Consider the following 94,422-nt stretch of genomic DNA (forward strand, 5'->3'; position numbering starts at 1 on the left):
AGGGCCGCAAAGCGGCCCCAGCTTTTATTTGCCTAGGCCCGCAAGCGGGCAGTGCAATACCAGCCTGGCCCCACCCAATTCGCTTTCGCCGATCTCCAGCCCGAAGCCGGCATGGCGGTGGCCTCCACAGGGATAGCGCACACTTGAAATGTCGCGCCAACCTGTGGGAGCGGGCGTGCCCGCGAAGGGCCGCAAAGCGGCCCCAGCTTTTATTTTCCTAGCCCCGCAAGCGGGCAGTGCAATACCAGCCTGGCCCCACCCAATTCGCTTTCGCCAATCTCCAGCCCGAACCCATGCAGGTCGACAATTGCCGCCACGATCGACAACCCCAGCCCGAAGCCGGCATGGCGGTGGCCTTCATCGCTGCGATAGAACCGTTTCAGTACGGCCGTCCGCTCTTCTTCGGGAATACCTGGCCCGCTATCCTCGATCGCCATGTGCACGCCGTTGTCATCCAGCGTGGCGCTTATGCGCACCCGACCACCCTCGGGCGTAAACTTGATCGCGTTGCCCACCAGATTCGCCAACGCCTCGAACAGCAGTTCGCGATCACCGTGCAGTGCCGGTAGCTGCGCAGGTTGGTGCAATTGCAGTTGAATGCCGCCATCCTCGGCCAATGGCAGGTAAAAATCGTGCAGCTCTACCAGCAGTTCATGCGGGTCAAGCTGGACGAAGCCGGCGCGGCGCTGGCGGTCTTCCAGCTCGCTGATGCGTAACAACCCGCGAAAGCGCGCCATCAAGGTGTCGGTTTCGCCAATGGCCTGGTCCAGCGCTTCGGCTTGCGCAGAATCCACGTCGCTTTGCTGGCGAATACGGTACAGCTGGGCGCGCAGGCGGGTCAGCGGTGTGCGCAGGTCATGGGCAATGTTGTCGCATACACCCTTGACCTCATGCATCAGCCGTTCGATACGGTCAAGCATGGCATTGACGATCGCCGCAAGCATGTCCAGCTCGTCGCGGCGGGCCGACAGTGGCAGGCGGTGGGTCAGGTCGCCGGCGACGATCAGTTCGGCCTGGGCCTGGATCGCCCGTATACGCTTGAGCGGCCTGCGCCGTAGCAGGTACCAACCGGCAAAACCCGGGATCAGGGTCAGCGAGATGCCCCAGAGCAGGGCGTGCAGGATGATCCGGGTAACCACGAACAGCGAGCCATTGTCACGCACCAGCACCAGCCACCGGCCATCCTGTACCTTGATTGCCACCGCGTCGCAGCTGTCGCGGGGCATGCGTGGGTCGTCGGCATCCAGGCAGCGTTCCAACTCATGGATCTTGCCGTCCAGTCTGAGTTCTGGGGGCAAGGCCCGCACGGTGCCGCCAATCGGGTTGAGCTGGCTATCGAACAGGCCGTAGGCGTCAAAGCTGCGCTCCTCGAAGGCCTGGCTGGCAATCAGGGCGTCGTCCAGTTGCTTGCCGCTCATGTGGGCGAACAGGTGCTGGCGCTGCAGCATGGAGTGACGGGTGAGTTTGTTCAGGTAGCTGGAGACCTCGAAGTACAGCACCCCCATGAGGATGCTGCTCCAGGCCACGAACAGAAAGCTGTACAGCGCCAGCAGGCGGCTGGTAGAAGAGCTCCAGCCTTTAGACGGGTTCAGCAATGGCATAGCCGGAGCCCCGTACCGTACGGATCAGCGGCGACTGGCCGGGTGAGTCGATCTTCTTGCGCAGGCGGCCGATGTGCACGTCGATCAGGTTGGTGCCCGGGTCGAAGTGATAGCCCCAGACCTCCTCGAAAATCATCATCCGCGTGATCACCTGGCCGCTGTGGCGCATCAGGTACTCCAGCAGCTTGTACTCGGTGGGCAACAGGTTGAGGGTGTTGTCACCGCGGCGCGCCTCGTGGCTGATCAGGTCCAGCTGCAGATCGGCAACCTGCAAGCGGGTCTGAGTCGTGGGTACGCTGTTACGGCGCAGCAATACCTCGACTCGCGCGGCCATTTCGTCGGAGGCGAACGGCTTGGTCAGGTAGTCGTCCCCGCCTGCACGCAGGCCGCGCACCCGCTCATCGACGTCGGAGAGGGCGCTGATCATCAGGATCGGCGTAGCGATCTTGAGGTTGCGCAGGGTGGTGACGATGGTCAGGCCGTCCACCTCGGGCAGCATGCGGTCCAGGGTGATCAGGTCGTAGCCGCCCGCAATGGCTTTGGCCAGGCCTTCGCGGCCATTGTCGGCCCAATCCACTTCCAGACCGTGGCTGGTCAGTTCGGCGACGATTTCCTGGCCGGTGACGGCGTCGTCTTCGATGGTCAGTACGCGAGGCATGCTGGTTCCTGGGCATCTAATGGAGATCTGATTGTGCCAAAGAATAGACAACCGGCGATTTAAGAAAAATTCATCTAGCGGGCACCGATGCCTTCGGCGTGCATGATCTGCGCAATGATCGGTACCGGTGTCATCAGGTGCGAGCGCATCATGGCGCTGGCAGTTTTGGCATCCCGGGCGAGGATCACCTCGACCAGTGCCGCATGCTCCTGGCGCTTGAGCGCCAGCGCCTGTTCGGAAAACACCGTCTGCGTCAGCCACAGGTGGCGGTAGCGCTCGGCCTGGTCGAACAGGTAGGTGCGTGCCTGCAGCAGGTGCTTGGAGCCGCAGCCTGAGGCAATGGCAGTATGGAACGCCTTGTGCCGCTCGTCCCACACATCCAGCCGCTGCTCGCGGGTTTTCACTTCCACCACCTTGGCCAAGGTATGCGAGTGTGCCAGCACCGACGCCTCCCAGGCGTCGTCGCCGCGCTCGATGGCCAAGGCAATGATCATCGCTTCCAGGTTGGCGCGGGCGTCGTAGATGTCGTTCATCTCATCCAGCGACATGGGCGCTACCCGGTAGCCTTTCTGGCTGATCGCGTTGACCAGGTGCTCGGCCACCAGTTGCGACAGTGCTTCGCGCAGCGGGCCCACACCGAGGTCGTAGCGTTCCTTGAGGGCGCTCATCAATAGCTTTTCACCGGGCTTGAACACCCCGCGGATGATGTCCTTCTTGAGCCTCTCATACCCGCTGAATGCTGAGTTTTGTCGGGGGGCGAGCGCTTCCAAGATCCTGTTCCTCAAAACGTTTTGCCGATCATACCGAAACCCTCTGCCGACGAAAAACAATGGACAAACGCGGTTAGTGTCGTTGAAATATAAAAATGTAGACATTTTTACTTAGTGGCGATATTTTTACCTCGCCCGCACTGATCCAGGTCATGACCGGACGGCGCCACCTACTTTTTTAGCCAGGACACTGCCATGAACGCCTTTACGCAGATCGACGAACTTGTCATGCCGCTGCCGCTCGAACCGCAGGGCTACACCATCGCCCCCTCGAAACAGTCGCCGCGCCTGCTTGAACTGACCTTTGCCCGGGAAACCGTCGAAGCGTTCGTGCAGGCCGTTGCCCAATGGCCGGTGCAGGCATTGGAGTACAAGTCGTTCCTGCGTTTTCGCGTAGGCGAAATCCTTGACGAGCTGTGCCAGGGCACGCTGCGCCCGGTGCTGCTCAACACCATCCTCGACCGCGCCACAGGTGGCATGCTGATTACCCCGATCGGCCTGGACGACGTGAGCCAGGCCGAAGACATGGTCAAGTTCACCACCGCCTGTGCACACCTGATCGGCCGTTCCAACTATGACGCCATGAGTGGCCAGTTCTATGCGCGCTTCGTGGTGGTCAACAGCGACAACTCCGACAGCTACCTGCGCCAGCCGCACCGTGTGATGGAGCTGCACAACGACGGTACGTTCGTGAACCAGATCACCGACTATGTGCTGATGCTGAAGATCGACGAAAAGAACATGGAAGGCGGCAACTCGCTGCTGCTGCACCTGGACGACTGGGAGCAGTGCGAGGCGTTCTTCCGTCACCCGATGGCACGTCGCGAAATGCGCTGGACCGCACCGCCGAGCAAAAAGGTTGCCGAAGATGTGTTCCATTCGGTATTCGACACCGATACCGAAGGCCGGCCGACCATGCGCTACATTGACCAGTTCGTGCAGCCGGAAAACTACGAGGAAGGTATCTGGCTGAACGCCTTGTCCGAGTCGCTGGAAGGCAGCGGCAAGAAGGTCTCGGTACCGGTAGGCGTAGGCAGTTTCCTGCTGATCAACAACCTGTTCTGGCTGCATGGCCGCGATCGCTTCACCCCGCACGAGGGCCTGCGCCGCGAACTGATGCGCCAGCGTGGTTACGTCGCCTTCCCCAAGCCGCTGTACCAGCGCGGGCAATAATGACAGGGCGCGGGGCGGGCGCTCGCCCACGCGTTTTTGCACAAAACAATGCCACCAGGCCCCGTGCGGGCCTTGGTGAGCCTGCCAGGCAATGCCTGCGTGTGAGGTAAGGCTGTGTACGATTTCATCATTATTGGCGGCGGGATTGTGGGCATGTCCACGGCCATGCACCTGATCAAGGTCTACCCGGACGCGAAGATTCTCCTGCTGGAGAAAGAGTCCGGCCCGGCCCGCCATCAGACCGGCCATAACAGTGGCGTGATCCACGCCGGCGTGTATTACACCCCCGGCAGCCTCAAGGCGCGCTTCTGCCTGGAAGGCAACAAGGCGACCAAAGCCTTCTGCACCCGGCACGGCATTCATTTCGATGAGTGCGGCAAGCTGCTGGTCGCCACCAACGATCTGGAAATGCAGCGCATGAAGGCGCTGTGGGAGCGCACGGCGGCCAATGGCCTGGAACGCTACTGGCTGTCGGCTGCCGAGTTGCGCGAGCGTGAGCCCAACATCGTCGGTATGGGGGGCATCTTCGTGCCGTCCAGCGGCATCGTCAACTACGCCCAGGTCACCGCTGCGATGGGCGCAGAGTTCCAGCGTGCCGGCGGCGAAATCCGCTATGGCGCAGAAGTGGTTGGCCTGCAGGAACAGGCAAATGAAGTGATCGTGCGCACCCAGCGCGATGAATTGCGCAGCCGTTTCCTGGTGACCTGCTCGGGGCTGATGGCCGACCGCGTGGTGAGCATGCTCGGTCTGCGTACCGAATTCGTGATCTGCCCGTTCCGTGGCGAATACTACCTGCTGCCCAAGCAGCACAATCAGATCGTCAACCACCTGATCTACCCGATTCCCGACCCGTCGATGCCCTTCCTGGGGGTGCACCTGACCCGCATGATCGACGGCACCGTCACCGTAGGCCCCAACGCCGTGCTGGCGATGAAGCGCGAGGGCTACCGCAAGACCGATGTCAGCCCCAGCGACCTGTTCCAGACCCTGACCACGCCCGGCATCCTCAAGGTGCTGGCGAAGAACTTCCGCCCGGGCCTGATCGAGATGAAGAACTCGCTGTTCAAGGGCGGGTACCTCAAGCAGGTGCAGAAGTACTGCCCGAGCATTACCAAAGCCGACCTCACGCCTTACCCGGCCGGCGTGCGTGCCCAGGCGGTGTCGCGCGACGGCAAGCTGATCGACGATTTCCTGTTCGTCAACACCGCACGCAGTGTCAACGTGTGCAACGCACCGTCGCCAGCTGCTACCTCGGCCATCCCGATCGGCGCCTACATCGTCGAGAAGGTGTGCGAGCAGGTCGGCCTGCAGGGCGGCAGCTTCCCCAAGGCCGACCTGTCGGCCAACCAGAGGGCTGCCAGCTGACACCCCGGTAGCACCTCCTGCGGTTTCGTTTTACTCAACCCGTACTGCCCTGCTCACCATTCAGGGCAGGGCGGGCTTTTTCGCGCCTGCGTCGGTGACGTGCAGCCGGCGGCCCCCGCGTGGGCATGACAAAAACAACAAGGTAGCGCCATGCAAACCCACAAGAACAATTTGAGTCATGGATTGAAATCACGGCATGTCACCATGCTGTCCATTGCCGGCGTGATCGGCGCCGGGCTGTTTGTCGGCTCTGGCCGCGCCATCGCCGAAGCGGGGCCTGCCACCATCCTGGCCTATATCCTGGCGGGCGGCCTGGTGGTGCTGGTGATGCGCATGCTGGCCGAAATGGCGGTTGCCTCCCCGGACACCGGCTCGTTCTCAACCTACGCTGACCTCGCCATCGGCAAATGGGCCGGTTACACCATCGGTTGGCTGTACTGGTGGTTCTGGGTGCTGATCATTCCGATCGAGGCCAATATCGCCGCTACCATCATCAACTCCTGGGTCCCGCAGATGGAGATCTGGGTGTTGTCGTTGGTGATCACGTTGCTGCTGACGGCCACCAACCTGTTCAGCGTGAAGAATTACGGTGAGTTCGAGTTCTGGTTGGCACTGGTCAAGGTGGTGGCCATCGTCAGCTTCATCGCCCTGGGTGTTTGCGCCATTTTCGGCCTGTTGCCGGGGTCCGGCGTCAGCGGCGTCTCGCGCCTGTGGGATACGGGGGGCTTCATGCCCAACGGCTTTGGTGCGGTGCTGAGCGCGATGCTGATCACCATGTTCTCGTTCCTCGGGGCCGAGGTGGTGACCATCGCTGCGGCTGAATCCGACGAGGCGGGCAAGCATATTTCCAAGGCCACCAATTCGGTGATCTGGCGGATAACGCTGTTCTACATCCTGTCGATCTTCATCGTCATCGCATTGGTACCGTGGACCGACCCACGCCTGGCGACCGAAGGCTCTTATGTCACGGTGCTGGACACCCTCGGCGTGCCAAATGCCAAGGCCATCATCGACTTCGTGGTGCTGACGTCGGTGACCAGTTGCCTCAATTCGTCGCTGTACACCGCCTCGCGAATGGTCTATTCGCTTAGCCGCCGTGGTGATGCCCCGGCCTGTGCCCAGATAACCAGCCGCAGTGGTACACCCGTGGTGGCAGTCTTGTTGTCGACGGGGGCTGCCTTCCTGGCGGTGATCGCCAACTACCTGGTGCCGGCTCAGGTGTTTGGCTTCCTCATGGCCAGCTCCGGTGCCATTGCCTTGCTGGTGTATCTGGTCATCGCCATTTCCCAGCTGCGCCTGCGCCAGCGCCTGACGGCACAGGGCAAGACACTGGGTTACCGCATGTGGCTGTTCCCGTGGCTGACCTGGGGCGTGATCCTGTTCATCAGCGGCGTACTGGTATTGATGCTGTTCCGCCCGGATCATCGCCTGGAAGTGGTCTCGACGATGGTGCTGGCGGTGTTGGTGGTGTGCTCGGGGGTGCTGGTGACCCGGCGCCGGGCACGCGGCGGGGCGGTGGCTGGCGTAGGGCAGGGCGCCTGATTCGTCCGGTCTGAAGACAGACGAGCAAGTCGCATCAGGCTGTGAGAGGATGTCCGCCAACAAAGCCAGGACCCTGAACGCAGCCTGATGAAGACACCTAAAAGAATCGAACCGTTGATCGAAGACGGCCTTGTCGACGAAGTACTACGGCCGTTGATGAGTGGCAAGGAAGCCGCTGTGTACGTGGTGCGCTGTGGCAGCGAGGTACGTTGCGCCAAGGTCTATAAAGAAGCCAACAAGCGCAGTTTTCGCCAGGCCGCCGAATACCAGGAGGGCCGCAAGGTACGCAACAGCCGTCAGGCCCGGGCCATGGCCAAGGGCAGCAAGTACGGCCGCAAAGAAGCCGAAGATGCCTGGCAGAACGCCGAAGTGGCAGCGCTGTTCCGTTTGGCCGCCGCAGGTGTGAGGGTGCCCAAGCCTTACGACTTCCAGGACGGCGTGCTCCTGATGGAGCTGGTCACCGATGCCGATGGTGATGCGGCCCCGCGCCTGAACGACGTTCACCTCGAAGCGGAGGATGCCCGCGCGTTCCACGCCTTCGTCATTCGCCAGATCGTGCTGATGCTGTGCGCCGGAATGGTGCATGGCGACCTGTCCGAGTTCAACGTGCTGCTCGGCCCGGACGGGCCGGTGATCATCGACCTGCCGCAGGCAGTGGATGCAGCCGCCAACAACCATGCCTTCAGCATGCTGCAGCGCGATGTGGACAACATGGCCCATTATTTCGGGCGCTTTGCCCCGGAGCTGAAAAGCACCCGCTATGCGCAGGAGATGTGGGCGTTGTACGAGGCCGGCGAGTTGCTGCCCGACAGCCCGTTGACCGGGGTGTTCGAGGATGACGAACATGAAGCTGACGTAACCGGGGTGATGCGCGAGATCGACGCCGCCCGGATGGACGACGCTCGCCGCCGTGCAGCACGCGCCGAGGCTGAGCATGGGCCGGCCAAGGCAGAGGAAGTGACGCCGCCCTGGCTGCAGTAATTTATTCCTGTACCGGCCTCCTCTCGGGTAAACCCGCACCTACGGGATTTGTGGGCGCGGTTTTGCCCGCGAAGAGGCCAACATAGGCAAACCCCGGCCGTTGCCATTGACGCAAGACACAATCTCGTCATTTAGCCTTTTCACTGGCGCGCGACAGGCATAAGGTATACGCCGTTCAAATTCCCTGGAGCTGTCATGTCCAACCAATTCCCGTCCGTTCGTCCCCGCCGCCTGCGCCAGAACGAGTCCCTGCGCACGATCTTCCAGGAAACCGAGTTCCGCCTTGAAGACCTGATCCTGCCGATCTTCGTCGAAGAGGGCATCGATGATTTCGTGCCGATCACCAGCATGCCCGGTGTCAATCGTATCCCCGAGAAACTGTTGGCCCAGGAAATCGAGCGCTATGCCCGCGCCGGTATCAAGTCGGTGATGACCTTTGGCGTATCGCACCACCTGGATGCCGATGGCAGCGACACCTGGAACGAAAACGGCCTGGTTGCGCGCATGTCGCGTATCTGCAAGGACACCGTGCCGGAAATGGTGGTGATGTCCGACACCTGCTTCTGCGAATACACCAGCCACGGCCACTGCGGCGTGCTGCATGACCATGGCGTGGACAACGACGCCACCCTGGCCAACCTGGGCAAGCAGGCCGTCATCGCCGCTGCTGCCGGTGCCGACTTCATTGCCCCCTCGGCGGCGATGGACGGCCAGGTGCAAGCTATCCGCAGCGCGCTGGACGGTGCCGGTTTCCACGACACCGCGATCATGGCCTACTCGACCAAGTTCGCCTCGTCGTTGTATGGCCCGTTCCGTGAGGCCGGCGGCACTGCACTGAAGGGTGACCGCAAAAGTTACCAGATGAACCCGATGAACCGCCGCGAAGCGGTGCGCGAGTCGCTGCTCGACGAGCAGGAAGGCGCGGACGTGCTGATGGTCAAGCCGGCCGGTGCCTACCTTGATGTGATCGCCGACATCCGCGCCGCTTCGCGCCTGCCACTGGCGGCGTACCAGGTGAGTGGCGAGTATGCGATGATCAAGTTCGGTGGCCTGGCCGGTGCCATCGACGAAGGCCGGGTGGTGCGCGAAAGCATTGGCGCAATCAAGCGTGCCGGTGCCGACCTGATCCTGACCTACTTCGCCATGGACCTGGCGCGCGAAGGTATCTGAAGCCAGGCCTTGGGCATGAAAGCCGCTGCCATTGCAGCGGCTTTTCTTTGGGCGCCGTTGGGTGTTGCCGCAAACACACAAAAAAACAGTAAGCGCTGAATTATTTAGTGTCCCGTTGTATCTGATCCCTTAGAGCATTCATCGACAGGGATACGGGTATGAAACCTCGCAAGAAAAGCGTCCAGCCAATCGGCCTGAAGGACATCACCATCGTCGACGACGCCAAGATGAAGAAGGCGATCACGGCCGCCGCGCTGGGCAACGCCATGGAGTGGTTCGACTTTGGGGTATATGGCTTCGTCGCTTATGCCTTGGGCAAGGTGTTTTTCCCCAACGCCGACCCCAGCGTGCAAATGATCGCGGCCTTGGCCACCTTCTCGGTGCCGTTCCTGATCCGGCCCCTTGGCGGGTTGTTCTTCGGCGCCTTGGGCGACAGGTTCGGGCGGCAGAAAATCCTTGCTGCGACCATCGTGATCATGTCCCTGAGCACCTTCGCCATCGGCCTGATACCGTCCTATGCAAGCATTGGTATCTGGGCGCCGATCCTGTTGCTGCTGGCCAAGATGGCCCAGGGCTTTTCGGTGGGTGGCGAATACACCGGTGCCTCGATCTTCGTTGCCGAGTACGCGCCTGACCGCAAGCGCGGCTTTCTCGGTAGCTGGCTGGATTTCGGTTCGATTGCCGGCTTTGTATTGGGCGCAGGGGTGGTGGTGCTCATTTCCACGGTGCTGGGTGAAGAAAAGTTCCTCGAATGGGGTTGGCGCCTGCCGTTTTTCCTGGCCCTGCCGTTGGGCATCATCGGCCTCTACCTGCGCCATGCGCTGGAAGAAACACCTGCGTTCCAGCAGCACGTCGACAAGCTGGAACAGGGCGATCGTGAAGGCCTGGCCTCCGGGCCCAAGGTGTCGTTCAAGGAGGTGGCCACCCAGCACTGGCGCAGCCTGGTGACCTGCATCGGCGTGGTAATCGCCACCAACGTCACCTACTACATGCTGCTTACCTACATGCCCAGCTACCTGTCGCACAACCTGCACTACAGCGAAGACCATGGCGTGCTGATCATCATCGCGATCATGGTCGGCATGCTGTTCGTGCAGCCGATCATCGGTCTGCTCAGCGACAAGTTTGGCCGACGGCCGTTCATCATCGTCGGCAGTGTCGGCCTGCTGGCCTTGGCCATTCCGGCATTCATGCTGATCAACAGTGGGGTGCTTGGGCTTATTTTCGCCGGCCTGCTGATCATTGCCGTGTTGCTGAACTTCTTCATCGGCGTCATGGCCTCGACGCTGCCGGCCATGTTCCCCACGCACATCCGTTACAGCGCCCTGGCCAGCGCCTTCAATATCTCGGTGCTGATCGCCGGCCTTACTCCAACCCTCGCTGCGTGGCTGGTGGAGACCACAAACGACCTGTACATGCCGGCCTATTACCTGATGGTGATCGCTGCTGTCGGCCTGGTCACCGGCCTGACCATGAAGGAAACCGCCAACAAGCCCCTGCGCGGCGCCGCCCCTGCGGCGTCAGACATCGAAGAGGCGCGTGAACTGCTGCAGGAGCACCACGACAACATCGAGCAGAAGATCGAGGACATCGATGCGCAGATCGCCGAGTTGGAAGCCAAGCGCGAAAAACTGGCACAGCAGCACCCGCGTATCGAATGATCAGCGCGGCATGTAGCCACGCTGCCAGGAACGCGGTATGAACCGCGATACCAATGCCAGCACGCAGGCCAGCGCACAACTGCCGGCCAGCGCCTGCAGGCCCAGGTGTTGTTGCAACCAGGCGCCGAGCGCGGCGCCCAGCAACATCCCGGCCCAAGGTATCAACTGGACCCGCCAGCCATTGCGCCGCTCGCCCAGCAGCCAACGCCCCAGGCCGCGGCCGAAACGCGACAGGGCGCCCGTCACGTAAGTCAGGCCAATGGGCAGGCCATTCACCTGTTCCACGACCGCATTGATCATGCCCATGGCCAGCGTGGCCGCCAACAGCGCAGGGAAGGTGGCCGGCAACGGCCACGCTGCCGCGAAAGCCAGCAGTGCGGCAACCACCAACAGCACCGGCCAGGCTCGACGGCGCAATCCGCGAGCCAGGAGCACACCCAGCGCATTGCCCGCAACGAAGCCCAGTACGGCGCCACTGAGGCGTAGCACAAGGGCCAGGTCAGCTTCACTGATGGCCACCGCCAGGCGTGTGGTGTTACCACTCATGAACGACACGAAATCGCCCAGTGCCAGCAAGCCGATGGCATCGGTCATGCCGGCCAGCACCGACAGGGCGGCGACCAGGCCAAGGCCGACGCGACCGCGCATTACCTGCAGGCGCAAACGCCTGGCTGTGCGCGCGGGGAGGGCGTTAGGGAGCATGTGCAGGCCTCAGGGCAACAGGTTTTCGCGGGCCAGGGTACCTTTGATGGTGCGCTCTACCACATCGACCAGCACCATGGTCTGGTGGTCGACCTCGATGTTGAGCAGTTCACCTGTGTGGTAGCTGGCGAAGGTAGTCTGACGCAGGGTTTCCGGGATCAGGTTGATGGTGATCACGTTATCCTCCACGTCAGCGACCGTCAGGCTGCAGCCATTGACCCCGATGAAACCGCGCGGGAACACGTACTTGCCCCATCGCGGCGGCATGCGGAACTTGATGAAGGCGCCGGTTTCCTTGATCGACAGCTCGACGATCTCGGCGGTGGTGGCGATGTGGCCGGCCATCAGGTGGCCGCCGACTTCGGCGTTCATCTTCGCTGAGCGTTCGATGTTCACGCTCCGGCCAGGCTTGAAGCTGCTCAGATTGGTGCGTTCGAGGGTAGCGGTCATGGCGTCGAACCTGACCTGGCTGCCGTCGATTTCGGTCACGGACAGGCAGGTACCTTCGACACTGACGCTGGCACCGATTTTCAGTTCGTCGAGCAGTTCCGGGGTGAGGTCGATGGTGAATTGGTTGTGGCCCGGGTAGGTGGTCACATCAAGCAGAGGGCGCACGGCCTGGACGATGCCGGTGTACATGGAGTTGCTCCTGGGCACGGAAAAGAAAACTTCCGAACGCTATGCCCGTAGCGCCGTAAATGCAAGACCGGCTTCTTGGCTGGCAAGCCGGCTTGCGAGTCTGGCGCCTGCGCGGGGCAGGCGGCGTGCTTGCGGGCGAAACCGGTTTGCCGACGGCAGGGCCACGCCAGATTCAAACATGCCCGCTGCTGTTGACGATCCGCAGGCACAGCGCCTCGTAGGGGTCCAGGTTCACCATCAGGCGCCCGTCCTCGGTCAAATCGCCTTCGACCGTCTCGTTGATCATGTCGACCACCGGCCCAGGTGTGAAGCCGGTCAACAGCAGTTCCTCGGCAATTGCCTCCTGGCCGAAGTTCAGCGCAGTGATCTGGATACCACGCCCGGCTGGCAACTCATGCACCATCACCAGCAGCCCTGGGCTGCGTACCTCAGGTACCAGCACCTGACGGCTGGTGGCGATGCCGTAGGCCTGGCGCACAGCCAGCAGTTTCTTCACCTGGCAGGCAAATGAATCACCCTCGTCCAGCTGGCTGTCGAGGCTGCCGTAAAGCGACCGGGCACGCGGCATGCCACGCACCGAAGCCACCGCCTGTGGGTCAAGCCCGGCCAGGTCATAGCCGCCTCGGTGAATCCAGCGGGTATCGCCGTCGAGCATGCGTTCGGCCACCGCTTCGGCGGGCAAGGGCAGGGCACCGACCAGGTCCCAGCCGGACAAGGCGACTACCCCCGGCTGCATGGCGTTGTACATGACCAGCAGCAGGTGCACCTTCTTGATCAATTCGATATCCGTTGCGCCAATCTGTTCGAGGTCGCGAATACCCAGTGCAGCGGCGATCAGGCTGGCGGTGGTGCAGGCAATGCCGTTGGTCACGAAGCGCAGGTTGTACGGCGCATGTTCTCCCGACAGCCGTTCGTAGATCTCTTCGCGGATATGTTCGCGCAGGATGCTGCCAGGCAGGGTCTGGCCCTTGTACAGGTACATGTCGTGCGCGTGCAGTGTCCAGAAGTGCACCAGCTCCACGGTCAGCTCGTCATGGTTTTGCAGGGCATGGATCAGCGAGGCCGGGTCGATGCCGAAGGCGTGCATCTCCTTGAGCATCAGGCGCAGGAACTCGGTGTCGCCCGTCAGCAGCGCATGCTGGTAGGCCGGCCGGGTAATGAAATCGTAGGACAGGTCGGCACCGCCTCTGGACATCTGCGCAATGTCATCGAGGGTCAGGTTCAGCTCCTGGAAGCTGAAACCGCCGGCCTTGCGGATCATGCCACCGATCAGCTGGTTGCCGACGAGCGACAGCGGGTGGCTTTCCGACCAGGCGGTGCCGCTGGCGCGGGTTTCCACGCCGAGAAAGCCGTTGGCGTCCAGGCGCAGGCCGCGTGCACCCAGGCAGTCCAGCGCGTGCAACGCGTCACCAATGATCATTTGTTGGGCGGCGAAGGTAGGGTCCAGCCAGTTCAGCGAGGGCTGGCCTTCCTTGAAGTAATGCAGGTACACCCAGCGGCGGGTCTTTCCGTCGACGCCTGTGATCGGCGGCGTGGCGCTCCAGTCGGTTTCCTTCACGCCCGGCTCGAAGAAGATTACCCGCTGCAGTTGGCCAACGATGTAATGGCGCGCCTTCAGCTCGTCACACTGAGCTGGCAGTAAATTGACCGCATCGCGCCCGGCGGGCACCTCGGGCAGCAGCGTCCAGTCTTCTTCGCGGATCTCGACCATGTGGTACAGCCCCGGGTAGGGGCCATGGGCGATCTCGGCCAGGCGGAAGTCGGCGCCCTTGCCGGTGTGCGAGGGGATCAGGTCGTCGATGGTCACGGCATTGTGCGCAGCGGCCATGCGGCTCATCTGGATCAGTTCCTGCTCGCTGCCGTACAGCGGGTCGATGTCGAAGCTGATGCGGTCGAAGTTGCCGTCCACACTGGGGGTGAGTTCGCGGCCGCGGATGCCACCGGACAGTTTGATCGGGCCCGTGTGCAGGCCCTGTACGCCGATCTCCGACAGGCGCTTCCACAACGCTTCGTGGGCCAGGGCACCGAGTACCGAGCAGCCCTCGGGCGCGATGATGGCGTCGGGGTAGACGGTCAGCCACACCGAGGCGATTTCGGTGGCGCGGCGGGGCTGGGCCTCGGCGTACGGTTGTTGCCACAGGCGCGACTGGCCTGAGTACAGGCTGGCGCGCGCCTGGGAGGCCTTGAGCATGGCGCGGTCTTCGAGCCATTTGACGTACGACGGGTCGGGCTGGGTCATTTCGCGTCCTCTTTGCGTGTCGGCACCGGCTCAGGTTATGACGGCGCTGCGGCCTGAACGTTCGGCCCGAGATGGGTGTTGGTTTCTTCGCGGGCTTGCAAAGGCAGGCTCAGCGCCGGGCCGACAACTGCTGCGGTGCCAGAAACGCATCATGGAAGTAATTGCGCACCGCCTGCATCGCCGGGCTGAATGCCCGTTCCCGGTGCCAGGCCAACCCCACGCTCATCGGTGTGACCGGGTCGCTGATGCTCACTGTCTCTATACGCTTGCCCTCCAGCGACCACGGCCGGTGCACCAGGTCCGACAGGATCGCCACACCGCTGCCATTGGCGACCATGCTGCGCACGGCCTCCACCGAGCTGGTCCGCACCCTTACGCTTGGCCGTTGCCCGGCCTGCTCCCAGTAGCGCATGGCACTTTGCTCGGCCTCATCCACCGTCAACAGAATGAACGGCTCACAGGCCACATCGGCCAGGCTCACGGCCGAGCGCTCGCACAGTGGGTGATGCCCGGGCAGCCACAGCCGGCGCTCGGAGTTGAACAGGGTTTCCGAGACGATGTCGGGGTGGGTGAGGTTGGCGGTGAGCACCACCGCCATGTCGAAACGCCCCTCCAGCAGGCCTTGCTCGATGGCGCTGCGCTCCTGCTCGTACAGCTCCAGGGTCACGTCCGGATGCCAGTGCTCCAGGCGCTGCAAGTGGTGCGGCAGGAAGTAGCCGATCACCGTGTAACTCGCCGCCAGGCGCAACAGGCCACTGGCGCGCACGTCCGGAAGCGGGCTGTTCAACGCATCGTCGACACTGCGCAGGATGACGTAGGCCCGGTTCAAGAAGTGCCGGCCGGCTTCGGTCAGGCTCATGCCTTGGGCCGAGCGCTGGAACAACAGCACGCCGAGCATCGCTTCCAGCTCCTTGATGGCCGTGGTCACTGCCGACTGGGAGATGTTCAGGTGGATTGCCGCTTGGGAGATCTGGCCGATTTCAGCGGTGGCAACGAAGTAGCGGACCTGGCGCAAGGTGAGTGACACGGTAGGCTCCCGGGGTATCTGATTTTCAGAAGGTACCCCATCTGTTTATAGATCTTCCCAAGGGGGTGTAGAGAATCTAACGTGGCTTGCATGCAGTCACAAGTGCCAGGAGACGCGGTCATGCAAGCAGTGGATTTCAACTCGGACATGGGTGAGGGCTTTGGCCCGTGGACGATTGGCGACGGCGTCGATCACGAACTGATGGGCTACATCAGCAGCGCCAACATCGCCACCGGTTTCCACGCCGGCGACCCCGGCACCATGCGCCGCACCGTCGAGCGCGCCAAGGCCCTTGGGGTTGCGGTGGGAGCACACCCGGGTTTCCGCGACCTGGTCGGCTTTGGCCGCCGGCACATCAATGCCTCGGCGCAGGAACTGGTGGACGACATGCTCTATCAATTGGGCGCGCTGCGTGAAATCGCTCGTGCCCAGGGCGTGCGCCTGCAGCACATCAAGCCGCATGGGGCGCTGTACATGCACTTGGCGCGTGACGAAGAAGCGGCGCGCTTGCTGGTGCAGAACCTGCGGGTGATCGAGCCCGAGTTGCTGCTGTACTGCATGCCGGGTTCGGTGATCTGCCGCATTGCCCAGGAACTGGGGCAGCCGGTGATTCGCGAGTTCTATGCCGACCGCGAGTACGACCTGAGCGGGTCGATCGTGTTTACCCGCAATGTGCGTGGCTACGAGCCCCAGGCCGTTGCCGAGCGGGTGCTGCGTGCTTGCCGGCAAGGCGTGGTGCGCACGGTCGAAGGCCAGGACCTGGCGATCGAATTCGATTCCATTTGCCTGCACAGTGACACCCCGGGCGCCCTGGACCTGGTCGAGGCCACGCGCAGGGCACTGGATGCGGCCGGCATCGTGGTGCGGGCACCGCGCTGAACCCGTCAGGCATCCGGCAAACCGACACGCCGGAGCCCGTGTATCTTGTTTTCGCCTGCCTTTCTATAAAGATTTCAAGAAAAGGAACTGTCATGGCCGAACCGCTTGCTACAACCCCGATCCGTTACAGCTTCGGCGCCGACGAGCACCTGTTTGCCGAAGTCAGCGAAAGCATGTCGCTGGAGGCCTTTTTCAAGGGTATGGCCGTCACCCGTGCGGTGGAGCGCATGGCCCTGGATGGCGTACTTGATGTGTGCCTGGCCAATGCGTCGTTCCAGGTCCGCTTCGACCCGGACCGTATCGCCCCCGAGGCACTGCTCGAAGCCGTGCGCGGCGCCGAGGCGCAGGCGGTGGCCGAGCGTTCGTTGCAGACGCGGATCATCGAGATCCCGGTGCTGTACAACGACCCCTGGACCCATGAAACCCTGATGCGCTTTCGGGATCGCCACCAGGACCCGACCAGCACTGACCTGGAGTACGCCGCGCGCATCAACGGCCTGGCCGATGTCGAGGCCTTCATCGCCGCCCACAGTGGCGCGCCATGGTTCGTGTCGATGGTGGGCTTTGTCGCCGGCCTGCCGTTCATGTTCCAGATGGTCGAGCGCGAGCGGCAGCTGCAGGTGCCCAAGTACCTGCGACCCCGTACCGACACGCCCAAGCTCACCCTGGGCCATGGCGGCTGCTTTGGTTGCATCTACTCGGTGCGCGGGGCGGGGGGCTACCAGATGTTCGGCGTCACCCCGGCACCGATCTACGACCCGCAGCAGACCTTGAATTACCTGAAAGAGCACATGGTGTTCTTCCGCCCGGGTGACATCGTGCAGTTCAAGCCTATCGACCGCCGCACCTACGACCAGGCGGTGGCGGAAGTGGAGGATGGCTGCTTCGACCTGCGCATTCGCCCGGTGGCGTTTTCCCTGGACGCCTTCCTCGCCGACCCGGTCGGCTACCCCAAATCGTTGCAGGAGGTGCTGGCATGATCAAGGTACTCAAACCGGGGCTGGCCACTTCTGTACAGGACCTGGGCCGCGAAGGTTACTACCACCTGGGTATCCCACCGTCCGGCGCACTCGACCAGTACGCCTTGAGCGCAGCCAATCACCTGGTGGGCAACCCGGCCGGCGCTGCGGGCCTGGAGTGTGCGCTGGTGGGGCCGGAGCTGGAGTTCCAGCAGGACGCACTGGTCGCTGTGTGCGGTGCGCAGATGCCAGCGTTGCTCGATGGCCGCGAGCAGCGCCCGGACACGGCGTTTGCCGTGCGGGCCGGGCAAGTGTTGCGTTTCGGCTTTCCAACAGCGGGCGCCCGGGCCTACCTGGCAGTGGCCGGAGGCATCGATGTGCCCGAGGTACTGGGTAGCCGGTCCACCTACGCGCTGGGCGCGTTGGGTGGCTTTCATGGGCGCAAACTGATGGCGGGCGACCTGCTGCCGGTCGGCGTGCCCAGCGGCAAGACCCGTGCCGGTGCAAGTTTGCCCATGGCCCTGCGTCAGGCCCTGGGGGGCGAGGTGGTGTTGCGGGTGGTGCCTGGGCTGTACTTCCACCGCCTGACCGAAGCTGCAGCGCAACGTTTCTTCACCGACGCCTGGACCGTTGGCTCCGAAGCGGACCGTATCGGTTATCGCTACAAAGGCGGCAGCGCCTTGAGTTTCCAACCGCGCGAGCAGCCGTTCGGTGCGGGGTCGGACCCGTCCAATATCGTCGACAGCTGCTACCCGATCGGATCGATCCAGGTGCCGGCAGGGTTGGAACCGATCATCCTGCATCGCGATGCAGTGTCGGGGGGCGGCTACGCCATGATCGGCACGGTGATCAGTGCCGACCTCGACCTGATCGGGCAGATGCAGCCCAACCAGCAGGCGCGGTTCCTGCCGGTGAGCCTGGAGCAGGCACTGGAGGCGCGGCGTTCGTACAAGAAGAAGCTGGCCTGCCTGGCCAGGCTCTTCAGTTGAGCATGATGTTTTCGCTGTAGCTGCGGCCTTGTGTCTCGACGGGGCCGCAACAGGCTCCGCGGCTACACCGAGCGCGCAGGCTTACTGATGGTCTTGCCGGTTTGCGAGGCCACCTCAAGGGCTTGGCCGTCCCGCTGTTTGCCTTGGCGCGCCAGGCCTTCAAGCTGCGGTATCAGCATGCCTTCCGGCAAATGCCGCCAGAACCGCCCTGGCATGTGCAGGCGCAAGGCATCCGGGTTGAGGCGGGCCGGGTTGAAGGTATGGCGGTAGTAGGTGCGCCAGAGTTCGGCGCCGGGGTCTTCGGCGTTGCGGGCCCACTGGCGCCAGGGCTCGGGGCACTGTCGCTGGTAGTCGAACGACTGGCCGTCGAAGCGAATGCCATCCTGTGGCGTGGCAATCAACCAGCGCAAACGCCCCAGGCGATCGGCAAAATGCGCGCTGGCATTGTGCAGAATGTCGTGTGCCGGCTCGTGATAGGCCACCAGCTCCAGTTGCAAGTGCTCAGCCAGTTCATCAGGCAGCGGCACGAAGCGTACAAACGCGTGCAAGTGATGTGCCTCGCGGGTTACCTGCTTGATGCGCCGTTGCAGCTCACTGCCCAGCCGGTCACCGGCCAGCATTGCCGTGCGGTCGCCATGGGCGACGCGCCACAGCACTTCATACAGCAGGTTCCAGCGCTGTTCGCCACGGTAGCGAGAGGCCTGCTCCAACTGGCTCAGCAGTGCGGCCGGGACTTTGGCCCGGAAAGGGCCAGGCCCTTCAGGCGGCGCTGCCGGCACGGCCAGCAGGTCCGCCATCGGGCCTTGCGACCAGGTGACTTCCGACGGGTCGATGCCATGGCTCAACAACACCCGGGCCTGGTCGCGCCAGGTGGCGAACAGGTCGTCGCAGTCGAGTGCGATCACCCCCATAACCCCATCTGCACGGGCGCTGGCGGCTCACTCAAGCGCGCGCGCAGCAAGCCGCTGCGCAGCTCGGCCTGGGCAGGGCGGTAGTCGCTGGTGACGATGAACGGCCGTGCCTTGTCCAGCACGCAGCGCAGCTGGATCAGGTCGTCATAACGGATGCGCCGCTCCCGGCGCAGGGAGACCAGGCGCTGTACGCTGCGCAGGCCGATGCCGGGGATACGCGCCAGTAGCGCAGGTTCCGCGCGGTTCACGTCCAGCGGGAAGACTTCGCGGTTGGCCAGCGCCCAGGCCAGCTTGGGGTCGATGTCCAGTGCCAGGTTACCGCTGTGGCCCAGCAGCTCGCCAGCCTTGTAGCCATAGCCACGCAGCAGGAAGTCGGCTTGATACAGGCGGTGTTCGCGCAGCAGCGGTGGTGCGGCGAGGGGCACGCTGCCGGGGCTGTCGGGGATCGGGCTGAAGGCGGAGTAGTACACGCGCTTGAGGCCGTAGCCCTGGTACAGCGACTCGGCATTGCGCAGCAAGGTACTGTCGTCGGTGCTGTCGGCGCCGACGATGACTTGAGTGCTCTGCCCGGCCGGGGTAAAGCGCGGCGCCCTGGGCTCGTTGGCCACGGCCTGCTGGCCCTGCTGAATCACGCCCATGGCCTGGCGAATGGTGTGCCCTTGCTTTTCTGGCGCCAGGCGCTTGAGGCTGGCGTCGGTGGGCAGTTCGATGTTGACGCTGAGGCGGTCGGCCAGGCGCCCGGCTTCTTCGATCAGCAGCGGGTCGGCATCGGGGATGGCCTTGAGGTGGATGTAGCCGCGGAAGCTGTGCTCTTCGCGCAGCAGCCGGGCCACACGGATCAGCTGCTCCATGGTGTAGTCCGCCGAGCGGATGATGCCGGAGCTGAGGAACAGGCCGCTGATGCAGTTGCGCCGGTAGAAGTCCAGGGTCAGGCGTACCACTTCCTCGGGGCTGAAGCGCGCGCGTGGCACGTTGCTGGAGCGGCGGTTGACGCAGTACTGGCAGTCATACAGGCAGAAGTTGGTCAGCAGTACCTTGAGCAGTGATACGCAGCGGCCGTCGGGGGTGTAGCTGTGACAGATACCCATGCCATTGGTAGCACCCAGGCCGTCAGCGCCGCGCGAGTTACGCTTGGGCGCGCCGCTGCTGGCGCAAGATGCGTCGTACTTGGCGGCATCGGCCAGGATGCCGAGTTTGGCGATGAGTTGCATGGCGCGATCTCGCAATACTGAATATTCATACAGTATTTTGAGATTTGATGGATTGCAAGCAGTTTGCGCCAGCCATGCCCGACCCTAACCGTCAGCTAAGCTTTGGCTGAGTCTTGCAGGGCAACGAGGCATGGGAGAGGTTATGAAGATCACCATCAAGCCAACATTGGCGCTGGCCGGTCTGGCGTGGGCAATCGCTATGCTCAATGCCCAGGCTGCAGAAACCCGAAAGGTCGATGTGCTGCTGGTAGGCGGCGGCATCATGAGTTCCACCTTGGCTGTGTGGCTCAACGAACTGGAACCCGGCTGGTCGATGGAAATGGTCGAGCGCCTGGACAAGGTGGCCGAAGAAAGCTCCAACGGCTGGAACAATGCGGGTACCGGCCACTCGGCCCTGGCTGAGCTGAACTACACGCCGGAAAAAGACGGCAAGATCGACATCAGCAAAGCGGTGGAAATCAACGAATCTTTCCAGGTGACCCGGCAGTTCCTTGCCTGGCAAGTGAAACAGGGCGTGCTGAAAAACCCGCATTCGTTCATCAACACCACCCCGCACATGAGCTTTGTCTGGGGCGATGACAATATCCGCTTCCTGAAGAAGCGCTACGAGGCGCTGCAGGCCAGCCCCCTGTTCAAACCCATGCAGTATTCCGAAGACCACGAGCAGATCCGCAAGTGGGTACCCTTGATGATGGAAGGGCGTGACCCCAATCAGAAGCTGGCCGTGACCTGGACGCCGATCGGCACCGACGTCAACTTTGGCGAGATCACCCGGCAGTATGTGGGTTACCTGCAGACGCGGCCGAACTTCGATCTCAAGCTGTCGAGCGAAGTGCAGGACATCACCCGTAACGACGACGGTTCCTGGCACGTCGAGTACAAGAACCTGAAGAATGGCAGCAAGGCAGCCACCGATGCCCGGTTCCTGTTCATCGGCGCTGGCGGGGCGGCACTGCCGCTGCTGCAGAAGTCGGGTATCGACGAGGCCAAGGACTATGGCGGCTTCCCGGTCGGTGGCTCGTTCCTGGTCACTGACAACCCGGCTATCGCCCAGCGTCACATGGCCAAGGCCTATGGCATTGCCGCAACCGGTGCGCCGCCCATGTCGGTGCCGCACCTGGACACCCGGGTACTTGATGGCAAGCGCCTGATCCTGTTTGGGCCGTTCGCCACCTTCTCGACCAAGTTCCTCAAGCAGGGCTCATTGCTTGACCTGCTCGCCAGTACCAGCGTGCACAATGCCTGGCCGATGGTGCGGGTAGGGGTACGCGAGTTCGACCTGGTGCAGTACCTGATCGGGCAGGTGCTGCAATCGGACGATGACCGCTTCGAAGCGCTGCGCACCTACTTCCCCGAGGCGAAGAAAGAAGACTGGCGGCTGTGGCAGGCGGGCCAGCGGGTGCAAATCATCAAGAAAGACGAAGCGTTGGGCGGTGTGCTCAAGCTCGGTACCGAGGTGGTGACGTCCAGGGACGGCAGTATCGCCGGCTTGCTGGGGGCCTCTCCCGGTGCGTCGACCGCTGCGCCTATCATGCTCGACGTGTTGAACAAGGTGTTCAAGAACAAGGTGGCGTCGCCCGAGTGGCAGGCCAAGATCAAACAGATCATCCCGTCCTATGGCATCCGCCTGAACGACCACCCGGATCAGCTAGAGAAGGAGTGGGCATATACCAACGAGGTGCTGCAGCTTGAGCCGCCTGTCAGTCCACAGCGCCCTGAGTCCATAAGACCGGCTGACAGCCAGGGAGTGGCCAGCCGGTAATCATTGCAGTCAAGCTGGCGCAATCTTGCCACGTCCGATGCCGTAGTAAGTCAGCCCTGCCGAGGCCATGTGCTCGGGTTCGTACAGGTTGCGGCCATCGAACACCACCCGGTCGGCCAGCTGCTGCGGCACCTCGTCCAGGTTGAGCACACGGTAGTCCTGCCATTCGGTGACGATCACCAGGGCATCGGCGCCCCGCAACGCATCGTCCTTGCAGGGCACCAGTTGCAAGTCGGCACGCGGGCCGTAGTGGCGCCGGATTTCTTCCATGGCCTGAGGGTCGTGGGCCTGCACCCGTGCGCCCGCGGACCACAACGCTTCCAGCAGGACCCGGCTGGAGGCTTCGCGGATATCATTGGTATTGGGCTTGAACGACAACCCCCACAGGGCAAACACCTTGCCCCGCAGGCCGCCAGGGTAGTGGCGCTGGATCTTGCTGAACAGCCGGCCCTTCTGCTGCTCGTTGACCGACTCTACTGCGCGCAGCAACTGCGTCTCGAAGCCTTCTGCCTCGGCACTGTGGCGCAGGGCTTGCAGGTCTTTGGGGAAGCACGAGCCGCCAAATCCGCAGCCGGCGTAGATGAAGTCATAACCGATGCGCGGGTCCGAGCCGATGCCACGGCGCACCATTTCGATGTCGGCCCCCAGGTGCTCGGCCAGGTTGGCGATTTCGTTGATGAAAGAAATCTTGGTGGCCAGCATGCAATTGGCTGCGTACTTGGTCAGCTCGGCACTGCGCGCGTCCATGACCATGAACTTTTCGCGGTTGCGGTTGAACGGCAGGTAAAGCTCGCGTAGCAACTCCACTTCGGCCGCTTCTGCGCCGCCGATGATGATGCGCTGGGGGCGCATGCAGTCATCCACCGCAGACCCTTCCTTGAGAAACTCCGGGTTGCTGATCACCTGGAAGCGACTGGTATCGGCCACGGCCTGGGCGATGCGTGCCTTGATGCGGTGTACGGTACCCACCGGCACGGTGGACTTGTTGACGATTACTTTGGGCCCGTCAGCATGCTCGAGGATGCTGTCGACCACGGCGAAAACGTGCTTCAGGTCGGCACTGCCATCGGCTTGCGGCGGAGTACCGACGGCAATGAACTGCAACCTGGCATAGTTGGCAGCGACTGCGGCATCCGTGGTGAAGCGCAGCCGACCGCAGGCGAGGTTCTTCTCCAGCAGCGGCGCAAGGCCGGGCTCGAAGATCGGGCAATGACCCTCACTCAGGCTGGCCACCCGATCGGCATCGACATCCATGCACAACACCGAATGGCCCACCTGGGCCAGGCACACCGCCTGGGTCAGGCCGACATAACCGGTTCCGAAAACCGTGACCTTCATTTGACAGCTCCTTGATAGGAAAGCTGAAAAAAAATGTCACATCGTTGTTTAGGAATTGTGACCTGAAGGATGTGCGCGTGGACCATATGGCCGTTATTCCACGTCGCCCAGGCAGAGCATCTAAACTTAATGACAGCTCGCGTTAGCGCGTTGTACCGCGAACGAAAACCCTTGAACCGACCACCGCCTTCCCGGAGCGGATGTCCCTCGTTGGCGATGGCCTTCTTGCAGAGGAGGGCAGGTCATGGACGAGGCAAGGCTTCACGATTTCATGGGCAAGCTGGTGGGCGACATGGGCGCGGCGGCGACGCTGGCCAATGTCATTCTCGGCGATGAACTGGGGCTGTACCGGGCCATGGCCGACAGCCAGGCGGTCACCCCTGAGCAACTGGCGGAAAAGACCGGCTGCCACCCGCGGCTGGTGCGAGAATGGTTGAATGCCCAGGCAGCATCGGGCTACATGGTCCATGACAAGGGCCGTTTTGTGCTGCCTGAAGAACAGGCCATGGCCCTGGCGCTGGAGGACTCTCCGGCCTACATGGCCGGCGGCGCGTCAGTGGTGGCGGCGCTGTTCCATGACAAGGACAAGCTGGTAGCCGCCATGCGCGGCGATGGCGGGTTGGCCTGGGGCGATCACCACCCGTGCATGTTCAGCGGTACCGAGCGGTTTTTCCGGCCGGGGTATCGCACCTTCCTGGTAGCGGATTGGCTGCCGGCACTGGAGGGTGTGGTGGCCAAGCTGCAGGCGGGCGCCAAGGTGGCGGATGTGGGGTGCGGTCATGGTGCCTCGACGCTGGTGATGGCGCAGGCGTTTCCGGCGTCGACCTTCGTGGGGTACGACTATCATCAGCCTTCGATCGTCACCGCCAACGCGCGTGCGCGTGAAGCGGGGTTGGAGTCGCGGGTGAACTTCCAGCAGGCCAGCGCCAAGGAGTACCCGGGGCATGACCATGACCTGGTGTGCTTCTTCGATTGCCTGCACGACATGGGTGACCCGGTCGGGGCAGCCAGGCATGCCTACCATGCTTTGAAAGCGGATGGCACGGTCATGCTGGTGGAGCCTTATGCCGAGGACTCGCTGGAGGGTAACCTGACACCGGTCGGGCGCTTGTTCTATGCGGCGTCGACGTTTATCTGCACGCCCAATTCGTTGTCGCAGGAAGTGGGGCTGGGGTTGGGTGCGCAGGCCGGGGAGGCGCGATTGCGGGCGGTCTTCGAGGAGGCAGGGTTCAGCAGGTTCCGGCGGGCGACGCAGACGCCGTTCAACCTGATTCTGGAGGCCCGCAAGTAGAGCGTGATCCTGCACCGGCCTCTTCGCGGGCTCGCCCACACAGGTTACGTGCTTGTTTCAGGCCTGTGGAGCGCCTGGGCTGCCCGCGAAGTGGCTGGGCCTGGAAAGCAGAAGGGGCGCCATGTGGCGCCCCTTCTGTTTGTTGCTTAGGCTTCAGCGTCCCAAGGACGATCGCCTTTTTCATCTTTGACACGGGTCGGCAGGCCCATCACGTCCAGCGCCTTGAGGAACGGCTCGGCTGGCAGCTCCTCGACGTTGACCATGCGCTTGGCATCCCACTCGCCACGGGCTACCAGCAGGGCGGCAGCCACTGGCGGTACGCCGGCGGTGTAGGAAATGCCCTGGCTGTCGGTCTCGGCGTAGGCTTCTTCGTGGTCGGCCACGTTGTAGATGAACACTTCGCGCGGCTGGCCATCCTTGGTGCCTTTGACCAGGTCGCCGATGCAGGTTTTGCCGGTGTAGCCAGGGGCCAGCGAGGCCGGGTCTGGCAGTACAGCCTTGACCACTTTCAGCGGTACCACTTCCAGGCCTTCGGCGGTTTTCACCGGTTGCTCGCTGAGCAGGCCCAGGTTTTTCAAAACCGTGAACACATTGATGTAGTGCTCGCCGAAGCTCATCCAGAAGCGCACGTTCGGGACGTTGAGGTTCTTCGAAATCGAGTGAACTTCATCGTGGCCGGTCAGGTACAGGTTTTGCGAGCCTACCACTGGCAGGTCGTCGGTACGCTTGACCTCGAACATGGTGTTGCTGGTCCACTGGCTGTTCTGCCAGCTCCACACTTGTCCGGTGAACTCGCGGAAGTTGATTTCCGGGTCGAAGTTGGTGGCAAAGTACTTGCCATGTGAACCGGCATTGACGTCGAGAATATCGATCGAATCAATGCTGTCGAAATACTGTTGCTGCGCCAGCTTGGCGTAGCTGTTCACCACACCCGGGTCGAAACCGACGCCGAGAATGGCGGTAATGTTCTTTGCCTGGCACTCTTCGAGGTGTTTCCACTCGTAGTTGCCGTACCACGGTGGGGTCTCGCAGATCTTGCCCGGCTCTTCGTGGATGGCGGTGTCCAGATAGGCGACACCCGTATCGATGCAAGCACGCAGCACCGACATGTTGAGGAAGGCGGAACCCACATTGATCACGATCTGCGATTCGGTTTCGCGGATCAGCGCCTTGGTTGCCTCGACATCGAGGGCATTGAGCGAGAAGGCCTGGATGTCGGCGGGTACCTTGAGGCTACCTTTGGCCTTGACGCTGTCGATGATGGCCTGGCATTTGGAGATGTTCCGTGACGCGATGGCGATACGACCCAGTTCGTCGTTATGCTGCGCGCACTTGTGGGCCACCACCTTGGCGACACCTCCTGCACCAATGATAAGAACGTTCTTCTTCAATTTACCCTTTGCTCCTTACTTGAAAGCCGGTCTTACGACAGGCTGGAAACGTAGTCTTCGAAACCGAACTCGCGGACGACTTCGACGCTGCCGTCGAGCTGCTTGACCACGATGGAAGGCATCTTCAGCCCGTTGAACCAGTTTTTCTTGACCATGGTGTAACCCGCCGTGTCGATGAACGACAGGCGATCGCCAATGGCCAGCGGACGGTCGAATTGGTACTCGCCGAAGATGTCACCGGCCAGGCATGACTTGCCGCAGACCATGTAGGTATGCTCGCCGTCATTGGGGGCCATCTTGGCGTTGAGGCGGTAGATCAGCAGGTCGAGCAGGTGCGCTTCGATCGAGCTGTCGACCACGGCCAGGTGCTTGCCGTTGTACAGGGTATCGAGCACGGTCACTTCCAGCGAGGCGCTGTTGGTGATGGCGGCTTCGCCCGGCTCCAGGTAAACCTGCACGCCGTATTTTTCCGAGAACGCCTTCAGGCGCGCGCAGAAGGCGTCTACTGCATAGTCTTCACCGGTGAAGTGAATGCCACCACCAAGGCTGACCCACTCGACCTTGTGCAGGAGGTGGCCGAATCGCTCTTCGATGTGCGTGAGCATCTTGTCGAACAGGCCGAAGTCACCGTTCTCGCAGTTGTTGTGGAACATGAAGCCGGAAATGTGTTCGATCACCTGCTCGATCTTGGCCGGGTCCCATTCGCCCAGGCGGCTGAACGGGCGGGCCGGGTCGGCCAGCAGGTAGTCGGAGCTGCTGACCTGCGGGTTGACGCGCAGACCACGCACCTTGCCTTCGGACTGTTCGGCAAAGCGTTGCAGCTGGCCGATCGAGTTGAAGATGATCTTGTCGCAGTTCTCAAGCATCTCCTCGACCTCGTCGTCGGCCCAGGCCACGCTATAGGCATGGGTTTCGCCGGCGAACTTCTGGCGGCCGAGCTTGAGCTCGAACAGGGAGGACGAGGTGGTACCGTCCATGTACTGCTGCATCAGGTCGAACACCGACCAGGTGGCGAAGCATTTGAGGGCGAGCAGCGCCTTGGCACCGGAGTGTTCGCGCACGTAGGCGATCTTCTCCATGTTGCTGAGCAGCTTGGTTTTATCGATGAGGTAATACGGCGTCTTGATCATTTAAAGGCCCCCGGCCAGGCCGGCCAAAAAAAGGACACGCATTGTGCCTTCACTTGCCGCAGACCGAAAGGGCGGGATACGCATTTCGTCAGGGTTGACGCCATTGCGTGGGCTTTTCGGTTGCGGCGAGCCTAGTAGATCAGGTGCATGTGACTGTCGTAATCACCCCCGACAGATGGCAGCTTCAGTCTGCCTGCTGCAGCCAGGCCTGGATCTGCTCCAGTGTTGCGGTAGCGCCGCCACAGACCACCACCAGGACATTGCGCAAGGCGCCCAGTGCCTTGGCATCATAGGCCACTGCCAACGCCGCCCCGCACGCGGGCTCGACCAGCACACGGTGGTCCAGCAAGAACCGCTCACAGGCCTCCAGCGCTGCGCGATCGCTGACCAGATGGCTGTGCACCGGATGCTGCTGCACGCACGTCAGCGCCTGATCAGCCACACGCTTGGCCCCCAGCGACGTGGCCACCGAGGCGATGCGCTCCAGCTCCACCGAATGCCCAGCCTGCATGGCCGCATGCAGCGACGCCGCGCCCTCGGTTTCTACTGCCAGCACCGGCACATCGCCCCAGCCATTGCGCTTGAGCCCCTCTACCACGCCACTGAGCAAGCCGCCCCCGCCGACTGACAACACCACCGCGTCCGGCTTCAGGCCGGCTTCGGCCACTTCATCCACCAGGCTGGCATGCCCGGCCCACAGCAGTGGGTCGTCGAATGGGTGGATGAAGGCATCGTTCGGGCCTACCAGTGTCTGTGCCAGGGCGTTGGCCTCTTGCCAGGAACTGCCGTGCACCACCACCTTGGCTTCTTCCAGGTGCAGCAGCTGCTTGGCCCGTTCGGTGGTGGTTTCGGGTACCACCACGGTCACCGGCACCCCCAGCTTGCGTCCGGCGTAGGCGACTGCCAAACCGGCATTGCCACCTGACGAGGACACAAAGTGCCGGGCGCCACGCGCGTGGTGTACCTCGCAGGCGTAGCCTACACCGCGCAGTTTGAACGAACCGCAGGGTTGCAGGGCGTCGAGCTTGAGCCAGATATTACGACCGGCCGCCAACGACAGCGGGCGCGACTCGATCAGGGGGGTATGAATGTGCAAGGTCATTGGCTGGCTCCGCGTAGTTGCTCGAGGTAGTTGTAAATGGTGTAGCGCGTCACGCCTAGAGCGCTGGCAGCCTTCTCGACGCCGCCCTTGACGATGAACAGGCCGCGCTCCTGCATGACGCGCACGGCCTCGACCTTGGCCTGTTTGTTCATCCGCCCCTGGCCGCTGCGCTGCAGGGCAGCCTGGATGATCTCGCTCATCAGCAGCTCCATGTCGGCCGGTTCGTTGACCGCCGGTATGGCCCCCAGCGGCTGCAACTGCTGGAGAAAGCTCATGGCAGCATCCAGGCCGGTGACGTCGGTGTTGACGCACAGGCTGGCGAAGGGGTGGCCGCTGCTGTCACGGAAGATTGCCGTGGCACTCCGTAGCGTGCGGCCTTTGAGCGTAGTGGGGTAATCGGGCAGCACCACCGGCTCACAGCCGTGCTGGTCGGCCGAGGCCTGCATCAGTGCCTTGAAACCCTGGTCCTGCTCCGGTGCGGCGAGGATCGGGCTGCCCACGCTGCGGCCGGAAAGATGACCGTTGACGATCGCCACCACCGAGTGTTCGGGGTGGTCAAGGTCGTGCAGGAGTATTTCCATGTTGCGCGCGGCAACGCTGCCCAGTGCCTGGATCGCGGCCTTGAGCACGGTGAGGGTGAGTTGGCGTTCTTCGCTGGGGGTGATAGACATGGCAGACCGCAAAATCAACTGTTTGTGCATTTTTACACATATGGTTGAAATTCGCGATCTGCTTTTGCGGCCCCTGTAAGACTCAGCCGAGCGCCGGCGTGCGCGGCGGAATCATCCGGCGCGAGCCGGTGGCCTCGAACGCGGCAGCAAAACTCAGCAGCGCGTTGTCGCTATAGGCCTTCCCGGCAAAGGTCAGCCCCACCGGCATACCGATATCGGCCATCACGCCCATCGGCACGGTTACGGTCGGCACGCCCAGGTGACGGATTGCCAGGTTGCCGTTGGCTACCCAGACACCGTTGCTCCAGGCGATGTCCGCCGATACCGGGTTGATATCGGCATCGGCCGGGCCAACGTCGGCTACGGTGGGGAACAGCACCGCGTCCAGGCCCAGCTTGTCCATCCAGTCTTCCAGGTCCAGCTTGCGGGTCTGCTCCAGCCCGCGCAGGCCGTCGGGCAGGGTCTCGATCTGGTCCCAGGTCTTCAGGCCACGTTTGGCCATGTTGACGTACTCGTCCATGCCGGCAGCCAGGTCATCTTCACGGTTGGGCAGGGTGCCCGGGTCGTGGGGGAAGATCTTCAGCCCGTCGACATCGGCCAGGCGGTTAAGCTTGGGGTCATCGTTGGCGCGCAGGAAGTCGTCAAAGGCCCAGCCCGACAGTTCCCACAGTTCGTCATGGAGGAATGCCTTGCTGACGATGCCACGGTTGTACACGGTCGGCGCGCCTGGGCGGTCGCCTTCGCAGTTGGACACCAACGGGAAGTCCACTTCCAGCACTTCGGCACCCGCCGCTTCCAGGGCCTGGCGTGCTTGTTGCCACAGGTCGATCACCGTGGCGCGGGTGTTGATGCGTTGGCCGGTCGGCCCGCCGATGCCTGGCTTCTCGGCGGTGCCCGCTTCGGGATCGGCATTTATATACATGCGTGGTACGCCAAAGCGCTTGCCCTTGAGCGCGCTGGCATCTACCGCCAGTTCAAGGTACGAAGCCGGACGTACCGTCGAGGCAGCGGGGATTGGCACCCACGGCTGCAGGCGCCACAGGTCGCCGCGCTTGTCGGCGTCATCGGCGACCACCACGTCGAGGATTTCCAGCAGGTCGGCCATGGTGCGGGCGTAGGGCACCACCACGTCCATGGTCGGCGTCAGCGGCCAGTTGCCACGCACCGAAATCACCCCGCGCGACGGGGTGTAGGCACACAGGCCGTTGTTGGACGCCGGGCCACGGCCGCTGGACCAGGTTTCTTCGGCCAGGCCAAAGGCGCTGAAGCTGGCGGCGGTGGCGGTACCGGCACCGTTGGACGAGCCCGAGGCGAAGGGCGCGGTCAGGTAGTTGGCGTTGTACGGGCTTTCGGCGCGGCCATAGACGCCGCGCTGCATGCCACCGTTAGCCATGGGCGGCATGTTGGTCTTGCCCAGGCACACGGCACCGGCGGCGCGCAGGCGCTCGATGGTGAAGGCGTCGCGCTGGGCGACCAGGTCCTTGAAGGCAGGGCTGCCGGAGGCGGCAGTCAAGCCTTTGACCAGGTAGCTGTCCTTGGCGGTGTAGGGGATGCCGTCCAGCGGGCTAAGCACCTGGCCCTTGGCACGACGGGCATCGGAGGCCTCGGCTTCTTTCAGCGCCTCTGGGTTGCGTACCACTACGGCGTTGAGGGCAGTGGCGGTGTCGGCGCCATCGTAGGCGTCGATACGTGCCAGGTAGGCGTTGACCAGCTCGACCGCCGTCGTGCGGCCCGACTCGAGCGCGTCGCGCAGCTCGGCAATGGAAACCTCGGTTACCTCGATCATGCGTTCACCAAAAAATGTGCAGGTGGGGGCTAATGCGAGGAGTGTACAAGAAGGGCTTGGCGGACGCAGGTTTGCGCAGGGGCAAATGGTTTTATGCAGGGGGGCATTGTCGGGGGCATTCACAGGCATTACCCGGCCCATTGTGGGGGCGGCCTTTCAGTCACCAAAGGGCCGCCCACAGGCTGGTGCTCAGCCTCAGCCCTGCGCGATATCGAGAAACATCATCACCGCAAACCCACCCACAACCCCAGGGTCGCCGTTGTTTCCCACAGGTATGAACTGCAGATGGTCATGGTAGGGCAGCAGGACCTGGCGCGGGTAATGGACCTGGGGGCAGTGCTGGGCATCAAGGTCGAACCGGCGCTGGAAGCCCTGAAAGTCGTCGTCCACATCTAAAGCCTGGCGCAGTCCCTGTGGGAGCGGCCTTGTGTCGCGAAAGGGCTGCACAGCAGCCCNTTCGCGACACAAGGCCGCTCCCACACGGATCGCGCCAGCCTATGGAAATTGAGCAAGACAGTTGCTCCACACGGTTTGCGTCAACCTGCCAGGTCGGCGGCGCTATGGCGCTCCGGCACCTGGCTGTGTTCATCTCCCCAGGTACGGTTCACGCGTGTACCGCGCTGCACAGCAGGGCGCTGGGCGATGTCCTCGGCCCAGCGCTGTACGTTCGGGTACTCGTCAACCGCCAGGAACTGCGCCGCGTCATACAGGTTGCCGCGTACCAGCTGGCCATACCACGGCCACACGGCAATATCAGCAATACTGTATGCCTCGCCGCCCAGATAACGGCTTTCGGCCAAGCGACGATCAAGTACGTCCAGCTGACGCTTGGCCTCCATGGTGAAGCGGTTGATGGCGTACTCGAACTTTTCCGGTGCATACACGTAGAAGTGGCCAAAACCACCGCCCAGGTAAGGCGCCGCACCCATCTGCCAGAACAACCAGTTCAGGCATTCGGTGCGCGCAGCCGGCGATTTTGGCAGCAATGCTCCAAACTTTTCTGCCAGGTACAGCAGGATCGAACCTGATTCGAACACCCGCACCGGCGGCTCCACGCTGCGGTCGAGCAGGGCGGGAATCTTCGAGTTGGGGTTGACCTGGACGAAGCCACTGGAAAACTGATCACCCTCGCCGATGCGGATCAGCCAGGCATCGTATTCGGCACCGGCGTGGCCCAGGGCAAGCAGCTCTTCAAGGGCAATGGTGACCTTGACGCCGTTGGGCGTAGCCAGGGAATACAGCTGCAGCGGGTGTTTGCCCAGCGGCAGGTCCTTGTCGTGAGTCGGGCCGGCGACCGGGCGGTTGATGCTGGCGAACTGGCCGCCGGAGGCTGCGTCGTTGCGCCAGACTTTGGGTGGCACGTAGGCAGGCTTGCTCATGCATGAATCTCCTTCAAAGGCGCGAAAACGGTCACGTGAAAACGTTGACCTGCATCTATGCCATGGGTTCGACGCAATGCGCAAATGCACAGGGTGCAGGCGCAGCTTGCATGACGGCGGTTTCATCCAGTTTTCATCCGGCACAACGCCGGCCGGTTTTATGCTGGGTTATCCCTTCGTCCTGCAAGGAACCGCTGGCCGATGACCCTTGCACGCTGCGTGTTGGCGCTGGTCCTGCTCGGCGGCCTGTTGGCCCGCGCCGAGGCCGCGCCGTGGGTTGCCGGCCTGCACCTTATGACCTTGACCGACCCGGTCGATAGCCGCCCGATGCAAGCGCTGGCGTTCTACCCGGCCGTTGGCAAAACCCGTATCAGCCGTATAGACGGGTATCCCGTCGACGTGGCCGAAGAGGCGCCCGTCGCCATGGGGCGATTCCCGTTGCTGGTGCTGTCTCACGGCAATACGGGCAGCCCATTGGCTTTGCATTACCTGGCCACGTCGCTGGCGCGGCAAGGGTTCGTGGTGGTGGCGGTGGTGCACCCGGGGGACAACGTGCGCGACCACAGTCGCCTTGGCACCCTGAGCAATCTTTATGGGCGGCCGCTGCAAGTCAGCGCGGCGATCACCGCAGCACGTGATGATGCAGTGGTCGGGCCTTATCTGAATGAAGGCAAGGTGGGCGTGATTGGCTACTCGGCCGGCGGAGAAACCGCGTTGATCCTGTCTGGCGCACGCCCCGACCTGGACCGTCTGCGTCAGTACTGCCTGGAGCGCCCGCATGACACAGACGCCTGCAAGACCCACGGCATCCTGATTGCCGACCGTAGCGAACTGGCGCCCGAGACCGACCCGCGAGTGGGGGCGGTCATGTTGATGGCGCCGCTGAGCCTGTTGTTCGGGCGCCATGCGCTGGCCGGGGTGCAGGTTCCCGCACTGATCTACAGTGGCGACAGCGATCAGCTTGTGGCCGTAGACCGAAATGCCGAGGCCCTGGCCCGCAAACTGCCGGTCACACCGGACTACCGCCTGTTGGCCGGTGCCGGGCATTTCGTGTTCATGGCCCACTGCGATGCCGAGCAGTACGCGCGAATGCCGGCGCTGTGCAAGGACGCCGACGGCGTCGACCGCCGGCATATCCATCATTCGCTGCAGCGAGAAACGGCAGCGTTCTTCAGCCAGGCGCTGGGCGCGCCAGCGCCGGCTGAGCGTTCAGCTACGGCGGGCGCGCCGCGCCAGCCACAACGTTAGGCCAACCCCGGCCAAGGCGAGCAGGGCCGCCACGCAGAAGATCGAGGCATACCCCAGGTGTACCGCCACGGCGCCCATCACCGGGCCGGCAATGGCCAAGGCCATGTCGAAGAACACAGCATAGGCACCCAGCCCTGCGCCGCGGCTGCTGCTGGGGACTTGCTTGATCGCCTCCACGCCCAATGCCGGGTACACCAGCGACAGCCCGAAACCGGTCAGCCCGGCACCAACCAGCGCCCAGGGCGGTGACGGCGCCAGCCACAGAAGGCCCAAGCCCAGCACTTCGGTGGCCATGCAGGCGACCGCCACGTTGTAGCCACCAAAGCGGTTGACCGCGTTGACGAACAGCAGCCGCGAAATGATGAAGCACACACCAAACGCACTCAGGCACCAGGCCGCGCCGGCCCAGCCGCGCTCGAGGTAATACAGGGTGACGAAGGTGGTCAAGGTGCCGTAGCCGATCGAGGCCAGGGTCAAACCCAGGCCACACGGGGCAACCCGGCCGAACGCCGACCAGAAGGGCAGGCGCTCGCCGCGCACCACGACCACGTCGGGGCGCTTGCGAAGCACCAGCAGGGCAAGGGTTGCCAGCACCAGCAAAGCCGGCCCCAGTACGCTGAAGTCCAGCCCGTCCACGGCCAGCACGCCGATCGGCGCACCGATGGCGATCGCGCCATAGGAGGCGATGCCGTTCCACGAGATCACCCTGGCAGTGTGTTCGGGGCCGACCTGGCTGATGCCCCAGCTCAAAGTGGCCACACCGATCAGCCCTTGGGCGATGCCCAGCAGCAAACGTCCACCGAGCAGCAGTGCCAGGCTCAGCAGCGGTAAGGTGAGGGTCCAGGCTGACAGCAACGTCAACACCCCGCAACCGGCAATCCCCAGCAAGCCAAAGCGGATGGCCTGTTTCCCTCCCAAGGTGTCTGCCACCTTGCCTGCAAACGGGCGGCTCAGCAGCGTGGCCAGGTACTGCAGGCCAATGGTTACACCGGCGATCACTGCGCCAAAGCCGAGCTGGTCGTGCACATAGCTGGGCAGCACCGCAATCGGCAGGCCGATGCAGAGGAAGGCAATGAAGGTATAGAAAACGATCGACAAGATCTGCAGGGTGATGTGCAGCGTGTGACTGGCGGGGGCAGGTTGTTGCGCGGTCATGGGCTCTTTCGCGGGCGGGCGGTTGGGCGTGGTCCCATCATGGCCGTTGCGCAAAGGAAAAGAAAGCAGGCTAACGAATTATTCGTCGGGCAGTGTCAGTCGGTGGGAGGGGGGCTTCGCCGGCAAGCCTGCGAAGCGGCCCAGCCACACAAGGTGGCCAGGCCTTGGCCTTCAATCAGACCAGCACACCCTGGCTGCGCAGGTAGTCATCGTAGGTACCGCTGAAGTCCACCACACCATCGGCCGACAGCTCGATGATGCGCGTGGCCAGCGACGACACGAACTCGCGGTCGTGGCTGACGAACAGCAGGGTGCCCGGGTAGTTTTCCAGCGCCAGGTTCAGCGCTTCGATCGATTCCATGTCCAGGTGGTTGGTCGGCTCGTCCATCACCAGCACGTTCGGCTTCTGCAAAATCAGCTTGCCGAACAGCATGCGACCTTGTTCACCACCGGAAATCACCTTCACCGACTTGAGGATTTCGTCGTTGGAGAACAGCATGCGCCCCAGGGTGCCGCGGATCACCTGCTCGCCAGAGGTCCACTGGCCCATCCAGTCGAACAGGCTCATGTCGTCTTCGAAGTCGTGGGCGTGGTCCTGGGCGTAGTAGCCCACTTCGGCGCTGTCGGTCCACTTCACCGAGCCCGCATCCGGGGTCATCTCGCCGACCAGGGTGCGCAGCAGGGTGGTCTTGCCAATACCGTTGGGGCCGATGATCGCAACGCGCTCGCCCGCTTCGACGGTGATGTCGAAGTTCTTGAACAGCACCTTGTCGTCGAAGGCTTTGGCCATTTTTTCGACGACCACGGCCTGGCGGTGCAGTTTTTTCGTCTGTTCGAAGCGAATGAACGGGCTGACGCGGCTGGACGGCTTGACCTCGGCCAGCTGGATCTTGTCGATCTGCTTGGCACGAGAAGTGGCCTGCTTGGCTTTGGAGGCGTTGGCCGAGAAGCGGCTGACAAAGGTCTGCAGCTCGGCGATCTGGGCTTTCTTCTTGGCATTGTCCGACAGCAGCTGCTCACGCGACTGGGTGGCTGCGGTCATGTACTCGTCATAGTTGCCCGGGAACAGGCGCAGCTCACCGTAATCAAGGTCAGCCATGTGGGTGCAGACGCTGTTGAGGAAGTGCCGGTCGTGGGAAATGATGATCATGGTGCTGTTACGCGCCGTGAGGATCGTTTCCAGCCAGCGGATGGTGTTGATGTCCAGGTGGTTGGTCGGTTCGTCGAGCAGCAGCACGTCCGGGTCCGAGAACAGCGCCTGGGCCAGGAGGACACGCAGCTTCCAGCCCGGTGCCACTTCGCTCATCGGGCCGAAGTGCTGCTCCAGTGGAATACCCAGGCCCAGCAGCAGTTCACCGGCGCGGGACTCGGCGGTGTAGCCGTCCATTTCGGCGAATTCGGTTTCCAGCTCGGCGACGGCCATGCCGTCTTCTTCGGTCATTTCCGGCAGCGAGTAGATACGGTCACGCTCGGCTTTGACTTTCCACAGCTGGCCGTGGCCCATGATCACCGTGTCGATCACGGTGAATTCCTCGTAGGCGAACTGGTCCTGGCGCAGCTTGCCCAGGCGGGTGTTCGGCTCAAGCATGACCTGGCCTGCGGACGGCTCCAGGTCACCGCCGAGGATTTTCATGAAGGTCGACTTGCCGCAACCGTTGGCGCCGATCAGGCCGTAGCGGTTGCCGTTGTTGAATTTGACGGAAACGTTTTCGAACAGCGGCTTGGAGCCGAACTGCATGGTGATGTTAGCGGTAGAAATCAAGTGCTTGTCCTGCGGGGGTTCCAGAGGTGTATTTAGGCCCTGTCGTCAGTCTTGGGCCAATTTGGGGCCAATTCGACTCGGGGCGGCAGCTTCTCCAGCTCCCTCCAGTCCGAGGAGGAGCTGATCCATTTCGCGTAGGTAGAGAGCAACATCTCGACGCTGTGGCCAAGCTGGCTCGCGATGAACGCGGGGTTCATCCCAGGCATCAGGCATAGGGTGGCGTAGGTGTGGCGGGTGTCGTACTGACGGCGTTCACGGATGTTCAGCGCCTTCAGCGCCGATTTGAAGGGGCGGATTGTAACACTTGGCTCGTTGATCCACAGCCCACCTTTGCTAGGTTGGAACACGAAGGGGCTAGTCGGGTGGGCCGACTTGGACGCCATGCGACGAAGGGTAGCGATTGGCTGGGCATGGTTGATGGCGTTCAATGCGCGCTCGTTTAACAGGACCACCCGATGATGCTTGGTTTTCGTCTGGTCAGGTTTTCGCTTCAGATTGATCGCGGTCGGTTGTGGTTATCAGCTTTCGACCCTTATCGGCCTCTCGTGAAAGAGTGCCTCGCCCCTTCTATTGATAGCGTCGATTAGAAGCCATTGTTAAACAACGGAAGCAGTTGTATTCAAAACATCTAGTCTTGATGCTTGATAACAGCACTGCATCTGATAGGGAAGTTGACTGAGTTGGCAATGAAACATTCGTGGTGAGCATCGTCATGCAGGCGTCTTGCAAGATCCAGATTTGACTGGCTGCTGATAATGACCTGAGGCCTTAACTCAGCGTCTTTGAAATGGCCCTTGCGCTGGCCATCCCCTTCAAGCATCCGGCCCACCGGGTAGTCGACATATTCCAAGACGTTCACGTTGTTGACTGCGCACAGATGAAGATACCAAAGCTTGTGGCAGGCCGAGATCGAGGCCAGCAACATGTCTTCAGGGTTCCAGCGTTCAGGGTTCCCGCGAAAGGCGGGGTCGGCAGAGCCAAGGATAGGTGCCTTGCCTGGAGCCTCCACGTTGAAGTCTCTCTGGTACGCCGTGTAACTGGCAGTACCTTCACCCGTGTTACCTATCCAATTTACCGTGACAGCGTAATGGTGTTCTTTCATGGTCACTCCTGTGTCGAAAGACGGCCGGAAAATCTTGCCCATCGCTTGGGTGCGGTTATCTTGCTCTCGATTGAGGGCTCTGCACCAGCATCTAGTGTTTGCAGCGACGCATGAGCAATCCGAGCACATGCAATGATCCGAACTGCGAACAGTCCTGATTGCTGGCTTCCTCGTGCTCTCTGTCGTGTCCTTGGCTTGAGGATATCGAAACCCTATCTCAGGCTTGGGGCCTCAACACGCACAGTGGTGCTTCAGCTCAACGGAGCCTTCGCCGCCGCCTCGATCGCGTCGAGGTCCAACTCAATTGTTTCGGGCATGACGATTCCTTGGCCGTTCTTGCGACCGGCCTGTGCTTTAATGGGCGATTGTTGAAATGGATTTTTCTAGCGAGGGATAACGCTTATGTTTGCTGTCGGAATTGCGCTTCTTGCCGTAGGATTAGGCACTTCAAATCCTGGGCTCTGGATACCGGGCGCCGCGCTCATGGCTGCCCGCATCGTGAAACGAGCACGCAGCTGACCCCTTGGCCGCCATATCGCGGCAGTGAATAGAGGGAGAAGGGGACAGGGGTTAAATCAGAAAGAGTACGGATTTGCCCTCAGATCAGAAGGACCTGCGCTGCGGAGCCGTCGTCCCCAGCTTTTGCCAGGACGTGCGCCCACCTTTATCTCGAAGAAATAGACCAGACGGTGCTCATGGGTGATGCAGGGGGTGCGTAGACACACGTCAATTAGGCGGTTGAGGTTGCCAAGGATGGTGAGGTCGGCACTCTGCCAGTGGCAGCTTGGACAAGGGCTCCCTCCGGGTCAATGTGCACCCAGCGGCGAGGTCATTCGATTATGATCTGGAATTGACCGCTACAGGGTACCTTGGATCGGGCTATCTATATCGGGGTCGAATGCGGCCAGTCCCAGAATGGCTGCAATCGACTCAAAGCGGTCGGTCACGGTCTATCTTTTAAGACTTGAGTCAGATTGATCGAGGCCTTGATGCCGATAGCTACCCCTGGAGAATTTCTGCAATGGGTCATAGCGGCGGCTTTCAACGTGCTGTGCAGTGCATTTCAGGCCCCTGATAGCCCCACACCACGATGGCCTCGCCATCGTGCTCCCATAAACTCTCATTTTGTCCCAGGTAGCGCGCGCCGCTTGCGGTCTGTTCTAGGTACATCAGCGAACTGCGGTCACCGAACTCGACGATGGCCGTGGGCGGCTCGGTGCGGAAGAAGCGGGCAACCACTTCCTTGGCCGGGTTGCCGTCACACTGGTAGAACACGGGGCCGGTGGCCTCGACCAGCCGGTAGCGCGCCTGCAGTTCGGCGATGCGCAGGCGGTAGCTGTCGGCGATGCAGGCGGGCTGGTCCGCGCTTTTCCAGCAATCGTTGCGGCCTTTGATCCAGCCCCGTTGCTCGGTCTTGAGCACCGGCGGATGTTCATTGCCGGCCTTCTGCTGCGCGGCTGTGTAGACCTCGGCCATTTTCCGGTCCAGTGCCGAGAGCGGCTCGCTCTGGCAGATCTGTTGTTCGATGCTGCCGGCCTCGACCTGAGTGCAGTTGAAGGCAGGTCCCTTAGCTTGGGTGTGCGACAGAGGCAGGGTGAGCAGCAGGGGAAGCCAGTGCTTCATGGGAACCACCATTAGCGATTCAGAATACTGGGCTCAGTCTAGCTCTGCGCTGACTGACGTGGAGGGTGGTCTATCTTTTCGGCGGCTAATGACTGCTATTGGCCGATTGCGGTCATTGCTAGCAAGTCGCTGACATCTATTATTTCACCATCGCTCTAACCTGGTGTGGAATCCTCAACCGGGCCCCGCTAGCGCCTCAGCGGTTGTGTGCTATGTTTCTAACTCCATTCATTATTCCCCGCCCCGAGCGCCTTGGTCTCATAACTCATGCAGTTCGTAAAATATCACGCGGCTGGCAACGACTATCTCGTCTACCACGACAAAACGCCATTCGATTGCTCTATGCTGGCCATCTCGGTGATATGCGACCGGCATAGAGGGTTAGGCAGTGACGGCATCCTGATTCCTGTAATCGAGCCAGGCAAGATGCTCTCAGTGCAGATTCTCAATACCGATGGCTCCGAGGCGGAAAAGAGTGGCAATGGATTGCGAATCCTATGTCGCTACCTTTGGGATCAGCGCATCGTTTCGCACGAACCCTTCGAGTTGTTAACCAAAGGCGGTAAGGTTCGTTGCCAGGTACTTGACGACGGCCGACGCATTTCCATTGCCATGGGTATGGCGACATTCCCCGAGAACGAACGACACTCAATGGAAGTCGATGGCATGCGCCTGCACCTGAACCTTGTGTCGATGGGCAACCCCCATTGCGTGGTGTTTGTCGATCAGACGACTGAGGCACTTGCACGCAAGCTTGGGCCAACCATTGAGCAATTGTCGCTCTTCCCAAACAGAACCAACGTGCAATTCGTGAACGTTGTCGATCGCCGAAACCTGATGGTGCAGATCTGGGAGCGTGGCGTGGGCTACACCCTATCTTCAGGCACCAGCAGCTGTGCCGCTGCGGCAGTCTCACGACGACTTGGGTTCGTTGACGATCATGTGACAGTGCACATGCCTGGCGGTCAGATCACCATCGAACTTGATGAGGACAACCACGTACTCATGAAGGGCCCGGTGTGCAAAATTGGGAAGTACTGGTTGGATCCGGAGTGTCTGGCACAGATTGGTTGAATACGCGGCACCTCTGTATTCGCCGTTATCGCGTGGACTGATCAAGCGTAGGTAAGTGGAACTAAGATCGAGAGTGCCGGATGAAGAGCAGGCAACAAACGAGGTTCTCTGATCAGGGAGATAAGAGAGCATGAGGCGTTCAACCTTGGATCATCTGGCCATTGTTTCACCGACCCGTCCGTTGGGGGCGCAATTTGTTGAGCGTCAGCTTGGAGCGAAACGGCTTTGCCAGATAACGTCAGTTTGCAGTAAGCGTCTGCCCAACACATCTTGCTCAATGTTCAGGGTTCTTCTGTATGCAGGAAATCTACCTCGTAGATACCCCGCGCCGCGCGGATGGTAACAGGGGATATTGGTCTTATGTCACTCAACTCCCATGCGAGCCAGCCGTCTTCAAAATAACTTGCGCAGGCTGCTTCCATGTCAGCCAGGATGAACGGACGCACGGCTTTTACGCGCACAATCGCGACCGCAATACCGTCATCATCTACCTCCCCGTCGGCATGAAGAAAACGCCCATTTTCGACAATCAGAAGATCCTCGGTAGGTTGTAAGTCTGGATGCCAACGACGGACTTCGAGTGTTTTCTGGCCAGAAGCGATTCGACTGCCACTGGGCCGTACGATTGATAAAGCCTTGATGGTTCTCTCCTAAAAGATATGCGTCCGGCTAAGTTACTTTGTCGGAGGGATGGGAGGTACCGCTACGAGCGCAAGCTTGAGCTGCGGCCAGATTTTCACCCATTTTTTGGACTTGAGGCGGCTTTGATAGATCGCAGTTTTCTCCGTGGCGAACCTCCCCGCTGGCCTGATAATCAAGTCAAAAAGATCATCAAGCCCCAAGGGCGCCGCGACCTCGCATGAGCCTTTCTCTCGCAGTGCTACGGCTACCGCCGTTGCGGTTTCTGGCCAGTAGCGCATTGCGTCGGTCGCTGAGAGATATGGCTTATCGCCGTTCTGAGCATGCATTCTCGCTTGATTTTTCACAGACCATAATACGTTCGGCTCTAGACCTCTGAGAACTGCTTCCAGGGCTTCATCTTGCTCTGGTGTGCAGCGTTGTGCATCAAACCAGATGACATCAACGTCTGTTGAAATCGGGGATGAATCGCGCCCGTGCAGATAATCCCAAACCGCGTTTCGTACAAAGCCTGCTCCGATCCAGCAGTCTGGCAATCCCAAGGAGCGCACTATTTCGAGTAACCGCCACCGAATGGGGTCATCTGAGATAATCGCTTGGATTTTCGAACTATTGTCCACTCAGAAATCACCTTGCAGCAGCACTTAGATCGTTATCGGCGGAAGCTGAAAGCATTTCCATACCGAGCATCAATGCATCCAGTTCGAGCCTGTTCAACGTTAATGGCGGCATCTCGAAGTCGGCATCCAAGGCATACCCCACGCCGGCGGTACCATAGATTGGGATTCCACTGAAGGAAAGATCGTCGATGTATCGATAGATTGAGCGAACGGAAACGCCAATTCGGCTAGCCAGTCGTTCAGCAGAGATCGGCTGATGGACACGAATCAGATTTACCAATTGAAATAAGCGATCAGCTTTACGCACTAGGTGTGCCCAACTGAGAGTCCTTTGCAAGCTCGATGGCCGCGTTAATGGCGGCCCGAGCTTGGGGGCTATTCTTCCAGCAACTCGATCCCACTGCTGCCGATGCCTGAGCCAGGATGTCACAAGCATTCGCTTTGCTGAGCACAGCCAGCGAGTCAATGCCCATCTGCTCAAGGCGAGCGATAACGGCCGGCCCTACGCCCTTTAGGGCCAACAAGGCATTATGTTCCGTCAGTGGAAATGGCATCCGTAAACTCCTGTTATCGGCCAATGAAACAACCGGAGTTTGCCCGACGGGACAGGGCATCTCAATAGATGGACTCCATCGCCCTCGGCGTAAGCATCAGAACGGTGCGCGCGTCAGGTTTGGGCCAATTTTGGGCCACAGCCCACCTTTGCTCGGGTGAAGCACAAAGGGTCTGACCGGGTATGGGGTTTTGGACGCCATACGCCGGAGCGTGGCCATCCGCTAGGCCAGGTTGTCCATCCGCCGGTAATTCATGGCGCTCGCCTAGCGGAACACCGTAGCCACTTTCCTTGAGCGACCGTGCGTTGACCGCGCGGCGATTGAAGGGGGGCTTGTGGTGCGATCACGGCTGTTAAATGAAAAAAGCAGATGTAAAAAAATGTAACACGCACCTTCAGCAGTGGATTCATTGGAATAGCTGTGTATTCTGTCTCTCCAGTCAAGAATATGAGTTCAAGGTCCGTTCCATGCGTAATCGCGGCAAAATCTATTGGGAATGGGCCAATTCTGCGTTGCATTCCCGGAACTACGATGAGCGCCTTCCCTGCGGCACTTTAATCAACATCCAAGCCCGACTCTCACCTGAAAACGTCACTCAACTTTTCTTGGGTATCTACGGGAAAAAAGGCGTGCTCTTGCTCGAAGAGGTACACCCTGACTGCCGTGGACAGAAACTGTCTGCGGCGATGGCCTGGGCGCTCGAGCGTGCTCACGACTGGGTCGCCAAGGCGTTTCCTGCGCCCAAAGCACCAGGGCCAGAACCACTCCCGCGCAGAGGCTCGCGTCTTCACGGATAACAATGCAGGGAAAACGGAACGCTCGTCAGATCGCTTGAGTCGTATCTCCATCAAAAGCGCATTGAGGCGCCCAGTTGGAGAAAGTGATGAGCCTTCAGTCCACCAGTCATGACCTTTACGTGCATGCCTACCTTGGTTACCAGGCATCGATTTACGTGCTGTGGGAGTCGAGCGTCGAATTTCCCACGGGGATGTTGGTCGAGGTAGGGAAGCCGGGCGCAACGGCGCGAACCCTGCGTGTGAGTCGACCCTTCTCCTCTTCGACAGAAGCCATTCTCGAAGGGAAGGTTATGGCTGAACAGTATGTGGAGAGTCAGAAAAGCGGAACTTGTTCTGCCAGGTGAGTTCGCCGAGGCCTGCGATCGGACCCACCGCAACCACGGGCAGGTCGACTGCCTTGGAATCTGTACAGCCTTCGATAATGGTATTCCCTGTTCGTCGAGTCGTGCCATTTCAACAGTAACGGCTTGGGCAAGTGCCATTGTGGACGGTGGTGTTACCAGTCGTCGTGCTGCGCGGGTTCCAAGTCGACGCGGTCCCCGAGTCGAAACCCTGCACATCAGTGGTCGATGATGTTGCGCTGCCAGTACTAGGGCCAGCATGGTCTACTACCGCTTCATTGAAGCGGCTCTATCAGCTCGGCGCCTTGGTTGCGCACATTGCCAATGGCTGTGCTCACTCGATACCACTCGAAGGCCTCGGCTGGCTCACCCAGGTTGAGCGCCATCTGCTCGGCCTGTTCCCCGGGCATCGCGGTTTGCATCCACTCACGCGCGAGGTCTGGGGCCAAAACCACTGGCCTGCGGTCGTGCACATCTACCATTCCGCCCTGGGCATCGGCCGTAATGATGACGAACCCGTCATGCTCGCTGCCAGCGAACTGGCCGATGCTGGCGCAAAGGGAAGGGCGCCCGTCCCGGCGTCGGATGTAGTACGGCTGTTTCTTCGGTCCGCCTTCATCGACCCATTCATACCAGCCGTCGATCGGCGTTATGCCTCGGTGCGGCCAGATCGCCCGGAAGAAGGGGCCGTGTGCCACCTTTTCAACCCTGGCGTTGATCGGTGCGGCACGGTCGGTCGCCCAATGCGGCCGCCAGCCCCATCTCACCAGGTCCGCCCGCGGGCCTGCTTCATCCACTCGCAGCACTGCCACCGGCGTGGTCGGCGCGACGTTGTACCGGCCAAGTGGCTGGTCGCCGACGTTGTTCCGCCAGGCCTCTGGCAGGCTCAGGGTTTCGACAAAGTCGTGTATGCCTCGGTACTGACTCAACCTTCCACACATGCGCAACCCTCCTGCCAGAGCAAGCATAGCGCTTGGGTGTATTGCCGGTGTGGATGACGCCGACGTGGTGCTGTACGCGCAGTTCTGATGGTGCCGGGCTGAATGAGCGCCCCACCTCCTTCAACACGGCGCCAAGTCTGATCTGCCAGGCGTTATAGGGTCGTTCGAGGGAACCCGAACGAAAATGCAGTACTTACCACCCTCCATCGATTCAAAGGCCACCAGCTTTTCCACCAGCGCGGCGCTCAAAACCTTGCCGGCGTTAAGCAGCAACATGCCGTTGTCGGCGTTCAGGTTGCGCGCAAGCACCATTCCCGGCGCCAGGTCCCGGGTGGTACACACCTGGACTTCAGGGTCCACCAGGGTCATATCGCTGTGGAACGAGGCGCAAACCTGGACGAAATCCTCAAGGAGCGCCGGGTCATACAACCGGCCGGCGTACTTGCGCAGGTAGAGCAAGGCCTCATCGCTGTTCATCTGCCGTTCAAGAATCAAACCCCGTTGCAGCTCAACGAAGTCCACGGCCATCTTGAGCAAGCGAGCGCCGAACGGGATAGCTTCACCCTTGAGCCGGTCGGGGAAACCGCTGCCGTCCCAGTGCTCCTGATGATGCAGGATCAGGCGCGCGGCATCTTTCATGGGCTCAAGGGTCATCAGCAGCGCTTCACTCTGGCGTGGGTAGTCGCGATAGCGGTCGCGGTCGCCGTGCATCAGCTGGTCCGAAGGGGCAACGATCATGCTATCCGGCCAACTCAGTTTGCCTATGTTGTACAGCGCCGCAGCCATGGCCAGATCGCGGCTTATCGCCTCGTCCAAGGCGTGGACCCGACAGTAGCAACGCACCAGTTCGATGATCTGTCGATTGGTCTGCTTGGCTGGAGGCAGCCGCAGATTAGCCAGCATCGAGAACACCTCGGTCCCGGTCACATAGCTGTGTTTCAGTTCTTCGTAGGCCAGATCGAGCATGTCAGCGGTCTGCTGCAGCTCCGCGGTACGGGCTGCAACGCGTTTCTCCAAGTCGTTATTGAGCAGTCTCAACTGGGCGTTCTGCCGACGTGCCAGCAGCTCCAGGCGTTGGCGCTCGCGTTCGGAATGCTGGTGGTCCAGGGCCTGGCGCAAGGTCATCAGCAATTCGTCGTCGTTCCAGGGCTTGCTGATGTAACGGTGGATTTGACCGTCATTGACGGCCTTGATGATTGCGCTTGGGTCGGCATAGCCGGTCAGCAAGATCCTGACGGTCGATGGGTGATGCTGATTGATCTGTGCCAACAAGGTGGCGCCGTCCATCCCGGGCATGCGCGCATCGCTCATCACCAGATCAACCGGGCCCTCGGCCATCTGCGCCAGTGCCTGCTCTCCGCTGGTCGCCAGCTTCACGTCATAGGGTTGGCCACGCAATAGCCGACGCAGACTGTTAAGGATCGACTCCTCGTCGTCTACCAGCAACACGGTCGGCCGATAGGGTGAAATCAGGGGCGGTTGCACGTCCATGGCAGGCCTCACGTGGTCGATCGATGGAGGCACTCGAGCTCAACGAGCGCTTAGGTCAAAGGCTAGTTCATTTTTCCGTGACAGGTGCCGGGCAAGGTGTGGCGGGTGGCAGGCAAATTGTCTGGAAGGCAACTAACCTGACGGCATGGCACCACCCTTCTGTAAGTCCGTCAGCCCAGGGAAAAGGATTCTCCCGGATGTCAGCGCGCACAACCTGTCGTTATCGTTCCGCTCTTCACCTGCAGCGCTTGCGCCGTTGTCTGAGCCTGTGGGTGCTGCTCGTTCTGAGCGGAGGCAGCGGGGCGGAGCCGCTGGACGAGCCGCTCAAGCCGCTGCCTCCGATACCCACTCTGACACCTGGGCGTGTCGAGTTGGGCCGCCAGTTGTTCAACGATCCGCGGTTGTCGCGCAACGGCACACGGTCCTGCGCCAGCTGTCACCGTCTGGACAAGTACGGGGCCGATGACCGGGCGTTTTCCATGGGGGCAGATGGCCTGCCGCTTACGCTCAATACGCCAACGGTACTCAATGCCAGCCTTAATTTCCGACAATTCTGGAATGGCCGGGTCGAGTCACTCGAGGAGCAGGGGGAGGCCGTGATCACCAGCGCTCACGAGATGGGCGGAGACTGGCGCGTGATCGAGCAGCGCATCGCCGCAGACGTGCATTACCGCCAGGCGTTCAAGGATGCCTACCCGGACGCGGTGACAAAGGACAACATCCTCAGCGCGTTGGCCGATTACCAAAGGACGCTTCTTACCCCTAGCGCGCGCTTCGATCGTTACCTGCAGGGCGATACCGAGGCGCTTACCCTGGAGGAAAAATACGGCTACCAGCGCTTCAAGGACTATGGCTGCATCGCCTGCCACCAAGGGGTGAATATTGGGGGCAACATGTTCCAGAAATTTGGCGTGTTCGGCGACTACATCGCGGACCGCGGCAACCCCACCGAGGCGGATCAGGGCCGCTTCAACGTGACCGGAGAGGAGGCCGACCGGGGCGTGTTCAAAGTGCCGAGCCTGCGCAATGTGGCGATGACCGCGCCCTATTTTCACGATGGCTCGGCGCCTACACTGGAGCGTGCGATCGATGTGATGTTTCAGTATCAGCTTGGACGAATCCCAAGCGATGAGGACCGCAGGCTCATCATGCTGTTCCTCAAAACCCTTACTGCTGAAAAGGCGGGTCAGCCATGAGGGTGATTTCCCGGCGCACAAGCCTGATTCTATTCAGTGGGTTGGTCCTTGTACTGGCGTCGATGCTGCTGTACCTGTACCTGAATTCCGGGTCAGAGCAGACCCAGACCTACAACGAATCCCGAGATCTCATTCGTCAGCTCAAGCAACAGGATGCTGTATGGGAAAACGAGGTGCTCAAGGCCCGGGTAGCCGTCTCTCATAACTATGATCCACTCGTGACCCCCCTCAAGGAGATGAAGCGGCTGTGGGCACGATTCGACAGCCGGGAAGCCGAACAAGGGCGCGTTGACTCAGACCAGTGGCGCGATGCCTATGACGGTTTTCTCTCTGCGTTTGGGGAAAAGGCTCGGCTCGTGGAGCAATTCAAATCGCACAATGCCTTGCTGCGAAATTCGTTGGCATTTCTACCCACAGCCGAGGACGGTATTCAGGCCCAGATCAACACCATGCTGGCCCCGAATAGGCCGGAGGTACACGTATTCGTTGCTGACACTTATGACCTGTTGCTAAGTGCCCTGGAGTTCGCGCAGGTTACCTCTGTGGAAAGGGCTGCCGAGATAGAGGTGGGGTTAGGTAACCTGGCTGTTAACGCGGAGAACCTGCCCAAAGAGTTCCACACGCCCCTCAATTTGTTGAGTAATCACGTGGCGTTGATCCTGCGCGAGCAACCTGTCGTCAACCGCCTGCTCGAACAGATCGAGGCGATCCCGGTTGCCGAACGCCTGGATACGATCACCAGCCTCCTGGACAGGGATCAACAGCAGGTTGAAAGGATCAACCGTAAAAACCATCTCTACACGTTATGGCTATCCGGCTTGCTGATGTTCTCGGTCATTTGCCTGGCTGCGCTGCTGGTGCGCAGCTTCGCCGAGGTGAGACGGGTCAACAATGCGTTGCAAAGCGCCAATGACGTCCTGGAACAGCGGGTCGAGGATCGCACCCTGGAACTCAGAAACGCTCAGAGCGAATTGCTTAACGCGGCGCGCCAAGCAGGCATGGCGGAGATCGCTACCAATGTGTTGCACAACGTGGGCAACGTGCTCAACAGCGTGAACACATCCTCTGATCTGATCGCTCGAACGTTGCGCAGCAGCAAAACCCAGGGTTTGGGCAAGGCCATGCAACTGTTCCGCGAGCATGCCACTGACATCGGTCGGTTTCTCGACGAGGATCCCAGAGGCCGGTTGCTTCCCGGCTACCTCCACCAGCTGACCGAGGCGATCGCCGAGGAGCAGAAGGAGATGGTGATCGAGCTGGAGCGGATGAACAAGAGCATCGACCACATCAAGGAAGTGGTGGCCACCCAGCAATCCTACGCCGGGGCTAAAAATGTGCCAGTGCCGCTGTCGGTCAACGACCTGGTCGAGGACGCGCTGCGCATGAACGCAGGCGCGTTGATCCGGCATCAGGTGAGGGTAGTGCGCGACTTCGCAGATCTGCCTCTGGTGATGGGCGACCGGCATCGGCTGTTGCTGATACTGATCAACCTGATCAGCAACGCCAAGTACGCGATGTCCGGCCCCGGCAGCGACCCACGGACGATGATCCTCAGGACGCGCATCATTGAGGGGGGCTTGCTGGAAATGAGCGTGCTGGACGAAGGCGAAGGCATTGCGCCCGAAAACCTGCAGAAGATCTTTGCCCATGGCTTCACCACGCGCAAAGACGGGCATGGCTTCGGCTTGCACAGTTGCGCCTTGGCCGCCATCGAGATGAATGGTCACCTGACCGCACACAGCGACGGCCCTGGCCTGGGTGCTGTCTTTACCCTGAGGATCCCGCTGATCGCGGTGACGGAGCCTGCATGAGTGACCTGACCAATCGCCGGATCCTGCTGATTGATGACATGCCGACTATCCACGAGGATTTTCGCAAGATCCTTGCCCCGGCCAAAGCGCAGAACACAGAACTGGACGAGATGGAAGGGTTGTTGTTTGGCGAGCAGATCAAGAACGACCGACCGGTATTCGAACTCGATTCAGCCTATGGCGGTGAGGAAGGGCTCGGCCTGCTGAAGCGTGCGCTGCAGGCCAGCAAGCCTTACGCGTTAGCCTTCGTCGACATGCGAATGCCAGGTGGATGGGATGGCGCTCAAACCATTGAGCACCTGTGGGAAGAGGACCCGCTGTTGCAGGTAGTCGTCTGTACCGCCTACTCGGACTATTCCTGGGATGAGTTGCTCGACCGGCTGCAGGCCCACGATCGCCTGCTGATCCTGAAAAAACCGTTCGACAACATCGAGGTCCAGCAAATGGCCAGCACCTTGCTGACCAAGTGGGAAATGACCCAACGAGCCTCGCTGAAAATGCACCAGCTCGAACAGCGGGTAGAGCGGCGTACCCAGCAACTGACCCAGGCCAGCGAGGCGCTGCAGCAGGAGATCGAGGAGCGCAAGCAGCTGGAAAGCCAGCTGGTGCAATCGGAGAAGCTCGCCTCGTTGGGGCAGATGGCCGCCGGCGTGGCGCACGAGATCAACAATCCGATCGGTTTCGTGTCCTCCAACCTGGGCACTCTGGGAGGGTACTTTCAACAACTGTTAGCGATGCTCGACGCCTATCGCCAGGCCGAACTGATGCTCGGCGCAAACGAAACCACTGGGCGCTTGCAAAGGCTTCGTGAGCAGACTGAGCTGGAATTCCTCATGGAAGACATCCCGATCCTCATCAAGGAGTCCAAGGACGGAATCGGTCGAGTGGCGCATATCGTCAAGGACCTCAAAGACTTCTCGCGCGTTGACAACGCTCAGCAGTGGCAATTAGCCGATTTGCAGCAGGGCATTGACTCCACGCTCAACATCGTCGCGAGCGAGCTGAAACATAAAGCCGACGTGGTAAAACGGTACCAGCCGTTACCCCCTGTCGAATGCCTGCCGTCGCAGATCAACCAAGTGATAATGAACCTTGTGCTCAATGCCGTCCAAGCCATGGGCCCCGAGCGGGGCACCATCACATTGGGCACTGTTCATCAAGGCGGCTGGGTGTGCATCGACGTTGCGGATACAGGCGCTGGGATAGCACCGGAGAACATCAAGAAAATCTTCGATCCTTTTTTCACCACCAAGCCCGTCGGCCAAGGAACCGGGCTAGGCCTGTCCCTTTCCTACGGCATTGTAAAGAAACACGGAGGAGAGATATCTGTATCAAGTCAGGTCGGAGTGGGAACAACGTTTCGTGTACAACTGCCGGTTAAGCAGAGCGCAACGCTGTGACAGGGCACACAAGGTGGGTATACCACAACCCAACTAGGGCAGGGGGCGTGCCCCGGCGATCCCGCCAACCAGTCAATGTTTTGCGGTGGCGAGTAGCCGATAGCGTGAGAAGGGCGTGCCGTCGATATCCACCTCTGCGTCAAGGCAAAACCCCAGGCGAAGAATACCTTTGATTCGAGTTCTGGTTGATGGAAGCAATAGGGTAATGGACGCTAGCCCCATCTCCTGGAAAGCGCGCCGTACGATCTCATCGAAAATCACTCTGCCAAGCCCCCAGTAGTCTGGATGAAGCACCAAGGCAAGATCAGCGTCGCCGTCTTCCTGCTGCAGGCCACCCCAGCCGGCGAATTGACCGTCAACGAAAAAAGCCCAGGGACCATAGCCATTCAGTGCCCATTGGGCCTCTTTTTGGGCAACCCACACCTTGCATTTGCGTTCGTCAAAGTCGGGACGACCCAAGGGCATTTGGCGCAAGACATCGGGGTTGTTGTTGAGTGCGATGATGTCGGCGATGGGGGCGTCGCTCAGACGCCGGAAATGCAGCTGCATGATGTGCCTTGTCGAACGGCTTTAAACCTGATTTATAGCGCCTGCCATTGCCCCTTTTCAATCTTCAGATTCGTACCAGCTGAGACAATTCATGACATCGAAGAAACTGGGCCGAATACTCCGACGCTGAGTTCTGCGCCCTGGCCGAACGGTATTAGGCAGGATCGATGCATAGGCCGCCAATGGCGCGGCCTGAGGCCCGATTCTCGCGCTAGACCACCGCGCCAAACAAGTGTCCCACCAGTGCCGTGACGCCCATGGCCAACGCCCCCCAGAAGGTCACCCGCCAGGCGCCCGTCATGATGCTGGCCCCGCCAGCCTTGGCGGCAATAGCCCCCAATGACCCGAGAAATACCAATGACATGCCCGATATCCAGGGGCCCACGCTGTGCTCCGGTGCGACAAACGTCACCGCCAGCGGCAAGGCGGCGCCCACCACGAAGCTCGCGGCGGACGCCAGGGCGGCCTGCAACGGTTTGGCGGTGAGCGTGGCGCTGATGCCCAGTTCGTCGCGGGCGTGGGAGCCCAATGCGTCATGGGCCATCAATTGATCGGCCACTTGATGTGCCAGCTCGGGTGCTACCCCACGCTGCATGTAGATGTTGGCGAGTTCGGCGTGCTCAGCTTTCGGGTCGCTGGCCAGTTCTGCCCGTTCGCGGGACAGGTCCGCCCGCTCGGTATCGGCCTGGGAGTGCACCGAAATGTACTCGCCAGCGGCCATGGACATGGCCCCGGCCATCAGCCCCGCCATTCCGGTGACCAGCAACGTGGCGTGGCTGGCGTTGGCCGCCGCGACCCCAATCAGCAGGCTGGCGGTAGAGACAATGCCGTCGTTGGCCCCCAGGACAGCGGCGCGTAGCCAGCCGATACGATCACTTCTGTGTGCCTCGGTGTGCCTGTGCATGAATTTCATTGTTTGACGCGGCTCCCTGTCATCAGGCGGTTCACGTTGCACGGGTGCCGAGCGGGTCGGCAGCCGGCGTCAGCGGGCTTCAATTTGCACCTGCAGCTGTCCGCCGACAATGGATATTTCCCTGAACTGCTCACCTTCGCGCAGCACGAACAGTGCGTCCATCCCGCGTTCCTGAGCCAGACGAGGGCCCTCGGTTTCGCCCAGGACCATCAGCGCCGTGGCCCAGGCATCGGCGAGCATGCACGAGGTCGCCACCACGGTAACGGCGGCGAGCGCGTTGCACAGTGGTGCGCCGGTGGCCGGGTTCATGGTGTGGGCATAGGACTGACCGGCTATGTCGACCCACTGCCGGTAGTCCCCGGAGGTCGCGATTGACATATCGCTAAGCGCCATGACGCCCATGACTTCCCGCACGCCCCTTTTGGGCTTTTCCAGCGCCACGACCCAGCATTGTCCGTCAGGTTTGACGCCCCGGGCGCGCATCTCGCCATCGATACCGACCAAGTACCGCGTGATACCTGAACCTTCCAGGCAACGGGCCAGTTCATCCACGCCAAACCCTTTGGCAATCCCACTCAAGTCAAGGCTCAGCGGCACGCGCTTGCGCACCTGGTTGCGTTGTGGCTCAACCTCCAATGCGCCGCTGGCTAACAGCCGGGTGCGCGGCGCAGGGGAATCGATCACCTGCGTTGTGACCTGCCGCGCCGCTGGGCCGAAGCCCCACGCGCTCACCAGGTCACCGACAGCGATGTCGAAGGCGCCGCCGGATTGCCGGCTGACGCGCAATGCAGCAGACAGCACCGTGACCAGTTCCTTGGGCACCGATACCCATTCCTGCTCGGGGGCGGCATTGAGGCGGTTGAGGTCCGACTCGGGTTTCCAGGTGGACATTTGCTGGTCCACCCGGGCCACGGCGCGGGCCAGCTGCTGGCCAAGTTCGTCGGTATCCATCCCGGCCCCGGCATAAAACAGGGCGGTGTAGCGGGTGCCCATGGTTTCGCCGTTCAGGCTATAACGCTGCAACTCAGTAGACATCTTCACGGTAGCGTCCTTGTGCCTTGAGGATCAGCACGCTGAGGTGGAGGGGCGCCAAGACTTCATCCAGGGTCTGCATCACGCCTTTGGCCATTTCGCGACTGCCACACACCAGCACTTGGGCACCTTTTTCAATCAGCCGGCGCAAGGCGAGGGCATCACTGATCAGCCGGTCTTGTACGTAGCTGCGCTCCTGGACTTGAGAAAAGGCGGCGTGCAATTGCGTCAGGCGGCGGTCCGACAAGTATTGGTTGAGCTCCGGTTCGTAGAGAAAGTCCGAGGCCGGGTTGCGCCCGCCCCAATACAGGTGCATCGGGTGTCGGGCCTTGTTGTTGCGGATAAAACCGGCCAAAGGACCAATACCGGTACCGGCGCCGATCAGGATTACCGGGTGCGTGCCCGATGCCGGACGAAATTGCGGGTTGGGCTGAATGAAGGCGTCAATCTGCGCGCCAATGTCCAGGCCGTGAAGAAACTCCGAGCACATGCCCCCGTTGTGTTTACGCACACAGATCTCCAGCACGCCGTCCTGGGCGCCACTGGCCAGCGAGTAGAAGCGCGGGATTGGGCTGCCCGGGGGCAGAATCCCGACCAGGTCGCCGGCCAGAAAATTCGGCAGTCCGCCGCGAGCGTTGAAGCGCAGGACATGGGTCGGTGCATTGACCTGTTCGCCATAGGCAATCCGCTCTGTCAGCTCCAATGAATGGGTGCGCGGCTGCTGCGGGGTGTGAACCAGCGCCAGCGCCTGCCCCAACACGTCGCCCAGCGCGTGGCCCCAACGCGCAAACGCCTGAGGGCACTGGCGGTTGACGGTCTCCAGCCCCAGCAATGGCGAGCCACCGGCCTGCAACATCGCATGCTGCACTTGATGGGCGTACCGACAGAATCGCGCAAATTGGCGGTCGCCCAGGCCCAGTACCGCAAAGGGTAGGCCGGGCTTGACGCCGGTTTTGGCCAGCCGCGTCAGGAACTGCGAAGCCGAGGCCGGCGCATCGCCGTCACCGTGGGTCGCGGTGAGGATGAACACTCGTTTGGCATTAGGGTAATCGCCCAACCAGTCATTCATCGCCGCGCTGTGCACCTGATGGCCGCTCTGGTGCAAGGCGTCATGCAAGGTTTTGGCAAAACCCCAGGTGCTGTTGTTTTCACTGCCCACCAGAATCACGCTGTCGGCGGCATGAGCAGGGCTGTTGTGGCGGAGGCGCGGGCCAGCTTTGCGGCGGCGCCACCATAACAGAATGCCGGTCACGCTCATCAACGGCACGCAGAGGGCGCAGAGCCCGAGCAGCAGGCCCAGCCACCAGAGGCCTTCGCCAGTGTGCAACTGGTAGATCAATTCATAGAGGTTGAGCATTGGGTCGTGGGCTTGATAGGACAGCAAGGCGCCGCTGGCCTGGTCCACGTAGCCATCGCCCTGTGCTGTGCGCAGGGAAAACACATCGCGAGGGTTGCCGGGGCTCGGGTAGACCAGCTCGCGCAGGTCGTTCAGGTCGGTGGCTTGCAAGGCCTGCAGTTTTGCCACCGGCAAGGCCGGGCCGGCGCTGACGTGGGCAGGGAAGGCGGGTTCAGCTTGACTGCCGTCCGCGATAAAACCAAACGTGGTGGCGGACAGGTAGGCCCCGCTCAGTGCCGACAACAACAGCCCGAGCAAGGCCAGTCGCCCGACTTCTGCATGCCAGCGCTGGCTGAAAGTGCCCCGCAGCGGCCGTAGCAGGTTGCGCCAGCCACCCAGGCGTCGGGCCAGCAATAGCGCGCCGGACACTGACAGCGCCAGCATGAGCAGGGCACCAACACCCGACACCCCATGGCCCGGCGTGCCAAGGAACAGCGAGCGGTGCAGGTCTTTCACCCAGCGGGTGAACGCGGATGGCTCGTAAGGGGCGAGCCCTTGGCCGGTCAGTGGGTCGACCTTCTCCGCCCCGGCCTTGCCGTTCTGGTTGTAGTAGACGATCACCGTGCCGGACGCTGAGCGCTGGATCTGCTCCACCCCCGTAAAGTGGTTGGCCACGCGCCCGGCAAGTTGGCCGACGTTGAGTTGCCCGGCAGAAGTGGACGTGCTGTGCAGACGCTCCAGCGCCGGCTCGACAGACAGAATCGCGCCGCTGATGGCCAATACCATGACCAACAGGGCGGCGATCAGGCCAGGAAGGGAATGGAACTGACGAAGCATGTTCAGCCTCCGGAGGTGGCGGGTGCTACAGGTCGTAAGTAAAGGCGTCGACGTAGGCATTGCCGGTCGCGGGCTTGCCTGCGCCCTTGGAGGTCAGCGGCACGCTGACATCGCCGCGGGCGTCGCGTTTGTCCTCGACGGCGCTGTCGATGCGGATCTGATACCCGGCATCAATCAGCGTGTCCGCCAGTTCTACGCTGACTTTCAGCGTGCCCCCACTGCCGACGCTGGCGCCGCTGACCCCGTCGAATTCGCTCGGGTTCATCCCGCTGCCCCGGGCCCAGTCGGCCAGGTGCTTGTAATATTTGGCCTTCTTGCCGGCCACCCAGAGGGTTTTCTGGTACTGGCCATTGGCGTCGGTGACGTAGATCGCCAGGTAGGCATCATTGCCGCTGTAGTCCTTGAGCTGCGTGGTCAGGGTCACTTCACGGGCCTGGGCCAGCGCCGGTAGGGTAATGGCGCCGATGAGGCAGGTTGCTGCGATGATCTTCTTCATGAGCGTGTCCTCTTGATCGTCAGGTCGAGAGCCTGGACCTGCCGGCTGACAGCAACCTGAACGGCAGGAAAATTCATAGACAGGTGAGTTGTCATTCGGCGAGCGGGCTGCCGAGATAGTCATTGGCATCGCCGTCATTGCGCAAATGGACCTCGAGTGTCTTCAGGCGCAGCGATGCCGGGGAGTAGCTGGCTTCGATGTCATTGCCCTTGCGGTCCAGGCCCTTGAGTTCGTAACAGCCGTCGTCGACCTTGATGCGCTGCACGCGCCAGCCGTATTGCCGCTCTACCTGCTGACGCAAGGTTTCGCGAGGCTGCCAGTCGCTTACTGGGTCGCTGCAGTCGTCACCGGCCAGGGCGTAACCGCTGACCAGCAAGCCCAACAGCGTGGCATTGGCAATAAAACCGGATTTCATGACTTGTCTCCTGTCGAGGGCGGCGTCTGTGGCATAACCTAAAGTGCCTACCTGACAGCCAGCTGAATCTTCAGATTCACATCAGGCAAGGCGATTAAGGTGCTGCAAGGCAACCATCTCAGGAGATGTCAGATGCGGGTTCTATTGGTTGAGGACGCTCCAGGCCTGGGTGAAGCGGTGCGCGAACAAATTGCCGATGACGGCCACGCCGTCGATTGGGTACAGCGCCTGGACCACGCGCGCAACAGCGTCCGCAGCACGCCTTACGACCTGATCTTGCTGGACCTGATGCTTCCGGACGGGCGCGGGTTGGACTTTCTGCGTCAACAACGCGCGGCAGGAGACGTGACCCCCGTGATTATCCTGACCGCCCAGGATCAGATTTCCGATCGTATCGCCGGCCTGAACGCTGGCGCCGATGACTACCTGGTCAAACCGTTCGACCTGTTTGAACTCTCGGCCCGCGTGGCAGCGGTGGGCCGCCGTTATAGCGGCAACCCCAATCCACAGATCAAACTCGGTGATTTGCAGGTCGACATGAGTGCCCGCACGGTGCAGCGGGGCAGTGCGACGGTGGACCTCACGGCGCGGGAATGGGCGCTGTTCGAGGCGTTTGTGCAGCGCCCCAGCGCACTGCTGTCAAAGTCGCAGCTCGAAGAGCGGCTGTATGCGTTCGGCGCTGAAATCGAGAGCAATACCATCGAGGTATACATCAGCCGTCTACGTAAAAAACTCGGACGCGAACTGATCGAAACCGTGCGAGGCATGGGCTACCGGTTAATGTCCGCATGAAGCCGTCTTCGAGCCTGCAGATACGTCTCGGCCTGGGGCTGACGCTTGGTATGACCTTACTCTGGCTGGTAGCGACAGTGGGGGCCTGGCTCGTGGTGCGGCATGAGTTGAACGAAGCGTTCGATAGCGCCTTGGAAGAGACAGCACAACGCATCCTGCCCTTGGCTGTGCTGGAAATCAGCAATCGGGAAGAATCCCGGACTGCACAACACGTCGCGACGCTGAAGATGCACAAGGAGTACCTGACTTACCTGGTGCGCGACGCCAAGGGCAAGATCCTGATGCAATCTCACGACGCCAACCCGGAGATTTTCAACCGACAACCGTCTGAAGGTTTTTCCACTTCTGAAAAATACCGATTGTATGGCGCTAGCGCATTGCGCCAGACACTGTTCATCGAGATGGCCGAACCGCTTGGTCATCGTCGTGAAGCCGCGCGGGAGGCCTTGTGTGCGTTGTTGTTGCCTCTAATGGTGTTGATTCCTGTCAGCCTGGCGGGCACTTGGTTGTTTGTACGTTTCAGCCTGCGCAGCGTGCGGGCTTATCGTCGTGCCATTGAAACACGCGGTGTGGGTGACTTGTCGCCGATCAAGGTGGCGCACCTGCCAGCAGAAATCGATCCGTTGGCGGAGGCGGTCAATCACCTGCTGGAGCGCTTACGCAATGCCCTTGAGGCCGAGCGCAGCTTTACCGCCAACAGCGCTCACGAGCTGCGCACACCATTGGCCTCGACCCTGGCGCAGATCCAGCGGTTACACCACGAAGCGCCGGAAGGTCCGCTGCGACTGCGTGCGCAGAAGATCGAGCAGGCGTTGCGCGAGCTTTCAAGGCTTTCAGAAAAGCTCATGCAGTTGGCCAAAGCGGAGGGCGGCGGGCTGTTGTCCGAAACGCCACAAGACCTGATTCCGTTGCTTGCCCACGGCGTCGACGAGTGGAACCAGCGCAGCGGGCAGCGCATCGAGTTGCAGTTGCCAAGTCAGGCCGGCGTGTACTCGATCATTGACCCGGACGCGTTTGGCATCCTGCTGCGCAACCTGATTGAGAATGCGCTGAAGTATGGTGCAACGGACCAACCGGTCGAAGTCAGTCTCACCGATCAGGCACAGCTGCGGGTAGTCAACAGCGGCCCGGCAGTGCCGCAGTCTGTATTAGAGCACCTGACCGAGCGTTTTGTGCGCGGTCACAGTGAGATCAGTGGTTCAGGGCTGGGCTTGGCGATTGCCAAAACCATCGTGCAGGGGGTAAACGCGCGCATGGCATTGTTCTCCCCGGCAACAGGTCGACGCGATGGGTTTGAAGTCTGCATCTGGTTACCGCTTGCCCCATCCTGAAAGACCCTGGAACTCACCACGCTCAACAGTGCTTTCCTGATACCCGAGCCTCGGCCAGGTTGAATGTAAGGAGATGAAGGCCTGCATCTAACGATCCTTGCTCAGGCAGAACGGGGATGGTCACGCGACTAAGCACTCAGCGCCCGTTTCAACACGTCGTAAATTTTGCCATCACCTGATTGGGCAACGTTGAAACGGAGGAAATCACCCGCAGCCATCGACTGGCTGAACGCATTACCAGGCGCCAGCACTACACCTTCATTCAAGCAAGCCCGAGCCAGCGTTGCTGCATCCTTGCCTTGAGGGAGTTGGCACCAGACGTACATGCCTGACTGGGGCGTTATCCAGGGCTTGATGCCAATGGCCCGAAGCCTCGCTACCGTTCTGTCCATAGCCTCGGCCAGCCTGAGGCGAACACTCTCCATGTGTTTCCGGTACCCGCTATCGGTAATCGCCAGATGGATGATGTCCGCGGCCAGGCGGCCACCCCCGAATGTGGTCGCAATCTTGAGATCGACCAGGCTCTCGATCCAGTCACTGCGAGCCGCGATGTAGCCGCATCGAATCGAAGCGGAGATGGTCTTGGAAAAGCTACCGATCTGGATAACACGAGAGAGGCCATCGAAGGCAGACAGCCGTGGCGCTGGCGCACTCTCGAAATCCCCGAAGATGTCGTCCTCTACAATCACCAGGCTGGAGTTGTCGGCCAGCTTCAGCAACCTGTGTGCCGTGACCGGAGACAGGGTAGCGCCGGTCGGGTTGTGGATGCCTGAATTGGTTATGTACAACCGGGGAGAATGCGCGAGCAGGGCCGCGCCGAATGCATCGATGTCCGGGCCCGTCGCGGTGTAGGGAACGCCTACGATGTTCACCCTGTGCGCTTTCAGCAGTGCGTGAAAATTGAAATAGCAGGGGTCGTCGACCAGCACAGTGTCCCCCGGCTCAAGCAGAAAACGGCAGATCAGGTCGATGGCGTGGGTGCCGGACTCAGTGAGCATGAGCTGTTCAAGAGGGGCTTCGACCCCGATCCCTGTCAGCTTGCGTGACAGGAACTGCCTGAGCGGCAGATGCCCAAGTGGCGAGGCGTACTCCGTCAGTTTCGACGTGTCTGAACGGGCAACGGTGCGAAGCGCCTTGCGCAAGCCGGCTTCGAACATCCAGGAGGCCGGTAGCCACCCGCACCCCGGTTTCAACGCATCGCTAGCGGTGTCTAGAGACTGGCGCGAGATCCACAGCGGGTCCACTTCACGATCAAGCCTTGGGCCGAGTTCGGTGAGCACCAGGGGTGCCACTGGCCCGGCTACGTAAAAGCCGGAGCCAGGGCGAGAGTTGAGTACACCCTCTGCCATCAACCTTTCATAGGCCTCAAGCACCGTAGAAACCGACACTTGCATGGTCTGAGCCATCGCGCGGACCGAGGGGATTCTCGCGCCCGGGGTGTAGGTTCGAGAGGCTATCCGCGACTGGATCTCACCCATGACAGTTCGAATTCGCGTTGCGCTCCGTTTCATCACACCCTCAACTGTGCTGGATACATATGCCTAACAGTTCGGTTTAAGTGTATTGGATTGTACATGGCCTGGGCGAGCCTGTCGGTGATGTACTGAACCTTGGCTTATCGAGGACTTACCGATGGAAAAATCAGCAAGCGGATGGCTCAATGGTTTCATAGGCGTCGCCATCTTTGCAGGCTCGTTGCCGGCCACCCGAGTGGCAGTCACGGCTTTCGAACCTACGTTCCTGACCTGTGCCAGGGCAACAATTGCCGCCATGCTGGGTGCGCTTTTCCTGATCGTGCTACGGCAGCCTCGCCCCAAACGGGGTGATTTGTCGCCATTGGCCGTAACAGCGCTCGGCGTCGTTATCGGTTTCCCGCTACTGACAGCATTCGCCCTCCAGCACATCACCTCTGCTCATTCCATTGTTTTTGTCGGGCTCCTGCCATTGTGTACCGCAGCATTTGCGGTTCTGCGGGGCGGTGAGCGACCTCGGCCACTGTTCTGGTTGTGCTCGTTGACAGGTGCCGGGCTGGTCGTTGGCTATGCCTTGATGAACGGAGGCGAGGCATCGGCGGTGGGCGATCTGCTGATGTTGGCTGCGGTTGTGGTCTGTGGTTTGGGCTATGCCGAAGGGGCGCGCCTCTCGCGGACATTGGGTGGTTGGCAGGTAATCAGTTGGGCATTGCTTGTAGCGTTACCGGTCATGCTGCTGCTGACGGTGGTCAATCTTCCAGCCCCTGATGACTTTGCCAGGGTAAGTGCTCCTGCATGGCTCAGCTTTGGCTACGTTTCACTGTTCAGCATGCTGATCGGGTTTGTGTTCTGGTACCGAGGGCTCGTCCAGGGGGGGATTGCGGCTGTGGGCCAACTGCAACTCTTTCAGCCGTTCATGGGGCTTGGGCTGGCAGCGTTGCTTTTGCACGAGCATGTCAGCTGGACGATGCTTCTCGTGACGCTGGGTGCTGTCATCTGTGTTTACGGGGCCAGGAAATATGCCCATTAAATGAACAGCCACGCAGAGCGCAATGCTTATTGAGTCCTTCCACACCGTGCCAGGGCTTGGTCAGCTGTCGATCATCTGCGCCGCTTGCCGGGTTGCCTGGCTGGTGCGCGTGGCCAGCTTGCGCACTTCATCGGCGACCACTGCAAAGCCCCGCCCGGCTTCACCGGCGCGCGCAGCCTCGATGGCAGCGTTCAAGGCAAGCAGGTTGGTCTGGCTGGCGATGCCCTGGATGGTGGCGACGATATGGGTCAGCTTACCCAGGGTCTGCTGCATCACCTGGTGCTGTTGGGCCTGCTCCTCGCGGAGGGTGCTTTCTTCGTGGCGGGCATGAATGTCAGTTATCGCCCCGACTACCCGCAGCGGCGCACCATCCTGGGCACGGCGGGTCTGCCCACGGCCGCGGAACCAGCGGTAGGCGCCGCTTTGGTGCTTGAGCCGGTACTCCACATCGAATGGTGTGCTACCGCTGCGATCGTCAACATGGGCGACAAATGCCGCGATAGCACGGGCACTGTCATCGGGGTGCAGGCGAGAGGTCCAGCTTTCCAGGGTGTTCGGGAATTCTTCAACGGTGCTGCAGCCCAGTAACCTGCGCATTTGTGACGACCACCAGATGGTGTTGTTCGGGTTGGCCGGGTCGCCGGCCACCACTTCGATATCCCACAGGCCGTCGTGGAGCATCTCACGGGCAATCTCGAAGCGTTTGGCGGCCAACTCCACCTGCTGGATGTGCAAGTGTTGTGCATGGATGTCGCGCAGCGTGCCCGTCATAGTGATCGCGACGCCTTGTGCATCGCGCAGCGAATTGCCGCTGACCCGACACCAACGATAGTCACCGCCAGCGGCAAGCTTCATCCGCACGTCCAGCGCGAACGGTGTGCGCCCGCTGCGGTCGGCAAGGTGCCGGGCCAGTGCCTGCAGATGAAGTGGTCGATCAGCCGGATGCAGTTGCTCGCTCCATTGACCCAACTGGGCCAGCCGGGGTGCCTGCAGCGAGGCAGAGCCGGTCCACTCCATCGCGCACTCCGCTGCCGGTGGGGTGGCGACAAGGGTGTGCAGTTGCCAGAACAGTTGATCGGCCCCCTGGGTAACCTCGGTCCAGCGCGTCTGCAGTTGCCGCACGACGTCCTCGCGCTCAGCCAGTCGCTGTTCAAGCTCGCTCACCTGCGAGGCTAGCGCACCGGCCTGTTCCTTGAGTGTTCGCCGCTCGTGCAACAACTGATCAACGCCCGCCAGAATGCGGCGCAAGAGCGGGTGACTCGACGACAACGGTGCGCTAGGTTGATCGGGCCGGTCGAGGCGGTCGGCGAGCGGCGCCAGTACCCAGCGGCTGGTGCGGTTGAAGAACAGCATGCAATACCTCCAACTAGAAAACGGCATCAGCCGGTAATGACTGCGTTTTGCTGGCCGACAAGGCCCGGCTGTCAAACGCGCTCGCCCCTGGCAACCTTGCCCAGGCCAACGGACCGATGGCGATTTCTTCTGCACTCAGCAGGCAATGGTCGAGTTCGCGTTGCAGTGTCTGGGTATCCAGGTCCTGGCCAATGAACACCAGCTCCTGACGGCAATCGCCGACGATGCTGTCCCACTTGGCCATGATGCCCTGCAAGCGATACTTGTCCTGCGGCCACTGTGACGGGTCGATGAAGTTCCACCAATGGCCAACGTAGTCCCATTGAAACTGCTGGCCGCTGTGCACCAGCAAGGCGATCTCGCGGTGGTGGCTGGCAAGCCAGAAATAACCTTTGCTGCGCAGAAGACGGCCGTTGCGCCAGGGCCGTGCGAGAAAATCAAGCAAGCGTTGCGGATGGAATGGGGCACGCGCTCGGTAGACCCATGACGTCACGCCATAGGTCTGCGACTCGCCGGCCGGGGTGTCGTGCGTGTCCATCTGTTTCATCCAGCCGGGCGCTGCGGCAAGGCTGGGCAAATCGAACAGCTGAGTGCCAAGGATGCTCGACAGGGCGACGTTGCCGGCCACCATCGGCAGGATCTGTGCGCCTGGATTGAGCCCGGCGAGAACTGCCTGCAGGGCTTGGTATTGCGTCTCATCGACCAGGTCGCGTTTGTTGACCAGAATCACGTTGGCATACTCGACCTGCTCGATCAGCAGATCGGCCAGCGGGCGTCTGGTGTTATCCGTGGCGACGGCGGCCCGCGCGACGGTTCCGGGTGAGTCGAGCATGGCCATGAACTGGCTGGCATCGACCACCGTCACCAGCGTATCCAGCCGCGCCAGTTCGCTGAGGCTGAAACCGTTGGCGTCGAGAAAGGCAAAGGTTTCGGCGACTGGCATCGGCTCGGAAATCCCGGTGGACTCGATCAACAGGTAATCGAAGCGCTGCTGGCGCGCCAGCGCGCTGATCTGCTCAAGCAGGTCGGCGCGCAGAGTGCAGCAGATACAGCCGTTGCTCATCTCTATCAATTCATCCTGGCCACGATACAGCGCAACGTCGCGCTGGACCTGGGCGGCATCGATGTTGACCTCGCTCATGTCATTGACGATAACCGCCACCTTCAGGCCCTGGCGGTTGCGCAGGATGTGGTTGAGCAGGGTGGTCTTGCCTGCGCCGAGGAAGCCTGAAAGGACCGTCACCGGCAGCCGGCCTGCCTGGGCGCCGGCACTCATGCGCGCACCACTCGCGGGCTTTCGACCCTGTCCAGATAGCTTTCGAACAGGTCTACCACCACCAGGCCGTCGTCTGCGGCACCGCCCCACAGGTCCTGCACGCGGAACTCGACATGGTAGGTCGGTTGATGCGCAGCGCTCTTGTCGCCATGGCCAATCGCGTCCGGAAACGGCCACTGTTCAGTGGTCCGGTGCAGCACTACGCCTTGCTTGCCGCGCACGTACGCAGGCATGCGCACATGCCCGGCCACGTACTCATCGCGTACGATGACCCGGTCGCCCACTTCAAAAGGCGCGCGCCCGGTAATTGCAGCACGCCCTTGCGCATGAGCGGGGTTGGCCAGCTTGAAGTGCGAGCCGAGTGTTTCATCCAGTTCGGCCTGGGTAATCACGCCTGTTTCGACCAGCAGCGTGGCAGTGGCGATCACATAACGTTCGTAGTATTCGGTGCCGACATGCTGGCGCACGTCAATGCGTTCGACGGCATGACGTATTTCGTCGACGCTGAACTTGTTCAGGTGGTCGACGCCGATGAACATCAGGCTGTAGGCCAGGTGTTCCCAGTCTTGCTTGAATACCTGCTTGTAGCTCAGGCTGTTGATGCGGTGGGGCACTTTGCCAAAGCCCTGGAAACCGCCGAGATCGTGAAAGCCATCCATATTGAACACTCCGGAAGGTGAATGGGGTTGGGCGGTCTTGCTCAGCCAACGCGGGGCAGGGCGACGCCGATCAGCACGTCCTTGGTGACCAGTTGCCGCAACTGCTCTTCGCTCATATGCTCTGAGCCCGCTGGCCGTTGCGGCAGCACCAGGTAGCGGCTTTCAGCGCTGGTGTCCCAGACCTTGACCACCATGTCGCCGGGCAACTCGGTGCCCAGCTCGCGCAATACCGTGCGCCCCTCCCGGACCAACCGCGCACGGAACTCGAAGCCCTTGTACCACTCAGGCGGCAGGCCCAGCACCGGCCAGTTCGTGCAGGAGCACAGGCTGCAGACGATCACGTTTTTCAGCTGCGGAGTGTCTTCCAGGGCGACGATGTATTCGCCCTGTGGACCGGTGAAGCCGAACTGGGCGCAGGCGGCCGTAGCGTCCTTGAGCAGCAGCTCGCGAAACTGCGGATCGACCCAGGCCTTGGCGACGATGCGCGCGCCGTTTTCCGGGCTCCAGCCGTGTTCCATCAGCTGGGTGAGCTGTTCGATGTAACCCTCGGGGATGAGGTCTTTGCGCTTGAGCACTGCAAACAATGCGCGCGCCCGCTCTCCAGGAGTTGAAGTTGCCGTCATGGGATTACTCCTCTCGTCCAACACGGTTGTTGAAATCTGTTGTTGTGCCAGTTGTTTTTTTGCAGGGGCGCAGCGCCTGCTGCCTGGGTCACAGCGTGCGCCAGTCCACCGCGGCCTCGAACGCTGCCGCTGCCTGATAGATCGTGCCTTCGGCATAGTGCTTGCCGACCAGCATCAGCCCGACCGGCAGGCCATCGACCAGGCCGCAAGGGATGGACATGGCCGGGTGACCGGTGATGTCTTGTGCGGCGGTATTGCCGAGCATCTCCAGCGCGCGCGCGACACTCTCGGTGATCGAGCAACCTGGCGCAGGCAGCGGCTGGGCGGTGATGGGCACGGTTGGCATTACCAGCAGGTCGTAGCGCTCCAGCGCCTTGTCGTAGCCCGCGCGAGCGAAACGGGCGAGGTTCTGCGCCTTTGCGTAGTAACGGCCGTGGTAGTGCTCCAGGCCAAACTGGCCGACCAGCATGCACAGCTTGAGCGAGGGCGACAGGGCGTCGGCCTGGGTTCGCCAGCCGGCCTGCTTGTCGAGCAAGGCGACGTCATACAGGCCCTTCCAGTTAAAGCCCGCGCCGTTGCCGTGCATCATCTGCATGGTCAGGCCTTCGCAGCCGATCGGGCTCCATAGCGAGCCCGCCAGCGTATGCTCGGGAACCGATACTTCCTCGACCACTGCGCCCAACGCCTCGAAGCGAGCGATGGCGCTGCGCACCTTTTCGCCAACGCGCTGATCAAGGTTAGCGAGCTGGAACCCTTGCTGGAGGATGCCGATACGCAGCCCGCGTACACCGCGCTCAAGGTAGTTGGCATAGGTATCAACCTCGGGCACGCCCTGGCGTGGGTCAAGGCCGTCGGCACCGGCCATGACTTCGAGCATGAGCGCGTTGTCGCGCACGTTGCTGGTCATCGGGCCGACATGGTCGAAGGTGGCCTCGATCGCCATCACCCCGGTATACGGCACCAGCCCGAAAGTCGGCTTCATGCCATAGATGCCGCACCACGCTGCGGGAATACGCGCTGAACCGCCCTGATCGCCGCCCACCGCCAGGTCAACTTCGCCCGCAGCCACCAGGGCGGCGCTGCCCGACGAAGAGCCGCCGGTGCTGAAACCAGGGCGCAATGGGTTGTGCACGGGTGCCGGGTCTGAGGTGTGGCTGGCGCCGGACAGGCAGTAGTGCTCGCAAGTGGCCTTGCCGAGGATGGTCACCCCGGCGTCGAGCAAACGCGTAACCACGGTGGCATCGAATGACGGTACAAAACCGGCCAGTGGCGCGGCACCGTTCATCATCGGCACGCCCGCCAGCGAGATGTTGTCCTTGAGTGCGACCGTTTTGCCGAGCAGTTTGCCGGTGCTGGCGCCCATTACCTCGGTACGGTAGTACCAGGCGTTCAACGGGTTCTCCCGGCTGGAGGGTCGGTAACCCGCAGTGCGCTCGTAGCGCACCAAGGGGATGAAGTCCGGCAGTTCGTCAACCAGGTCATAGGCGTCGAGGCTTGCCTGCATAAGCGCCAGGTATTCGCTGGCTTGTTCGGGGGTCAGCTGCATGTGCAGGCGGCTGGCGAGGGCCTGCAACTGTTCGAGCGTCGGGCGGATGATGGCCATGGGGTGTCCTGTTTCCGGTGGCAGGCCGCAGGGGCCGATAAATGACTGTTCGAGAGGCTCGCCGCGGCTGGCCCTGGTAACAAGCTAGCGCCAGCGCGCGAGCGGCACTTGGTTGAGCAGGACAGTCGCTTTGTTGAGCAGGACTGCGTTGCGCCAAGTGGGGTGCGTCCTGAATGTGGCCGGGTGGGTTTACGGTTCCAGCTTGGGCACGGCTGCCTGCTCAGCCGAATCGGTGCGTCCGGGCCACACTACGCCGACGCTTTTCATACCTTTGGCCGGGTCCATCGTGGGGTTGGCCAGTACCACATCGCGGTAGGAAGGGCTGCCGATCACGGCAGGTTTGAACTTGACCATGAACTCGTTGACCTCCTTGCGCAGCTCCGGTGGCAGGTTGTAGTCGTTGTAGCACTCCTCCAGGCAATCCAGCGTGGCTTGCCAATGAACCTCGGTAAGCCCCATGCCGCGGTGTGCGGTAACCATGTCCCGGCCGCGGTACTTGGCGTTGCCACCCCAGTGTTGCGAGAGGAAGTCGACGAAGTTGATGTGTTCCTTCTGGAAGGTCGACTCGGACATATGTGCCCAGATATGACCGATCGCCGGGTGGGCCATGGTCTTGCGCAGTACCGCGCCGGCGAACTGGTAGATAGCGTCGTAGCCGCCAAGGCGGGTATACAACGAGGGCTGCTGCTCAGTGGTTGCCTGTTGATCAGTCATGTACTGGTGCTCCGTATCTGCTGGGGGGGCTTGCTGGTGCCGTCGGGCCTGGGGTTAAAAGACCCGCACGTACCTGAGGTTGAGGCGGAAGTTTTCCTTGGGGCCGTTTTCTACCGCGAGGTCACGCCCCAGTTGCACTTGCAACTGGTCCTTGGCGGTGAAGAACTTGTTCGCGGTGACGCGGAAGTTGGTGGTTTCGGCGCGGTCGTCCTGCGCCGTTCCGTCAATCTGGTTTTCCCCGCCCCAGGTGTGACCGAGGCCAATTGCCAGTGAAGTGCCTGGGTCGACGATGTAGCGCCCCATCAGTTGCGCCCCGTAGGAAACCTCCTGTTCACGGCGCGCAGAGCTGGAGCCGAAGTCGTCGTTGTCGCTGTACCAGATGGCATCACCGACCAGGTCGACAGCCCATTTTTCGCCCAAATGTTTGACGTAGGCGGCCTGCAGATCGACCTTCCAGCGGTTCTCGCCAAGGTTGAGCGCGTCGTCGCGGTTGTAATTGCCAGTGGGTGCGGTGAGGTAAACGGTGGCGCCAAGGATGTCGTTGGCATCGTTCAAGCGGTACTTGAGCGGCGCCGTCAGGGTGAGGTCACCGACGCCGCTGGTGTCGCCCAGGGCTGAGGCATCGCCGCTGCTCGATACGCGGCCGAACGGCAGCAGAAATTGCGGCTCCAGGGTCAGTCGATCAGTCAATTGATAGACGTGCAGCAGCCGCAGGATGCCGACGTTGGAGGTCAGTTTGAAATCGGAGCTGACTTTGTGGCCGTTGGCGTAAGCGCTGTCGGTGGTGGAGTGTTGGTAATAGACCACACCGATCGTTGCACCCACCGGCAGCGCTTCATAATCACCCGGATCAACTTCGAACGCTTGCACACACACGCTTGGCACGGCTGCCGCGAGCATCAGGTAACGGAGCTGTTTCATGGACAGAGGTCCTTTATTCTGGGCAAAAAGAGCCCCACTGCCGCAGGGACGGCAGGTGAGGGGCTAAACGTGGAGTTGGGGGCTAGTTGGAACTGACTTTTGCGTCGCGCAACATGCCGGTGTGTGGGTGGCAGTTGATGTATTCGAACACCTGGCTGCTTGCATCCGACACGGAGACTTCGTGATAGAGCCGCAACTTCTCGAGCCCTGCCGCTACCCGAAAGAAGGTGACGAAAATACGCAGATGGGTGGGGTGCGATTCCGCCCAGCGTTCGAGTTTCTCCAGTGAACGCCAGTGGCCGATGTTGTAACTCATGTCGAGTAGATTGCCGTCAGCGTCGATATTGCGTACAAAGCGATTGCTGTAACAGCCCAGCGGCTGGCCGTTATCGCGCAGAAAATCCATACCATCCTGCAAGGTCGGCAAGATTTCATCCAGGTACAGCGAGCGCTCAGCCGCTTCTGCCGCTGCCCAGTCCTGGCCTGAGCGAATCAAGGCGATATTGTCATGGCCGATCACCACTACCCGACCGCCTTTGGCAGGGTCGCCAGCCACGACTCGCAGTTCGCCGTTTGGGTTCATCCAGTCCGTTTGCGACACCGGGAAACGGTCGCGCATCGAGCCCCAGTAACCGTGTTCCTCGATTTCGCCACTGGTGGTGTCCATGATCGCCCCGACCCCGGGCAAATCGTTCTGGAACGCATACAGCGTCTCGAACTGCTCGGCCCGCGGCGCGGTGATTTCGCGGTAGTAACCAAGGCCATCATTCAAGCGTTGCGGCGAACTCCACCAGCCATCCACCTCAGGCGAGCGTAACCAGCGGCAGTAAGCGCCGGCATCTTTCCAGTAGCCGACGATCATCAGGTTGTCGTAGCCACTGCTGTCGGTGTGGTGCGTCAGGTCGTGAGTCAGCGGGCCGCCACTCAAGCTAAAGCTGCCGAGAATCTCGCGCATCGCCTGTAAGGCCCGCTCACGCTGGCTATCTCCCCGGTACTGCACCCCCAGATAGGCCATCACTACTTGCTTCAGCTGCTCATCAGCGCGGCCGACCCACATCGGGAAGGGCGGCTGGTAATCATCAGGCACCCGGCGCGATAACGTGCGCGGGCACATGAGGTGTTTATCGATTGCAGATTCCATCACAGGCTCCTTGTTATTTTATGTTCAGAACACGCTCAGCTTTGCCTGGTGCGTTTGCCAGCCGGGCGCGCAGTGCACACGCCGCCCACTCGAGCACCCACGATAAAAACTCTTCGGGCGCCAGGTCGCGCCTATGCAGCCACCTGAACTCGTCGGCGATTCGCTGTTGTTGTAATTGCATGGGCTACCTCGTCAGCGCAGTTGCTGGAAACAACGTGAGGTCAAAATTAGGGAGGACTGAGCAACGTCGCTTTGTTCGCAAGGACAATCGTTTGGTTGGAAACGACAGCGCCGTAACACCCGCTTGAGCACGAACCGCGATGGTGCAGCGTCCAGGGAAAAGCAGCATTTTTGCCCCGAAATGGGGAGCGATATGGGAGGTTTTGGAAAGCGCCTGTTGGCGCTATAAGGACGAAGGCTGAGATGGCCGCAGCATGGACCAGCGAATACCGCTGGCGTGAATATTGCCTACGCGAACTTCTGTAACAGTGCCCCTTTTTCAAGTTGCCACATGAAGGTGAGCGCCATCATGGCTGAGACCAATCACTATTCGACCCTTGCCGTTTCGCCATCCCGTCGCTTTGATTACTGGCGGGAGGTGGTCTGCCGCCATTGTTTGTCGGCAGACAGCAAACCCTCGTCGCAGAGCAACTTCGAGGGTGCGCTGCAGGTCAACGGCATCGGCCCTTTGGATGTCACGACGCTGTCGTCGCCGCTGCACCACTGGGTGCGCTCCGAGCAGCACCTGCGCAGCGACCCCGCCGAAGACATATGGTTGGGTGTCACCCTCGACGGCTACGGCGAAATTGAACAACACAACCGCAAGGCCAGGCTCACGGCCGGCAATGTGTTTCTTTACGACGCAACCCAACCGTTTCGATTCAGCCTGGGTGGTACCGAAAACCACCTTATCCGCATCCCCCGGCCGCTGCTCGCACAGCGCGTCCCGCACATCGCTGACATCACCGCGCTGGTACTGGAAGAGGGGCGCCCCGGAGTGATCCCGCTGCGGCAGATGATTGGCCAAGCGGCCAGTTCTGCGCCATTGCTGCAGGACGAAGGCGTCTCTCGGCGGTACTCCAACACCATCGTCGACCTGCTGGTGCTCAGCCTTGAGTTGCAGGACCTGAAGACTACCCATCGAGAACTGGATCTTTATGGGCGAATCATGAACTACATTCAACGCCATTTGACTGAGCCGGAGCTGTCAATCGAGTCGATTGCCCTGGCACATCACGTGTCGACACGGACGGTGACACGTGCGTTTGCCCGGCATCAGAAGTCACCGGTTGCCGAGATCTGGAAGGAGCGGCTGAATGCTAGTCGCGCAGCGATTGAGTGTGGGCAGGTAAGGAGTGTTTCGCAGGCGGCGTTGGAGTATGGCTTTTCGGACTTTTCGCATTTTAGCCATGCGTTTCGCAAGGCGTTTGGAGTGGCGCCGCATTCGTTGTTACGGCGCAGTAGGGGGTGAGAATTGAAACCTGCGGTTGGCCATGCTCTGTGCGAAAAACCTGACCCCCTATCTAAAGGATCAGGTTTAGCATGACTTACAGGCCCAGTTCACTCAGACCTGGGTGATCATCCGGACGGCGACCCAGTGGCCAGTGGAACTTTCGCTCGCTTTCCTTGATGGGCATGTCGTTGATGCAGGCAAAGCGGCGATGCATCAAGCCGTCGGCTTCAAATTCCCAGTTTTCGTTGCCGTAGGAGCGGAACCAGTTGCCCGAATCGTCGTGCCACTCGTAGGCGTAACGGACGGCGATGCGGTTGTCGGTGAAGGCCCAGAGCTCTTTGATCAAGCGGTAGTCCAGTTCTTTCTTCCACTTGCGAGTGAGGAAGTCCCGAGCTTCTTCACGGTTGTTTGCAAACTCGGCACGGTTACGCCATTGGGTGTTCACCGTATAGGCCAGCGCAATCTTTTCCGGCTCACGGGTATTCCAACCATCTTCGGCAAGTCGGACCTTTTCGATGGCCGATTCGCGAGTGAAAGGAGGAAGTGGCGGACGAGCGTGTTCGTTGGACATGGTGGTGCCTCCAATCTTTTGGATGGTTCAGTTGAGTGGGTATTTCTTTAACTTAAAGCGCTTGCGCGCTGCACATCTTTGAGCAAGACCTTTGCGATTTCTCGTGCACTGTCGAGCGCGCTGTGATCACCCATGACGTGGGCCACGGTTATCGTGCCCTCTATAATCAAAAGAAGTTGCTTGGCCAAGCCAGTCGGATCGTTAACACCTAATGCGCTGGTCAGTTCTAGCGTGTAGTCCAGCAGCTTTTGTTTATGCAGTTTTGCGATCTGTCGAACAGGGTCGTCTGCGTCACCCACCTCTCCGGCGGTGTTGATAAAAGCACATCCACGAAAACCGTCAGACGCGAACCAACTTTTGAGTGCATCAAAAATGCCAAGGATGCGCGCTTCTGGCGTTTGCGCTTTTTCGCATTCACTTCTGAACCACGTCATCCAACGTATATCGCGTGCATTGAGTGCCGCTGCTGCGACCTCGTCTTTATTCGCAAAATAGCGATAAATACTTTTACGTGCGACGCCCGAGGTCTTTACCAACAGGTCCATGCCCGTGGCGTGAATCCCGTTTTCGTAAATCAGCTTCTCGGCAGTCGCCAGGATTTTTTCGCGTGTGTCAGTCATTGGCTTATCCATGTAGCCAGAGTAGAACGATCGTTCTCCCTGGTCAAGCAGCGCTTGAAATTATTCGATTGCGTGCAAGCGGGGTGCCGGCGTGCTTTCGATCAGGGCCGCTGGCTTCCCGCTGATCAGTCGCGCTCCAGTTCGGCGAAGCGGCTGGACAACCAGGCGTGCAGGTGCCTTACCGCAGGCGACAACTGCTTGCGGTGCGGGCACACCAGGCTCAAAGGCATGGTCGGCCCGGGGTAGTCCTGCAATAGCACGACAAGTCTTCCCGCCAGCACATCGTCGCTCACATCCAGCCACGACTTGTAGGTTATCCCTTCGCCGCCCACGGCCCAGCGCCGGGCAATATCGGCGTCGTCGCAGAGCAGGGCACCACGCACCTGGACGGTCTGCGTTCCCAGTTGCCACTTGTCGTAGACCCGGCCCTGTTGCATGTACAGCAGGCACTGGTGTTCGAGCAGATCTTCGGGGGCTTGCACGGTGCCTTCGCGCGCAAGGTACTCGGGCGAGGCCACCAGTACCTTGCGGTTCCAAGGTGCCAGTGGCAGGGCTACATAGTTGGCGTCGGCGTTCAGGCCATAGCGGATGGCGATATCCACCGGATCGCGGAACAGATCGGCGATCTGGTCGGAGAGGAAGAAGCGCAGGTTCAACTGGGGATGCTCTCGGCGAAACGCCGTGAGCCAGGGCAGCAGCACGTTGCGCCCCAGATCGGAGGGCGCGGCTACCTGCAACGTTCCGCTGAGCTGGGCGCTTTCCTGACGCAGGTTGTCGCGCCCGTGCCTGAGGGCTTCCAGGGCAATCAGGGCCGAGGGCAGGTACTGCTCGCCTTCGGCCGTGAGGCGCAAGCTGCGCGTGGTGCGGGCAAACAATCGCACATCCAGCTCACGCTCCAGGCGCTTGACTGCTTCGGCCGCCTGGCCGGGTAGCAGGTCGGCCTCGCGGGCCGCCGCGGTAAAGCTGCCCAGCGCGGCGCTGCGAACGAAGATGCCCAGGTCGTCGAGACGGATCATTATCACTCCTGCAATGAAAGTGTTGATGGGCAGGGCCCGTTTTTCCCGGACGCCTGGCACGCCAGACTCAATGCCAAATCAAACCACATTCAGCAGCGAGTGCCCATGAAAGCGATCAGTTTCATCCACAAAGGTTTGCCTATCGAAGACCCTGCGTCTCTTCAAGACATCTTCATGCCCAAGCCCAGCCCTGGGCCCAGGGACCTTCTGGTCGAGGTCAACGCCGTGTCGGTCAACCCCGTCGACACCAAGGTGCGCGCCGGCACTTTCACGCGTGAGCCGAAAATACTCGGCTGGGACGCGGCCGGTATCGTCCGCGAAGTCGGGGCCCAGGTGACCCTGTTCAAGCCCGGAGACCAGGTGTACTACGCCGGCTCCATCGCCAGGCCCGGCAGCTACAGCGAATATCACCTGGTTGACGAACGTATCGTCGGGCATCAACCGCGTAGCCTGGGTGCAGCACAGGCAGCCGCGCTGCCGCTGACGGCCATCACCGCCTGGGAACTGCTGTTCGATCGCTTGGGCATCGTGGAGGGCGGCGGGGAGGGCGATGCCCTGCTGATCGTTGGCGCTGCCGGCGGCGTCGGTTCAATGCTGGTGCAGTTGGCCCGGCAACTGACCCGCCTGACGGTTATCGGCACGGCCTCCCGCGCCGAGACCAGCAGCTGGGTACGCGAACTGGGCGCCCATCACGTCATCGATCACAGTGCGCCGCTGCAAGGGCAGCTGCAGGCCTTGGGGATCGAGTCAGTCAGCCATGTCGCCAGCCTTACCCATACTGATCAACACTTTGCGCAACTGGTTGAAGTGCTGCGACCACAAGGTCGCCTGGGGGTGATCGACGACCCGCAGACCCTGGACGTCATGCCGCTCAAGCGCAAGTCGCTGTCGCTGCACTGGGAGCTGATGTTCACCCGCTCGCTTTACGAAACCGACGACATGGTGCGCCAGCACGAGCTGCTCGAGCGCGTGGCCGGGCTGATCGACCAAGGCATCCTGCGGACCACCCTGGGCGAGCATTTCGGCGCCATCAATGCCGCCAACATGCGCCGTGCCCATGCGCTGGTCGAGAGTGGCAAGGCGCGCGGCAAGATCGTCCTGGAAGGCTTCTGAAACCTGTTTGACCGACAACGGCGGACTGGTCGATCCGGTCTGCCAGGCGCATGCATGCTTGAACGAACCGTGTTTCTCTGCGCCGCGCAGATTCCCGGCGCTACGCCCGGTGAAACGCATGCACACATTGAAGCAGGCACTACCGTGCCTGCTCTTTGCAACTGACCAGGAGCTTGATGTGAACCGACAAGATTACCCCCTCGTTTCCCTCGCCATCCTCAAGGCCAAACCAGCCCAGGCACCAACGCTCAAAGCGGCCTTGCTGGCGTTGATCGAACCGACTCGGGCGGAGCCCGGTAACCGCGACTACATGCTGTTCGAACGTCGTGACGAGCCAGGGACGTTCTACATGCGCGAGGCGTTCGATAACCAGCAGGCCCTGGATGCGCACCTGACCACTGCTCATTTCCAGCGGTTTGCCGAGCAGGCTGAACAGCTGCTGGCAGAGCCCTTGCAACTGATCTTCCTTGACCCGGTGTCATCTGCCGTTGTGCCCAGTCCCTGAGGCAGGCCAGGCAATGCGACCCGCCCTGGGGCACTGTTACCTCGACCGATGTGGATGGCTGTTCTCGAGGACGTTGGCGCCAGTTTGCGAGTGGGTCGCCATTTCACTTTCAAGGACGCCGCTGAACTTTCGTTGCCGGCTGATTGATGCTGGGTTTTTCTGAGCGTACGGCGCGGTGTTCAAACAGACTTATCAGGGTGCCTGTAATTGCAATCAGCGCCAGCATGAATAATCCGATGTCCAAATTTTCCATGGTCTCGTCCTGCGGGTTGATAGGTACAGGTTGACACTATTTCTTGGCACGGCGGGTCATGCCATACGCCGTAAAGCCACGGCCATGGCCCCGCCAAGTACCGCCATGGCCAGCAGCAGCGCGGGGAACGTCAACCACCAGGGCAGGCCGACGGTCATCATGCTGAACTCCGACATGCCGCCGATGCTGGCGAGCAGGTTCAAGGGCAGGAACACCACATTGATCATGGTCAGGTTGCGCAGCGCGTGGTTCATGCCGTTGTTGGCCAGGTTGCCGCGGGCCTCGATCAGGTTGGTAAAGACCTGGGCATGGATCTTCGCCTGCTGGTAGCTTTGCTCGTTTTCGATGATCAGGTCATTCAGCATTTCCAGTTGTTCGGGCCCGAAGCCGTGTTTCTGGCCATGGCTGCGCAGCAGGGCTAGCACGGCGCCATTGCTTTGAATGGCGTTGACGTAATACACCAGGCTTTCGCTCAGGCTGTACATCTGCACCAGGTGCTGGTTGTCCATGGACCGATCGAACTGCAGCTGGATTTCGCGGGCCACCTGCTTTACCACCCGCAGGTGGCCCAGGTAGTGATGCACGCTCTCAGCCAGCATCGCCATCAGCACATCCAGCGGGGTGCTCATGCCGGCCTGCCGGTCTACCCCGGCGAGTAGCGAGTTGGCGGCGCAGATCACCACCAGGCGCTTTTCGCTGAGTACAACGCCGAATGACGAGACATTGAATACCCGGCCATCAAAGCTTTCCGGGCGCTTCCAGATCAGGAACAGGTGATCGGGCTTGATCTCGATACGCGCCACTTCATCCGGGTCCAGGGAGGACTCCAGCGACTGGGCGCTGACCCCCAGGCACTTGCACAACCGGGTTTGCTCCGCGGCGTCTGGCGCGACACACAACCATACGCTGGCTCGTTCCTCGGGGGCTTCAAGAAGCGCACCGTCTACGGCGAGGTAGTGTTCGATCATCGTTTACCAGGCCTGGCCGAGGTGTTTACGTTCAAGCCGCTGCACGAAAGCCTGCAGCACTCGCTGGTAAAGCGCGTTACCCAGCACGGCGTCTTCGGTGCCAGCATCGAGGTTGGGGTTGTCGTTGACTTCGATCACCAGTACGCGGTCGCCGGTCTGCTTCAGGTCCACACCGTACAGCCCTTGCCCGATCAGCCTGGCAGTGTCGACGGCCAGCTTTACGACTTCGGGCGGTGCCTGTTCCACCGGGACCGCGCGGCACAGGCCGTTGACTTCGCCGGCCTGGGCCTTGTGGTTGTAGATCTGCCAGTGGCCCTTGGACATGAAGTACTGGCAGGCGTACAGCGCCTCACCGTTGAGTACGCCGATACGCCAGTCGTATTCGGTGTAGCAGTACTCCTGGGCCAGCAACAGTACCGAGTGTTCGAACAACTCCTGTGCCGCCGAGGCCAGTGCCTGGGCGTCGGCGACCTTGATCACGCCTTTCGAAAAGCAGCCGTCGGGAATCTTCAACACCAGTGGAAAACCGAGGCGCCGGCCCACAAGCTCGAGCTCCTGCGGGCGGTCCTTGTACAGGATTTCCGTGGCCGGTGCGCCGAGGTTGTGGCGTTTGAGCAGATCGGCGAGATACACCTTGTTGGTGCAGCGCAGGATGGAGGAAGGGTCGTCGATCACCACCAAGCCTTCGCTTTCGGCCTTTTTGGCAAAACGGTAGGTATGGTCGTCCACCCGCGTGGTCTCCCGAATGAACAAGGCGTCAAATTCGGCCAGGCGTGCATAGTCCTTCTTTTCGATCAGCTCTACATCGATGCCCAGCTGTTTGCCGTTTTCGATGAACTGCTCCAGCGCCTCAGGATTGGAAGGTGGCAGCGCCTCGGCCGGGTCATGCAGAATGGCCAGGTCGAACCGGGCCAGGCGTTTGGAGGCGGGCTGGCGCCACGTCCGGCGGTTGAAGGCATCCAGCGCGTCGGCAAACAAATGCTGCTGCTCATCCCGCAGTTTGTGCAGCGCGCCGGCCTTGATCCCGTCGATCTGCCAGGTGTCACGCCTGCGAAACTCCACCAGCAAGACAGGGCAGGGGAACGACTCGAACAGCTGTCGGCCGATATCCTGAAGGGGTTCAATGGCGGTCCGCCCGAAATACAAGGTGAGGGTGAAGGCCTCGGTGCTGCCATAGGGGTGATCGGCCAGGGCTCGCTCCAGCGTGCGTTCCAGGTCATCCAGCCCCACGCCATAGAGCGCCTTGCGGGTAAGCTCGCTGATGGTTCGCACCGACGGGAACACCTTGTGGCCCCGTGCCTCGGCGAGCAGCGAGCAGTAGTAGCCTTGCCCCAGATACTTGTAGCTGCGGCACAGGTTGATTACCTGCGTACGCCTCGCAACGTCGTCGCTGTGTTCAAAGTAATCCTGGGCCAGCATCAGGCTCTCGCTGGGAAAGTAGCTGGCCCAGTCTTCCTTGCGCTCCACCACGATCAACAAGCGGTTACCGGCGCTCCGCTTACTGGGCGGCTCCTCGGAGAGGGTTATTGTGGAAACGTCGGTTTTGGCCAATACTTCGGCCACGTTGGCTTGCACCGCTGACATGAGTATTCGATCCCTGTTGAAGAAGACGCCCCTTCAATAAATCACGGGTTTCCCGACCTGTCCCGGTTCGTTACTCAAACATTACGGTGTTGCCATGGCTTTTGATTTTCGCTTTGCATCGGTGGCCGATATCGATGCGCTGGTTGCCCTGGAGCAGGACTGTTTCACCCTCGACCGCCTGAGCCCGCGTAATTTCAACTGGATGGTGCGACGCGCCAATGCCAGCCTTATTGTCGCTGAACAACAGGGGCATCTGGCGGGCTACGCGCTGCTGCTGTTCCATCGCGGCACGTCACTTGCCCGTCTGTATTCAATTGCCGTAAGCCCGGCCTGGCGCGGCCATGGGTTGGGCCAGCAGTTGCTGGAGCAGGCCCAGGCAAGTGCGCTGGAGCGTAATTGCGCCTGGCTGCGCCTGGAGGTGCGCGCGGACAACCCTGCGGCCATCAGCTTGTACGAAAGCAATGGCTATCAACGCTTCGCTGTGGTTGAGAACTACTACGAAGACCACAGCCAGGCGCTGCGTTTCGAGAAGCGTATCCTGCGCAGCGCTCCGCCCCCTGCACGGCAAGTGCCGTACTACGCGCAAACGACCGAGTTCACCTGCGGAGCGGCCTGCCTTTTGATGGCCATGGCTGCGGTCGAACGGGGGCGGGCCATGCACCGCAGCGAGGAAATTCAACTGTGGCGAGAAGCGACCACCATCTTCATGACGGCGGGGCACGGCGGTTGCAGTCCGCAGGGGCTTGCACTGGCGGCCTGGCGCCGCGGGTTCGAGGTGTGCATGGTGGTCAGCCAGCCTGGATCGCTGTTCCTCGATGGAGTACGCAGTGCTCAGAAAAAAGACGTAATGCAATTGGTCGAGGACGGCTTTGCCGGGGCGTTGGCCGAAACCGACGTGCATCAGGTGCTGGCGCCCGGCCTTGATGTGCGGTCAGCGTTGCAAGACGGGTTCAGGCCGGTGGTGCTGATTAGCAGCTACCGTTTCACTCGTCTGAAAGCCCCGCACTGGATCTTGGTCACGGGTTGCGATGACGAATTCGTGTACCTGCATGATCCTGATGTGGATCACAGCCGCCAAAAACGCATCCTGGACTGCCAGCATCTGCCAGTAAGCCATGCCGAATTTCAGCGCATGAGCAGTTTCGGCAGGCAGCGGGTAAGGGCCGCTGTGCTGTTGCGCGGGCGATAGAACGGCTGTGCAGGTGGGTATGTATGGCATGGGCATGGAGTGAACATGAATAGTGCTCCGGATGGGATCGCATGCCGGAGCACTTTGCGCTTCAAGCGTGAAGCAATGCCTCGAGCTGGCCCTTGCGGTCAAGACGGGCCAAGTCATCGAAGCCGCCGACATGCACCTTGCCAACAAATATCTGTGGGACAGTTCGGCGCTGGGATCGCTGCATCATTTCCGCCAGGTGCAGGGGTGACGTTTCAACGTTGATTTCGTCAGGGGTGATGCCCTTGCTCGACAGCAGTCGCTTGGCGCTCAGGCAGTATGGGCAGTGCGGGGTGGTATAGATAGTCACAGGGCTCATGGCGGTTACCCTCCTAGTTTGCCGATGGCGGAAAGTCGATATCGGTAGCGGCGATGTTGTTCAGGTAGTTGGTCAGGGTTAACAGCGTGACCTGTGCCACCACCTCCACGATCTTGCTATCAGTAAGACCTGCCTCACGCGCGGCAGCGATCTGCTCGTCACTCAACTGGCCGCGCCTTGCCGTGATCTGCTGCGCCAGTGCGGCAACCGCGCTGAGTGTGCCGGCTCGGGCTTGGCTTACGGCCTCATCGTTCAAACCCGCCTTGCCGCCGAAGAAGGTGTGTGCGGCCAGGCAGTAGTCGCACCCGTTGATTTCCGAGGTGGCGAGGGCAACGACTTCACGCTCGGCGGCGCTCAGTGAGCTTTTACCCAACGCTTGGGCGAGGCCCAGGTAACCATTGAGCGCGACCGGAGCGTGCGCCAGGGTCCTGAATGCGTTGGGAATGAAGCCGAGACCTTTTTGAATGCCTTCGAGAGCTGCGCGCGAGCCAGTAGGGGCCTGGTCCAGCGAGAGAGCGGTAATTCGAGTCATGGTCGTTCTCCAATAGGTGTATTAACCGGCTTGTCTATCAAGCGCGGAGTCCATACTAGAGAGGCAGACTTTTCTTTCGGCTTCAGATCGTCGAAGTTATGCAACAGATCGTCTAAACCTGAGTGCGCTATGGACCGATTGTCGACACTGCTTAAGCACTTCAACCTGCACGCTAGCGCGTTTCACCAAGGTGGGTTCTGTGGAACGACCCACCTTGGGCAACACAGTGTCGGCCACGCCCATCTGTTGCGCTCGGGGCGTCTGGCCCTCAAGGACAAGCGTGGCCAGCGAATCGAGTTGACCGAACCCACCCTGATTCTGGCGGTGCGCCCGCAGGAGCATCACTTGCTGGCCACCGACGCCGATGAAGCGGAGTTAGTGTGCGCCACCCTGCAGTTCGATGGCGGCGCCAACAATCCGCTGACCCTGGCTTTGCCGGACTTCATCATCAAGCCCCTTGGCGAATTGCAAGGCCTTGATGGCACCCTTGACTGGCTGTTCGAAGAAGCCTTTGGAGATGAGTGTGGTCGTGATGTCATTCTCAATCGCTTGTTCGAGCTGATGATCATTCAGCTGCTTCGCCACCTCATCGCCAGCCGCAGCATCGCCTCGGGAATGATGGCGGGTCTGGCCAACGCTCAGCTGTCTCGCGCGCTTGTGGGGATCCACGATGAGCCGCAGCGCAATTGGTCCGTGGCGGAACTGGCGAATCTTTCGGGCATGTCGCGGGCAAGCTTCGCTTCGCACTTTCGCGAGATCGTGGGTATTACGCCTGCGGACTACCTGGCGAACTGGCGCATCAGTTTGACGCAAAAACGTCTTCGCGAAGGGCGCCCCATTGCCCTGATCGCCGATGAGGTCGGCTACGAAAGTCCTTCTGCGTTAGCCCGAACCTTTCGCCGCAAGGTGGGCGCGAGCCCGAAACAATGGCTGCAGCAGGGGACGGTGTGACGCCTGGTCGACCGACGTGTACGCCAGGCAATGAGCGAGGTCCTGCGCCCCATCGGGGTGGTTTATACGTTCTCCCGAAGAAAATCGATGAACGCCATCGTCCTTGCCGAGCGGCGTCGCTCACGGCTGAACACGGCGCTGACCGGCAGCGCGGTCGTCTGGTATTCGTCGAGCAGGCTACACACGCTACCCTGCTCGAAGTCTGCAGCAAACAGCCATTGCGGAGACAGGGAGATGCCCAGGCCACCGAGGACCATTTCACGGATGGCCTCGCTGTTGTTGCTGGTGAAGTTGCCTTTGATTGCAACCTCAAGTGCTTCGTCACGACGGGTGAAGTGCCAGCGGTCGTAATGCTCAAGCAAGGTGAAGGCGATGCAGTTGTGGCCTGCCAGTTCGGCGGGCTCGCGTGGCTGGCCATGGCGATCGAGATAGGCCGGTGCAGCATAGACTCGCCGTGTGCTGGTGCCCAGGGGCACGGCCACCAGCCCCTCGCTCTTCACCACGCCAATGCGGATAGCCAGGTCGATGTTTTCCATGAGCAGGTCTTCGTTGTAATCGTTCAGGCGCAGGTCGATCTGCACATCGGGGTGGCGCTGTAGAAAAGCCCCGATCAGGGGCGCTATGCACAGCCTCCCATAGCTGACCGGTGCGGCTATTCGCAGGGGGCCGGCGATCTGCTCCTGGCCGCTGGCGAAGCTGCGTGTTGCATGCTCCAGCTGGCTGAGAATCTCCTGGCAGTGGCTGTAGAAGCGTTGCCCTTGATCGGTGAGGGCGAGGTGCCGGGTGCTGCGGGCGAACACGGCTCCGCCCAGGTACTGCTCCAACGCACGGACCTGCTTGCTGATTGCCGGCTGCCCCATGTTCAGCTCCCGAGCCACTGCGGAAAACGAGCCACGCTCCACGACGCGCACGAAGATGCGCATGCTGTCGAACAGGTCCATCGCTATTGGGCCTCTTTGGGGAATAAGTAATATCCAAATTTAGTTTCTTATCGGAATGAGGACGACGGTGCAACCTGTAAGCGTCCACTCATTCAGAGGTTCCCGTCATGAATCAGACCATGCTTGCCGCTATCGCCGAATCCGCCCAGACCCCGCTGGTCGTGCGCCACATCGCCCGCCCTGTGCCCGGTAAGGGACAGGTTTTGGTGCGGATTCACGCCGCCGGGGTCAACCCGCTCGACACCAAGATTGCGATCGGTGCAGGTGCTCACGCCCGCCAGGAGTTGCCGGCCGTGCTTGGCCTGGATCTCGCCGGGACCGTCGTCGAACTGGGCGAGGCGGTTGCTGGTTTCACGCCTGGCCAGGAGGTCTTCGGTATGGCCGGCGGCATCGGCGGCGCCCAAGGCACCCTGGCCGAATACATCGCCGTGGATGCCAGGCTGATTGCATCAAAGCCGCATGCACTCGGCATGCGTGAGGCTGCCGCGCTGCCGTTGGTATTCATCACCGCTTGGGAAGGTCTGGTAGATCACGCCAATGTTCGTAGTGGTCAGCGTGTGTTGATCCATGGCGGCGCAGGTGGCGTCGGCCAAGTTGCGGTGCAATTGGCCAAGGCTCGCGGTGCCGAGGTCTACGCCACCGGTTCGGCGGGCAATCTCGACTTCATTCGCGCGCTGGGGGCCACGGCGATTGACTATCAGACGCAGCGTGTAGAGGCCTATGTCGAACAATATACGGCCGGGGAAGGTTTCGACATCGTTTATGACACCGTCGGCGGCAGCACGTTGGACGCGTCATTCAAGGCAGTAAAGCCTTATACCGGGCACGTACTCAGCTGCCTCGGTTGGGGCCAGCACAGTCTCGCGCCTTTATCCTTCAAAAGTGCCACCTACTCGGGCGTATTTACCCTGGCACCGCTGCTAACCGGCAAGGGACGCGAACACCATGGAAGTATCCTGCGCGAGGCTGCCGTTCTGGCCAATGCCGGGCAACTGGCGATCCGGGTGGACCCGCAACAGTTTGCATTGGATGAGGTCAACGACGCATTCCGACAGGTCGCGGAAGGTCGCGGCAGGGGCAAGACGGTTATCCAGTTGGTATGTGAATAGTCTCCCGAGCTTTATTAATCAGCAATTACCTGCCAGAAATGCCCGTTTCCAGCCTTGGCTGGCCTTCACAAACAACTGCCAAAGGGGGACATGGCAAGTGATCATGAAAGTTGTTCCTTGATGTGAGGGGCTTTGTTCCAGGCGGTGCCGGCGGCCGGTCAAGCTGGCCGCAATCGAAGTGGTGACTTTGTCGCTACTGTCGGGAGGAAGGGGAGTGCCAGAAGAATCGATCATTCACGCGTGGTTATACCGGCATGAAGCAGCGCCGCGATAATGAAAGGCGCCTTTTTCTCTAGATACTCAGCCATCCCACCCGTATTGATCGACTCCAACTGAAGCTTCAGCGTTTCATACTGTTGGCGGATCGAGGCATCGCGCCTAAGCAAATCTCTGAACCCCAGCATCTGAGTGATCGTCAGGTGGTCGCGGGTACAAACATGGAGCTTGTGCGTGCGAATCCCATCCACATTGCGCCGGTAGAAATGATGGCCCTCTGACAGATCACTTCCCCGTACATACCCCAGAGCCATCAACACCTCGTCCCGCGTCGAGGTATTGCGATGCGCGTGAACCTCAATGAGCACATCGAGTTCGGGCTTCGCCGCCAGCCCTGGGACAGACGTGCTTCCAACGTGGTGGACAGCAATCAGTTCAGCGTCAAATGCCGAGGCAATGAGTGGCTTGTCTGTCAGGAAGCGGGCGGGCCATGTGGGATCGTAGGGGGCAATCTTGCTGGTCAGTGCCATGTCCGTTCCTTGGCGATAAATCCTCGAGGCGCCGGATTGTCCACCAAGGCGTGTGCTTTTGCCACCGACTTACAGGTCAATCACTGTCGCCGAGATGTGTCTTCGGAATCCGGGCGATTCACGCTTCAACACCCGCATATCGATAGACCGTCGCACTCCAATACTGGCTGCCGTTACGCGTTTGGTGTTTCCATCCGTCTGCCATCAGGTGCTTGGAGATCATCCGATTCATGAAACCATTACCGAACAATGGCTGTGACTCGTTTTGGCTGGCCGTGGCGCATCAGGATTATTTCCCCGCTCACAGCAGGCTGCCTTTTTCAAACCCGCCATGATCACGGTACCACGCCAAGGTGTCGGCGATTGTCAGCTCGAGTGCCCGGAAACTCAGTCCAAGCTCCTGTTCACTCTTGCGGTGGTCGAAACGGGTGCGGTCCTGCTCTCGTACCAGTAGACGCAACGTGGCCATGCTCAGCAGAATGGGTCTGCCGGTCAGGCGCGCATAGATCTCCTGCACAGCCGCCAAGGTGTATAGAAAGGGCAGCGGTATTTGTCGAGCGGGTGTCTTGACGCCCGCGATGCATCCTAAAACAGGCATCAGTTCGCGCATTGTCATATGTCGACCCGCCGCGAGATAGCGCTCACCTCGGCGCCCATGTCTGGCTGCGGCAATGTGTGCCAATGCCACATCACGGGCATCGACAATGGAAAAACTGCCAGGGATCAACCCGGGCAACTTGCCCTGAACCACATCGTTGACCAATTGCCCCGACGAGGTTGGGCCAATGTCGCCAGGCCCCCACATCCAGCCAGGCAAGACCATACAGGGATGCATCTGGGGGTGGCTCTCCAGGAACGACAATACGACACGGTCAGCGAGGATCTTGCTGCGGTAGTAGTCATCGGCGTCGGCCCTCAGGCAGTTCTCCTCTATGGGGGGAAGCAAGGAAACACTGACCGCCGTGGTAAGCGTCACGCCTGGAAATTGCCCGAGTTCGGCATGTCTATCTACGGCGCTACCAAAGCCTTCGTGCTGTTTCTGTCTCAGGGGCTGAGTCAGGAGCTGTCACCCAAGGGCGTGTACGTGCAAGCGGTGCTGCCAGCAGCGACCCGTACCGAGATCTGGGCGCGGGCCGGCATTGACGTCAACACACTCCCGGAGGTGATGGAGGTCGGTGAGCTGGTCGATGCTGCACTTGTCGGTTTCGACCGTCGCGAGTTGGTAACCATCCCGCCACTTCATGTTGCCGAGCGCTGGGATGCACTGGAAGGTGCACGTCAAGGGCTGATGTCTGACATTCGACAAACCCACGCGGCTGAACGATATCAGCGCCCACTGAACGCGTGATTGTGTACGAATGATCGAATTCGCGGCCTCCGCTTCCCTATGAAACCAAGGCGACCAAGTCACACGTTGTGCTTGGCCGCCCGATGACTTTAGACTTAAAGTCAACTTTAAGGTCAATAGGTTTTTCAGGGTGAGGTATGAGAATAGGCGAACTGGCAAAAATCAGTGGGCTGGCTCCGTCACGCATCCGTTTCTATGAAGCCAGTGGCTTGATTAGCGCCGTCGAGCGCAAGGCCAATGGATACCGGGACTATGCGCCTGATACCGAATGGGTGCTGCAACTTATAACCAGCGCACAGGCGGCAGGTTTTTCTTTGGAGGAGATCCGGCAATTGATGCCGATGGACGCCAGTGGCTGGCGGCACGACGAGTTGCTCACTGGGCTCAAGCAAAAGGTTGAGGAAATCAGTGCGCTGGAGGAACGGCTAGCACAAAACAAAGCGCAACTTCTGCGCGTCATCGAAGGCATCGAGGGTAAGCCCGAAGGCATGGCGTGCGCGGACAATGCGCAAATGCTGATAAATCGTTTGCGTGAAGAAGGGGTTGGCCAAGCGTCCGGCAAGCGTGCGGTAACGTCTTCAACGAGAAAAAACGCCCGCCAGGCTTCCGGGGCCTGACAGGCGCAAAAAGTCTCAGCGCTCGCCAATCAGGCCGGCGAGCGGTTTGGGGGCATAGAGCGCACTCTGAAACGCTGGCACGTATTCGTACTTCATCATTTTCCCAAGCTTCAGGGGGCGGAGGTAATTCGACAGAGCGCCGTCGCCTAGTGTGAGGGTGGCTGAATCTGCGTCGTGGCTCGAGCCGTGACGCAGTTGGCGGGAAACCGCATAACCGTATGCCAACTGGCCCTGATGATCGAGATTGGTGAAGCTGCTGGTGACGATATCGACTTCGCGAGAGAGCTTGTCGAGTTTCTTCGCTTTGAAGGACACGTCGACTTTTCCGGTCTGGCTGTCGGTGCTGCCAAGACTTCGATTGAACACCCCACTCGGTTGTCGGGCGCCCATCGGGTGACACACTTGCCAGGACCTGGCGCGTTGAAAATCGACTGACCTTGAAAAAGGTATTGACCTTAAAGTCGACTTCAAACTTAAGGTGGCCGCATATCCAATTGAGGACTGCTCCATGAATGTGTTCGACACCCTGATGCTTCCCAACGGTTCGACCGTCAAGAACCGAATCGCCAAAGCCGCCATGGAAGAGAACATGGCGGATGCCGACCAGGCGCCTTCCGAAGCACTCATGCGTCTCTATCAAGCGTGGGCCGACGGTGGTGCCGGCCTGATTATCACCGGCAATGTGATGGTCGACGGCCGCGCCATGACCGGACCGGGTGGTGTGGTGTTACAGGACGATCAGCAACTGGACAAGTTCAAGCGCTGGGCGCGTATTGGTCGATCCGGCGGCGCGCAGTTCTGGTTGCAGATAAACCACCCAGGGCGGCAGATGCAGTCCAATCTTGGGCAAAAAACCTGGGCACCGTCAGCCGTGCCGCTGGAACTGGGCACAATGTCCAAGCGTTTTGCCACGCCTCACGCGATGCCCCCCGGCGTGATCGAAGCAGTTATTCAGCGCTTTGCGAACACCGCACGCCTGGGCGAACAAGCCGGATTCACAGGTGTGGAGATCCACGCGGCCCACGGCTATTTGTTGAGCCAGTTCCTTTCGCCGTTGACCAACCAAAGGAAGGACGAGTGGGGTGGCTCTCTGGAAAATCGGGCGCGCCTGTTGCTCGAAATCGTCAAGGCGGTCAGGGCCGTGGTTTCTGTGGATTTTGCAGTGGCGGTCAAACTCAACTCCGCCGATTTCCAGCGTGGAGGGTTCACCACCGAAGACGCGAAAAAGGTCGTTGAGTGGCTCAACGACCTGGGCGTAGACATGGTGGAATTATCGGGAGGCAGCTACGAAGTCCCCGCCATGCAGGGTGACGCGCGCGATGGTCGCACCCTGGCTCGCGAAGCTTATTTCGTCGAATTCGCCCGTGATCTCCAAACCGTCGCCAAAATGCCGGTGATGGTCACTGGCGGTATACGTCGCCGCGCGGTGGCCGAAAGCGTCGTGCAGAGCGGTGTGGACATGGTGGGTATCGGCACGGCGTTAGCCATCGATCCGCACTTGCCTCGTGACTGGTTGCAGGGCAAAGACAACGCCCCTCAATTGCCGGCGATCACCTGGAAAAACAAAGCCATCGCATCCTTGGCAAACATGGCAGTAGTGAAGTTTCAACTGCGCAAACTCAGCCGGGCTAAAAAGCCTGATCCGAGCGTTTCGCCGTTGCGCGCGCTGATCGTGCAACAGCTCTTCATGGCTTATCGCACGCGCCAGTATCGAAAATGGATTGAAACGTCTGCGCATGACAAGGGCCTGGGAGACGCAAGATGACGATCGCTGTAGAGGGCTCGTTGGCTGTTTGGCAATGCGCCTGAAGCAGAAGTTTGGGACCGGCATTTTGTGACTTGTGGCCAGGATCGAGAGGAGGGCGGGATTTTTGATTATTGGGTTGTCCCGGCTAGCCTGGCTTCAGATGTCTTCGCAGAGATCCAGACGTTGGTAGATGGCCAAGCAGACGGGGAGGTGGAGTGCCCCGGTAGCGGATACGTTCGCGTGTCCCCCGATATCAGCTTCTGCGCGGCTGAAGGGGCATGACCCATGCGCGTATCTATCGATGTGCTGACGCGGCTGCCGACGCAGTGAGCCAGTGAGACCGAGCAATTGCTTCCGCATCTGTGGATGGCTGACTGATCTGTGCGAGGTGTGTACGCTGGCCGCTTACTCTTTAGCACTCCATTCGAGATACCCATATGACACCCAATCCGACAACCGATAACGCATTACGCGTTGCGTTGGTGACAGGATCAACGTCCGGTATCGGCGCAGCCATTGCACGTGTCCTTAGCCGGGCAGGCTATGCGGTGGTGCTCCATTCGCGAAACTCTGCGGATACGGGACGCGCGATGGTTGCCGAAATGAAGCAGGCTATTTACTTGCAAGCTGATCTTGCTGTCGAAACTGACAGGGTCAGGCTTGTTAACGAGGCTATCGCCGCGTGGGGGCAGCTCGACGTACTGGTCAATAACGCCGGTATTAGCAGAGTCATTGCGCACGGCGACCTTGCCTCTGCCAGTTCGACGGTGTGGCACGAGCTTAACGAGGTTAATGTCGTGGCACCGTTCCATCTGGTCGCTTTGGCCGAGTCGGCACTGCGCGATGCCGCCCGTTACCGTCGAGCAGGTTGCGTCGTAAACATCAGTTCGCATGCCGGTACCCGTCCTAAGGGCGCATCGATTCCCTATGCGGTAAGCAAAGCTGCGCTAAATCACATGACCCGCTTGCTCGCGCTAACGCTGGGGCCAGACATTCGCGTAAACGCTGTGGCGCCTGGCTTGGTCGACACGCCTCTGACCGCAGAGTGGACAGAGGCCCAAGAATTGTGGCGAACTCGCGCACCTATGCGCAGGGCCGCCAGCCCCGACGACATCGCAAAAGCGGTTGTCATGCTGGTCGAGTCGGACTACCTGACCGGCGAGATACTCCTTTCAGACGGTGGGTTGAAGCTGACTTAGGTTTAGCGTGTTTCGGTGGAGCAGAAGAGCCACGCTGTTTCACCGACTCGCTCATACGCCGGACGGATAGCATAGGCATCTGTAGCCAGCTTCTTGGCGTCCGCTGTCACGGGGCAGGCCCAGAGTCGATCCCCTCTATCCGCGTCTGAAGCCTTTGCATAAGTACTTTGCGAGGGTGATAGGATACTCGCCGATGTCACCCCAAGATTCTGGACAGGTCTACCTCGAAGTAATCGTAGGTCACCGGTTCAAGCGCCTTGACGATGTCGCGGTAGATAACCTGACGTTCGACCAATGCAGTGGTGTAACGTTGGAGCTGTGGGGGGGTCATCAAATACGCTTCTAGCAGGGTTTGCGCTTCGATGATGTCACTGTAGAGAGGGTACGCGTCCGCAGATTCCACCCCGTTTGCTTTGGTGACTACAATGTTATGCCGTAGTACGCCTCTTAGGAAAGTCGCCAGAATCATGATGTCGACAATGGGCGTGCCGGCGTAGGGAATGCCGCAGTGGGTCTGCCCGTTGAGCAAAATGAGTGGTTGGATTTTGAAGTCTTCGGGCAGACGGAAATCACGTCTCGCGCACTCTTCACGGAACTGTTTTTTGTATTTTTGGATGTAGTCTGTTTTGCGTTGAAGTTGGGTCTGGGCCTCAATGATCTTTTCCCGATGCTTGAATACTTCATCGGGGTCGACCGGTTGCAGAAAGCATTTTGCTTCGCCAATGACAACGACATTACCGATGCGCAACACGATGTCGATGTCTTCGAAGAGAGGTTCTTCCTCAACGTCTCCCGGTAAATTGAATTTCAACGCGTGGGGCATCAGAGCAACGTCCCGCTTTATCGGGGAGGCGCTGATGGTGTAATTCAACACGTCGCGCAGATAGTTTTCAAATGACAGCCCACGGGTATCAAACTTCGCACCGAGTTGGCGGATCCAGATGTCTACGTTGCGCTGGGTTGTGCCCAGTGAGGGGGTAAAGAGCACCAGCAGCTCGCTGTCGTTCAAGGCGATAAGGGGCTGTGTCCACAGTTCATTTTCTTCATGCCGCTGTGCTGCTGAGGGTGAATAGGTGAAGAACTCGAGCAGCTTGTGGCTGATGTCGGCGGTGACGCACAGTGAGTCACGGATGGCTTCTATTAACGCACCTCGTGGGATTCTGGGCGTGGTGAGTTCGGCCAATGCTTGGGTGGGGGTTTGCGGGTTGTTGGATACGTGAGACCCCTTCTTCAAAAGTGCCACCAAGCTTTGCAGCACGGTCCAGCACTTGATCACGTCGATTATCGTGCCTCCTGCGAGCCGAGGGCTTTGAAATCGGGCAAGTTCTGCGTAGTACGGCTGCAAGGCTTCTTGCATGAGAACGTAGCTTTCGCGGGACCGCTCACCGATTGTTTCATCCGCTGCCAGCACGAATGTGTAATTTCCGTCGACGGCAGTCACTGCAACGATGGGTCTAGGTATGCCGAGCGCGGCATGGCTGTTTGAGCGGCGGGCTTGCTCAAACATCGAGTGATGGTGAAGGCTACTGGCGTGATGAACGGCACTGCGACGACTTAAGGTTATCCACTTCCAATTTGCGTCAGAGGGCCGTGCTGGCGACAACTTGACGCCTTCAGCGGACTCGGTGAAAACGTAGTTATTCCACAGACACTCTTCCCATAAGTCTTCGATAATTTTGTAGAAAGTTCCGATGGCGTAATCCACTGCGATATCGCTTTGTGATGCCGTTCTCGATTGCGCTTCTTTGGCGTGCGACGGCTTCTGGCTAAGGATCATTCGAAGCGGGAGTTGTAGCCCGTCGATATCCGATTGCGCGATCTGATCCAACGAATGGGCTACACCATCACGGTCATGCACGCTGGGCAGGATATGGCTTGCACTTCGCTGCGCAGGATTCTGCGACCTGGACTCGCGAACAATGTCGGCAATTGATAACTGGTAGCCGATGGCGTTCAAGTTAGCATGGCTGACGAACGCTAACAGCTTGTCATTCCGGCTGATTTTCTTGTCAGCCGCGAAGCTCAACTCGCCCCTGATGGTTGAGAAGGCCCGGAAAAACCAGACACCGGCTTCGTATAAATTTTTGGACGCTTGATCCATCCCGTCGAGTTCAAAAGCCGCTTTCCATTCAGCCAGATTGAAACTTCTCTGATTTGGGCGGGCGACTTGGTTATCCCTGACACGCTTTGCAAAGGTCATCGAAACTCCTTGATTCATGATCTCGCTGTAGAGCAACGGCCTTAGCGATATGCAAATAGCCGTGATCAAGAATTCCCCACCTTGGGTAATGGCATTGATTTTAACCCCTGCTTAAGTCGAAACGGGAGCCTGCTTGGCGGGCTTACTGAAACAATCCGCGAACGACTTCCCTCAACCATCGATTTCCATTGTCCTGATGATAGCGGGCATGCCAATGCTGTTTGACCGTGAATCCCTCCACTTCGAACGGGCAGTCATGGACCTGTAGCCCATGCATATCGGCCAGTGTCTGCCCGATATGCCGCGGCAAGGTGCCCAGGAGATCGGTAGTCCCGATTATCATCCCTAACCCGAGAAACGCTGGCAGCTCGAGCATGATCCGCCGTTCGATCCCGGCCCGCGCCAACCCTGCTTCCAGCAGCTTCTGCCCGGTGCCGAAACTGATCTGCACATGCCCCTCGGCCCGATACCGCTCCAGGCTCATGCCATCGCCCAGGCGCGGATGCTGCGGGTTGCTCAGGCACACCCAGTCCTGCTCGAACAGCACCTGCTGATACATTCCCCCTCCCAGCCAGGGCACGAAGCCGATGGCCAGGTCCGCTTCGCCCGATTCCAGCGCGCTCTCGGTATTGCCGTCGATCCGCGCCGCCTCCAGGCGGATGCCCGGCGCATGGCTGCGCAGATGGTTGAGGATGCTTGGCAGCAAGGTGATGTGGCTGGCATCGCTGACACACAGGCGAAAACGCCGCTGCGCTGTGGCGGCGATGAACTGCGGCTCCCAGGCGGTCAGCCGGCGCAGCGATTCCAGCACCTCGCGGCACGGCCCTATCAGCTGATCGGCGCGGGGGGTAGGGGCCATGCCGCCCGGCGTACGCACGAACAGCGGGTCGTTCAATTGCTCGCGCAGGCGCGCCAGCCAGATGCTGATGGTCGGCTGGCTCTGCCCTAACTGTTCTGCGGCACGGGTCACGCTGCGGCATTGGTACAGCACGTCGAACAGCTGCAGCAGCTTGGGTTCGGGCAGGGCCTCCAGGGTAGTCATTATTGAAATTCTCAATAGCTGTATTGAGGTCATTGTATAGCGCAAATAAACCCCGCTGCATAAGGTGATCGCAAATCACAGGAGGTCTGCGACGTGAAAATCTGCATTCTGGGCGCCGGTGCACTGGGGTGCGCCATTGGCGCAGCCCTGAGCGAGGCAGGGCATGAAACCTGGCTGCTGAACCGCGGCCGCGCGCATGTCGAGGCGATGAACCAGCATGGGCTGCGGGTGCAGGACGAACGGGGCGAGCGCTATGTACCGGTCAACGCGGCCATCGAAGCCGAAGACGTTGGCGTGACCGATTTGGTGGTGGTGCTGGTGAAGTCGTTTCACACTGCCGAGGCCATCGCCGGTGCCCTCGCGCTGATAGGCCCACAGACGTTGGTGCTGTCGCTGCAGAATGGCCTCGGCCACGAGGATATCCTGGCCGAAGTGGTGGGTCGCGAGCGGGTGCTGGCTGGCAAGACCTATGTCGGCGGTGTGCTACTCGCACCGGGCTCGATCCGCGCCGGTGTGGCCGGCAAACAGACTTTCATCGGTGAGCTCGACGGCCAGCTGACGCCCCGCGTGCAGGCCATCGCCGAAGCGTTCAACAATGCCGGGCTGGCCACCACGGTCAGCGACAACATCCTCGGCACCATGTGGGACAAGCTGCTGGTCAACGTCGCCACCGGTGCATTGAGCGGCATCACCATGCTCAGTTACGGCCAGCTGTACAGCGAGCCGCTGCTGGAAAGCACCGCCAAGGCCGCCGTGGCCGAGGCCATTGCCGTGGCCGAGCGCGCCGGCATCCGCTTGAGCCTGACCAGCCCCGAGGCTGCCTGGTCACTGGCCGCCGAGGGCCTGCCGGCGAGCTTCCGCACCTCGATGCTGCAGAGCCTGGAAAAAAACTCGATCACCGAAATCGACTTCATCAACGGCTCCGTCGTGCGCTGGGGCCAGCGCCATGGCGTGGCCACGCCGGTCAACGCGACCCTGGTGGCCTGCATCAAGGGTATCGAGCGCGCCATGGCCGATCAGCAGAAGAGGGAAACCCCATGAGCCAGTCAAAAGCCTACCTCGAACACGTGGCGTTCTGGGTGCAGGACATTCAATGGCATATCCGCTTTTTCAGCGAGGTGTGCGGCATGACCATGCGTGAAGTGCAGGGTGACGTCGAGCAGCCGGCACAGTACTGGACCCTCGGCGGCCTGCAGTTCATTCACCAGCCGGACTTCGCTGGCCCGGAAGGGCGCCTGGCGCACCTGGGCATCATGTGCGAAGACCTGGAAGCGGCACTGGCCGCTGCCCAGCGCTTTGGCGTCAGCGAAATGCCCCAGGGCCGTAACTGGTTACGCCTGCCTGATGGCCTGGCGGTGGAGTTCATCCAGGCGCTGCCGGCCAAATGCGTAGCCCAGGCACTGGCCATCGACCCGCGCGCGGAGGTGCAGGCATGAGCGTGATTGAAAAGTACTGGGACGATGCCCGCGAAGGCGATGAGTGCATCAGCCCGACCTACACCGTGACCCGCGAACGCATCCTGGCCTACGCCGACCTCACCGGCGACCACACCCCGGTGCATGTCGACGAGGCCTACGCCAACGCCAGCCACTTTGGCTGCCTGGTTGCCCACGGCCTGTTCGGGCTGTCGATCGCCGACGGCCTGAAGACCCAGTGCGAGTACCGCTTCCTACCGGGCATGTCGCTGGGCTGGACCTGGGACTTCGTGCTGCCGATCAAGGTCAACGACGTGCTCCACGTGCGCATGCGGGTGGGGGCGATGCGCCCGAGCAACAGCCGACCTGGCTGGGGCATCGTGGTGCTGCCTTCGGAACTGATCAACCAGCACGGCGAAGTCGTGCAACGTGGCGAGCACCGGTTGATGGTGCCGCGCAGGGCTGCAGCATGAGCCAGGCATTGCCATTGGCGGGTATCCGCGTCATTGACTACAGCCACTTCCTCGCCGGCCCCTATGTCGGCCGTTGCCTGGCGGCGCTCGGCGCAGAGGTGATCAAGGTCGAGCGGCCGGGTAGCGGCGACGCTGGCCGCCAGCATGCGTTCACCCTGGACGACCAGCAGAGCGGCTATTTCCTGCAGCTGAACATGGGCAAGCAGGGCGTCAGCGTCAACATGAAAGACCCGCGCGGCAAGGCGTTCATGCAGCGCCTGACCGATTCGGCCGACGTGTTCATCGAGAACTACCGCCCCGGCGCCCTGGACAAGCTGGGCCTGGGCTACGCCGAGCTGTCGGCGCGCAACCCGCGCCTGGTGTACTGCTCGATTTCCGCCTACGGCCATACCGGGCCGGACGCCCACCGCGCCGGCTTCGGCCTGATCGCCGAGGCCAAGAGCGGGATCATGCAGATGGTGGGCGTGCCGGGCGAGGCACCGCCGCTGCTGCGTATTTCCCTGGGCGACATGTACACCGGCATCCACGCGGTGGCGGCGATCAATGCCGCGCTGCTCGGCCGGGTGAGCAGTGGCCGAGGCCAGCACATCGACATGGCGCTGTACGACACCCTGGTGTCGATGCACGAATACGCGGTGCAGTGTTACACGCTGTCCGGTGGCACTGTGTTGCCCCAGCAGACCGGCCACGACATGCCCACTTCGACCCTGTACGGCGTGTTCCGCGCCACCGACGGCGACCTGGTGATCGCCGCCCAGGTCGACGATGCCTGGCAGCGCTTCGCGGCCATGCTCGAAGCCAACGGCGGCCCGCCCGGGTTCGGCAGCGACCGCCGCTACCACAGCCTCAACGGCCGCAATGCCCACCGCGAGGCGATCCTGGCGGTGGTCCGCGACTGGGTTGGCGCGCGTCGGGTGGCCGAGATCCTCGCGTTGCTCGATGGCATCGACATCCCCAGTGCCAAGGTTCAACGCATCGACGAAGTGCTGGCCGACCCGCAGATCCAGGCACGCAACATGGTCATCGAGCAGCAGCACCCACGCTACGGCACGCTGCGCCTGGCCAACCTGCCGTTCCGCTTTTCCGACTGCGACACCACGATTCACCAAGTAGCCCCGGACCTTGGTCAGCACAACGCCGAAGTGGCCGCCGGGCTTGGCTTCAGTACTGAAGAAATCATTGCCTTGCAGGCGGATGGCGTGTTGTTTACCCACGGAGATGCACGATGAGCGACCGCTACGCAGTGATCGGCCGACCGATCAACCACACCAAGTCCCCACTGATTCATGGCCTGTTCGCCCAGGCCAGCAACCAGCAGCTGGAATACGGGGCTATCGAGGGCTCGCTGGACGACTTCGAAGCCCAGGTACTGCAGTTTCGTAGCGAAGGCGGGAAGGGCATGAACATCACTGCCCCGTTCAAGCTGCGTGCTTTCGAGCTGGCCGACCGGCGCAGCGAGCGGGCGCAATTGGCACGGGCGGCCAATGCGCTGAAGTTCGAGGATGGCTGCATCGTCGCCGAGAACTTCGATGGCATCGGTTTGCTGCGGGACATCGAGGAGAACCTTGGCGAGCCGCTGCGCAACCGCCGTGTGCTGCTGCTGGGCGCTGGCGGCGCGGTGCGCGGGGCGTTGCTGCCGTTCCTGCAGGCGGGCCCACGCGAGCTGGTGATCGCCAACCGGGACATGGCCAAGGCGCTGGCGCTGCGTAACGAGCTCGATCACCCGCGTCTGCGCATCAGCCGCTACGAAGCGCTGGAAGGGCAATCGTTCGACATCGTGGTCAACGCCACCTCGGCGAGCCTGACCGCTGACTTGCCGCCACTGCCGGCTGATGTGCTGGGTGAGGCGGCCTTGGCCTACGAGCTGGCCTATGGCAAAGGCCTCACGCCTTTCCTGCGCCTGGCCCGCG

The 94,422-nt window shown here is 61.0% G+C and carries 89 protein-coding genes and 6 pseudogenes; 37 read left to right on the forward strand and 58 right to left on the reverse strand.

All coding sequences use genetic code 11. The features are described 5' to 3' along the window. Positions 1-209: 209 nt before the first annotated feature. The 3 genes from ACTJJN_RS10390 to csiR form a co-directional block, all read right to left on the reverse strand. A complete protein-coding gene (locus ACTJJN_RS10390; RefSeq protein ID WP_017147660.1) occupies positions 210-1,601 on the reverse strand; it encodes a sensor histidine kinase in 1,392 nt (463 codons plus the stop codon). After that, on the reverse strand, positions 1,579-2,259 hold the full coding sequence (locus ACTJJN_RS10395) for a response regulator transcription factor (RefSeq protein WP_010953809.1): 681 nt from the start codon (positions 2,257-2,259) through the stop codon (positions 1,579-1,581). Before ACTJJN_RS10395 ends, ACTJJN_RS10390 begins: the two co-directional genes overlap by 23 nt. A gap of 74 nt (positions 2,260-2,333) precedes the next feature. Next, positions 2,334-3,029, reverse strand: a complete 696-nt coding sequence (gene csiR, locus ACTJJN_RS10400; protein WP_003248079.1) for a DNA-binding transcriptional regulator CsiR — start codon at positions 3,027-3,029, stop codon at positions 2,334-2,336. Between the two features lie 195 nt (positions 3,030-3,224). Between csiR and glaH the strand changes: the two genes are divergently transcribed. The 6 genes from glaH to proP all read left to right on the forward strand — a co-directional run bounded on the left by glaH (position 3,225) and on the right by proP (position 10,921). After that, the gene (gene glaH, locus ACTJJN_RS10405) at positions 3,225-4,202 is read left to right on the forward strand and encodes a glutarate dioxygenase GlaH (protein WP_003248080.1); all 978 of its coding nucleotides are present in this window, start codon (positions 3,225-3,227) and stop codon (positions 4,200-4,202) included. A 114-nt stretch (positions 4,203-4,316) separates the two neighbouring features. Further along, positions 4,317-5,567 (forward strand): L-2-hydroxyglutarate oxidase, encoded by a 1,251-nt coding sequence (gene lhgO, locus ACTJJN_RS10410; protein WP_003248081.1) that lies wholly within the window; start codon positions 4,317-4,319, stop codon positions 5,565-5,567. Between the two features lie 150 nt (positions 5,568-5,717). Next, positions 5,718-7,109 (forward strand): GABA permease, encoded by a 1,392-nt coding sequence (gene gabP, locus ACTJJN_RS10415; RefSeq protein WP_012052530.1) that lies wholly within the window; start codon positions 5,718-5,720, stop codon positions 7,107-7,109. A gap of 87 nt (positions 7,110-7,196) precedes the next feature. Further along, positions 7,197-8,090: a PA4780 family RIO1-like protein kinase gene (locus tag ACTJJN_RS10420; RefSeq protein ID WP_003248085.1), complete on the forward strand. Its 894-nt coding sequence runs from the start codon at positions 7,197-7,199 to the stop codon at positions 8,088-8,090. A gap of 195 nt (positions 8,091-8,285) precedes the next feature. Continuing rightward, on the forward strand, positions 8,286-9,260 hold the full coding sequence (gene hemB, locus ACTJJN_RS10425) for a porphobilinogen synthase (RefSeq protein WP_010953815.1): 975 nt from the start codon (positions 8,286-8,288) through the stop codon (positions 9,258-9,260). Between the two features lie 158 nt (positions 9,261-9,418). Beyond that, the gene (proP, locus tag ACTJJN_RS10430) at positions 9,419-10,921 is read left to right on the forward strand and encodes a glycine betaine/L-proline transporter ProP (RefSeq protein ID WP_003248089.1); all 1,503 of its coding nucleotides are present in this window, start codon (positions 9,419-9,421) and stop codon (positions 10,919-10,921) included. Here proP and ACTJJN_RS10435 read toward each other — a convergent pair whose 3' ends face one another. From ACTJJN_RS10435 to ACTJJN_RS10450, 4 genes are all read right to left on the reverse strand, one after another. Further along, the gene (locus tag ACTJJN_RS10435) at positions 10,922-11,623 is read right to left on the reverse strand and encodes a YoaK family protein (protein WP_003248091.1); all 702 of its coding nucleotides are present in this window, start codon (positions 11,621-11,623) and stop codon (positions 10,922-10,924) included. A 9-nt stretch (positions 11,624-11,632) separates the two neighbouring features. Beyond that, positions 11,633-12,262, reverse strand: coding sequence for a riboflavin synthase (locus ACTJJN_RS10440; RefSeq protein ID WP_003248093.1), 630 nt, complete (start codon positions 12,260-12,262; stop codon positions 11,633-11,635). Between the two features lie 172 nt (positions 12,263-12,434). Beyond that, positions 12,435-14,501, reverse strand: a complete 2,067-nt coding sequence (treS, locus tag ACTJJN_RS10445) for a maltose alpha-D-glucosyltransferase (RefSeq protein WP_012052528.1) — start codon at positions 14,499-14,501, stop codon at positions 12,435-12,437. Between the two features lie 109 nt (positions 14,502-14,610). After that, positions 14,611-15,528 (reverse strand): LysR family transcriptional regulator, encoded by a 918-nt coding sequence (locus tag ACTJJN_RS10450; RefSeq protein ID WP_108191027.1) that lies wholly within the window; start codon positions 15,526-15,528, stop codon positions 14,611-14,613. A 120-nt stretch (positions 15,529-15,648) separates the two neighbouring features. On the opposite strand from ACTJJN_RS10450, the gene ACTJJN_RS10455 reads away from it, so the two are divergent. From ACTJJN_RS10455 to ACTJJN_RS10465, 3 genes are all read left to right on the forward strand, one after another. Further along, positions 15,649-16,407 carry a 5-oxoprolinase subunit PxpA gene (locus ACTJJN_RS10455; protein WP_409263810.1) on the forward strand — a complete coding sequence of 253 codons (759 nt, stop codon included), beginning with the start codon at positions 15,649-15,651 and terminating at the stop codon, positions 16,405-16,407. Between the two features lie 92 nt (positions 16,408-16,499). Next, positions 16,500-17,387, forward strand: a complete 888-nt coding sequence (locus ACTJJN_RS10460) for a 5-oxoprolinase subunit B family protein (protein WP_049586156.1) — start codon at positions 16,500-16,502, stop codon at positions 17,385-17,387. After that, positions 17,384-18,355 (forward strand): biotin-dependent carboxyltransferase family protein, encoded by a 972-nt coding sequence (locus tag ACTJJN_RS10465; protein ID WP_014861077.1) that lies wholly within the window; start codon positions 17,384-17,386, stop codon positions 18,353-18,355. The genes ACTJJN_RS10460 and ACTJJN_RS10465 overlap by 4 nt, the downstream gene beginning before the upstream one ends. A gap of 62 nt (positions 18,356-18,417) precedes the next feature. Here ACTJJN_RS10465 and ACTJJN_RS10470 read toward each other — a convergent pair whose 3' ends face one another. Both ACTJJN_RS10470 and ACTJJN_RS10475 read right to left on the reverse strand, forming a co-directional pair. After that, positions 18,418-19,266, reverse strand: coding sequence for a TIGR03915 family putative DNA repair protein (locus ACTJJN_RS10470; RefSeq protein WP_440781226.1), 849 nt, complete (start codon positions 19,264-19,266; stop codon positions 18,418-18,420). Further along, entirely contained in the window at positions 19,257-20,477 is a 1,221-nt protein-coding gene (locus ACTJJN_RS10475; RefSeq protein WP_440781227.1) for a putative DNA modification/repair radical SAM protein, read from the reverse strand. The genes ACTJJN_RS10470 and ACTJJN_RS10475 overlap by 10 nt, the downstream gene beginning before the upstream one ends. A 142-nt stretch (positions 20,478-20,619) precedes the next feature. Between ACTJJN_RS10475 and mqo the strand changes: the two genes are divergently transcribed. Beyond that, positions 20,620-22,239: a malate dehydrogenase (quinone) gene (mqo, locus tag ACTJJN_RS10480; protein ID WP_012052522.1), complete on the forward strand. Its 1,620-nt coding sequence runs from the start codon at positions 20,620-20,622 to the stop codon at positions 22,237-22,239. A 9-nt stretch (positions 22,240-22,248) separates the two neighbouring features. Here mqo and ACTJJN_RS10485 read toward each other — a convergent pair whose 3' ends face one another. Then, positions 22,249-23,577, reverse strand: a complete 1,329-nt coding sequence (locus tag ACTJJN_RS10485) for a UDP-glucose dehydrogenase family protein (RefSeq protein WP_161774884.1) — start codon at positions 23,575-23,577, stop codon at positions 22,249-22,251. 244 nt (positions 23,578-23,821) lie between these two features. On the opposite strand from ACTJJN_RS10485, the gene ACTJJN_RS10490 reads away from it, so the two are divergent. After that, positions 23,822-24,868 (forward strand): class I SAM-dependent methyltransferase, encoded by a 1,047-nt coding sequence (locus ACTJJN_RS10490; RefSeq protein WP_440781228.1) that lies wholly within the window; start codon positions 23,822-23,824, stop codon positions 24,866-24,868. A 146-nt stretch (positions 24,869-25,014) separates the two neighbouring features. Here the strand turns inward: ACTJJN_RS10490 and ACTJJN_RS10495 are convergent, their stop codons facing one another. From ACTJJN_RS10495 to yghU, 6 genes are all read right to left on the reverse strand, one after another. Then, positions 25,015-26,259 carry a saccharopine dehydrogenase family protein gene (locus ACTJJN_RS10495; protein ID WP_003248123.1) on the reverse strand — a complete coding sequence of 415 codons (1,245 nt, stop codon included), beginning with the start codon at positions 26,257-26,259 and terminating at the stop codon, positions 25,015-25,017. Between the two features lie 32 nt (positions 26,260-26,291). Continuing rightward, positions 26,292-27,389 carry a carboxynorspermidine decarboxylase gene (locus ACTJJN_RS10500; protein WP_014756455.1) on the reverse strand — a complete coding sequence of 366 codons (1,098 nt, stop codon included), beginning with the start codon at positions 27,387-27,389 and terminating at the stop codon, positions 26,292-26,294. A 184-nt stretch (positions 27,390-27,573) separates the two neighbouring features. Next, positions 27,574-28,491 (reverse strand): pyridoxal-phosphate dependent enzyme, encoded by a 918-nt coding sequence (locus tag ACTJJN_RS10505; protein ID WP_440781229.1) that lies wholly within the window; start codon positions 28,489-28,491, stop codon positions 27,574-27,576. Next, a complete protein-coding gene (locus ACTJJN_RS10510) occupies positions 28,488-29,162 on the reverse strand; it encodes a helix-turn-helix transcriptional regulator (protein ID WP_047604983.1) in 675 nt (224 codons plus the stop codon). The genes ACTJJN_RS10505 and ACTJJN_RS10510 overlap by 4 nt, the downstream gene beginning before the upstream one ends. A gap of 82 nt (positions 29,163-29,244) precedes the next feature. Beyond that, positions 29,245-30,948: an amidase gene (locus tag ACTJJN_RS10515; RefSeq protein WP_014756457.1), complete on the reverse strand. Its 1,704-nt coding sequence runs from the start codon at positions 30,946-30,948 to the stop codon at positions 29,245-29,247. A gap of 536 nt (positions 30,949-31,484) precedes the next feature. After that, a complete protein-coding gene (gene yghU / locus ACTJJN_RS10520) occupies positions 31,485-32,327 on the reverse strand; it encodes a glutathione-dependent disulfide-bond oxidoreductase (protein ID WP_003248134.1) in 843 nt (280 codons plus the stop codon). Between the two features lie 201 nt (positions 32,328-32,528). On the opposite strand from yghU, the gene ACTJJN_RS10525 reads away from it, so the two are divergent. Next, a complete protein-coding gene (locus ACTJJN_RS10525) occupies positions 32,529-33,575 on the forward strand; it encodes an alpha/beta hydrolase family protein (protein ID WP_012052517.1) in 1,047 nt (348 codons plus the stop codon). Here the strand turns inward: ACTJJN_RS10525 and ACTJJN_RS10530 are convergent. The 5 genes from ACTJJN_RS10530 to ACTJJN_RS10550 all read right to left on the reverse strand — a co-directional run bounded on the left by ACTJJN_RS10530 (position 33,537) and on the right by ACTJJN_RS10550 (position 39,217). Beyond that, positions 33,537-34,730 (reverse strand): MFS transporter, encoded by a 1,194-nt coding sequence (locus ACTJJN_RS10530; protein WP_014756460.1) that lies wholly within the window; start codon positions 34,728-34,730, stop codon positions 33,537-33,539. The genes ACTJJN_RS10525 and ACTJJN_RS10530 overlap by 39 nt on opposite strands. Positions 34,731-34,905: 175 nt before the next feature. Continuing rightward, complete coding sequence (locus tag ACTJJN_RS10535) at positions 34,906-36,492, reverse strand: ABC-F family ATPase (RefSeq protein WP_440781230.1); 1,587 nt, start codon at positions 36,490-36,492, stop codon at positions 34,906-34,908. Positions 36,493-36,524: 32 nt separating this feature from the next. Then, entirely contained in the window at positions 36,525-36,944 is a 420-nt protein-coding gene (locus tag ACTJJN_RS10540; RefSeq protein WP_041168436.1) for an integrase, read from the reverse strand. Positions 36,945-37,120: 176 nt separating this feature from the next. Beyond that, on the reverse strand, positions 37,121-37,594 hold the full coding sequence (locus ACTJJN_RS10545; protein WP_017147656.1) for an OsmC family protein: 474 nt from the start codon (positions 37,592-37,594) through the stop codon (positions 37,121-37,123). Positions 37,595-38,635: 1,041 nt separating this feature from the next. Further along, on the reverse strand, positions 38,636-39,217 hold the full coding sequence (locus tag ACTJJN_RS10550; protein WP_440781231.1) for an MliC family protein: 582 nt from the start codon (positions 39,215-39,217) through the stop codon (positions 38,636-38,638). A gap of 267 nt (positions 39,218-39,484) precedes the next feature. Between ACTJJN_RS10550 and dapF the strand changes: the two genes are divergently transcribed. After that, positions 39,485-40,291: a diaminopimelate epimerase gene (gene dapF / locus ACTJJN_RS10555; protein WP_012052513.1), complete on the forward strand. Its 807-nt coding sequence runs from the start codon at positions 39,485-39,487 to the stop codon at positions 40,289-40,291. A gap of 281 nt (positions 40,292-40,572) precedes the next feature. On the opposite strand, the gene ACTJJN_RS10560 is transcribed toward dapF, so the two are convergent. From ACTJJN_RS10560 to ACTJJN_RS10575, 4 genes are read right to left on the reverse strand one after another with little or no spacing between them, the layout of a single operon-like run. Continuing rightward, positions 40,573-40,932, reverse strand: a complete 360-nt coding sequence (locus tag ACTJJN_RS10560) for an ASCH domain-containing protein (RefSeq protein WP_440781269.1) — start codon at positions 40,930-40,932, stop codon at positions 40,573-40,575. Between the two features lie 33 nt (positions 40,933-40,965). Continuing rightward, the gene (locus ACTJJN_RS10565; protein WP_440781232.1) at positions 40,966-41,550 is read right to left on the reverse strand and encodes a nucleotidyltransferase family protein; all 585 of its coding nucleotides are present in this window, start codon (positions 41,548-41,550) and stop codon (positions 40,966-40,968) included. A 7-nt stretch (positions 41,551-41,557) separates the two neighbouring features. After that, positions 41,558-41,857, reverse strand: coding sequence for a helix-turn-helix transcriptional regulator (locus ACTJJN_RS10570; RefSeq protein ID WP_012052511.1), 300 nt, complete (start codon positions 41,855-41,857; stop codon positions 41,558-41,560). Continuing rightward, the gene (locus ACTJJN_RS10575) at positions 41,850-42,104 is read right to left on the reverse strand and encodes a hypothetical protein (RefSeq protein WP_012052510.1); all 255 of its coding nucleotides are present in this window, start codon (positions 42,102-42,104) and stop codon (positions 41,850-41,852) included. The genes ACTJJN_RS10570 and ACTJJN_RS10575 overlap by 8 nt, the downstream gene beginning before the upstream one ends. Positions 42,105-42,460: 356 nt before the next feature. On the opposite strand from ACTJJN_RS10575, the gene ACTJJN_RS10580 reads away from it, so the two are divergent. Continuing rightward, on the forward strand, positions 42,461-42,901 hold the full coding sequence (locus tag ACTJJN_RS10580) for a hypothetical protein (RefSeq protein WP_440781233.1): 441 nt from the start codon (positions 42,461-42,463) through the stop codon (positions 42,899-42,901). 86 nt (positions 42,902-42,987) lie between these two features. Then, entirely contained in the window at positions 42,988-43,245 is a 258-nt protein-coding gene (locus tag ACTJJN_RS10585) for a hypothetical protein (RefSeq protein WP_017147651.1), read from the forward strand. 272 nt (positions 43,246-43,517) lie between these two features. Here ACTJJN_RS10585 and ACTJJN_RS10590 read toward each other — a convergent pair whose 3' ends face one another. Next, entirely contained in the window at positions 43,518-44,183 is a 666-nt protein-coding gene (locus ACTJJN_RS10590; protein ID WP_012052508.1) for an SOS response-associated peptidase, read from the reverse strand. A gap of 120 nt (positions 44,184-44,303) precedes the next feature. Continuing rightward, a complete protein-coding gene (locus ACTJJN_RS10595) occupies positions 44,304-45,674 on the reverse strand; it encodes an HD domain-containing phosphohydrolase (protein WP_440781234.1) in 1,371 nt (456 codons plus the stop codon). 197 nt (positions 45,675-45,871) lie between these two features. Between ACTJJN_RS10595 and ACTJJN_RS10600 the strand changes: the two genes are divergently transcribed. The 3 genes from ACTJJN_RS10600 to ACTJJN_RS10610 are packed head-to-tail and all read left to right on the forward strand — an operon-like array spanning position 45,872 to position 50,081. After that, positions 45,872-46,870, forward strand: a complete 999-nt coding sequence (locus tag ACTJJN_RS10600; RefSeq protein ID WP_440781235.1) for a cytochrome-c peroxidase — start codon at positions 45,872-45,874, stop codon at positions 46,868-46,870. Then, positions 46,867-48,681 (forward strand): DAHL domain-containing protein, encoded by a 1,815-nt coding sequence (locus ACTJJN_RS10605; protein WP_440781236.1) that lies wholly within the window; start codon positions 46,867-46,869, stop codon positions 48,679-48,681. The genes ACTJJN_RS10600 and ACTJJN_RS10605 overlap by 4 nt, the downstream gene beginning before the upstream one ends. Further along, the gene (locus tag ACTJJN_RS10610) at positions 48,678-50,081 is read left to right on the forward strand and encodes an ATP-binding protein (RefSeq protein ID WP_161774498.1); all 1,404 of its coding nucleotides are present in this window, start codon (positions 48,678-48,680) and stop codon (positions 50,079-50,081) included. Before ACTJJN_RS10605 ends, ACTJJN_RS10610 begins: the two co-directional genes overlap by 4 nt. Positions 50,082-50,153: 72 nt before the next feature. Here the strand turns inward: ACTJJN_RS10610 and ACTJJN_RS10615 are convergent, their stop codons facing one another. The 6 genes from ACTJJN_RS10615 to ACTJJN_RS10640 all read right to left on the reverse strand — a co-directional run bounded on the left by ACTJJN_RS10615 (position 50,154) and on the right by ACTJJN_RS10640 (position 55,659). Next, positions 50,154-50,630, reverse strand: coding sequence for a GNAT family N-acetyltransferase (locus tag ACTJJN_RS10615; RefSeq protein ID WP_012052503.1), 477 nt, complete (start codon positions 50,628-50,630; stop codon positions 50,154-50,156). Between the two features lie 211 nt (positions 50,631-50,841). Then, entirely contained in the window at positions 50,842-51,543 is a 702-nt protein-coding gene (locus tag ACTJJN_RS10620; RefSeq protein ID WP_003248160.1) for a VIT1/CCC1 transporter family protein, read from the reverse strand. 69 nt (positions 51,544-51,612) lie between these two features. After that, positions 51,613-52,578, reverse strand: a complete 966-nt coding sequence (locus ACTJJN_RS10625) for an FAD:protein FMN transferase (protein ID WP_047604930.1) — start codon at positions 52,576-52,578, stop codon at positions 51,613-51,615. Next, positions 52,568-54,748 carry a PepSY domain-containing protein gene (locus ACTJJN_RS10630; protein ID WP_440781237.1) on the reverse strand — a complete coding sequence of 727 codons (2,181 nt, stop codon included), beginning with the start codon at positions 54,746-54,748 and terminating at the stop codon, positions 52,568-52,570. Before ACTJJN_RS10630 ends, ACTJJN_RS10625 begins: the two co-directional genes overlap by 11 nt. A gap of 25 nt (positions 54,749-54,773) precedes the next feature. Beyond that, positions 54,774-55,244 carry a DUF2271 domain-containing protein gene (locus ACTJJN_RS10635; protein WP_003248166.1) on the reverse strand — a complete coding sequence of 157 codons (471 nt, stop codon included), beginning with the start codon at positions 55,242-55,244 and terminating at the stop codon, positions 54,774-54,776. Positions 55,245-55,335: 91 nt separating this feature from the next. Beyond that, positions 55,336-55,659, reverse strand: a complete 324-nt coding sequence (locus ACTJJN_RS10640) for a PepSY domain-containing protein (protein WP_003248168.1) — start codon at positions 55,657-55,659, stop codon at positions 55,336-55,338. A 132-nt stretch (positions 55,660-55,791) separates the two neighbouring features. On the opposite strand from ACTJJN_RS10640, the gene ACTJJN_RS10645 reads away from it, so the two are divergent. Both ACTJJN_RS10645 and ACTJJN_RS10650 read left to right on the forward strand, forming a co-directional pair. Further along, complete coding sequence (locus tag ACTJJN_RS10645) at positions 55,792-56,451, forward strand: response regulator transcription factor (RefSeq protein WP_014861096.1); 660 nt, start codon at positions 55,792-55,794, stop codon at positions 56,449-56,451. Further along, a complete protein-coding gene (locus ACTJJN_RS10650; RefSeq protein ID WP_440781238.1) occupies positions 56,448-57,782 on the forward strand; it encodes a sensor histidine kinase in 1,335 nt (444 codons plus the stop codon). Before ACTJJN_RS10645 ends, ACTJJN_RS10650 begins: the two co-directional genes overlap by 4 nt. A gap of 128 nt (positions 57,783-57,910) precedes the next feature. On the opposite strand, the gene ACTJJN_RS10655 is transcribed toward ACTJJN_RS10650, so the two are convergent. Continuing rightward, the gene (locus tag ACTJJN_RS10655; protein WP_440781239.1) at positions 57,911-59,293 is read right to left on the reverse strand and encodes a PLP-dependent aminotransferase family protein; all 1,383 of its coding nucleotides are present in this window, start codon (positions 59,291-59,293) and stop codon (positions 57,911-57,913) included. A 121-nt stretch (positions 59,294-59,414) separates the two neighbouring features. Between ACTJJN_RS10655 and ACTJJN_RS10660 the strand changes: the two genes are divergently transcribed. Beyond that, a complete protein-coding gene (locus tag ACTJJN_RS10660) occupies positions 59,415-60,284 on the forward strand; it encodes a DMT family transporter (protein WP_017147647.1) in 870 nt (289 codons plus the stop codon). 69 nt (positions 60,285-60,353) lie between these two features. Here ACTJJN_RS10660 and ACTJJN_RS10665 read toward each other — a convergent pair. The 9 genes and pseudogenes from ACTJJN_RS10665 to oxdA form a co-directional block, all read right to left on the reverse strand. Beyond that, positions 60,354-60,644: pseudogene (locus ACTJJN_RS10665) on the reverse strand (methyl-accepting chemotaxis protein); the annotation flags it as partial. Beyond that, positions 60,639-61,664: pseudogene (locus ACTJJN_RS10670) on the reverse strand (PAS domain-containing protein); the annotation flags it as partial. The pseudogenes ACTJJN_RS10670 and ACTJJN_RS10665, both read right to left, overlap by 6 nt. Next, positions 61,651-62,913: a GTP-binding protein gene (locus ACTJJN_RS10675; RefSeq protein WP_014756481.1), complete on the reverse strand. Its 1,263-nt coding sequence runs from the start codon at positions 62,911-62,913 to the stop codon at positions 61,651-61,653. The gene ACTJJN_RS10675 and the pseudogene ACTJJN_RS10670, both read right to left, overlap by 14 nt. Beyond that, positions 62,910-63,572 carry a nitrile hydratase subunit beta gene (gene nthB, locus ACTJJN_RS10680; protein WP_017147646.1) on the reverse strand — a complete coding sequence of 221 codons (663 nt, stop codon included), beginning with the start codon at positions 63,570-63,572 and terminating at the stop codon, positions 62,910-62,912. Before nthB ends, ACTJJN_RS10675 begins: the two co-directional genes overlap by 4 nt. A gap of 41 nt (positions 63,573-63,613) precedes the next feature. Continuing rightward, entirely contained in the window at positions 63,614-64,195 is a 582-nt protein-coding gene (gene nthA, locus ACTJJN_RS10685) for a nitrile hydratase subunit alpha (protein WP_014756483.1), read from the reverse strand. Between the two features lie 88 nt (positions 64,196-64,283). Next, positions 64,284-65,798 (reverse strand): amidase, encoded by a 1,515-nt coding sequence (locus ACTJJN_RS10690; RefSeq protein ID WP_440781240.1) that lies wholly within the window; start codon positions 65,796-65,798, stop codon positions 64,284-64,286. 189 nt (positions 65,799-65,987) lie between these two features. Beyond that, on the reverse strand, positions 65,988-66,512 hold the full coding sequence (locus tag ACTJJN_RS10695) for a group I truncated hemoglobin (RefSeq protein ID WP_014756485.1): 525 nt from the start codon (positions 66,510-66,512) through the stop codon (positions 65,988-65,990). Between the two features lie 54 nt (positions 66,513-66,566). After that, complete coding sequence (locus tag ACTJJN_RS10700) at positions 66,567-67,433, reverse strand: transporter (protein ID WP_014756486.1); 867 nt, start codon at positions 67,431-67,433, stop codon at positions 66,567-66,569. Between the two features lie 82 nt (positions 67,434-67,515). Beyond that, a complete protein-coding gene (oxdA, locus tag ACTJJN_RS10705) occupies positions 67,516-68,574 on the reverse strand; it encodes an aliphatic aldoxime dehydratase (protein WP_440781241.1) in 1,059 nt (352 codons plus the stop codon). 529 nt (positions 68,575-69,103) lie between these two features. Between oxdA and ACTJJN_RS10710 the strand changes: the two genes are divergently transcribed. Continuing rightward, positions 69,104-70,045 carry a helix-turn-helix domain-containing protein gene (locus ACTJJN_RS10710; RefSeq protein ID WP_012052486.1) on the forward strand — a complete coding sequence of 314 codons (942 nt, stop codon included), beginning with the start codon at positions 69,104-69,106 and terminating at the stop codon, positions 70,043-70,045. Between the two features lie 76 nt (positions 70,046-70,121). Here the strand turns inward: ACTJJN_RS10710 and ACTJJN_RS10715 are convergent, their stop codons facing one another. The 3 genes from ACTJJN_RS10715 to ACTJJN_RS10725 all read right to left on the reverse strand — a co-directional run bounded on the left by ACTJJN_RS10715 (position 70,122) and on the right by ACTJJN_RS10725 (position 72,234). Next, entirely contained in the window at positions 70,122-70,598 is a 477-nt protein-coding gene (locus ACTJJN_RS10715; RefSeq protein WP_004576685.1) for a nuclear transport factor 2 family protein, read from the reverse strand. Between the two features lie 47 nt (positions 70,599-70,645). Next, complete coding sequence (locus ACTJJN_RS10720; RefSeq protein ID WP_047604926.1) at positions 70,646-71,230, reverse strand: TetR/AcrR family transcriptional regulator; 585 nt, start codon at positions 71,228-71,230, stop codon at positions 70,646-70,648. A 113-nt stretch (positions 71,231-71,343) separates the two neighbouring features. Beyond that, positions 71,344-72,234 carry a LysR family transcriptional regulator gene (locus ACTJJN_RS10725; protein ID WP_017147641.1) on the reverse strand — a complete coding sequence of 297 codons (891 nt, stop codon included), beginning with the start codon at positions 72,232-72,234 and terminating at the stop codon, positions 71,344-71,346. 105 nt (positions 72,235-72,339) lie between these two features. Here ACTJJN_RS10725 and ACTJJN_RS10730 point away from each other — a divergent pair, with 105 nt between their 5' ends. Together ACTJJN_RS10730 and ACTJJN_RS10735 are read left to right on the forward strand one after the other, a co-directional pair. After that, positions 72,340-73,347, forward strand: a complete 1,008-nt coding sequence (locus ACTJJN_RS10730) for a zinc-binding alcohol dehydrogenase family protein (RefSeq protein ID WP_161774485.1) — start codon at positions 72,340-72,342, stop codon at positions 73,345-73,347. Positions 73,348-73,465: 118 nt separating this feature from the next. Then, entirely contained in the window at positions 73,466-73,852 is a 387-nt protein-coding gene (locus tag ACTJJN_RS10735) for a putative quinol monooxygenase (protein ID WP_221100116.1), read from the forward strand. Between the two features lie 109 nt (positions 73,853-73,961). On the opposite strand, the gene ACTJJN_RS10740 is transcribed toward ACTJJN_RS10735, so the two are convergent. Genes ACTJJN_RS10740 through ACTJJN_RS10750 form a run of 3 tightly spaced genes read right to left on the reverse strand, consistent with a single transcriptional unit; the run spans position 73,962 to position 76,657 of the window. Next, a complete protein-coding gene (locus tag ACTJJN_RS10740) occupies positions 73,962-74,105 on the reverse strand; it encodes a hypothetical protein (RefSeq protein ID WP_167398623.1) in 144 nt (47 codons plus the stop codon). A 56-nt stretch (positions 74,106-74,161) separates the two neighbouring features. Further along, positions 74,162-75,073 carry a magnesium transporter CorA family protein gene (locus ACTJJN_RS10745; RefSeq protein WP_221100115.1) on the reverse strand — a complete coding sequence of 304 codons (912 nt, stop codon included), beginning with the start codon at positions 75,071-75,073 and terminating at the stop codon, positions 74,162-74,164. Positions 75,074-75,076: 3 nt separating this feature from the next. Continuing rightward, positions 75,077-76,657, reverse strand: coding sequence for a RimK family alpha-L-glutamate ligase (locus ACTJJN_RS10750; protein ID WP_003248192.1), 1,581 nt, complete (start codon positions 76,655-76,657; stop codon positions 75,077-75,079). Positions 76,658-76,751: 94 nt separating this feature from the next. Here ACTJJN_RS10750 and ACTJJN_RS10755 point away from each other — a divergent pair, with 94 nt between their 5' ends. Continuing rightward, the gene (locus ACTJJN_RS10755) at positions 76,752-77,846 is read left to right on the forward strand and encodes a GNAT family N-acetyltransferase/peptidase C39 family protein (RefSeq protein WP_064490613.1); all 1,095 of its coding nucleotides are present in this window, start codon (positions 76,752-76,754) and stop codon (positions 77,844-77,846) included. 91 nt (positions 77,847-77,937) lie between these two features. On the opposite strand, the gene grxC is transcribed toward ACTJJN_RS10755, so the two are convergent. Next, positions 77,938-78,192 carry a glutaredoxin 3 gene (gene grxC / locus ACTJJN_RS10760; RefSeq protein ID WP_010953858.1) on the reverse strand — a complete coding sequence of 85 codons (255 nt, stop codon included), beginning with the start codon at positions 78,190-78,192 and terminating at the stop codon, positions 77,938-77,940. A gap of 13 nt (positions 78,193-78,205) precedes the next feature. Then, the gene (locus ACTJJN_RS10765) at positions 78,206-78,724 is read right to left on the reverse strand and encodes a carboxymuconolactone decarboxylase family protein (protein WP_064490612.1); all 519 of its coding nucleotides are present in this window, start codon (positions 78,722-78,724) and stop codon (positions 78,206-78,208) included. A gap of 129 nt (positions 78,725-78,853) precedes the next feature. Here ACTJJN_RS10765 and ACTJJN_RS10770 point away from each other — a divergent pair, with 129 nt between their 5' ends. Then, positions 78,854-79,675 (forward strand): AraC family transcriptional regulator, encoded by an 822-nt coding sequence (locus ACTJJN_RS10770; RefSeq protein ID WP_014756497.1) that lies wholly within the window; start codon positions 78,854-78,856, stop codon positions 79,673-79,675. A gap of 62 nt (positions 79,676-79,737) precedes the next feature. Here the strand turns inward: ACTJJN_RS10770 and ACTJJN_RS10775 are convergent, their stop codons facing one another. Beyond that, positions 79,738-80,616, reverse strand: a complete 879-nt coding sequence (locus ACTJJN_RS10775) for a LysR family transcriptional regulator (RefSeq protein WP_440781242.1) — start codon at positions 80,614-80,616, stop codon at positions 79,738-79,740. Positions 80,617-80,723: 107 nt separating this feature from the next. On the opposite strand from ACTJJN_RS10775, the gene ACTJJN_RS10780 reads away from it, so the two are divergent. Then, the gene (locus ACTJJN_RS10780; protein ID WP_088512151.1) at positions 80,724-81,725 is read left to right on the forward strand and encodes a zinc-dependent alcohol dehydrogenase family protein; all 1,002 of its coding nucleotides are present in this window, start codon (positions 80,724-80,726) and stop codon (positions 81,723-81,725) included. Positions 81,726-81,955: 230 nt separating this feature from the next. Here the strand turns inward: ACTJJN_RS10780 and ACTJJN_RS10785 are convergent, their stop codons facing one another. The 3 genes and pseudogenes from ACTJJN_RS10785 to ACTJJN_RS10795 all read right to left on the reverse strand — a co-directional run. Then, entirely contained in the window at positions 81,956-82,471 is a 516-nt protein-coding gene (locus ACTJJN_RS10785) for a GrpB family protein (protein WP_012052477.1), read from the reverse strand. A 118-nt stretch (positions 82,472-82,589) separates the two neighbouring features. Further along, positions 82,590-82,721 (reverse strand): annotated as a pseudogene (locus ACTJJN_RS10790) (histidine phosphatase family protein); the annotation flags it as partial. 51 nt (positions 82,722-82,772) lie between these two features. Further along, positions 82,773-83,405, reverse strand: a pseudogene (locus ACTJJN_RS10795) (oxidoreductase); the annotation flags it as partial. 54 nt (positions 83,406-83,459) lie between these two features. On the opposite strand from ACTJJN_RS10795, the pseudogene ACTJJN_RS10800 reads away from it, so the two are divergent. Next, positions 83,460-83,819, forward strand: a pseudogene (locus ACTJJN_RS10800) (SDR family NAD(P)-dependent oxidoreductase); the annotation flags it as partial. A gap of 137 nt (positions 83,820-83,956) precedes the next feature. After that, positions 83,957-84,436 carry a MerR family transcriptional regulator gene (locus tag ACTJJN_RS10805; RefSeq protein ID WP_221100113.1) on the forward strand — a complete coding sequence of 160 codons (480 nt, stop codon included), beginning with the start codon at positions 83,957-83,959 and terminating at the stop codon, positions 84,434-84,436. Between the two features lie 15 nt (positions 84,437-84,451). Here the strand turns inward: ACTJJN_RS10805 and ACTJJN_RS10810 are convergent. Continuing rightward, positions 84,452-84,778: pseudogene (locus tag ACTJJN_RS10810) on the reverse strand (hypothetical protein); the annotation flags it as partial. 166 nt (positions 84,779-84,944) lie between these two features. Between ACTJJN_RS10810 and ACTJJN_RS10815 the strand changes: the two are divergent. The 3 genes from ACTJJN_RS10815 (at position 84,945) to ACTJJN_RS10825 (ending at position 87,382) form a co-directional block, all read left to right on the forward strand. Next, on the forward strand, positions 84,945-86,201 hold the full coding sequence (locus ACTJJN_RS10815; RefSeq protein ID WP_440781243.1) for an NADH:flavin oxidoreductase/NADH oxidase family protein: 1,257 nt from the start codon (positions 84,945-84,947) through the stop codon (positions 86,199-86,201). A gap of 69 nt (positions 86,202-86,270) precedes the next feature. Continuing rightward, positions 86,271-86,465 (forward strand): DUF6196 family protein, encoded by a 195-nt coding sequence (locus tag ACTJJN_RS10820; RefSeq protein ID WP_401223596.1) that lies wholly within the window; start codon positions 86,271-86,273, stop codon positions 86,463-86,465. Between the two features lie 155 nt (positions 86,466-86,620). Then, positions 86,621-87,382 (forward strand): SDR family NAD(P)-dependent oxidoreductase, encoded by a 762-nt coding sequence (locus ACTJJN_RS10825; RefSeq protein ID WP_440781244.1) that lies wholly within the window; start codon positions 86,621-86,623, stop codon positions 87,380-87,382. Positions 87,383-87,578: 196 nt separating this feature from the next. Here the strand turns inward: ACTJJN_RS10825 and ACTJJN_RS10830 are convergent, their stop codons facing one another. Together ACTJJN_RS10830 and ACTJJN_RS10835 are read right to left on the reverse strand one after the other, a co-directional pair. Then, positions 87,579-89,582, reverse strand: coding sequence for a hypothetical protein (locus ACTJJN_RS10830; RefSeq protein WP_440781245.1), 2,004 nt, complete (start codon positions 89,580-89,582; stop codon positions 87,579-87,581). A gap of 142 nt (positions 89,583-89,724) precedes the next feature. Further along, on the reverse strand, positions 89,725-90,624 hold the full coding sequence (locus tag ACTJJN_RS10835; RefSeq protein ID WP_003248234.1) for a LysR family transcriptional regulator: 900 nt from the start codon (positions 90,622-90,624) through the stop codon (positions 89,725-89,727). Between the two features lie 93 nt (positions 90,625-90,717). On the opposite strand from ACTJJN_RS10835, the gene ACTJJN_RS10840 reads away from it, so the two are divergent. The 5 genes from ACTJJN_RS10840 to aroE all read left to right on the forward strand — a co-directional run. Next, on the forward strand, positions 90,718-91,665 hold the full coding sequence (locus ACTJJN_RS10840) for a ketopantoate reductase family protein (protein WP_221100111.1): 948 nt from the start codon (positions 90,718-90,720) through the stop codon (positions 91,663-91,665). Next, positions 91,662-92,060, forward strand: coding sequence for a VOC family protein (locus ACTJJN_RS10845; RefSeq protein ID WP_003248238.1), 399 nt, complete (start codon positions 91,662-91,664; stop codon positions 92,058-92,060). The genes ACTJJN_RS10840 and ACTJJN_RS10845 overlap by 4 nt, the downstream gene beginning before the upstream one ends. Beyond that, complete coding sequence (locus ACTJJN_RS10850; RefSeq protein ID WP_004576665.1) at positions 92,057-92,512, forward strand: MaoC family dehydratase; 456 nt, start codon at positions 92,057-92,059, stop codon at positions 92,510-92,512. The genes ACTJJN_RS10845 and ACTJJN_RS10850 overlap by 4 nt, the downstream gene beginning before the upstream one ends. Continuing rightward, entirely contained in the window at positions 92,509-93,741 is a 1,233-nt protein-coding gene (locus ACTJJN_RS10855; RefSeq protein ID WP_014756511.1) for a CaiB/BaiF CoA transferase family protein, read from the forward strand. Before ACTJJN_RS10850 ends, ACTJJN_RS10855 begins: the two co-directional genes overlap by 4 nt. Continuing rightward, positions 93,738-94,422: shikimate dehydrogenase (gene aroE / locus ACTJJN_RS10860; RefSeq protein ID WP_440781246.1), on the forward strand; the 685-nt coding region annotated here is incomplete at its 3' end. The genes ACTJJN_RS10855 and aroE, both read left to right, overlap by 4 nt.

This window comes from Pseudomonas sp. 22515, from assembly GCF_052044625.1.
Lineage (GTDB): Bacteria > Pseudomonadota > Gammaproteobacteria > Pseudomonadales > Pseudomonadaceae > Aquipseudomonas > Aquipseudomonas alloputida.

Excerpts from the sequence above, each read along its gene's own strand:
- ACTJJN_RS10390 (WP_017147660.1), bottom strand. The coding sequence starts at position 1,601 with ATGCCATTGCTGAACCCGTCTAAAGGCTGGAGCTCTTCTACCAGCCGC.
- ACTJJN_RS10395 (WP_010953809.1), bottom strand. The coding sequence starts at position 2,259 with ATGCCTCGCGTACTGACCATCGAAGACGACGCCGTCACCGGCCAGGAA.
- glaH (WP_003248080.1), top strand. The coding sequence starts at position 3,225 with ATGAACGCCTTTACGCAGATCGACGAACTTGTCATGCCGCTGCCGCTC.
- gabP (WP_012052530.1), top strand. The coding sequence starts at position 5,718 with ATGCAAACCCACAAGAACAATTTGAGTCATGGATTGAAATCACGGCAT.
- ACTJJN_RS10420 (WP_003248085.1), top strand. The coding sequence starts at position 7,197 with ATGAAGACACCTAAAAGAATCGAACCGTTGATCGAAGACGGCCTTGTC.
- hemB (WP_010953815.1), top strand. The coding sequence starts at position 8,286 with ATGTCCAACCAATTCCCGTCCGTTCGTCCCCGCCGCCTGCGCCAGAAC.
- proP (WP_003248089.1), top strand. The coding sequence starts at position 9,419 with ATGAAACCTCGCAAGAAAAGCGTCCAGCCAATCGGCCTGAAGGACATC.
- ACTJJN_RS10435 (WP_003248091.1), bottom strand. The coding sequence starts at position 11,623 with ATGCTCCCTAACGCCCTCCCCGCGCGCACAGCCAGGCGTTTGCGCCTG.
- ACTJJN_RS10440 (WP_003248093.1), bottom strand. The coding sequence starts at position 12,262 with ATGTACACCGGCATCGTCCAGGCCGTGCGCCCTCTGCTTGATGTGACC.
- treS (WP_012052528.1), bottom strand. The coding sequence starts at position 14,501 with ATGACCCAGCCCGACCCGTCGTACGTCAAATGGCTCGAAGACCGCGCC.
- ACTJJN_RS10455 (WP_409263810.1), top strand. The coding sequence starts at position 15,649 with ATGCAAGCAGTGGATTTCAACTCGGACATGGGTGAGGGCTTTGGCCCG.
- ACTJJN_RS10460 (WP_049586156.1), top strand. The coding sequence starts at position 16,500 with ATGGCCGAACCGCTTGCTACAACCCCGATCCGTTACAGCTTCGGCGCC.
- ACTJJN_RS10465 (WP_014861077.1), top strand. The coding sequence starts at position 17,384 with ATGATCAAGGTACTCAAACCGGGGCTGGCCACTTCTGTACAGGACCTG.
- ACTJJN_RS10470 (WP_440781226.1), bottom strand. The coding sequence starts at position 19,266 with ATGGGGGTGATCGCACTCGACTGCGACGACCTGTTCGCCACCTGGCGC.
- ACTJJN_RS10475 (WP_440781227.1), bottom strand. The coding sequence starts at position 20,477 with ATGCAACTCATCGCCAAACTCGGCATCCTGGCCGATGCCGCCAAGTAC.
- mqo (WP_012052522.1), top strand. The coding sequence starts at position 20,620 with ATGAAGATCACCATCAAGCCAACATTGGCGCTGGCCGGTCTGGCGTGG.
- ACTJJN_RS10485 (WP_161774884.1), bottom strand. The coding sequence starts at position 23,577 with ATGAAGGTCACGGTTTTCGGAACCGGTTATGTCGGCCTGACCCAGGCG.
- ACTJJN_RS10490 (WP_440781228.1), top strand. The coding sequence starts at position 23,822 with ATGGACGAGGCAAGGCTTCACGATTTCATGGGCAAGCTGGTGGGCGAC.
- ACTJJN_RS10500 (WP_014756455.1), bottom strand. The coding sequence starts at position 27,389 with ATGATCAAGACGCCGTATTACCTCATCGATAAAACCAAGCTGCTCAGC.
- ACTJJN_RS10505 (WP_440781229.1), bottom strand. The coding sequence starts at position 28,491 with ATGACCTTGCACATTCATACCCCCCTGATCGAGTCGCGCCCGCTGTCG.
- ACTJJN_RS10510 (WP_047604983.1), bottom strand. The coding sequence starts at position 29,162 with ATGTCTATCACCCCCAGCGAAGAACGCCAACTCACCCTCACCGTGCTC.
- ACTJJN_RS10515 (WP_014756457.1), bottom strand. The coding sequence starts at position 30,948 with ATGATCGAGGTAACCGAGGTTTCCATTGCCGAGCTGCGCGACGCGCTC.
- yghU (WP_003248134.1), bottom strand. The coding sequence starts at position 32,327 with ATGAGCAAGCCTGCCTACGTGCCACCCAAAGTCTGGCGCAACGACGCA.
- ACTJJN_RS10525 (WP_012052517.1), top strand. The coding sequence starts at position 32,529 with ATGACCCTTGCACGCTGCGTGTTGGCGCTGGTCCTGCTCGGCGGCCTG.
- ACTJJN_RS10530 (WP_014756460.1), bottom strand. The coding sequence starts at position 34,730 with ATGACCGCGCAACAACCTGCCCCCGCCAGTCACACGCTGCACATCACC.
- ACTJJN_RS10545 (WP_017147656.1), bottom strand. The coding sequence starts at position 37,594 with ATGAAAGAACACCATTACGCTGTCACGGTAAATTGGATAGGTAACACG.
- ACTJJN_RS10550 (WP_440781231.1), bottom strand. The coding sequence starts at position 39,217 with ATGAAGCACTGGCTTCCCCTGCTGCTCACCCTGCCTCTGTCGCACACC.
- dapF (WP_012052513.1), top strand. The coding sequence starts at position 39,485 with ATGCAGTTCGTAAAATATCACGCGGCTGGCAACGACTATCTCGTCTAC.
- ACTJJN_RS10575 (WP_012052510.1), bottom strand. The coding sequence starts at position 42,104 with ATGCCATTTCCACTGACGGAACATAATGCCTTGTTGGCCCTAAAGGGC.
- ACTJJN_RS10580 (WP_440781233.1), top strand. The coding sequence starts at position 42,461 with ATGAAAAAAGCAGATGTAAAAAAATGTAACACGCACCTTCAGCAGTGG.
- ACTJJN_RS10585 (WP_017147651.1), top strand. The coding sequence starts at position 42,988 with ATGAGCCTTCAGTCCACCAGTCATGACCTTTACGTGCATGCCTACCTT.
- ACTJJN_RS10590 (WP_012052508.1), bottom strand. The coding sequence starts at position 44,183 with ATGTGTGGAAGGTTGAGTCAGTACCGAGGCATACACGACTTTGTCGAA.
- ACTJJN_RS10595 (WP_440781234.1), bottom strand. The coding sequence starts at position 45,674 with ATGGACGTGCAACCGCCCCTGATTTCACCCTATCGGCCGACCGTGTTG.
- ACTJJN_RS10600 (WP_440781235.1), top strand. The coding sequence starts at position 45,872 with ATGTCAGCGCGCACAACCTGTCGTTATCGTTCCGCTCTTCACCTGCAG.
- ACTJJN_RS10605 (WP_440781236.1), top strand. The coding sequence starts at position 46,867 with ATGAGGGTGATTTCCCGGCGCACAAGCCTGATTCTATTCAGTGGGTTG.
- ACTJJN_RS10610 (WP_161774498.1), top strand. The coding sequence starts at position 48,678 with ATGAGTGACCTGACCAATCGCCGGATCCTGCTGATTGATGACATGCCG.
- ACTJJN_RS10615 (WP_012052503.1), bottom strand. The coding sequence starts at position 50,630 with ATGCAGCTGCATTTCCGGCGTCTGAGCGACGCCCCCATCGCCGACATC.
- ACTJJN_RS10620 (WP_003248160.1), bottom strand. The coding sequence starts at position 51,543 with ATGAAATTCATGCACAGGCACACCGAGGCACACAGAAGTGATCGTATC.
- ACTJJN_RS10625 (WP_047604930.1), bottom strand. The coding sequence starts at position 52,578 with ATGTCTACTGAGTTGCAGCGTTATAGCCTGAACGGCGAAACCATGGGC.
- ACTJJN_RS10630 (WP_440781237.1), bottom strand. The coding sequence starts at position 54,748 with ATGCTTCGTCAGTTCCATTCCCTTCCTGGCCTGATCGCCGCCCTGTTG.
- ACTJJN_RS10635 (WP_003248166.1), bottom strand. The coding sequence starts at position 55,244 with ATGAAGAAGATCATCGCAGCAACCTGCCTCATCGGCGCCATTACCCTA.
- ACTJJN_RS10640 (WP_003248168.1), bottom strand. The coding sequence starts at position 55,659 with ATGAAATCCGGTTTTATTGCCAATGCCACGCTGTTGGGCTTGCTGGTC.
- ACTJJN_RS10645 (WP_014861096.1), top strand. The coding sequence starts at position 55,792 with ATGCGGGTTCTATTGGTTGAGGACGCTCCAGGCCTGGGTGAAGCGGTG.
- ACTJJN_RS10650 (WP_440781238.1), top strand. The coding sequence starts at position 56,448 with ATGAAGCCGTCTTCGAGCCTGCAGATACGTCTCGGCCTGGGGCTGACG.
- ACTJJN_RS10655 (WP_440781239.1), bottom strand. The coding sequence starts at position 59,293 with ATGAAACGGAGCGCAACGCGAATTCGAACTGTCATGGGTGAGATCCAG.
- ACTJJN_RS10660 (WP_017147647.1), top strand. The coding sequence starts at position 59,415 with ATGGAAAAATCAGCAAGCGGATGGCTCAATGGTTTCATAGGCGTCGCC.
- ACTJJN_RS10675 (WP_014756481.1), bottom strand. The coding sequence starts at position 62,913 with ATGAGTGCCGGCGCCCAGGCAGGCCGGCTGCCGGTGACGGTCCTTTCA.
- nthB (WP_017147646.1), bottom strand. The coding sequence starts at position 63,572 with ATGGATGGCTTTCACGATCTCGGCGGTTTCCAGGGCTTTGGCAAAGTG.
- nthA (WP_014756483.1), bottom strand. The coding sequence starts at position 64,195 with ATGACGGCAACTTCAACTCCTGGAGAGCGGGCGCGCGCATTGTTTGCA.
- ACTJJN_RS10690 (WP_440781240.1), bottom strand. The coding sequence starts at position 65,798 with ATGGCCATCATCCGCCCGACGCTCGAACAGTTGCAGGCCCTCGCCAGC.
- ACTJJN_RS10695 (WP_014756485.1), bottom strand. The coding sequence starts at position 66,512 with ATGACTGATCAACAGGCAACCACTGAGCAGCAGCCCTCGTTGTATACC.
- ACTJJN_RS10700 (WP_014756486.1), bottom strand. The coding sequence starts at position 67,433 with ATGAAACAGCTCCGTTACCTGATGCTCGCGGCAGCCGTGCCAAGCGTG.
- oxdA (WP_440781241.1), bottom strand. The coding sequence starts at position 68,574 with ATGGAATCTGCAATCGATAAACACCTCATGTGCCCGCGCACGTTATCG.
- ACTJJN_RS10710 (WP_012052486.1), top strand. The coding sequence starts at position 69,104 with ATGGCTGAGACCAATCACTATTCGACCCTTGCCGTTTCGCCATCCCGT.
- ACTJJN_RS10715 (WP_004576685.1), bottom strand. The coding sequence starts at position 70,598 with ATGTCCAACGAACACGCTCGTCCGCCACTTCCTCCTTTCACTCGCGAA.
- ACTJJN_RS10720 (WP_047604926.1), bottom strand. The coding sequence starts at position 71,230 with ATGGATAAGCCAATGACTGACACACGCGAAAAAATCCTGGCGACTGCC.
- ACTJJN_RS10725 (WP_017147641.1), bottom strand. The coding sequence starts at position 72,234 with ATGATCCGTCTCGACGACCTGGGCATCTTCGTTCGCAGCGCCGCGCTG.
- ACTJJN_RS10730 (WP_161774485.1), top strand. The coding sequence starts at position 72,340 with ATGAAAGCGATCAGTTTCATCCACAAAGGTTTGCCTATCGAAGACCCT.
- ACTJJN_RS10735 (WP_221100116.1), top strand. The coding sequence starts at position 73,466 with ATGCACACATTGAAGCAGGCACTACCGTGCCTGCTCTTTGCAACTGAC.
- ACTJJN_RS10740 (WP_167398623.1), bottom strand. The coding sequence starts at position 74,105 with ATGGAAAATTTGGACATCGGATTATTCATGCTGGCGCTGATTGCAATT.
- ACTJJN_RS10745 (WP_221100115.1), bottom strand. The coding sequence starts at position 75,073 with ATGATCGAACACTACCTCGCCGTAGACGGTGCGCTTCTTGAAGCCCCC.
- ACTJJN_RS10750 (WP_003248192.1), bottom strand. The coding sequence starts at position 76,657 with ATGTCAGCGGTGCAAGCCAACGTGGCCGAAGTATTGGCCAAAACCGAC.
- ACTJJN_RS10755 (WP_064490613.1), top strand. The coding sequence starts at position 76,752 with ATGGCTTTTGATTTTCGCTTTGCATCGGTGGCCGATATCGATGCGCTG.
- grxC (WP_010953858.1), bottom strand. The coding sequence starts at position 78,192 with ATGAGCCCTGTGACTATCTATACCACCCCGCACTGCCCATACTGCCTG.
- ACTJJN_RS10765 (WP_064490612.1), bottom strand. The coding sequence starts at position 78,724 with ATGACTCGAATTACCGCTCTCTCGCTGGACCAGGCCCCTACTGGCTCG.
- ACTJJN_RS10770 (WP_014756497.1), top strand. The coding sequence starts at position 78,854 with ATGGACCGATTGTCGACACTGCTTAAGCACTTCAACCTGCACGCTAGC.
- ACTJJN_RS10775 (WP_440781242.1), bottom strand. The coding sequence starts at position 80,616 with ATGGACCTGTTCGACAGCATGCGCATCTTCGTGCGCGTCGTGGAGCGT.
- ACTJJN_RS10780 (WP_088512151.1), top strand. The coding sequence starts at position 80,724 with ATGAATCAGACCATGCTTGCCGCTATCGCCGAATCCGCCCAGACCCCG.
- ACTJJN_RS10785 (WP_012052477.1), bottom strand. The coding sequence starts at position 82,471 with ATGGCACTGACCAGCAAGATTGCCCCCTACGATCCCACATGGCCCGCC.
- ACTJJN_RS10805 (WP_221100113.1), top strand. The coding sequence starts at position 83,957 with ATGAGAATAGGCGAACTGGCAAAAATCAGTGGGCTGGCTCCGTCACGC.
- ACTJJN_RS10815 (WP_440781243.1), top strand. The coding sequence starts at position 84,945 with ATGAATGTGTTCGACACCCTGATGCTTCCCAACGGTTCGACCGTCAAG.
- ACTJJN_RS10825 (WP_440781244.1), top strand. The coding sequence starts at position 86,621 with ATGACACCCAATCCGACAACCGATAACGCATTACGCGTTGCGTTGGTG.
- ACTJJN_RS10830 (WP_440781245.1), bottom strand. The coding sequence starts at position 89,582 with ATGACCTTTGCAAAGCGTGTCAGGGATAACCAAGTCGCCCGCCCAAAT.
- ACTJJN_RS10835 (WP_003248234.1), bottom strand. The coding sequence starts at position 90,624 with ATGACTACCCTGGAGGCCCTGCCCGAACCCAAGCTGCTGCAGCTGTTC.
- ACTJJN_RS10845 (WP_003248238.1), top strand. The coding sequence starts at position 91,662 with ATGAGCCAGTCAAAAGCCTACCTCGAACACGTGGCGTTCTGGGTGCAG.
- ACTJJN_RS10850 (WP_004576665.1), top strand. The coding sequence starts at position 92,057 with ATGAGCGTGATTGAAAAGTACTGGGACGATGCCCGCGAAGGCGATGAG.
- ACTJJN_RS10855 (WP_014756511.1), top strand. The coding sequence starts at position 92,509 with ATGAGCCAGGCATTGCCATTGGCGGGTATCCGCGTCATTGACTACAGC.